At 70.2% G+C, this 113669-nt stretch carries 107 protein-coding genes and 1 pseudogene (1 of these 108 cut by a window edge); 46 read left to right on the forward strand and 62 right to left on the reverse strand.

Annotated features, from left to right (window positions below; genetic code table 11):
* Positions 1-201: 201 nt before the first annotated feature.
* Complete coding sequence (locus B378_RS0107260; RefSeq protein WP_017343148.1) at positions 202-615, reverse strand: DUF2249 domain-containing protein; 414 nt, start codon at positions 613-615, stop codon at positions 202-204.
* Between B378_RS0107260 and B378_RS0107265 the strand changes: the two genes are divergently transcribed.
* Complete coding sequence (locus B378_RS0107265; RefSeq protein WP_026046213.1) at positions 614-1354, forward strand: helix-turn-helix domain-containing protein; 741 nt, start codon at positions 614-616, stop codon at positions 1352-1354. The genes B378_RS0107260 and B378_RS0107265 overlap by 2 nt on opposite strands.
* 53 nt (positions 1355-1407) lie before the next feature.
* On the opposite strand, the gene B378_RS0107270 is transcribed toward B378_RS0107265, so the two are convergent.
* From B378_RS0107270 to B378_RS0107280, 3 genes are all read right to left on the reverse strand, one after another.
* A complete protein-coding gene (locus B378_RS0107270; protein ID WP_017343150.1) occupies positions 1408-2112 on the reverse strand; it encodes an alpha/beta hydrolase in 705 nt (234 codons plus the stop codon).
* Positions 2109-3089, reverse strand: a complete 981-nt coding sequence (locus B378_RS0107275) for a VOC family protein (RefSeq protein WP_017343151.1) — start codon at positions 3087-3089, stop codon at positions 2109-2111. Before B378_RS0107275 ends, B378_RS0107270 begins: the two co-directional genes overlap by 4 nt.
* A gap of 88 nt (positions 3090-3177) precedes the next feature.
* A complete protein-coding gene (locus B378_RS0107280; protein WP_017343152.1) occupies positions 3178-3543 on the reverse strand; it encodes a hypothetical protein in 366 nt (121 codons plus the stop codon).
* A 124-nt stretch (positions 3544-3667) separates the two neighbouring features.
* On the opposite strand from B378_RS0107280, the gene B378_RS0107285 reads away from it, so the two are divergent.
* Both B378_RS0107285 and menD read left to right on the forward strand, forming a co-directional pair.
* Entirely contained in the window at positions 3668-4060 is a 393-nt protein-coding gene (locus B378_RS0107285; RefSeq protein WP_017343153.1) for a DUF5830 family protein, read from the forward strand.
* Positions 4061-4139: 79 nt separating this feature from the next.
* Entirely contained in the window at positions 4140-6041 is a 1902-nt protein-coding gene (gene menD / locus B378_RS0107290) for a 2-succinyl-5-enolpyruvyl-6-hydroxy-3-cyclohexene-1-carboxylic-acid synthase (protein ID WP_017343154.1), read from the forward strand.
* A 4-nt stretch (positions 6042-6045) separates the two neighbouring features.
* Here the strand turns inward: menD and B378_RS0107295 are convergent, their stop codons facing one another.
* Together B378_RS0107295 and B378_RS0107300 are read right to left on the reverse strand one after the other, a co-directional pair.
* On the reverse strand, positions 6046-6495 hold the full coding sequence (locus B378_RS0107295) for a hypothetical protein (RefSeq protein ID WP_017343155.1): 450 nt from the start codon (positions 6493-6495) through the stop codon (positions 6046-6048).
* A 71-nt stretch (positions 6496-6566) separates the two neighbouring features.
* The gene (locus B378_RS0107300) at positions 6567-6932 is read right to left on the reverse strand and encodes a BsuPI-related putative proteinase inhibitor (RefSeq protein WP_017343156.1); all 366 of its coding nucleotides are present in this window, start codon (positions 6930-6932) and stop codon (positions 6567-6569) included.
* Positions 6933-7049: 117 nt separating this feature from the next.
* Between B378_RS0107300 and B378_RS0107305 the strand changes: the two genes are divergently transcribed.
* Together B378_RS0107305 and B378_RS0107310 are read left to right on the forward strand one after the other, a co-directional pair.
* Positions 7050-7877 carry a DUF2797 domain-containing protein gene (locus B378_RS0107305; RefSeq protein ID WP_017343157.1) on the forward strand — a complete coding sequence of 276 codons (828 nt, stop codon included), beginning with the start codon at positions 7050-7052 and terminating at the stop codon, positions 7875-7877.
* Positions 7874-8533, forward strand: a complete 660-nt coding sequence (locus tag B378_RS0107310) for a trimeric intracellular cation channel family protein (protein ID WP_017343158.1) — start codon at positions 7874-7876, stop codon at positions 8531-8533. The genes B378_RS0107305 and B378_RS0107310 overlap by 4 nt, the downstream gene beginning before the upstream one ends.
* Positions 8534-8580: 47 nt before the next feature.
* Here B378_RS0107310 and B378_RS0107315 read toward each other — a convergent pair whose 3' ends face one another.
* From B378_RS0107315 to B378_RS0107330, 4 genes are all read right to left on the reverse strand, one after another.
* Complete coding sequence (locus tag B378_RS0107315; protein WP_017343159.1) at positions 8581-9627, reverse strand: ABC transporter permease; 1047 nt, start codon at positions 9625-9627, stop codon at positions 8581-8583.
* Positions 9620-11728 carry a hypothetical protein gene (locus B378_RS0107320; protein ID WP_017343160.1) on the reverse strand — a complete coding sequence of 703 codons (2109 nt, stop codon included), beginning with the start codon at positions 11726-11728 and terminating at the stop codon, positions 9620-9622. Before B378_RS0107320 ends, B378_RS0107315 begins: the two co-directional genes overlap by 8 nt.
* On the reverse strand, positions 11725-12762 hold the full coding sequence (locus B378_RS0107325) for an ABC transporter ATP-binding protein (protein WP_017343161.1): 1038 nt from the start codon (positions 12760-12762) through the stop codon (positions 11725-11727). Before B378_RS0107325 ends, B378_RS0107320 begins: the two co-directional genes overlap by 4 nt.
* Positions 12763-12872: 110 nt before the next feature.
* Entirely contained in the window at positions 12873-13388 is a 516-nt protein-coding gene (locus B378_RS0107330; protein WP_017343162.1) for a CNNM domain-containing protein, read from the reverse strand.
* A gap of 510 nt (positions 13389-13898) precedes the next feature.
* On the opposite strand from B378_RS0107330, the gene B378_RS0107340 reads away from it, so the two are divergent.
* Positions 13899-14345, forward strand: coding sequence for an SRPBCC family protein (locus B378_RS0107340; protein WP_017343164.1), 447 nt, complete (start codon positions 13899-13901; stop codon positions 14343-14345).
* A 37-nt stretch (positions 14346-14382) separates the two neighbouring features.
* On the opposite strand, the gene B378_RS0107345 is transcribed toward B378_RS0107340, so the two are convergent.
* Both B378_RS0107345 and B378_RS0107350 read right to left on the reverse strand, forming a co-directional pair.
* A complete protein-coding gene (locus B378_RS0107345; protein WP_017343165.1) occupies positions 14383-14865 on the reverse strand; it encodes a VOC family protein in 483 nt (160 codons plus the stop codon).
* Between the two features lie 120 nt (positions 14866-14985).
* The gene (locus B378_RS0107350) at positions 14986-15435 is read right to left on the reverse strand and encodes a DoxX family protein (protein ID WP_017343166.1); all 450 of its coding nucleotides are present in this window, start codon (positions 15433-15435) and stop codon (positions 14986-14988) included.
* Positions 15436-15504: 69 nt separating this feature from the next.
* Between B378_RS0107350 and B378_RS0107355 the strand changes: the two genes are divergently transcribed.
* Together B378_RS0107355 and B378_RS0107360 are read left to right on the forward strand one after the other, a co-directional pair.
* Positions 15505-15921, forward strand: coding sequence for a helix-turn-helix domain-containing protein (locus B378_RS0107355; protein WP_017343167.1), 417 nt, complete (start codon positions 15505-15507; stop codon positions 15919-15921).
* 532 nt (positions 15922-16453) lie between these two features.
* Complete coding sequence (locus tag B378_RS0107360; RefSeq protein WP_017343168.1) at positions 16454-16954, forward strand: hypothetical protein; 501 nt, start codon at positions 16454-16456, stop codon at positions 16952-16954.
* Between the two features lie 10 nt (positions 16955-16964).
* Here B378_RS0107360 and B378_RS0107365 read toward each other — a convergent pair whose 3' ends face one another.
* On the reverse strand, positions 16965-17243 hold the full coding sequence (locus B378_RS0107365) for an acylphosphatase (RefSeq protein ID WP_017343169.1): 279 nt from the start codon (positions 17241-17243) through the stop codon (positions 16965-16967).
* 115 nt (positions 17244-17358) lie between these two features.
* Here B378_RS0107365 and B378_RS0107370 point away from each other — a divergent pair, with 115 nt between their 5' ends.
* The 5 genes from B378_RS0107370 to B378_RS0107390 all read left to right on the forward strand — a co-directional run bounded on the left by B378_RS0107370 (position 17359) and on the right by B378_RS0107390 (position 24391).
* Positions 17359-18915 (forward strand): phosphomannomutase, encoded by a 1557-nt coding sequence (locus B378_RS0107370; protein ID WP_017343170.1) that lies wholly within the window; start codon positions 17359-17361, stop codon positions 18913-18915.
* 197 nt (positions 18916-19112) lie between these two features.
* Entirely contained in the window at positions 19113-20198 is a 1086-nt protein-coding gene (locus B378_RS0107375) for a BMP family protein (RefSeq protein ID WP_017343171.1), read from the forward strand.
* A gap of 173 nt (positions 20199-20371) precedes the next feature.
* The gene (locus B378_RS0107380; RefSeq protein ID WP_017343172.1) at positions 20372-22033 is read left to right on the forward strand and encodes an ABC transporter ATP-binding protein; all 1662 of its coding nucleotides are present in this window, start codon (positions 20372-20374) and stop codon (positions 22031-22033) included.
* A complete protein-coding gene (locus tag B378_RS0107385) occupies positions 22030-23352 on the forward strand; it encodes an ABC transporter permease (protein ID WP_017343173.1) in 1323 nt (440 codons plus the stop codon). Before B378_RS0107380 ends, B378_RS0107385 begins: the two co-directional genes overlap by 4 nt.
* Positions 23345-24391, forward strand: a complete 1047-nt coding sequence (locus B378_RS0107390; protein ID WP_017343174.1) for an ABC transporter permease — start codon at positions 23345-23347, stop codon at positions 24389-24391. Before B378_RS0107385 ends, B378_RS0107390 begins: the two co-directional genes overlap by 8 nt.
* 47 nt (positions 24392-24438) lie before the next feature.
* On the opposite strand, the gene fer is transcribed toward B378_RS0107390, so the two are convergent.
* On the reverse strand, positions 24439-25239 hold the full coding sequence (gene fer / locus B378_RS17450; RefSeq protein WP_017343175.1) for a ferredoxin Fer: 801 nt from the start codon (positions 25237-25239) through the stop codon (positions 24439-24441).
* 159 nt (positions 25240-25398) lie between these two features.
* On the opposite strand from fer, the gene B378_RS0107400 reads away from it, so the two are divergent.
* Together B378_RS0107400 and B378_RS0107405 are read left to right on the forward strand one after the other, a co-directional pair.
* On the forward strand, positions 25399-26769 hold the full coding sequence (locus B378_RS0107400; protein WP_017343176.1) for a geranylgeranyl reductase family protein: 1371 nt from the start codon (positions 25399-25401) through the stop codon (positions 26767-26769).
* A gap of 3 nt (positions 26770-26772) precedes the next feature.
* The gene (locus tag B378_RS0107405) at positions 26773-27225 is read left to right on the forward strand and encodes a Rieske 2Fe-2S domain-containing protein (RefSeq protein ID WP_017343177.1); all 453 of its coding nucleotides are present in this window, start codon (positions 26773-26775) and stop codon (positions 27223-27225) included.
* Between the two features lie 566 nt (positions 27226-27791).
* On the opposite strand, the gene B378_RS0107410 is transcribed toward B378_RS0107405, so the two are convergent.
* Positions 27792-29072: an amidohydrolase gene (locus B378_RS0107410; RefSeq protein ID WP_017343178.1), complete on the reverse strand. Its 1281-nt coding sequence runs from the start codon at positions 29070-29072 to the stop codon at positions 27792-27794.
* 86 nt (positions 29073-29158) lie between these two features.
* A complete protein-coding gene (locus tag B378_RS0107415) occupies positions 29159-29656 on the reverse strand; it encodes a hypothetical protein (protein ID WP_017343179.1) in 498 nt (165 codons plus the stop codon).
* 117 nt (positions 29657-29773) lie between these two features.
* Here B378_RS0107415 and arcS point away from each other — a divergent pair, with 117 nt between their 5' ends.
* Positions 29774-31576, forward strand: coding sequence for an archaeosine synthase subunit alpha (arcS, locus tag B378_RS0107420; protein ID WP_017343180.1), 1803 nt, complete (start codon positions 29774-29776; stop codon positions 31574-31576).
* A gap of 31 nt (positions 31577-31607) precedes the next feature.
* On the opposite strand, the gene B378_RS0107425 is transcribed toward arcS, so the two are convergent.
* Entirely contained in the window at positions 31608-33218 is a 1611-nt protein-coding gene (locus tag B378_RS0107425; RefSeq protein WP_017343181.1) for a SufS family cysteine desulfurase, read from the reverse strand.
* A gap of 40 nt (positions 33219-33258) precedes the next feature.
* Between B378_RS0107425 and B378_RS0107430 the strand changes: the two genes are divergently transcribed.
* On the forward strand, positions 33259-33900 hold the full coding sequence (locus tag B378_RS0107430; protein ID WP_026046214.1) for a type 1 glutamine amidotransferase: 642 nt from the start codon (positions 33259-33261) through the stop codon (positions 33898-33900).
* Between the two features lie 158 nt (positions 33901-34058).
* On the opposite strand, the gene B378_RS0107435 is transcribed toward B378_RS0107430, so the two are convergent.
* The 6 genes from B378_RS0107435 to B378_RS0107460 form a co-directional block, all read right to left on the reverse strand.
* Positions 34059-34484, reverse strand: coding sequence for a universal stress protein (locus B378_RS0107435; RefSeq protein WP_017343183.1), 426 nt, complete (start codon positions 34482-34484; stop codon positions 34059-34061).
* Between the two features lie 218 nt (positions 34485-34702).
* Positions 34703-34996 carry a hypothetical protein gene (locus B378_RS0107440; protein ID WP_017343184.1) on the reverse strand — a complete coding sequence of 98 codons (294 nt, stop codon included), beginning with the start codon at positions 34994-34996 and terminating at the stop codon, positions 34703-34705.
* A 186-nt stretch (positions 34997-35182) separates the two neighbouring features.
* The gene (locus B378_RS0107445) at positions 35183-36727 is read right to left on the reverse strand and encodes an MATE family efflux transporter (protein ID WP_017343185.1); all 1545 of its coding nucleotides are present in this window, start codon (positions 36725-36727) and stop codon (positions 35183-35185) included.
* Positions 36728-36829: 102 nt separating this feature from the next.
* Positions 36830-37270, reverse strand: a complete 441-nt coding sequence (locus B378_RS0107450; protein ID WP_017343186.1) for an EamA family transporter — start codon at positions 37268-37270, stop codon at positions 36830-36832.
* A gap of 30 nt (positions 37271-37300) precedes the next feature.
* On the reverse strand, positions 37301-39091 hold the full coding sequence (locus B378_RS0107455; RefSeq protein ID WP_017343187.1) for a histidine kinase N-terminal 7TM domain-containing protein: 1791 nt from the start codon (positions 39089-39091) through the stop codon (positions 37301-37303).
* Between the two features lie 96 nt (positions 39092-39187).
* Entirely contained in the window at positions 39188-40153 is a 966-nt protein-coding gene (locus B378_RS0107460) for a UbiA family prenyltransferase (RefSeq protein ID WP_017343188.1), read from the reverse strand.
* A gap of 201 nt (positions 40154-40354) precedes the next feature.
* Here B378_RS0107460 and B378_RS0107465 point away from each other — a divergent pair, with 201 nt between their 5' ends.
* Positions 40355-41122, forward strand: coding sequence for a VOC family protein (locus B378_RS0107465; RefSeq protein ID WP_017343189.1), 768 nt, complete (start codon positions 40355-40357; stop codon positions 41120-41122).
* Positions 41123-41184: 62 nt separating this feature from the next.
* Here the strand turns inward: B378_RS0107465 and B378_RS0107470 are convergent, their stop codons facing one another.
* The 9 genes from B378_RS0107470 to B378_RS0107510 all read right to left on the reverse strand — a co-directional run bounded on the left by B378_RS0107470 (position 41185) and on the right by B378_RS0107510 (position 48903).
* Positions 41185-43896, reverse strand: coding sequence for a PAS domain S-box protein (locus tag B378_RS0107470; protein WP_017343190.1), 2712 nt, complete (start codon positions 43894-43896; stop codon positions 41185-41187).
* 119 nt (positions 43897-44015) lie between these two features.
* On the reverse strand, positions 44016-44468 hold the full coding sequence (locus B378_RS0107475; protein WP_017343191.1) for a Zn-ribbon domain-containing OB-fold protein: 453 nt from the start codon (positions 44466-44468) through the stop codon (positions 44016-44018).
* Entirely contained in the window at positions 44465-45631 is a 1167-nt protein-coding gene (locus B378_RS0107480) for a thiolase domain-containing protein (protein WP_017343192.1), read from the reverse strand. The genes B378_RS0107475 and B378_RS0107480 overlap by 4 nt, the downstream gene beginning before the upstream one ends.
* Positions 45632-45746: 115 nt before the next feature.
* The gene (locus B378_RS0107485; RefSeq protein ID WP_017343193.1) at positions 45747-46499 is read right to left on the reverse strand and encodes a proteasome assembly chaperone family protein; all 753 of its coding nucleotides are present in this window, start codon (positions 46497-46499) and stop codon (positions 45747-45749) included.
* Positions 46500-46615: 116 nt separating this feature from the next.
* Positions 46616-46795 (reverse strand): RNA-protein complex protein Nop10, encoded by a 180-nt coding sequence (locus B378_RS0107490; protein WP_004595878.1) that lies wholly within the window; start codon positions 46793-46795, stop codon positions 46616-46618.
* A 31-nt stretch (positions 46796-46826) separates the two neighbouring features.
* Entirely contained in the window at positions 46827-47627 is an 801-nt protein-coding gene (locus tag B378_RS0107495) for a translation initiation factor IF-2 subunit alpha (RefSeq protein ID WP_017343194.1), read from the reverse strand.
* Between the two features lie 18 nt (positions 47628-47645).
* Positions 47646-47819: a 30S ribosomal protein S27e gene (locus tag B378_RS0107500; RefSeq protein ID WP_004595868.1), complete on the reverse strand. Its 174-nt coding sequence runs from the start codon at positions 47817-47819 to the stop codon at positions 47646-47648.
* 2 nt (positions 47820-47821) lie between these two features.
* A complete protein-coding gene (locus B378_RS0107505; RefSeq protein ID WP_004595867.1) occupies positions 47822-48103 on the reverse strand; it encodes a 50S ribosomal protein L44e in 282 nt (93 codons plus the stop codon).
* 95 nt (positions 48104-48198) lie between these two features.
* Positions 48199-48903 carry a cyclase family protein gene (locus tag B378_RS0107510; protein ID WP_017343196.1) on the reverse strand — a complete coding sequence of 235 codons (705 nt, stop codon included), beginning with the start codon at positions 48901-48903 and terminating at the stop codon, positions 48199-48201.
* Positions 48904-49037: 134 nt separating this feature from the next.
* Here B378_RS0107510 and B378_RS0107515 point away from each other — a divergent pair, with 134 nt between their 5' ends.
* Positions 49038-51185, forward strand: coding sequence for a S9 family peptidase (locus tag B378_RS0107515; protein WP_017343197.1), 2148 nt, complete (start codon positions 49038-49040; stop codon positions 51183-51185).
* Between the two features lie 30 nt (positions 51186-51215).
* On the opposite strand, the gene mce is transcribed toward B378_RS0107515, so the two are convergent.
* Complete coding sequence (gene mce, locus B378_RS0107520; RefSeq protein ID WP_017343198.1) at positions 51216-51602, reverse strand: methylmalonyl-CoA epimerase; 387 nt, start codon at positions 51600-51602, stop codon at positions 51216-51218.
* Between the two features lie 793 nt (positions 51603-52395).
* Here mce and B378_RS0107525 point away from each other — a divergent pair.
* Entirely contained in the window at positions 52396-53196 is an 801-nt protein-coding gene (locus tag B378_RS0107525; RefSeq protein WP_017343199.1) for a formate/nitrite transporter family protein, read from the forward strand.
* Positions 53197-53230: 34 nt separating this feature from the next.
* Here B378_RS0107525 and B378_RS0107530 read toward each other — a convergent pair whose 3' ends face one another.
* Positions 53231-54904: a methylmalonyl-CoA mutase gene (locus tag B378_RS0107530; protein ID WP_017343200.1), complete on the reverse strand. Its 1674-nt coding sequence runs from the start codon at positions 54902-54904 to the stop codon at positions 53231-53233.
* Positions 54905-55034: 130 nt separating this feature from the next.
* On the opposite strand from B378_RS0107530, the gene B378_RS0107535 reads away from it, so the two are divergent.
* A complete protein-coding gene (locus B378_RS0107535) occupies positions 55035-55700 on the forward strand; it encodes an O-methyltransferase (protein WP_017343201.1) in 666 nt (221 codons plus the stop codon).
* Between the two features lie 46 nt (positions 55701-55746).
* A complete protein-coding gene (locus tag B378_RS0107540; RefSeq protein WP_017343202.1) occupies positions 55747-58395 on the forward strand; it encodes a PAS domain S-box protein in 2649 nt (882 codons plus the stop codon).
* A gap of 59 nt (positions 58396-58454) precedes the next feature.
* On the opposite strand, the gene B378_RS0107545 is transcribed toward B378_RS0107540, so the two are convergent.
* Positions 58455-58853: an OsmC family protein gene (locus B378_RS0107545; RefSeq protein ID WP_017343203.1), complete on the reverse strand. Its 399-nt coding sequence runs from the start codon at positions 58851-58853 to the stop codon at positions 58455-58457.
* Positions 58854-59008: 155 nt separating this feature from the next.
* Positions 59009-59731, reverse strand: coding sequence for a metal-dependent hydrolase (locus B378_RS0107550; RefSeq protein WP_017343204.1), 723 nt, complete (start codon positions 59729-59731; stop codon positions 59009-59011).
* Between the two features lie 105 nt (positions 59732-59836).
* Here B378_RS0107550 and B378_RS0107555 point away from each other — a divergent pair, with 105 nt between their 5' ends.
* The 6 genes from B378_RS0107555 (at position 59837) to B378_RS0107580 (ending at position 66011) form a co-directional block, all read left to right on the forward strand.
* A complete protein-coding gene (locus B378_RS0107555) occupies positions 59837-61060 on the forward strand; it encodes a zinc ribbon domain-containing protein (protein ID WP_017343205.1) in 1224 nt (407 codons plus the stop codon).
* 77 nt (positions 61061-61137) lie between these two features.
* The gene (locus tag B378_RS0107560; RefSeq protein WP_017343206.1) at positions 61138-61881 is read left to right on the forward strand and encodes a fumarylacetoacetate hydrolase family protein; all 744 of its coding nucleotides are present in this window, start codon (positions 61138-61140) and stop codon (positions 61879-61881) included.
* A 253-nt stretch (positions 61882-62134) separates the two neighbouring features.
* Positions 62135-63661: a GTPase gene (locus B378_RS0107565; protein WP_017343207.1), complete on the forward strand. Its 1527-nt coding sequence runs from the start codon at positions 62135-62137 to the stop codon at positions 63659-63661.
* A gap of 75 nt (positions 63662-63736) precedes the next feature.
* Positions 63737-64831 carry a histidinol-phosphate transaminase gene (gene hisC, locus B378_RS0107570; protein ID WP_017343208.1) on the forward strand — a complete coding sequence of 365 codons (1095 nt, stop codon included), beginning with the start codon at positions 63737-63739 and terminating at the stop codon, positions 64829-64831.
* Positions 64828-65382 carry an adenylate kinase family protein gene (locus tag B378_RS0107575; protein ID WP_017343209.1) on the forward strand — a complete coding sequence of 185 codons (555 nt, stop codon included), beginning with the start codon at positions 64828-64830 and terminating at the stop codon, positions 65380-65382. The genes hisC and B378_RS0107575 overlap by 4 nt, the downstream gene beginning before the upstream one ends.
* A gap of 26 nt (positions 65383-65408) precedes the next feature.
* Positions 65409-66011: a CDP-alcohol phosphatidyltransferase family protein gene (locus B378_RS0107580; protein WP_017343210.1), complete on the forward strand. Its 603-nt coding sequence runs from the start codon at positions 65409-65411 to the stop codon at positions 66009-66011.
* A 67-nt stretch (positions 66012-66078) separates the two neighbouring features.
* On the opposite strand, the gene B378_RS15835 is transcribed toward B378_RS0107580, so the two are convergent.
* Both B378_RS15835 and B378_RS0107590 read right to left on the reverse strand, forming a co-directional pair.
* Positions 66079-66672, reverse strand: coding sequence for a hypothetical protein (locus B378_RS15835; RefSeq protein ID WP_017343211.1), 594 nt, complete (start codon positions 66670-66672; stop codon positions 66079-66081).
* Between the two features lie 72 nt (positions 66673-66744).
* Positions 66745-67131 (reverse strand): hypothetical protein, encoded by a 387-nt coding sequence (locus B378_RS0107590; protein WP_017343212.1) that lies wholly within the window; start codon positions 67129-67131, stop codon positions 66745-66747.
* Between the two features lie 71 nt (positions 67132-67202).
* On the opposite strand from B378_RS0107590, the gene B378_RS0107595 reads away from it, so the two are divergent.
* Positions 67203-67439 (forward strand): hypothetical protein, encoded by a 237-nt coding sequence (locus tag B378_RS0107595; RefSeq protein WP_004595847.1) that lies wholly within the window; start codon positions 67203-67205, stop codon positions 67437-67439.
* A 39-nt stretch (positions 67440-67478) separates the two neighbouring features.
* On the opposite strand, the gene B378_RS0107600 is transcribed toward B378_RS0107595, so the two are convergent.
* On the reverse strand, positions 67479-68663 hold the full coding sequence (locus tag B378_RS0107600) for an MFS transporter (RefSeq protein WP_017343213.1): 1185 nt from the start codon (positions 68661-68663) through the stop codon (positions 67479-67481).
* 84 nt (positions 68664-68747) lie between these two features.
* On the reverse strand, positions 68748-69923 hold the full coding sequence (locus tag B378_RS0107605; RefSeq protein ID WP_017343214.1) for a Xaa-Pro peptidase family protein: 1176 nt from the start codon (positions 69921-69923) through the stop codon (positions 68748-68750).
* Between the two features lie 113 nt (positions 69924-70036).
* Here B378_RS0107605 and B378_RS0107610 point away from each other — a divergent pair, with 113 nt between their 5' ends.
* The 4 genes from B378_RS0107610 to B378_RS0107625 all read left to right on the forward strand — a co-directional run bounded on the left by B378_RS0107610 (position 70037) and on the right by B378_RS0107625 (position 74947).
* Positions 70037-70693 (forward strand): hypothetical protein, encoded by a 657-nt coding sequence (locus tag B378_RS0107610; RefSeq protein ID WP_017343215.1) that lies wholly within the window; start codon positions 70037-70039, stop codon positions 70691-70693.
* Between the two features lie 270 nt (positions 70694-70963).
* Positions 70964-71941: a transcription initiation factor IIB family protein gene (locus tag B378_RS0107615; RefSeq protein ID WP_017343216.1), complete on the forward strand. Its 978-nt coding sequence runs from the start codon at positions 70964-70966 to the stop codon at positions 71939-71941.
* A 187-nt stretch (positions 71942-72128) separates the two neighbouring features.
* Positions 72129-72602, forward strand: coding sequence for an NUDIX hydrolase (locus B378_RS0107620; RefSeq protein ID WP_017343217.1), 474 nt, complete (start codon positions 72129-72131; stop codon positions 72600-72602).
* Positions 72603-72682: 80 nt separating this feature from the next.
* Positions 72683-74947 carry a hypothetical protein gene (locus tag B378_RS0107625; RefSeq protein WP_017343218.1) on the forward strand — a complete coding sequence of 755 codons (2265 nt, stop codon included), beginning with the start codon at positions 72683-72685 and terminating at the stop codon, positions 74945-74947.
* Positions 74948-75029: 82 nt separating this feature from the next.
* Here B378_RS0107625 and B378_RS0107630 read toward each other — a convergent pair whose 3' ends face one another.
* The gene (locus B378_RS0107630; protein WP_004595838.1) at positions 75030-75335 is read right to left on the reverse strand and encodes a hypothetical protein; all 306 of its coding nucleotides are present in this window, start codon (positions 75333-75335) and stop codon (positions 75030-75032) included.
* A gap of 295 nt (positions 75336-75630) precedes the next feature.
* On the opposite strand from B378_RS0107630, the gene B378_RS0107635 reads away from it, so the two are divergent.
* Together B378_RS0107635 and B378_RS0107640 are read left to right on the forward strand one after the other, a co-directional pair.
* Positions 75631-76986, forward strand: a complete 1356-nt coding sequence (locus tag B378_RS0107635) for an adenylosuccinate synthase (RefSeq protein WP_017343219.1) — start codon at positions 75631-75633, stop codon at positions 76984-76986.
* A gap of 85 nt (positions 76987-77071) precedes the next feature.
* Positions 77072-77887, forward strand: a complete 816-nt coding sequence (locus B378_RS0107640; protein WP_017343220.1) for a hypothetical protein — start codon at positions 77072-77074, stop codon at positions 77885-77887.
* Positions 77888-77915: 28 nt separating this feature from the next.
* Here B378_RS0107640 and B378_RS0107645 read toward each other — a convergent pair whose 3' ends face one another.
* The gene (locus B378_RS0107645; protein ID WP_017343221.1) at positions 77916-78779 is read right to left on the reverse strand and encodes an aldo/keto reductase; all 864 of its coding nucleotides are present in this window, start codon (positions 78777-78779) and stop codon (positions 77916-77918) included.
* 144 nt (positions 78780-78923) lie between these two features.
* Between B378_RS0107645 and B378_RS0107650 the strand changes: the two genes are divergently transcribed.
* From B378_RS0107650 to B378_RS0107670, 5 genes are all read left to right on the forward strand, one after another.
* Entirely contained in the window at positions 78924-79412 is a 489-nt protein-coding gene (locus tag B378_RS0107650; RefSeq protein ID WP_004595834.1) for an Lrp/AsnC family transcriptional regulator, read from the forward strand.
* A complete protein-coding gene (locus B378_RS0107655; RefSeq protein WP_017343222.1) occupies positions 79409-80548 on the forward strand; it encodes a pyridoxal phosphate-dependent aminotransferase in 1140 nt (379 codons plus the stop codon). Before B378_RS0107650 ends, B378_RS0107655 begins: the two co-directional genes overlap by 4 nt.
* A gap of 19 nt (positions 80549-80567) precedes the next feature.
* A complete protein-coding gene (locus B378_RS0107660) occupies positions 80568-80915 on the forward strand; it encodes a hypothetical protein (RefSeq protein ID WP_017343223.1) in 348 nt (115 codons plus the stop codon).
* Between the two features lie 69 nt (positions 80916-80984).
* Positions 80985-82139 (forward strand): acyl-CoA dehydrogenase family protein, encoded by a 1155-nt coding sequence (locus B378_RS0107665; protein ID WP_017343224.1) that lies wholly within the window; start codon positions 80985-80987, stop codon positions 82137-82139.
* Between the two features lie 77 nt (positions 82140-82216).
* Positions 82217-82924, forward strand: a complete 708-nt coding sequence (locus tag B378_RS0107670; protein ID WP_017343225.1) for a sensor histidine kinase KdpD — start codon at positions 82217-82219, stop codon at positions 82922-82924.
* 659 nt (positions 82925-83583) lie between these two features.
* Here B378_RS0107670 and msrB read toward each other — a convergent pair.
* Positions 83584-83991: a peptide-methionine (R)-S-oxide reductase MsrB gene (msrB, locus tag B378_RS0107675; protein WP_004595829.1), complete on the reverse strand. Its 408-nt coding sequence runs from the start codon at positions 83989-83991 to the stop codon at positions 83584-83586.
* A gap of 77 nt (positions 83992-84068) precedes the next feature.
* Here msrB and B378_RS0107680 point away from each other — a divergent pair, with 77 nt between their 5' ends.
* A complete protein-coding gene (locus tag B378_RS0107680) occupies positions 84069-84305 on the forward strand; it encodes a CDGSH iron-sulfur domain-containing protein (protein ID WP_017343226.1) in 237 nt (78 codons plus the stop codon).
* Between the two features lie 18 nt (positions 84306-84323).
* Here the strand turns inward: B378_RS0107680 and B378_RS17060 are convergent, their stop codons facing one another.
* Together B378_RS17060 and B378_RS0107690 are read right to left on the reverse strand one after the other, a co-directional pair.
* Positions 84324-85409, reverse strand: a complete 1086-nt coding sequence (locus tag B378_RS17060; protein ID WP_017343227.1) for a DNA topoisomerase IV subunit A — start codon at positions 85407-85409, stop codon at positions 84324-84326.
* Positions 85410-87872: a DNA topoisomerase VI subunit B gene (locus B378_RS0107690; protein WP_017343228.1), complete on the reverse strand. Its 2463-nt coding sequence runs from the start codon at positions 87870-87872 to the stop codon at positions 85410-85412.
* A gap of 252 nt (positions 87873-88124) precedes the next feature.
* On the opposite strand from B378_RS0107690, the gene B378_RS0107695 reads away from it, so the two are divergent.
* Together B378_RS0107695 and B378_RS0107700 are read left to right on the forward strand one after the other, a co-directional pair.
* Positions 88125-89213, forward strand: a complete 1089-nt coding sequence (locus B378_RS0107695; RefSeq protein ID WP_017343229.1) for a hypothetical protein — start codon at positions 88125-88127, stop codon at positions 89211-89213.
* A 93-nt stretch (positions 89214-89306) separates the two neighbouring features.
* Positions 89307-90266, forward strand: coding sequence for an oxidoreductase (locus tag B378_RS0107700; protein WP_017343230.1), 960 nt, complete (start codon positions 89307-89309; stop codon positions 90264-90266).
* A 25-nt stretch (positions 90267-90291) separates the two neighbouring features.
* Here the strand turns inward: B378_RS0107700 and B378_RS0107705 are convergent, their stop codons facing one another.
* The 3 genes from B378_RS0107705 to B378_RS0107715 form a co-directional block, all read right to left on the reverse strand.
* Positions 90292-90831: a hypothetical protein gene (locus B378_RS0107705; protein ID WP_017343231.1), complete on the reverse strand. Its 540-nt coding sequence runs from the start codon at positions 90829-90831 to the stop codon at positions 90292-90294.
* A gap of 117 nt (positions 90832-90948) precedes the next feature.
* The gene (locus B378_RS0107710) at positions 90949-91143 is read right to left on the reverse strand and encodes a cold-shock protein (protein WP_004045866.1); all 195 of its coding nucleotides are present in this window, start codon (positions 91141-91143) and stop codon (positions 90949-90951) included.
* Between the two features lie 138 nt (positions 91144-91281).
* Positions 91282-92052 carry an MOSC domain-containing protein gene (locus B378_RS0107715; protein WP_044965535.1) on the reverse strand — a complete coding sequence of 257 codons (771 nt, stop codon included), beginning with the start codon at positions 92050-92052 and terminating at the stop codon, positions 91282-91284.
* A 233-nt stretch (positions 92053-92285) separates the two neighbouring features.
* On the opposite strand from B378_RS0107715, the gene B378_RS0107720 reads away from it, so the two are divergent.
* Positions 92286-94973, forward strand: coding sequence for an HAD-IC family P-type ATPase (locus tag B378_RS0107720; protein ID WP_017343233.1), 2688 nt, complete (start codon positions 92286-92288; stop codon positions 94971-94973).
* A gap of 70 nt (positions 94974-95043) precedes the next feature.
* A complete protein-coding gene (locus B378_RS0107725; protein WP_017343234.1) occupies positions 95044-95700 on the forward strand; it encodes an NAD(P)-dependent oxidoreductase in 657 nt (218 codons plus the stop codon).
* 33 nt (positions 95701-95733) lie between these two features.
* On the opposite strand, the gene B378_RS0107730 is transcribed toward B378_RS0107725, so the two are convergent.
* The 11 genes and pseudogenes from B378_RS0107730 to B378_RS0107780 form a co-directional block, all read right to left on the reverse strand.
* Entirely contained in the window at positions 95734-96009 is a 276-nt protein-coding gene (locus B378_RS0107730; RefSeq protein WP_017343235.1) for a hypothetical protein, read from the reverse strand.
* Between the two features lie 107 nt (positions 96010-96116).
* Positions 96117-96578: a universal stress protein gene (locus tag B378_RS0107735; RefSeq protein WP_017343236.1), complete on the reverse strand. Its 462-nt coding sequence runs from the start codon at positions 96576-96578 to the stop codon at positions 96117-96119.
* Positions 96578-98371: a VC_2705 family sodium/solute symporter gene (locus B378_RS0107740; protein WP_017343237.1), complete on the reverse strand. Its 1794-nt coding sequence runs from the start codon at positions 98369-98371 to the stop codon at positions 96578-96580. Before B378_RS0107740 ends, B378_RS0107735 begins: the two co-directional genes overlap by 1 nt.
* Positions 98368-98883, reverse strand: coding sequence for a DUF4212 domain-containing protein (locus B378_RS0107745; protein ID WP_017343238.1), 516 nt, complete (start codon positions 98881-98883; stop codon positions 98368-98370). The genes B378_RS0107740 and B378_RS0107745 overlap by 4 nt, the downstream gene beginning before the upstream one ends.
* Before the next feature lie 107 nt (positions 98884-98990).
* A complete protein-coding gene (gene acs / locus B378_RS0107750) occupies positions 98991-100985 on the reverse strand; it encodes an acetate--CoA ligase (RefSeq protein WP_017343239.1) in 1995 nt (664 codons plus the stop codon).
* Between the two features lie 154 nt (positions 100986-101139).
* On the reverse strand, positions 101140-102924 hold the full coding sequence (locus tag B378_RS0107755; RefSeq protein ID WP_017343240.1) for a bacterio-opsin activator domain-containing protein: 1785 nt from the start codon (positions 102922-102924) through the stop codon (positions 101140-101142).
* Between the two features lie 159 nt (positions 102925-103083).
* A pseudogene (locus B378_RS17470) lies at positions 103084-103316 on the reverse strand (DUF2061 domain-containing protein).
* Positions 103317-103383: 67 nt separating this feature from the next.
* A complete protein-coding gene (gene acs / locus B378_RS0107765) occupies positions 103384-105339 on the reverse strand; it encodes an acetate--CoA ligase (RefSeq protein ID WP_017343241.1) in 1956 nt (651 codons plus the stop codon).
* Positions 105340-105443: 104 nt separating this feature from the next.
* Positions 105444-106802, reverse strand: a complete 1359-nt coding sequence (gene hflX, locus B378_RS0107770; RefSeq protein ID WP_017343242.1) for a GTPase HflX — start codon at positions 106800-106802, stop codon at positions 105444-105446.
* A complete protein-coding gene (locus B378_RS0107775; RefSeq protein ID WP_017343243.1) occupies positions 106799-107155 on the reverse strand; it encodes a DUF2209 family protein in 357 nt (118 codons plus the stop codon). The genes hflX and B378_RS0107775 overlap by 4 nt, the downstream gene beginning before the upstream one ends.
* 168 nt (positions 107156-107323) lie before the next feature.
* Positions 107324-108370 (reverse strand): low specificity L-threonine aldolase, encoded by a 1047-nt coding sequence (locus tag B378_RS0107780; protein WP_017343244.1) that lies wholly within the window; start codon positions 108368-108370, stop codon positions 107324-107326.
* 146 nt (positions 108371-108516) lie between these two features.
* Here B378_RS0107780 and B378_RS0107785 point away from each other — a divergent pair, with 146 nt between their 5' ends.
* Complete coding sequence (locus B378_RS0107785; protein ID WP_017343245.1) at positions 108517-110043, forward strand: carboxypeptidase M32; 1527 nt, start codon at positions 108517-108519, stop codon at positions 110041-110043.
* A 91-nt stretch (positions 110044-110134) separates the two neighbouring features.
* Here the strand turns inward: B378_RS0107785 and B378_RS0107790 are convergent, their stop codons facing one another.
* The 3 genes from B378_RS0107790 to B378_RS0107800 all read right to left on the reverse strand — a co-directional run.
* Positions 110135-111238, reverse strand: coding sequence for a GAF domain-containing sensor histidine kinase (locus B378_RS0107790; protein WP_017343246.1), 1104 nt, complete (start codon positions 111236-111238; stop codon positions 110135-110137).
* A gap of 73 nt (positions 111239-111311) precedes the next feature.
* Positions 111312-111929: a hypothetical protein gene (locus B378_RS0107795; RefSeq protein WP_017343247.1), complete on the reverse strand. Its 618-nt coding sequence runs from the start codon at positions 111927-111929 to the stop codon at positions 111312-111314.
* A 750-nt stretch (positions 111930-112679) separates the two neighbouring features.
* Positions 112680-113669: the 3' portion of a 3-dehydroquinate synthase II gene (locus B378_RS0107800; protein WP_017343248.1), read on the reverse strand. It continues 183 nt past the right edge of the window; 990 of the gene's 1173 nt are visible here — the last part of the coding sequence; its start codon lies beyond the right edge, outside the window; it ends in the stop codon at positions 112680-112682.

Here is a 113669-nt window from a genome sequence, read left to right on the forward strand (position 1 = left end):
CTCACACCTCCCCAGCCTCGTCGCTGGCGGCGGTCGCCGCCAGCGACTCCCTCGCGCCGTCGGTTCGCGGCCCTCCGGGCCGCTCACCGGGGCGCGCCACCGCCTGACAGTTATAAGCTCTCGTCGCCGTCACTCGTAGTTATTTAAATAAAATATCGCGGCAGCCGATCTGAGATACCCACTCCCGAAATCGCTCGATCGTTAGGTCGCGGTCGCGTCGCCCTCGCTTGCCCGGTCACCCTCGCCGGCCCCCTCGCCCGAACTCGCCGTTTCGCCGTCCGCCGGCCAGATCGCCGTGACGACCGCGTCGGTCGCGTCGGTCTCGACTGCCGCGTACGCGAACCCGCGGTCCTCTAAGCGCGGGAAGAGGAACTTCGGGGTCCGGTCGTTGTACTGGACCAAGACGTCGCCGTCACCGAGGGTCTCGACGCGTTCGAGCGTCTCGCGCAGCGGCTTCGGCGGCCCGAGGGCCCGGACGTCGAGGGAGACTGTCTCCCCGTCGGTCGGCGCGTCCGTCCGCTCGGCCACCGCCCGTTCGACCGCCGCCTGATCGCCGGGTTCGGAGCTCATCTTCGACGATACGAAGCCGATCTCCGGGTCGTTTGTGACGAACATGTTCCGGCGGCCGCGGAGCCGAAGCTACTTCCACCGTGACGCCGAATTCACGGGTATGGCACAGGCACGCCTCCGCGTGACGATTCCGGACGGCCCGTGGGTCGGCGACGTCTCGCGAGAACACCCGGACGCGCGGTTCCAGGTGTTGACCGCGACGCCCGAAGACGGCGCGGGGTTCGCGCTGGTTCGGGTCACCGCGGACGACACGGACCCGGTCCTCGACGCGATCGACGACCACGAGACGATCACCCACTCGTCGGTGATGGCCGAGGACGACGGAATGGTCACCGTTCAGGTCGAGGCACTCGTCCCGCTCCTCCAGACCGTCGCCCGCCGGGCGGGCGTCCCCATCGAGATGCCGGTCGAGATCCGCGACGGCGTCGCCCGCGTCGACGTGACCGGCGACCACGAGCGCGTCGCGAAGTTCGGTGACGCGCTCCGCGACGTGGGCGCGGAGTTCGAAGTCGAGTACGTCCAGCAGCGCGTGAACCCGGGCGGGTCGCTCACCGAGCGCCAGCGCGAGGTCCTCTTCGAGGCGGTCGACCGCGGCTACTACGACGTGCCCCGGGAGACCACGCTCACCGAGGTGGCCGAGCACGTCGGGATCGCGAAGTCGACCTGTAGCGAGGTGCTCCAGCGCGTCGAGCGCACCATCGTCCGGGAGTTCGTCGACGACCTCCCGCGCCGTCCGGTGGAGTTCGAATCGCCCGAAGACGACGGGATCGAGCGGATCCAGTAGCGGTCGGGCGGCGAACGTTCGAACCGTCGCCCCGCGCGACGGAACGCTCCTCTTTAGGGCCGACGGCGACGGACGAGCAGCGCGTCGACCCGCTCGCCGATCCGGTCCATCGTCGCGTCCGAGAGACCGTGTCCGTCGCCCGGGTCGATCCGGAGATCGACCGCGGCGCCGGCGCGCTCGAAGACGCGCGCGGTCTTCCGGACGCGCTCCGGGGGCATGTACAGGTCCTCCTCGCTGCTGTCGAGCGAAACCGGCGTCCCGGCGAGTGGCCCGTCCTCCTCAATCTCCACTCCCTCGACCGCTTCGACCTCAACTTCCGCGAGGTCCTCGCCCGGCAGCGCCGCCGAGACGACGAACGCACCGCCGAATCGGCCGGGTCGGCGTCGCAGGAACTCGGCGACGACCGCGCCGCCCTGCGAGACCCCGATGAGGACGACACGCCCGGGTGGGATCCCGGCGTCGCGCGCGACGTCGACCGCGCTGGCGACGCAGTCCACGGCGGAGGACAGCGCCGGCTCGTTCGCCGACAGCGGCGCCTCGTGCGGGGCCGGGAACCACGTCGACCGGACCGCGCCGGGCGCGAGGAGCGTCGCGCCCGACCGGTAGAACTCGTCGGCGAGGCGGACGAGCCCCTCCGCTGTCCCCCCGCGGCCGTGGACCAGCACGACCGCGACCTCGGCGGCCGCGACCGGGGCGCCTGCGGTGACGAGCGTCGCCTCCGCGTGCGGGCCGGAGACGCCGGATATCCGACGGCTCATCGAGGGCACTCCGGCTCCGACGCGGGACCGTCGAACGCGGGCAACTGCGACTCGATCAGCTCGCGATCGGCCTCGAACCGCGGCGGAAGGTAGAGGTCCGTCGCGTGCCCGGTCGACTCGGGGTCCGCGAGCCCCGGGCCCAGAGGCCCGTCGGGAGTCGGGGCCTCGGTCGCGAGTTCGACGAGGAGCCCGCCGGGGCCGCGGACGTACAGCGAGTGGAAGAAGTGCCGGTCCTTCACGCGCGAGACGTCGTACCCGCGCTCGCGGAACAGCGCGTGCCAGTCCAAGAGCGTCTCGCGGTCCGCGACGCGAACCGCGGCGTGGTGGAGGGTTCCCGGCCCCTCCCGGAGATACGCCGCGTCGCGGTCGAGCAGGTCGACGGCCGTCGCGCGGTCTCCGGGCGCGCGGTAGCGCACGCGGTCGCCCGACTCGGCCTCGTACTCGAAGCCGAGCGTCTCCAGCATGCTCGCGGTCCCGTACGGGTCCGCGGGGAGCGCGGTCACGCCGCGGAGCCCGCGGATCGCGCGTTCGGCGGGCACGGGACCGTCCGTCCACGGATCCGGATCGGCAGTCTCCGTCACGACCAGTTCGACCCGCGTCCCCGAGGGGTCCGCGAGCGTCAGCCCGCGGTCGCCGAAGCGCGCGTCCGGGTCGAGCGGCCCCGCCTCGACGCCCCGGTCCGCGAGCCGGTCGCGCCAGTAGCCGAGCGAGTTCGGCGGCACCGCGAAGGCGACGGCCTCGTAGCCGGGCTTCCCAGTCCGCCCGGGGTCGGCGTTCGGGTCGGGGAAGACGGTGAACACCGACCCCGGCGAGCCGGTCGCATCGCCGAAGTAGAGGTGGTACTGGAGGCGGTCCTCGTAGTTCACGGTCCGGCGGAGCAGGCGGAGCCCGAGCGCCCCGCCGTAGAAGTCGGCGTGGGCGCCCGCGTCGCCGACGATCCCCGTGACGTGGTGGAGCCCGGGGGTGTCAGAGAGCATGCGGGGAGGTGGGTGCCGCGCGGGAAAGTCGGTGTCGGTGGGGGCGATCGCCAGCGGCCCGCGTCGGCGGGACGGCGCGCTCCAGCCCTCAGGAGAGCCACAGCAGCCGCACGTTGCTCGCGGTGAGGTACGTCCCGGTCGCCGTGAGCAACACCGGCGGGAAGTAGTACAGCAGGCCGTCGCCCTCGCGCGCGCCCTCGACGCTGATCCAGAGCATGACGAGGTAGACGGCGATCTTCAGGGCGACGAGCCCGGAGAGCCCGAACGACTCCAGCGCGAACCGCACGACCGGGTTCGCTTCCTCGATCGTCGGGACGTACCGGAGGAAGGCGACCGTGGAGACGACGTCGCCGACGCCGTACGTCGCGGTCGCCGCGATCCACAGCCAGTAGAACTCGTTGGGGCGGCGGCGGTAGGCGGGGCGTCGACGGGACCGGTCGCGGGATCTGACCACGGTCCGGGGTGTCGGCCGGCCGACGTGAATCTGCCGGTCCGCGGAGCCGACGAAACCCGTATCGCTTCTGGAGGCCCCGCCGCCTTCCAGCCGACTTAAGAGGGATCGCACCGTCTCGCCGGGCGTGACAGAGCCGTCGACCCGCGAGGAGAAGCTGGAGCTCGGCGTCGAGCTGCTGGCGCACCTCGAACGCGAGGAGCTCGACCTCGCCGCCGCGGTCGACCGGATCGAGACGATCACGACGAGCCCGGCGCTCACCCGCGACATCCTCGACGCGGCCGAGAAGCGCGGGATCATCGACCGCGAGGGCGCCCGTTTGCGGGTCCGACGGAACGGGACCTACGTCGAGTACGACAGTCAGGTCGTCGCCCGCGAGGGCGACTTCGAATGCCGGCGGTGCGGCGCGTCGATCTCGACGGGCCATTTCATCCAGTTGGACGCGGGCGAACTCGGCCCGTTCGGCTCCTCGTGTATCCGGAAGGTGACCGGGCGAGAGTCGGAAGCGGAGTCGGAGTGACCCCGCTGTCGACCCCGCACGCACTCGCTGCTCGGTCGAACCCGCCGGAGTATTTACCTCGGCGCCCGAAGCGACGGTAATGACCGCGCCGAACCGGAACGTCCTGTGGGCGAACGCGCTCGTCGACGAGCTCGTCGCCGCGGGCGTCGACGCCGTCGTCGCCTCGCCGGGCAGCCGCTCGACGCCGCTGACTGTCGCCGCCGCGGGCCACGAGGAGCTCACCGTGTTCTCCCAGTTGGACGAGCGCTCCGCCGCGTACTTCGCGCTTGGCCGGGCCCGCAGGACCGGCCGCGTGACGCCGCTGATCTGCACCTCGGGCACCGCCGCCGCCAACTACCACCCCGCCGTGATGGAGGCGAGCGAGGCCCGCGTCCCGCTGCTCGCGCTCACGGCCGACCGGCCGCCCGAACTCCGTGACTCCGGCGCGAACCAGACCGCGGACCAAGAGAAGCTGTACGGCGACGCCGTGCGCTTTTATAAGGACCTCCCGGAGCCGGCCGCGAACGACCGGGCGCTCCGCTCGCTTCGCACCACCGTCGCCCGCGCCGTTGCGACCGCCGAGGGCGCCGATCAGGGGCCGGTCCACCTCAACGTCCCATTTAAAAAGCCGCTGGAGCCGACGCCGGTCCCGGGCGACGTGCCGGACGACCTCCCCGAGGCGGCAGAGCGTGGCCGCGACGGTCCCTACGTCGACGTGACGGCCGGCGCGCCCGAGCCGGGCGACGAGGAGCTGCGCGCGCTCGCGACCGAGCTGGGCGACGCGGACCGCGGGCTGATCGTCGCCGGCCCGGCCGACCCGCCGGGCATCGACCCCGAGTCGGTTACGGCGCTCGCGCACGCGACCGGGTTCCCGGTGCTGGCCGACCCGCTCTCCGGGCTCCGGTACGGCGGGCACACCCGCGTCGCACCCGTGATCGGGAACTACGACGCGTACCTCTCGGCCGACCTCGCGGGCGACGAGGGGGAATCCGGTGAAACCGACGGTTGGGCCGACCCGGACCTCGTCCTCCGGCTCGGCGCCTCGCCCACCTCGAAGCGCCTCCGGAAGTACCTCGCCGAGACCGGCGCCGACCAGTACCAGGTCGACCCCGCCGGGCGCTGGCGCGAGGCCGAGTTCGCCGCGACCGACCTCGTCGTCGCCGAGCCGAGCCGGCTCTGCGCTCGTCTCTCTCGGCTCGTCGGGGGCGGGAGCGGCGATCCGGACTGGCGCTCACAGTGGGAGGAGGCGGACCGCGTCGCCGAGGCGGTTCACGGCCGCGAGGTGGAGGAGCTGGACGAGGCGGTCGCTGCCGGCGAGTCGGACTCGCTCGGCTCCGGTTTCCACGAGGGCGACGCGCTTCGCGCGGTCGCGGACGCGCTCCCCGACCCGGCGACGCTGTTCGTCTCCAACTCGATGCCCGTCCGCGACCTCGACCGGTTCGTCGGGTCCACGACCGCGAACATCACCGCGCTCGGTAACCGCGGCGTCTCCGGGATCGACGGGGTCGTCTCCAGCGCGCTCGGCGCGGGCAGCGGGACGACCGACGACCTCACGCTCGTCGTCGGGGACATCGCGCTGTATCACGACTCGAACGGGCTGCTCGCGGTCGACCGCTGCGACGTCGACGTCACGGTGGTCGCGGTCAACAACGACGGCGGCGGCATCTTCCACAAGCTCCCGATCGAGTCGTTCGAGCCGCCGTTCACCGAGTCGTTCAAGACGCCGCACGGGATGGAGTTCGAACCGCTCGCCGAGCTCCACGGCCTCGAGTACGCGCGGATCGACGCACGCCCCGACGCGCTCGCCGACCGCGGCGAGAGCCCGGCCGAACGCGCGCAAGCGGTCGCGGACGACGTCGCCGCCGTCGTGTCTCGGGCCCACGAGGAGGCGGGATCGCACCTGATCGAGGTCGACACGGACGCCGAGGCCAGCCACCGCACGCGCGAGCGACTGGCGGCCGCGGTCGAGCGCGCGGTCCACGGCGACGCGGGAGACGTGTAGACGGTCAGGGCACGGTCGGGCTCGGCCCCTCGCCGCGACGCTCGCCGAGCGAGACCCCGGCGTACGCGACCACCGCGAACTGGATCCCGACGCCGAGGCTCGCGCCGAGCGCGAAGACGGCGGTGACGACGGGGCCGCGGTCCGGACTGAGGTACCAGAGGACGGCGGCCGAACCGAGCAGGAACGACCCGGTCGCGCTGGCGCCCGTCGCCAGCGCGGTCGACGTGGCGGAGACGTCGGAGTTCCCCATGCCGGCGAGGAGCGCGGCGCCGAACAGCAGGCCGTAGACCAGAATGAACGCCGTGAACTGGGCGCTTACGAGGTACGTCGAGAGCGTCTCGGCAGACGGGAGCGAGACGGAGGATTCGAGGAGGATCGGTGAGAGCCGTCTGATTCCGCTGACCGCGAGCGCGACGACCGCGGCGACGATCGGGGGGAGGGCTGCCGTGCGCATACCCGTCAGCCCGCGCGGGTATTACTTATAAATCTCGGTCGTGAGAGGTCGCTGGAAGGCCTAATTCCGACTCACTCCACGTCGACGACCGTCTCCGCGCGCACGTCGCGGTCCGTCGCCGTCGCCTCGCCCACTATTCTGTAGGTCCCCGCTGGCGGGTCCCGCCACGTCCCCTCGTAACCGACCGCCTCGCCCGGGCCGATCGTCTCGCTCCCGAGCGCCTGCGTGAACATCTGACTCGCGCCGTAACGCCAGACCGGATCGGCCCGGCCCTCGGCTGAGCCCTCTGCGTCCTCGTCCGCCGGGTACGCGGTGAACTCCGCGCGCTGGCCGGTCCGGAACTGGAGCGTCACCGGATCCGCGCCCGCGTTCTCGATCCGTAACGATAGCGCCACCCCGTCGTCCGTCGTCGCCGTCGCGAGCGCCGCGTCGAGCATGGTCGCGTCTGCGGTGCCCGCGGGGAAAACTCCTCGGCGGGCGCGCTCACCCCTCGGAAGGCAGCGAGAGAAACGGTCGACGACGCCTATAAGCCCCGCCTTCCCCTACATCGCGGCGTGCAGGTCGTCGGCTACGAGACGGACGTCGCGAGCGGCTCGCCGGACGCGGACGGCGACTCGGAACGGGATCCGATCCCCGAGGCGGACGGACCGATCGGGGGCGGGCTCTACGTCGCGAGCGGCGGGACCGTCGACTTCGTGGACGCGGGCCCGGGCACCGAGCTCGCCTTCGGTCTCGGCGAGCGACGCTGTGCGGGGACGGTCCACGAAGGCGATCATATCGCCTGCGACGCCGCGGACGCGCCGTACTGTGACGACCATTCGCACGTCTGGGTGTGCGCGCGGTGCACCGGGACGTGCCTGAAAGACGAGATGGACTGCCACGAGACGCACGCGATGTACCTCGCCGCGTTCGCGCCCGACGTGCTGAAAGTCGGCGTCACCAAGGAGTGGCGACTGGGTACTCGCCTCCGCGAGCAGGGCGCCGACCGCGCGGCCCATATCCGGACCTTCCCGAACGGGCGTATCGCCCGCGAGGTGGAGGCCGAGCTGGCGGCCGGCGACCACCTCGTCGACCGCGTCCGCGTTCCGACGAAGCTCGACGGGTTCGGGCGCGCGGTCGACGAGGCCGCGTGGGAGGCGCTGCTCGACCGGTTCGACCCGATCGAGCGGTACGAGTTCGACTACGGGCTCGACCTCGACGAGCGACCCGTCGCGGAGACGATGGCCGCGGGGACCGTCCGCGGCTGGAAGGGCCGAGTGATCGTTCTCGACCGCGGCGGCTCGACGTACGCCGTCGACGCGCGCGACCTCGTCGGCTACGAGCTGACCGACGCGGTGCCGGAGCGGGAGCTCCAGTCGAGCCTCGGGGCGTTCGGCGGATGACCGGGGGCGTCCTCTCGCTTTTGTTCGGCGACCCGTTCGCCGCGATGAACACGGTCGGGCTCGTCGCGTTCGCGCTCGTCGGCGCGAGCAAGGCGGTCCGCGAGGAGTTCGACCTCTTCGGCGTCGCTGTCGTCGGGCTGGCGATGGCGTTCGCCGGCGGCGTCACCCGCGACCTCCTCGTCGCGCGCGTCCCGCTCGCGCTGCGCTCGCCGGTCGAGATCATCTTGGGGCTCGTCGGCGTCGCCCTCGCGGTCGGGCTGAGCGCGTGGCTCGCCTCCCCCGACGAACACCCGGTGACCCTCGTCGCCGACGCCGTCGGCCTCGCCGCCTTCGCCACGACAGGCGCCATCGTCGCGACCGATGCGGGGGTGTCCGCGTTCGGCGTCGTCGCGGTCGCGACGATCAACGCCGTCGGCGGCGGCGCGCTCGCCGACATCCTCCTCGACCGCGCGCCGTTCATCCTCTTCGAGGACTTCTACGCGAGCTGCGCCGTGCTGGGCGGCGTCGCGTACTGGCTGGTCGGCGCGCTCGGCGGCCCCTCGGGGGTCGCGGCCGCGGCGTGTGCGGCGGTGACGGTCGGCCTCCGGCTCGTCGCCGTCGCTCGCGGCTGGGGCCTCCCGACCGCGAAGCGGTTCGGCGACGAGTTCGGTCGATAGGAGCGAGACGAGCCCTCGGCGACCCGACCGCCAGGCGCCCGACCCACTCAGCGACCGAACCCCTCGACCGCGACGACGCGCCGCACGCCGAGGTACGCGGCCGCGGCGATGCCGGCGTACGCGACCACGAGGACGCCGGTCGTCGCGTCCGCGCTGTCGATGGCGAGCCGCGCCACCGCGTTCGCGGGGCCGCCGGCCATCGCCGTCGCGCCGCCGAACAGCACGAGGACTGCCACCGAGTAGAGCAACTGCGCGGCCTGCCGGTCGGGCGCGACGGCCGCGATGCCGACCGCGACCGCGACGACGAGCGTCGTCAGCGCGGTCATCAGCGCCAGGATCGGGCCGACGTTCGCGACCGAGGTGCCGTTTGCCTCGAGGAGGAGCAGCCACAGCAGGGCCTGGCCCGGAGCGATCCCGATCGCCGCGGCGGCCTTCCCGTCGACGATCTCGGCGAGCGTGACGGGCGCGACCCGGAGCAGCTCCATGGTTCCTTGATCCAACTCCTCCGTGATCGAGTCGACGATCAGCGACCCCGAGATGAACACCGGGAGGAAGACGAGCAGGGGGATCAACACGGTGTACGTGAACGTGAAGTACGGGCTGGTGTCGCTCCGGTCGGGCAGCGGTAGCGGCGATTCCTCCAAGTACGAGGCGCGGGCGTCGCGCTCGTTCAGCTCGTAGGTCCGCAGCAGCTCGCGTAGCTGCACCACGATCACCGTCGTCTCCACGGTTGAGTCCGGGGCGGTGACGGCGGTCGACACCCGCCCGCTCTCCGTGCGGGTCGTGACCACCACCGCATCGGCCGCGTTCCGGTCGAAGGCGCTCCGCGCGGCGTCCGCGTCGTCGTACGGCGTGACCGAGGCGCCCGGGACCTCGCTCGCGGCGCGCTCTAAGTCGTCGACCGCGTCGCCCGCGGCCGCGACCTCGATCTCCGCGCCGTCGAGCGCGCCCGGGTCGTACATGGAGACGAGCCCGACGACGAGGAACGACGAGAAGGTCGCGATGAACAGCTGGATCCCGATCGCGAGCAGGATCGTCTTCTCCGCGCGCAGCCCGGCGAGCTCGCGCCCGGCGATCGTCAGGCGGCTATCCAAGGCTCACCACCCCGACGTTGTACGCGGCGTGGCCCAGCGTCGCCAGCGTAAGCGCCAGCGCGTAGGCGGTCCGGCCGCGCCGCGCCCCGAGGGCGGCGACGCTCGTCGCGGCGACGTGGAGGATGAGCGGGGCGAAGAACAGCGCCGCCAGGGCGAGCGGCGGCAGCCCGGAGAACCCGGACACGTCGGCGAAGGCGGCGCGCCCGAGGAAGAGCTCCGTGAGCCCCACCGCCTGAACGACCGCGGTCGCCTTCTCCGCGAGGAAGAACCCGGTCCCGGAGGCGAGACCGACCGCGAGGGCGACCCGATCGGTCCGCTCGAAGACGCCGCGCTCGAAGCCGGCGTAGAGGCCGATACTTTTGGCGACCTCTTCGATGAACGCGATGGTCACGAGCAGCACCGGGATCGACACGGTGACCGGCAGCGCGAACAGCACCGCGACGGCAAGCAGTTCCGCGACGAACACGAAGGGGATCGTACAGGCGGTGAGGAAGGCGACCGAGCCGAGCGCGCGGAGTCGGTCGCGGTCGAGGAGCCCGCCGCCGACCGCCCCGCCGACCGGGACAGCGGAGAGCCGCACCGCGAGCGCGTCGAGGAACTTCCGCGTCACGGGCTTCTGCGAGAACATGTCCTCCTCGCGGTAGACGCCGAGGCCAAGGCCGAACAGCAGCGCGGCGCCGACCGCCATCGGCGTGGTCGAGAAGAGGACCTCGCCGGCCGAGACGGCCTCGCCCTGGAGGTCGAAGACGACGAGCGTCAGCGGCGAGACGAGCGCGACGGGCGTCACGTTCGTGAAGATGGCCGGCACGAACGCGTAGGTGGTCAGCAGGACGCTCACGCCGACCGTCACGAAGGTGAGCTCCTTGAACGAGCGCGCGAACATCGCGCCGACGAAGGTGGCCCCGAGGAACGTCGCCGCGACCGGCGCCACCGCGACCACCGAGAGCGCCCCACCGCCGACGAGGAGCGCGATGAGGCTCGTGACGACCGCGGCGGCCGCCGCGTACGGGAGCGTCTTGCCGGCGACGATCTCCGCCGGCGACAGCGGCGTGACGAGCAGCGGCTCCCCGCGTCGGTTCGTCCGCTCGTCGAGGATCGAGGAGCCGTACGCCTGGATGAGGAAGTTCATCGGCACGAGGAAGGCGAACGCCAACAGCAGCGATGTGAACGGGAACGGCGGCGTGATCGACCCGGGCGAGCCGACGGTGTTCGCGCCGAAGGCCGCGCCACCGATGGACGGCACCGCGAAGCCGCCGTCGTCCGACTCCGCGCCGTCATCGGTAGTGTCGGGGGCGTCCGTCGCGCTTCCGTCGCCGTCGCCGTCGGTCTCGTCGGACCCGCCGCTCGTCCTCTCGTCTCCGGACGGGCCATCGGCGTCGGCATCCCCATTGGAGTCGGGCGCGGAGGACTCAGTAGATCCGGTATCGTCCGCGTCGGTACCGCTGCCATCTCCGTCGGAGTCGGTCGCGTCGCTCCCGCCGTCGCTCCCTCCGCCCGAACCGCTCGTCGAGCCGCCGTCGTTCCCGCCGAGCGTGGCGCCGTCATCGACGCCGGACGTTCGGCCGACGTACCGGAGCGAAACGACGACCGGAAAGGCGGCAGTCTGATTCGGCTCGGCGCGCATCAGCCGCTCGTTGTGCGACGCGACGGCCTCGCGGACCGACGCGGCCGCCGCCTCGCCCTTCCGCGTGTCGCTCGCGCGGACGACGACCTCCTCGACGTCGGCGGCGTCGATCACTCCGTCGTCGCCGGAGCCGGGTTCCACCACGGTCACCACGACCGCATCGGCGGGGTCACCGAGCGACGCCGACCCGGCCGGGACCGGGCGCAGCGACGGCGCGTCCTCGATCGCGTCCGCGTACGGCGACTCGGCGTCGACGCCGACCCGGTACACGTCTTGGTCGACGTCGAGGCCGGCGACGCCCGTCGCCACGCCGACGCCGACGACGCCGCCGGCGACGAGGAGGAGGGCGACGCCCGCCGCGAGCGTGCGGCGGTCGACACCCCCGGACGCGCGGGCGGTTTCCCACCTGGCGACCCGGAGGACGCGGCGGACGCCGACCGCGAGCCGTCGGCCGACGCGGCGGAACCTGTCGATCACTCGGTCGCCTCCGTGGTCGCCGCCTCCGTCGTTTCGGTTTCCGGTTCGTCGCCGTCGGCCTCGCCGTCGCCATCGCCGTCGGCGTCGCTCGCAGCTTCGGTTCCGTCACCGCCGAGGTCGCCGGTGTACCGCCCGGGCATCGGCCGGCCGACGATGTCGAGGAACACGTCTTCGAGGCTCGGCTCGCGGCTCCGGATGTCGACGACCTCGCCGCCGGCGTCGCCGACGGCCTCCCGGACCGCGGCGACCGCGTCCATGCTCGGGACCGCCGTCCGGAAGCGGTCGCCGACCTCCTCGGTCGTCGCGTCGAGGTCCGCGAGCGCCGGCGTCGCGGTCGGCTCGACGTCCGTGAACACGCGGTAGGTCGTCTCGCCGTGTCGCTCGCGGATCCCGTCGACGCTCCCGCGGGCGACGATCCGCCCCTCGTTCATCACCACGACGCGGTCGCAGACGGACTCGACGTGGTAGAGGTTGTGCGCGGAGAAGACGACCGTCTTCCCGGTCTCGCGGAGCTCGCGGGTGAACGCCAGCACTGAGTTCGTCGTCACGGGGTCGAGCCCGGAGGCGGGCTCGTCGTACACCAGCACGTCCGGGTCGTTGACGAGCGAGCGCGCGATGGCGACCTTCCGTTTCATCCCCTTCGAGACGTCGCCGAGGCGGCGCTCGCGGTGGTCCAGTTCCAGGCGGTCGAGCGCGGCCTCGATCCGCTCGTCGGCGACCTCCCGGGGCACGTCGTAGAGGTCGGCGAAGAAGCGGAGGTACGACAGCGCGGTCATCTCCTCGTACAACGGCGACTCCTCCGGCAGGAACCCGAGGTGGCGCCGCATTTCGGGGTCCGAGGCGTCGAACCCGGCGACGGTCACCTCGCCCTCGGTCGGCTCGACGAGGCCGGCGAGTATCTTGAGCGTCGTCGTTTTCCCGGCCCCGTTCGGGCCGACGATCCCGAACACCTCGCCCTCGTCGACGGCGAAGTCGCTGTCGACCACGGCCGCGAAGTCGCCGTAGGTCTTCCGTAGCCCCGAGGCCTCGATCATGCGCTCGGGTCCGCCGGCGGCCGGGTTAAATCCACGCACGTGGTTATCGGCCGCGAGAACGCGGGCGGACGCCGCCCTCGGTCCGGGCGGCGAGAGGGGGCTCGTCCGCGTTAGTCCGTGTACGGCTTCTCGATGCTCGCGTCGCCGCTGATGTACGCGTTCATCCGGCGGGTAATCCCGTCGAACAGCGTGATGAGCGGCGAGAGGACGCGCTCGACGAGCCGGACCGGCGACGCGACCCGCAGCGACCACGTCTCGGCGTTTCCGAGCCCGAACGCCTTGGGGACGATCTCGCCGAACACGAGGACGAGGAAGCTCGTACACAGCGTCGTCACGACGATCGCCGGGCCGGGGGGGAGGTAGCTAGCGACTAGGACGGTCACGATGCTCGAGATGGCGATGTTGACGACGTTGTTCCCGACGAGCAGCGTCACGAGGAGCCGGTGGGGGTCGTCGTGGAGCTCCTTCAGCACGTCTCCCCGCGGGTCGTCAGTGCCGGCCTGCTGCTCGAACCACTCGCTCGGCAGCGAGAAGATGGCAGTCTCCGAGCTCGAGAAGAACGCACTGAGCGCCAAAAGCGCGGTTACCGCCCCGATCCCCGCCACGGCGAGTGTGACTCCGACCATACGTCGTATTTAAAAACGACCCCAAAGAGGGTGTCGGCCGGACGCCAGCAACAAGCGGGGAGGCGTACCACTCCCGGTCCGAGACGCGCTGCGGTGTTGGTCCGAGACGCGCTGCGGTGTCGGACGGCGGCTTCGCCGGGACGCAGAAATCGCAGAAATCGGAACGCCGTACTACTCTTCTTCTTCCTCTTCCTCGACCGGTCCTCGGCCTCGTTCCCAGACGGCGTCGGCCGAGGTGTCGTTCGGTGCGGTGTGCGAAACGTCTTTCATGCTGTCGCGATCGCTTGCCATATTGACTCCGGATAGCTCGGACCCCCGTATTAACCCTTCGTGGAAAGAGATAATGAGTCCTGATACCATATAAGGTATTAATATCGGGCGGCACGGGGACGCTCCGATCAGTGGACGTATTGCGAATTGGTGGCTGTAGGCGGGACGGAAACCGGACAAACGTCCGGGTGCGAGCGGAGGACCGCAGCGATGAGGCGTGCGGCCGCCGGAGTAGTCCGCGTGTTCGGAACCCGCGACGCGACCGGAAACGTCGACCGCGACGGGCGGGCGTCGGTGGACCGAGAGGGCGCGACGCTCGCGGTCGGTCGCGATGTCGACGCGCCGCCGGAGCGGACAGCTAGGGCGCTCCGCGACACCCAGCGGTGGCCCGACTGGAGCCTGTCGGTCCGCGACGTTGAGAGCGCGGACCGGTACGTCGAGACCGGGACGACCGGGAGGGTCCGCGTCGCGGGCGCGTGGGTGCCCTTTCGGGTGACAGCGGCGACGCGGCTCCGGTGGGACTGGGAGGTCGCGCGGGTCCCAGCGACAGGGCACCGCGTCGACCGGTACGCGGGAGAGCCGGACCGGTGTCGAGCGGTGATCGAGGTCCCGCTTATCGCGCCCCCGTACGTCCCGGTCTGCCGGCGCGCGCTCGACCGGTTCGCGGCGCTGGTTGAGGGGGAGTGACCCGGGAGGCGCTCGGGCGCTGAGGCGGTCGGGCGTCTCAGTTCTCGTAACCTTTCTCGAACGGGTCGATGACCTCGCTGCCGGGGTCGTCCTCGTCGCGGGTGAAGCCCGGCCCCTGCGTCGCCAGTTCGAAGACGAGCCCGTCGGGGTCGGTGAAGTAGATGCTCTTGAAGTAGGTTCTGTCCTTCACCTCGGAGACCTCGACGTCGTGGGATTCGAGGTGCGCCTGCCACTCCTTCAGGGTCGTCTCGTCTTCGACGCCGAACGCGAAGTGGTAGCTCGCGCCCGGGCCGGGCGTCCCCTGCGAGTCCGGGTACTCGAAGTAGGTGACGTTGGTCCCCGGCTTCCCTTCGGGCGTCGGCGAGAAGTAGTAGTGCGGCGTCCCCGGGTCGTCGTAGTTCTGGGTCCGCTTGACCGTGTGCCAGCCGAGGATGTCCTCGTAGAACGCGGTGGTCTCCTCGATGTCGGTACAGATGTTCGTGACGTGGTGGAGCCCGGTCGTCGGCGGCGCGTCGGTCATGATCTGTGTGAACGCTCGTCGGGGAGGTAGTTAGTCGTACGGGGGGCTCGACGCGGTCGTCAGGCGGTTGGAAAAGGGAGCGTCGCGTGCGCGTCGGTCGGGAAAGTTCGCGTATACGGCTCAGAACAGGCCAAGGCCGACCGCGTACGGCCACGCGCTGCCGCCGACGGCGAGGAACGCCAGCGCGGCGCCGGCACCGTAGACGTTCTTCAGGAAGCTCGTCATCTCGTTCTGCTTCTCCTCGGGGTCGTCCATCGACCAGAAGTCGTGCATCGTCACGGCGGAGGCGAGGAGGAAGAAGGCGAGCGCGCCGGCGGAGAGGACGGGGAACGCGCCCGCGGCGACGCCGAGGCCGCCGAGGACGAGGACGGCGCCGGAAGCGATCACCGAGAACTGCGGGGCCGGGAGACCCTTGAACTCGGCGTAGCCGGCCATCGTCTCGAGGTCCATGAAGTGGTTGAGCCCCATGAACGCGAGCGTCGCGCCGAACAGGATCCGGCCGAGCAGGAAGAGTTCGCCCGCGAGGGGGGTGTCGAACTGGAGCGGTAACGTCGCGAGTTCAGCTAACATCGTGTAACCTGCTATACGGACGTAACCTATTTATCGCTTCCCGGACAATACGGTTAGTAGGTAACACCGATGTCATCACAGGACCTTTCGGCGGCAGAGTCGGCGGAGACGGCGGATTCGGGCGCTGACGCGACGGCTGATTCGGGCGCTGACGCCGCGGCAGAGGCGACGACGCCCGAGACCCCCTGCCCCGTCATCGACTCCATCGAGCAGATCGGATCGCAGTGGCGGCTCGTCGTCCTCCACGAGCTGTTGAACGGCGAGGCGCGGTTCAACGAACTGAAGCGCGAGACGGACGCGAACGCTCGCACGCTCTCGCGCGTGCTCGACGACCTCCAAGAGACCGGGTTCGTCGACCGGCGGTTAGAGGAGGACTCGCCGGTGGCGACGTACTACAGTTTAACTGATAAAGGCGAGTCGCTCGCCCCCGTCTTCGAGGAGATCGACGACTGGGCCCACGAGTGGCTGGCCGAATGTGAGGCGTAGGATCTGGGAAACGCTTCTGTTGGCTATTTATAAATAAGACTGGACCCCGTGGCGGCCTATTTATATGCCGTCGCCGACAGATCGACCGCGAACGCCTCCAAAGCCCCAGCCGCTCGGCACTACGTCGTTCCTACCGCTGCGAACACTTCCAAAGCCCCAGCCGCTCGGCACTACGTCGTTCCTACCGCTGCGAACACTTCCAAAGCCCCAGCCGCGAGGACTCGGTGCGCTCGCTGCGCTCCTCGTCGCTCGTTTCACTCGCTCCTGCGGTGCTTACGTCGCGCGCCTTCGTCCTCGCGGCTGCCCCTTTGAGTCCCGCCCAGCACGGCATCCGCAGCCTCACGCCTCCCCAACCTCGTCGGCCGGCCTCCGCTTCGCTCCGGCCGGCCGACTCCCTCGCGCGGTGCCGCTCACGCCCGCCACTGGCGGCCGTTCGCGGGCACGCGCCACCGCACTGTTCATTTATAAACGAGCGCCGCGAAGGCGTACCGCCGCCGAAACGCACACCCTTCTCCGGCGCGTAGCGATCTGCGTGTACGCCGGACTGAAGAACACCCCCTGCTGTCTGTGCGGCCGCGAGGAGACGCACACGCGGATCGCCGTGCCGCCGCGGGCGCTCCGGCTCATGGAGAACGGCGGGCCGATCGCGTGGCGCGACGTGGTCGGCACGGTGACGCTCCGCTTCTGCGCTGACGACTGGGACCTCGTGAGCGATCTCGCGATCGAGATGGACACGCATCCACTCTCGCGGTGTAACGCCGCGCACGTCTCCTTGGACCTCCGCGAGGACCACGAGGCGCTGCTGTCCGCGACGAAGGCCGAGACGGACCAGACCGAGCTGGAGGGGCGGCTGGCTCGGGAGGCCGAGGCGACCCTCGACGCGGTCGACGACCCCTACACCGAGGAGCGCGACGTGGTGGAGGCGATCGTCGTGTTGCGCGCGTTAGAGGAGCTCGGGGTGCGGGACGGCCCCGGCCGCGGCGCCGAGGGCGCCGCCGGGGCCGGGGAGTCGGCGGCCGCGGACGACGACTGATCCGGCCGCGTCACCGCCTGATCTCGAACCCCTCGGCGCCCTCCGGCTCACCGTACTCGGCGTCGACGCTCTCGACTTCTGCGGCCTCGCTTCCCGTCTCGCACCACGCCACCATGTCGCGGACGTCCCCCTCGGGCCCCTCGAAGACGGCCTCGACCCGGCCGTCGTCGAGGTTCCGCACCCAGCCGTCGACGCCCGCCTCGCGGGCGGCGTCGCGGGTGCTCGCTCGGTAGAAGACGCCCTGAACGCGGCCCGAGACGAAGACGTGCGCGCGAACGCGGTCGGTCATCGGCCGACGTTGGGACCGCGGCCCGCTTAAACGACCCGACCGCGACCGACTTCAGTCGACCCGCCGCGCGCCCGCAACCGACGCCTACTAACTCCCGGGCGCCGAGGTGGGCGACATGGACCTGTTCGGAACCGCCGGGATCCGCGGCGGCGTCGAGGACCGCGTCACGCCGGCGCTCGCGCTCGCAGTCGGGCGGGCCGTGGGCGCCGAGATCCGAGAGCGAGCCGACGAGTCGCCGGCGGAGCCGACGCCGGGGTCGAGCCCGGAGTCGACCCCCGACCCCGAAGTCGTCCTCGCCCGCGACGGCCGGGTGACCGGCCCGGCGCTCGCCGCCGCGATGGAGGCGGGGCTGTCGGCGGGCGGCGTCGACGTCCGCCGCGCCGGTCGGCTTCCGACCCCGGCGCTCGCGCACGCCTCGCGGGGTCGATACGGCGTGATGCTCACGGCCTCGCACAACCCGCCGACCGACAACGGGATCAAACTGTTCCGCGACGGGGTCGAGTTCGACCGCGACGCGGAGCGTGCCGTGGATTCGCGGGTGGCCGACGAGGAGTCGGTCGCGCCGTGGGACGAGTGGACCGAGGCGGCGCGGATCGACCCGCTCGACGACTATCTCGCCGACGTGCGCGAGTACGCGTCGCGGTTCGGCGCGCCGCTCGACGGCCTCCGGATCGCGGTCGACTGCGGCAACGGGATGAGCGCGCCCGCGACGCCGACCGTCCTCCGCGAACTGGGCGCCGACGTGGTCACGCTCAACGGGAACGTCGACGGCCACTTCCCCGGCCGGGGGAGCAAGCCGACCCCCGAGACGCTCGCCGACCTGCGCGCGTTCGTCGCCGACGCGAACGAGGGGGTAGAGAACCCGGGTCGACCGGCGACCGGCGGAGGGGACGGCGCCGAAGGAGACGGCGAGACGGAGGGGTTCGCGTTCGGAATCGGCCACGACGGCGACGCCGACCGGATCGTGATCGTCGACGCGGACGGCGAGGTCGTCCACGAGGACACGGTCCTTGCGGTGCTCGCGGAGCGATACACCCGCGAGAGCGACGCCGCGGACCCCGTCGTGGTAACGACGCCGAACGCCTCCGGTCGGATCGACGAGCGCGTCCGGGCGGCCGGCGGGCGCGTCGAGCGCGTGCGGCTCGGCGCGCTCCACGAGGGGATCGCGGCGGTGCGGGAGGACGCTGCGGAGGCCGGCGCCCTCGGCGAGGCCGGTGTGGTCGGTGAGGCGGGTGCCGCCGGCGAGGTGGGCGACGACACCCGCGTCGTCTTCGCCGCCGAGCCGTGGAAGCACATCCACGTCGCCTTCGGCGGGTGGATCGACGGCGTGGCCTCCGCGGCGGTGATCGCGCGCCTCGTCGCCGACGAAGGGCTCGACGCGCTGCGGGCGCCGATCACGGAGCGACCCTACCGCAAGGTGAGCGTCTCCTGCCCCGACGACGCGAAAGAGACGGTAATGGACCGCTTGGAGACGGCGCTGCCGGACGCGTTCCCCGAGGCCGCGGTCGACACCGACCACGGCGTCCGGCTGGAGTTCGAGGACGCCTCGTGGACGCTCGTCCGGCCCTCCGGCACGGAGCCGTACGTCCGCGTGTACGCCGAGAGCGACGACGTCGACGCCCTCGTCGCCGAGGTCGAGGACGTCGTCGAGGACGCGGTCGCGGCGGCGTAGGCCGGGTGCGTTCGGTCGGCGCAGGCGTTCGGGAGTTTGGTCACGTTTACAATCGTGAGAAATCCGGATACGTGGATCGGAAGCCGGGGTCGAGCGGCGATTACCCCGTAATTCGGCCGGCTGTTTTCACGAACGTGTCACCTCGGTGCGGCGGGAACGACGAATTTATGCCGCGTTCCGACGGGGTTATGAGTGAGATGGCATCCGACTTCGATCGGCGGCGGTTCATCAAGGCGGCAAGCGCAGCGGGCCTCGTCGGCCTCGCCGGGTGTAGCGGCGGCCCGAGCGGCGACGGGGGAGACGGGGGCGACGGCGAGGTGCCGGCGCGGGTCGGTATCGTCTACTCCGACGGCGGCCTCGGCGACAACTCGTTCAACGACGCGGCCCAGCAGGGCATCTTCCAGGCCGAAGAGGAGTTCGGCATCGCCTACGACGAGTCGGAGCCGGACGGCGCCGGCGAGTTCGAGCAGTTCCAGCAGCAGTACGCCGGGTCGACGGACCCCGCGTACGACTTGGTCGCCACCATCGGGTTCAATCAGGGCGACGCGCTGAGCCAGACCGCGCCCGACTACCCCGACCAGGACTTCATGATCGTCGACACCGTCGTCGACGAGCCGAACGTCGCGAGCTACCTCTTCCGCGAGCACGAGGGTTCGTTCCTGATGGGCGTCCTCGCCGCGCGGCTGACCCAGATCGACTTCTCCGCGGGCGAGGGGGCCACCGACACCGACTCGACGGAGGTCGGATTCGTCGGCGGCGTCGACAGCCCGGTGATCCGCCGGTTCCAGGCCGGCTTCGAGGCCGGCGTAGAACACGTCTCCGAGGACGTCAGCGTCACGTCGAGCTACGTCGGCAGCTACGCCGACCCGACGGGCGGGCAGGAGGCGGCGCTGTCGATGTACCAGGGCGGCGCCGACATCATCTACCACGCCTCGGGCGCGACGGGCGTCGGCGTGTTCCAGGCCGCACAGGAGGAGGGCCGGTTCGCCTTCGGCGTCGACCAGGACCAGTCGGTCTCCAACGAGTCGTTCGCCGACGTCATCCTGGCGTCGATGGTGAAACGCGTCGACACCGCGGTGTACGAGTCGATCTCGAACGTCATCGACGACGCCCACCAGGGCGGCTCGACGACGGCGCTCGGGCTCGAATCCAACGGCGTCGAGTGCGTCTACGGCGACCAGATCGGCGGCGAGGTCCCGGACGATATCACGACGGCCGTGGCGGACGCGCGCGACGAGATCATCGCCGGGAACATCGAGGTCCCGGAGACGACGAGCAACTGAGGCAAGACGGCTACGAGGCCCGGACACGCGCTCCGAACCCGACGCCTGCCGGGCGCTCCGGGCCGACCCCGAAAACGCGGCCTTTCTGCGGCTCCGGTCGGCCGATAGACAGTACCGCGTGTAGCGCCTCGGAATCCGCGCGTTTTTAGGCTCCGACGCGGAGTTACGGGTGAATGAACCCGGCGGTCCACTTGGACGGCATCACGAAGCGATTCCCCGGGGTCGTCGCGAACGACGACGTTGATCTCGCGGTCGAGCGCGGGAGCGTCCACGCCCTGCTCGGCGAGAACGGGGCCGGCAAGACCACGTTGATGAACGTGCTGTACGGCCTCTACCAGCCGACCGAGGGGACCGTCCGCCTCGACGGCGAGCCGCAGTCGTTCGACTCGCCGCGGGACGCGATCGACGCCGGCGTCGGCATGATCCACCAGCACTTCATGCTGGTCGACCCGATGACGGTGTGGGAGAACGTCGTCTTAGGCAACGAGCCGAAGACTTGGGGCGGACTGCGCGTCGACAGGGAGGCGGCCCGCGAGGCCGTCGTCGAACTGAGCGAGCGCTACGGGTTCGACGTGGACCCGGACGCGACCATCGCCGACATCTCCGTCGGCGAACAGCAGCGCGTCGAGATCCTGAAGGCGCTGTACCGCGGCGCCGACGTGCTCATCATGGACGAGCCGACCGCGGTGTTGACGCCGCAGGAGGTCGACGAGCTGTACGGCGTCTTCGACGAGCTCACCGAGCAGGGGAAGACGATCATCTTCATCTCGCACAAGCTCGGCGAGGCGCTGTCGGCGGCCGACGACATCACCGTCCTCCGCGACGGGGTCAACGTCGGTACCGTCGCCGCGGCCGACGTGACGCGCGAGGAGCTCGCGGAGATGATGGTCGGCCGAGAGGTGCTGATGGAGCCCGCGACGTCGCCGCAGGAGGCGGGCGACCACGTGCTGGAGGTGACGGACCTCAACGTCGAGGACGACCGGGGCGTCGAGGCGGTCTCGGACCTCTCCTTCGAGCTCCGGGGCGGCGAGATTTTGGGGGTCGCGGGCGTCGACGGCAACGGCCAGTCGCAGCTCGTCGAGGCGATTACGGGCCTTCGCAAGGCCGCGTCCGGCGACGTCCGCTACCGGGGCGAGTCGATGGTCGGGAAGACGCGCCGCGACCGGATCGACCGCGGGATGGCGTTCATCCCCGAGGACCGACAGGAGCGCGGCCTCGTGATGTCGTACGACCTCGTCGAGAACGGAATCCTCGGGAGCCAACACGACCCGCCGTTCGCGAACGGCGGCCGGCTCGACTGGCCCGCCGCCCGCGACCACGCCGAGTCGGTCATCGAGCAGTACGACGTTCGCCCACCGGACGCCGAGGCGGAGGCCGAGTCGCTGTCGGGCGGCAACCAGCAGAAGTTCATCGTCGGCCGCGAGTTCGAGCGCGACCCGGAGCTGGTCGTCGCCACCCACCCGACCCGCGGCGTCGACATCGGGTCGACGGAGTTCCTCCACGACCGGCTGCTCGAACTGCGCGCCGAGGGGAAGGCGATCCTCCTCGTCTCCTCGAAGCTCGACGAGGTACAGGGACTCTCCGACCGACTCGCGGTGATGCACGAGGGCGAGTTCACCGGGATCGTCGACCCCGCGACCGTGACCGAAGAGGAGATCGGGCTGCTGATGGCCGGCGAGTCGCTCGACGACGACTCCGTCGAGGGGGCCGCGATCCACGATGCCGCGGGCGATGGGACGGACGACACGTCGCGCGACGGGAGCAACGGCGCGGACGACGCGTCGGGTAACGGGATCGACGGAGCGACCGGCGGCGACGAGGGGGTGGACGCGTGAGCGACTCGGACCCCGACGCGGACGGGGATCCCTCCGTCTTCGCCCGCGTGGTCGCGCCGTTCGTCGACCGGAGCGTCGCGGAGCGGCTCGTCATCAGCGTCGCCGCCATCTTCCTCTCGATACTCGTCGGCTTCGCGCTCGTGCTCGTCTCCGGCCGGATAGCCGAGTGTTCGACCGCGGCCTGGACGATGCCGATCACCGGGCTGGGGTTCTGTTATAATCCGTTCGAGGTGTACGTGGTGCTGTTCAACGGCGCGCTCGGCTACCCGTTCGCGGTCGGCGATCCCGGCCTGTTCAACCCGGGATGGACGCCGTTCAACCTCTCGTTCGGCCTGACGCTCTCGGAGACGACGCTTTTGATCTTCACCGGGCTCTCCGTCGCCGTCGCCTTCCGCGCCGGCCTGTTCAACATCGGGACGCAGGGGCAGCTCGTCGTCGGCGCACTTTCGACCGCGCTCACGGTCCTGGCGCTCGCGCCGCTCCTCCCGGCCGGCCCCGTCGCCGGCCTCGTGCTGATCGTCGTCGGGACCGCGGCCGGCGCCGTCGGCGGCGGCGTCTGGGGCGCGATACCCGGCGCCCTCAAGGCGTACGCCGACGCCAACGAGGTGATCACGACGATCATGCTCAACTTCGTCGCCGCGAACGTCGCGTACGTGCTCGTGTTGGAGGTGTTCCGCGCCGAGGGCTCCTCCGTGGTCGCCACCCGGTACGTCCCGGAGTACGCGCAGTTCCCGTCGGTGCTGTTCCCGCCGTCGACCGACTTCACGCTGATCGCGCTGCTCGTCGGGGTCGCCTTCATCGGCGCGCTCTACTACTTCGTCGAGCACACCTCGCTCGGGTACGACCTCAGGACGAGCGGCGTCCAGGCCGCCGCGGCCGAGTACGGCGGCGTGAACGCGAAGCTCACCACAGTGCGGGCGATGACGCTCTCCGGCGCGCTCGGCGGCGTCGGCGGCTCGGTGTGGGTGCTGATGTCCGAGGGCCGGTGGATGGCCTCAGTCCCGGACCTCGGCTTCGACGGGATCACCGTCTCGATACTCGCCGGGAACAACCCGCTCGGCGTGCTGCCGGCGGCGTTCCTCTTCGGGATCCTGAAGGGCGGCGCCTTGGAGATCGGGTTCCGAACCGACGTTCCCACGGAGCTCGTCGCCGTGCTGCGCGGACTCATAATCCTGTTCGTGGCGATGCCGGAGTTCTTCCGGATGATCGGGCGGTACGCGGGTGTCGGCGGCGCGGGCGGTGCGAGCGACGCGGGCGGCTCGGGGTCGGCGGACCCCGACGAGTCCGCCGGCGGCGACGGGGGTGAGGCCGATGCGTAACCCCCTCTCGCCGGCCGCGCTCCTCGAGGACGCGAGCGAGTCGAGCTACGTGCGTTCGCTGGTCGTCGGCACCGTCGGCGTGCTCGCGGTCCTCGGCGTGCTTGGGCTCGCGTTCCCCGCCTCGGTCGCGGGCGACCTCGCCGGCATCGTCTTCTCGACCAGCACGGCGAAGTCGACGGCGCGGCTCGCGGCGCCCATCGTGCTCGCCGGCCTCGGCGGCATCTTCGCGGAGAAGTCGGGCGTCATCAACATCGGGCTGGAGGGACTGTTGATCATCTCGGCGTTCGTGTCGGTGTACGCCGCGTCGGTCGTGGGCGTCGGCAACGCCGTCCTCGGCGTCCCGGCGCTCGGGATCGCGTTCCTCGCCGGGATCGCGGCGTCGACGTTCCTGGCGGCGGTGTTCGCGGTCGTCTGTATCGAGTTCAAGGCCGACCAGATCATCGCCGGACTGGCCGTCTGGCTCATCGCCCTCGGGCTCGCGCCGTTCATGTCGACCGTGTTCTTCGGCGGCGTCAACACGCCGAACCTCGGCGTGAGCGTCGGGTGGAAGTACTCCGCGACCATGGTGGTCCTCGCGACCCTCGGCTCGTGGTGGCTGCTGAACCGGACCGCGTTCGGCAAACACCTCCGGGCGGCCGGCGAGAACCCGAAGGCGCTCGACACCGTCGGCGTCTCCGTCTCGAAGGTGCGCTACGCCGGCGTCCTGCTCTCGGGCGTCCTCTCCGGCGTCGGCGGCTCGGCGCTGGCGCTGTCGATCGGCCAGTTCGTCGGCTCCGGCGAGACGATGGTCCAGGGGAAGGGGTTCATCGCCATCGTGGCGTACCTGTTCGGCAACTACAACCCGCTCGGGACGCTCGGCGCGGGCGTGCTGTTCGCCGGCCTCGACGCGATGCAGATCCGGCTCCAGCAGCTCGGCTACGCGGTCCCCGACACGCTGGTCCAGACCATCCCGTACGTCGTCGTGATCGTCGTCCTCGCCTTAGTCGGCCGGACGCAGATCCCCGAGGCCGCGGGCGAGCACTACGAGACCGAGGAGTGAGCCCGGCGAGGGCCACCGCCGCCCGCGCCGCCCGCACCGCCTCGCGGTCAGTCCGACGCGCCGGCCTCGTCGGCCGGCGACGGCAGCCGCAGGTCGGCGAAGTCGTCGGCGTCGCCGACACCGGTGACAATCTCGACCTCGTCGGTTATCGGGACGCCGACGCAGGAGAGCCGGGCGTTCGCCTCGCGGATCTGCTCGTCGGAGAGGATCGACTGCCCGGGCATCGCCACGTCGCCCTCGACGACGACGACCGCGCAGTTCGAGCAGGCGCCGCCGCGGCAGGCGTACGGCCACGAGCGACCGCCGCGCTCCGCGGCTTCGAGGATCGACTCGCCGGGCTCGACGAGGAAGCGCCCGTACTCCGGGAGGTCGAGGTCGGCGTCGGCCGCCTTCTCGAAGAGGTCCTCGTCGTCGATCGACCAGCCCCGCTCGGCGATGACGCTCCGGTCGAGGTGGTAGACGGTCGACGGCGAACCGGTGCGGACCGGTTCGACGGATCCCTCCGCGTATCGCCGGACCACGTCGGCGGCCTCGGAGACCGGCTCGTCGGCGAGGTCGTCGAACCAGTCGCGCACCGTCGTCGGCGCGAGGTTCGACTCGTCGGCGACCGCCTCGATGTCGACTCCTTCGAACCGGGCGACGGTCGAGACGAATCCGGGCGAGTCGAGCGCCGCGATCGTCTCCTCGACCCACTCCTCGGAGCGGTCGTACCACGAGGCGAGCTCTCCGGTCCCGATGCCACGGTCGTACGCGACGGCGACCATCAGCGCCGCGGTCGCCTCGGACGAGCGGACCTCCGGGAGCCACGCCCGGAGGCGGTCCGCGTCGATCTGATCGAGTTGCCCCATGTCCGATGCGTTCGCCGCCGGCCCGTTAAACGGTGAGCCTGAACAGTTAGGCACCGAACACCGACCGGCCGCGCAGCCGGTCGTCGACGGAATCCGTCCCCGCGCGTCCGACCGAAACGGGAGCAAAGAGTTTTGCCGGGCGCACGACACGGTCCGGTAATGGATATCGACGAGTACGACGTCGTCGTGGCGGGCGCCGGCACCGCCGGCTGCTACGCCGCCGCGACGATCGCGAACGAGGGGCTCGACGTCGTCATCGTCGAGCGGAAGGACGCTGAGGAGGCCGGCCACATCGCCTGCGGCGACGCTCTGAAGGGGGCCGACGCCTTCCCCGAGGCGATCCCCAAAGACCGGCTGGAGCCGGCGTTCACGAACACCGGCGTCGACCACGGCCGCTTCGAGATCCCGCAGGAGGACACGGTCTTGGAGATCCCCGTGCCCGGCGAGCTCGCCGTCATCGACCGCTGGGAGTACGGCCGTCAGATTATCGCCGGCGCCGAGGACGCTGGCGTCGACTTCCACTACGACACCGTCATCAACGACGTGTTACAGGACGAGACCGGCCGCGTCACGGGGCTCCACGCGGTGCGGAAGGGCGAGCCGCGGACGTACGCGGCGGACGTCGTGATCGACGGCGCCGGGTCGCTCTCGCTGCTCCAGGACAAGGCCGACTTCGAGGGGACCACCTTCGACACGAACGTCCGGTACTCGCAGTTCTGCTCGGCGTACCGCGAGATCGTCGACGTGCCGGAGCCGGTCGAGTGGGACGACGCCCTCGTGTTCAAGGCGACCGACCGCGCGGCGGGGTACCTCTGGTACTTCCCGCGGACGGCGACGGAGATCAATGCCGGGCTCGGCTTCCAGATGACCGAGGAGCCGATGCAGCTCGTCGAGTCGCTGAAGCAGGACCTCCGGGACCGCCCCGAGTTCGAGGGCGCGGAGGTGCGCGACAAGCTCGGCGCCGCGCTGCCGACGCGCCGCCCGTACGACTCCGCGGTCGCGCCGGGATACATGGCGGTCGGCGACGCCGCCGGCCACGTGAACCCGACCACCGGCGGCGGCATCGCCGGCGCGGCGTACGCGGGCAAGTACGCCGGCGAGCAGGCGGTGAAGGCGATCTCCGACGGCGACGTCAGCGAGGAGAACCTCTGGCGGTACAACGCCCGCGTGATGGACCACTTCGGCGGGCGCTACGCCGGCCTCGACGTGTACAACGTCCTCTCGACCGCGGTCGACGTCGACGACCTGATGGGCCTGCTGGCGTCGCTGCCGGGCGAGAAGCTCGCGGAGGCGCTGTACGAGGGGTCGACCTCGATGTCATTCGGGCTGAAGCTGAAGGCCGCGGTCAAGTCGTTCGGCTACTGGGGGACGATCCGGAACTTCTACCAGACGAAGTCGCTGGCGGACGAGCTGATCGGCCACTACGACGAGTACCCGACGAGCCCCGCCGCGATGGCGAACTGGACCCGCGAGCGCGACGACATCATGGACCGCGTGTACGAGACGACCGGCGCCGACGCGAAGTACTGAGGCGTGAGCGGGTACCGACTGACGGCCGTCGAGACGGTGCGCGAGGAGGGGTCGTGGGCGTTCACGGCCCGCGAGGGCGACGAAGACCGTGAGGTGTTCCTCGTGCCGTGCGCCGACGAGCCGGATGGGGGTGCGGGGACCGGCGAGGACCAGCCGGTCCGCGCGTGGATCAACCGGTGTACCCACGAGGACCAGCGCCTCCACCGCGAGGGTGTGGGCGCCGTGACGCGCGGCGGCTCCGTCGTCTGCCCGAAGCACGGCTCGGCGTTCGATACGTGCGAGGGCTCCTGTGACAACGGCGAGGCCGCGGGCACGACGCTCCGCTCGATCGACGTCGAGGTGCGCGACGGCGCGGTGTTTCTGATCGATGACGACCTCACGTACCTCTACGAGGGGCTCCCGGACGACGACGGCGACGACCAGGGGCCGGCTTCGAGTTCGCACCTGACGTTCTGAGCTGCGAGGGTCCGAGAGGCGGACTCGTGGTCGGCTTTTTTTTAAATAGGCGACTGTGGGGGTGACGTTCATCAAAGCCCCAGCCGCTCGGCTGTACGGTTTTACTTATAAATAGCCGACCGACACTGCCAAAGTCTCAACCGCTCGGCTGTACGCGGCCGTTTATAAATGACCGATCGACACCGACACCACCGAAGCCCCAGTCGCTCGGCCGTACGCTTTTGTTTATAAGCCGTTGATCGACACCGACACCACCGAAGCCCCAGCCGCGAGGCGGGCGCACGCTCGCTGCGCTCCTCACTCGGTCGCTACCGCTCCCTCGTTGCGGTGCTTGCGTCGCCTGCGCCCGCCTCGCGGCTGCCCCTTCGAGTCCCGCCCCACTCCACACCGCACCTCACACCTCCCCAGCCTCATCAGTCGCCCGTCGCTTCGCTCCGGGCGACTGACTCCCTCGCGCGGGCTCCTCGCGGCCGCCGGTGGCGGCCGCTCGCAGGCACGCGCCACCGCAGTCATTTATAAACCCTGTCGCAGCCGGTTTTAATATTGGTTAGAAAAGGCGCAGATCCCTACGGCCGCGTCTCGGCGACGCGCCGGATCGCGCCGGCGATCACGTCGATGCCGATCGCGATGTCGTCCTCCACAACGTCGAAGTTGGTCGTGTGGTGACCGCCGGGGTGGTCGGTGCCGACGCCGAGGTAGCAGGCGAGCCCGCCCTGCTCTTGGACGTAGTTCATCAGGTAGGTGGCGTCCTCGGAGCCGCCGAGCTCGTCGCTGTCGACGATGTTCGTGACGCCCGCCACGTCGCTCGCGGACTCACCGACGAGTTCGGCGAGCGCGTCGTCACTCGTCGCGCTGGGCGCCTCCCCGAGCGTCGACACGTCGACCTCGCAGTCGTGCATCTCCGCTGCGGAGTCGAGGACCCGGTCGGCGCGGTCGGACATGTACTCGGCGAGCTCGGTCGTCTGCCCGCGCACCTCGCCCTCGATGTACGACTCCTCGGGGATGATGTTCGTCGCGGTGCCGCCACCGACGAGCCCGGCGTTCACCCGCGTGGGGCCGTCGGCGTGTCTCGGGATCGCGTAGAGGTTCTGGATCGCGGCTGCCATCGCCTGGACCGTGTTCCGGCCCTGCTCGGGGCGCGCGCCGGCGTGCGCGGGCTCGCCGGAGAACTCCGCGAGGAAGTGCCGCACCGCGAGGAACCCCTCGATGCCGCAGACGACCTCGCCGGAGGGGTGGTCGAGGCCGACGTGGACCGCGTAGAGGTAGTCGACGTCGTCGAGGTGGCCCGACTCGGCCATCGGCTTGCCGCCGACGATCTGCTCTTCGCCCGGCTGGAAGAACACCTTCAGCGTCCCGGAGAAGTCGGAGTCGAGGACGGCGTCGAGCGCGCCGAGCCCCATCGTCGCGTGGGCGTCGTGGCCGCAGGCGTGCATGAACCCCTCGTGTTCGGAGCGGAACCCCTCCCCGACCGGGACGTGGTCGCCGGACTCCGACTCCGTGATCGGGAGGCCGTCGATGTCGACGCGCAGGCCGACCACGGGGCCGTCGCCGCGCTCGACGACCGCGACGCAGCCGGTGTAGCCGCCCGAGAGCTGGTCGAGAATTTCGAGGTCGGCGCCCGCCTCGCGGGCCTGCGCTTCCCACTCCGCCAACTCCTCGTCGTCGGGGACGTTCAGGCGCTCGTCGGTCGCCAGCGCGTCGGGCCCGAGGTGAAGCGCCGTCAGGTCCCGCTCGCGTAGCTCCTCGACGATGCGGGCGGTGGTGTAGAACTCGCGCCACGCGGGCTCCGGGTGGCGGTGGAGGTCGCGGCGGAACGCGCGGTACTCGTCGCTTTCGAGAGCGCTCATACCCGTGGGTGGCTCGGCGACAGCTTAAACGATCGCCTCGCGGAGAGCGACGCGAACCGGTCCGAGACCGGCCGCCCGCGCTCGCCTCACTCCTCTGCCGGCCCCATCCGCTCCGAGTAGTCCCACGCGTGGAGCCGCTCGGGCTCGATCCGGATCTCCACCTCGTCGCGTTCGGGCCGCAGGAGCCGGTCCGCGGTCGCGTTGTCGGTCCCGCCGAGGTACTTGGTCAGGAGCGACCGGAGGAGGCGCTTGTCGTCGTCCGGGCGGACCGTCGCGCGGCCACGGCCGCGGACCCCCTTGTACGGCGGGTCGTTCGTCGACACGTCGAAGGAGACCTCGTCGTCGTGTTCGACGAACTCGACGAGGTCCGCGCTCGCGCTCGTCGCGCAGCGGATCGCGCCGACGGAGTCGCCGGAACCGGTTTCGGCGTCGGGCCCGGTCCCCGCGTCCGGGTCCCACGCGAACCACAGCGAGACGATCCACGGGCGGTCGCTCGGCGTGCGGCAGCCGAGGCGGACCGGGACGCACGCGTCGGCGAGGAACTCGTCGACGCGGTCGCGGTCCCACGGGCCGGTCGGGTCCATGCCGATCCATCGGCCGCGTCCCGCCTAACAGTTGCGCCGAGGCGCGTCTCCCGTCTCCCGGTCCGCGGCGCGTCCGCGGAACACAAGAGAATTGACCGTCCCCGCGCGAGTGGTGGTATGACCGACTACTTCGAGGTCCACGAGCGCGACGGCGCCGCCCGCCTCGGGGCGGTCCGCCTCGCCGACCCCGTGACGACGCCGGCGCTCGCGGACCCGTTCCTCGACGACGCCGGGAGCCTCTGGGCCGGCCACCGCGAGGTGCCCAACGGCGACGAGAGCGCGCTGACGGTGCTCCCGCACCGGTCGTTCCCGGCCGGCACGCGCGACGAGGTGCGCGAGTCGTTCGCGGTCGAGCATCCGGACGCAGAGTTCCCCTCCGCGGCGGTCGTCGACAGCCGGAGCGCCCGCGACGTGGGCGCCGACGCGTACCTCCTCTCGGACGCGCAGGGGTTCGTCGGCCACGGCGAGGGGTTCCGGGACGCGATCGTTCGGGCGAAAGAGGCCCTGCCGCCGGACGCCGCGCTCGGTCTCTCCGGCGTCGCCACGCCGCGGAACGTCGCCCTCCTCGCGTACGCCGGCGTCGACCTCGTCGACGAGACGCTCGCGCGGACGAAGGGGACACAGGGGATGTACCTCACCGCCGACGCGGAACACTTCCTCGAGGACCTCGACGAGCTCCCCTGCGCCTGTCCGGCCTGCGCGAAGCCCCGGAGCGAGTTCACGCGCGCCGACTGCGCCGACCACAACGTGAACGCGCTGCGCGCCGAACTCCGCCGCGTGCGCGAGCGCATTCGGTCGGGTCGCCTGCGTGATTATATCGAGGGACAGGCGCGCCACGAGGGGTGGCTCACGGCCGCGTTCCGCGAGTTCGACGATCAGTGGGGGTACCTCGAACAGCGGACGCCCCTGATGCGCGACGCCGAGGTGACGGCGGCGAGCGCCGAGACGCTCGACCGCGTCGAGATCCGGCGGTTCGCCGACCGCGTGACGAGCCGGTACCGGAACCGGTTCACCGACCAGCCGCTCGTCCTCGTCCCCTGTTCGGCCACCAAGCCGTACAGCGACTCCCAGAGCCACCGCCAGTTCCACGACGCGATCCAGTGGCGCGGCCACACTGTCTCGATGACCTCGCCGATCGGCGTGGTGCCCCAGGAGCTGGAGACGACCTACCCCGCGCAACACTACGACTCGGTCGTCACCGGCGACTGGAGCGAGGACGAAATCTCGTTCGTCGCCGAGGTCCTCCGGCGGTACCTCGACCGTAACGACTACTCGCGCGTGATCGCGCACGTCCCCGAGGACGGCTACCGCGAGATCTGTGAGCGCGTCGAGGCCGACCCCGCCGTCGACGTCGAGTTCGAATACACCTGCGTCAACCACCCCACGACCGACGAGTCGCTCGGGGAACTGAACGCGACGCTTCAGGGTGAGCCCGCCTACAGCAAGCGTGAGCGCGAGCACAACACGGTCCGCGCGATCGCCGACTACCTCCTCGGTGACGGCGCGGGCGACGACCTGTTCGGCGGGCCGGGCGAGGCCGACGTTCGCACCACCGGGCGCTACCCCAAGCTCCAGGTGTGGGCCGACGACCCCGACGCGGGCCGCGAGGGCGAACCAGGAGAGCAGTTAGCGACGATGGTTCCCCAGTACGGCACCCTATCCTTCACCCTCGCCGGCGCGCGCCGCTGGGTCGAGAGCGACGCGCCGACGAAGCGGGTCGAGATCGACGCGTTCGTCCCGCACGGCTCGGTGCTGGCGCCCGGCGTCGTCGACGCCGCCGACGAGATTCGGGTGGGCGACGAGGTCGTGGTCGAGGGGCCGAAGGCGTTCGCGGTCGGCCGCGCCGCGATGTCCGGCCCGGAGATGGCGGAGTCGACGCGGGGGGTCGCGGTCGAGGTGCGGCACGCCGACGAGAAGTGACCGAGCCGCGAAAGACGATGCGGTAGCGGTCCTACGCGCTGTTTTTCTGGACGTACTCCCGGGCCGCCTCTCGGATGACGTCCTCCGGGCCTTCGACGCACTCGCGTCGGAGGTCGGGGTACTGCCCGTCGAGCTCGCGGGCGACGTACCCGTCGAGGTCGGCGACCGCCTCGACCGACATGCCTTCGAGATGCTCTGAAAGGAGGCTGGCGACGGCGCGGCTGACCGCACAGCTCCGGCTCTCGAAGGCGATCTCCTCGATGCGGCCGTCGGCGATCGCGACGTGGAACTCGCCGTCGTCGCCGCAGGTCGTCTCCTCGGATGACTTCACGAACGTCGGATCGGTGAGGGCACCCGGGTTACGGGGGTGGTGGTAGTGCTCGCTGACGAGATCGTGGTAGCGGTCGGAGGCGAGGTACGCGTCCAGATCGTCGCGCGCGGAGTCGACGACGTCGAGGAGGCGGTCGACGTCCGCGCGGGTGTTGTAGACGTAAAAGGACGCCCGCGCGGAGCCGGGGATGTCGAGCCGATCGTGGAGCGGCTGCGTACAGTGGTCGCCGGCCCGGATGGCGATGCCTCGATCGTTGAGGAGGCTGGAGAGGTCGTGGCCGTGGACGCCCTCGACGTTGAACGAGACGAGGCCGGTGCGCTCCTCGCCGACGCCGGGGCCGTACGTCCGGACGAAATCCCGGTCGGCGAGTTCTCGGAGGAGGTACTGCGCGAGCTCGTTCTCGTGGTCGCGGACGGCGTCCATTCCTAGTTCCTCGAGATAGTCGACGGCCGCGCCGAGCGCGATGCCCTCCGCGATCGGCGGCGTGCCGGCCTCGAACTTCCAGGGCAGTTCGTTCCACGTCGAATCGGTGAGCGTGACGTTCCGGATCATCTCTCCGCCGAACAGGAACGGGTCGAGCTCCGCTAAGATCTCCCGTTTCCCGTACAGCCCCCCGATCCCGGTGGGTCCGGCGAGCTTGTGGCCGCTGAACGCGAAGAAGTCCGCGTCAATTTCCCCCACGTCGACGGGCCGCGTCGGGGCGGACTGGGCGCCGTCGACGACCGCGTACGCATCGTGGTCGTGCGCGAGTGTCGCGAGCTCGGCGACGGGGTTGACCGTCCCGAGCACGTTCGAGACGTGGGGCGCAGCGACGACCGCGGTGTCGTCGGTGACGAGGTCGCGGGCGGCGTCCATGTCGAGGTGGCCGTCGGCCGTGACGGGGATGTGGCGGACGGTCGCGCCCGTGAGCTTGGCGATCTGCTGCCAGGTGACCAGCGTGGCGTGGTGGTCCATCTCCGTCGCGACGATCTCGTCGCCCTCGCCGAGGTTCCGGGAGAGGCCGTACGCGACGAGGTTGATGCTCTCGGTGGTGTTCTTGGTGAAGACGACCTCCTCGCGGCCGTCCGCGCCGAGGAAGTCGGCGACGCGGTCGTGTGCCTCCTCGTAGGCGAGCGAGGCCTCGTGGCTGAGCTCGTGGATCCCCCGGTGAACGTTCGCGTTGTACCCCGCGTAGAACTCCTCGAAGACGTCGTACACTTGGCGGGGCGTGTGCGTGGTCGCGGCGTTGTCGAGGTAGGTGAGCGGGTGCCCGTTCACGCGTCGGTCGAGCACGGGGAAGTCCGAACGTACCGCTTCGGCATCGAAACTCATGTACCTGCCAAGAGTTCAGTTCATCTTAAATAACTCCCAGATGATATTGGTACTTGATAACGCGGTCGACGGCGGCTACATGGCCGACGAGATCGTCCACTTCCTCCCCGACGCCCGCGCGTACCGCTACCCGCACGAGGACGGCGACCCGAGCCTCGACGACGTGGACGGCGTCGTCATCGGCGGCAGCGAGGTCGGCGTGTACGACGAGCCCGACCAGCCGTGGATCGCGGCCCAGAAGCGGTTCGCGCGTCGGCTCGTCGCGGAGGGCGTCCCGACGCTCGGCATCTGTTTCGGCCATCAGATTCTGAACGCCGCCCTCGGCGGCGAGGTCGTAGACAGCGGGACGTCCCGCCTCCAGCTTCGCGACGCCGAACTCGACGCCGACGAGCCGCTGTTCGACGGCGTCGAACCGAGCGTGCCCGTCCTTCACTCCGACGTCGTGACGGAGCTCGGCGACGGGATGGAGGTCATCGGGCGGGCGGACTACTACGAGTACTTCGCGACTCGACACCGCGACCGGCCGGTCTGGTCGGTCCAGTACCACCCCGAATTCACTCCTCGGATCGCGGACGAGTACGACGACTGGGAGGCGGCCGACGACGCCTTCGAGGACTCCACCGCCACCCGAACGCTCGCCAACTTCGCGGACCTCGTCGAGTCGTCCGCGAACGAATCGTAGCGGTTTCGGGCTCGGGCCGGGCAGGCGTCGAGACGCCGAATGCGGCGTGTTACCTGTCGTCTGACCGCGGTCCGAGACGGCGGCAGGCGGTCACCGCGGCAGTGGAGCTCTCCCTCACCCCGCCCGACTGTTCGAGGTGCCTGTGCGCCGGTCGCGTGTCACGCGCGCCGGTCCGGGAAGACCATCACCGGAACGTCCGCCTCTCGGATGAGGCGGCCGCCGGGGTCACCGGTGATCGTCCGTTTCCAGCTGTCGATGTCTCTGGGAGTGAAGGCGACGAGCGTCGCCTCGGTCATGCCGACCGCGTCGATGAGACCCGCCGCGACCTCCTGCGCCTCGAGCGTCAGCCACTCGAACTCGAGGTCGTCTCGGTAGAGGATGTCGAAAAAAGTATCATAGGTCGCTCCCGCGAACTCGTCTCGACCCGTCTTGATCGTCGTCTCGCCGCTCTCGCCCCGCGTCACGTGCGTCACGATGAGCGTCGTGCCCGGGTCGAGATGCGGTCGAACCGCCCGAGCCGTGGCCTCGGCGTCGTCGGGGCCCGCGATCGGTATCAGGATCCGCTCGAATAGCTCGTCGTTCACGAGCGTACCCTCTCAGAGACCGACCAAAAGCGTGCGGGGCGTTCTCGGTTGCCGACCACGCGGTCCGAAAGCCGGCGCCTAGCGCCGTCGAACGCTCCGCGGAGCGGCCCGCCCCGGCTTCCGTCCTCGCACGCGGGATGGCGCCGAATCGGGACCGGCGATGGCCGACTCGGAGCCGCGCGTCGGGCGCTTCCCCGCGGCCCTCCCATCCGAATCGGTCACTCGTCGCCTTCGGTCCCCGCCGCGTCGGCGATCTCGGAGAGGTCGGCCTCCAACTCGTCCGCGTCCTGAAGCAGCAGGCCCGTGCCGCCCGCCGCGATCATGCCCACGCCGATCGCGCGCAGCTGCCGGATGTACGCCGGGGTCGCCTCGAGCTCGTCGGCGTTATCGAAGTTCTTCCCGATCATCTTCTTGGTGAGGCGAACGCTCGCCCGTGGGAACAGCGCCGTCACGACGCCCTGTAACAGTACCAGTGCCGACCCGAACAACCGCGCTTTCTCGCAGTTCATCATACCGAATTATCAGTGTCGCTGCCGCATAACTATTGTGCCTACCATCCAATACTGATCCCGCAGCGAGCGCCGATTGGACTTTTCCAGATTCTTACTTTTCGAGTAGTGTGTAGTATATAAAATACTATTTCGCTCACACGGCGCCCGCACGTGACTCGAGGAGCGGCGATCGGCTCGCCGGCCGCCTCAGTCGTCCGCGGTCGCCTCGGGGCGGTACGCCTCGCTGATCTTCTTCCACTTGCCCGAGCGGAACCGCAGGTAGTTGATCGCGGCGGGGATCGTCGTCTCGGCCATGAACGCCAGGTACAAGCCCCACAGGCCGATCGCGGGCAGCGCGACCTCCGGGATCGTGACCCCGACGAGAGGGAGGTCGATCGCCGGCGTCGAGCTGTGTGCGCCGACGTACGCGAGGGGTATCGACACGCAGAACATGCCGAGGAACTGGCTCGCGAAGGGGATCTTCGTATCGCCAGCGGCGTCGAGCGGACCGGCCGCGCCGCCGGAGACCCCTTGGAATATCACGGCCGCGCAGGCCGCGTACACGAGGTCGACGGCGATCGGGATCTCGGGGCTCGTGGGCGACTGGGCGAACAGCGAGACGATGTCGGTCGCGAAGGTCGCGATCAGCACCGCGGAGACGGCGTACGTCGCCACCGAGAAGCGGATGATGTCACGGGCGTACGCCTCGGCCTCGTCGGGACGCTCGACGCCGAGCTCCTGCCCGACGAGGCTGGAGGAGGCGAGGCCGAATCCCCAGCCGGGCGTGTTCATGATCCCCCAGATGCGGCGGGCGATGACGAACGCGGCGACGGTGTTCTCGCCGAACACGTCGAGGATGGCGAGCATGGGGAACTCGGCGGCCGTCCACACGAGGTTGCGCGCGCCGACCGGCACGCCGATCTCGACGAGGTCGCGGAGCATACCGGGGTTGAGATACGAGCCGGCCGGGTCGATTTCGACCGGGAACTCCCCGACCAGCGGGGCGCTCCCGCGGACGAGGCCGACGGTGAACCCTGCGACCGCGAGGACGTTCGAGAGGACGGTGCCGACCGCGGCGCCCTCGACGCCCCAGCCGAAGCCGAAGATGAACAGCGCGCTGAGGACGATGTTCGCGAGCGCGCCGCCTGCCCGCACCTGCATCGCGGTGTAGGCGTCGTCGCAGCCCACCAGCACGCGGCTGCCGACGAGGTTGAGCGCGGCGAACGGGACGCCGAGGCCGACCACGCGGAGGTAGTCGGCGCCGTAGGCGATCGCCGCCTCGTTGCTGCTTAGGACGTCGATGAACGCCGGCGCGTACAGCCAGAACGCGCCGCTGACGGGGACGCTGATCGCGATCACGAGGAGCACGCTCGACCGGACGGCGTCGCCGAGCTCGACAAACGCCTCGGCGCTGTACCGCTGGGAGACGAGGGCGATGGTGCCGCCGGCGACGCCGCCGCCGAGCGCGAACGCGAGCCCCCAGTACGGCCCCGCGAAGCCGACCCCGGCGACAGCGCTGGTACCGACCGCGACGCCGACCATCGCGACGTCGACCGCGTTCTTCGACATCCGGGCGATCCCGGTCACGATCCGCGGCCACGCGAGGTCGGTGGTCCGGACCACGCGGTGGCGGTCGATCAGCCCGACCCTCGCGAGGGCGAAGCCGATGTAGAGGATTAGCAGGCGGAACGGGTTCGGGAGGTCGGCGACGTATGAGATCAGCGTGCGCAGGGAGCTCGGGAGGCGAGACACGGCGGGTGCGCTCCTTTCCCGCTGGCGGCTAAAGGGGTTTCGTCACGCGGCAGACGGTTCCGGATCGGCGGGGTTTGGCGGCCTCGGATCGACCTCCTCCGGTCAGGCGCCGGAGACGAGGTAGACGGCCGCGGCGGCGAAGACGATCCCGAGCCCCTTCCGAGCCGTGAACGACTCGCCGAGGAACAGGAAGCCGATCACCGCCGAGAAGACGAGGAACATCGCGAAGATGGGCGTCACGACGCTCACCGGGCCGAGAGAGAGCGACCGGTAGAGGGCGAGGATGCCGATCCCGAGGAACACGCCCGCCGCGAGCACGTGCGCCAGCTTCGGCGACGCGAGGTGTGTCGTAAAGCCCTGCCCGGTGTAGGCGATCACGCCGACCGCCATGGCGACGAGCAGCGTGTTCGAGACGACGACGGCGACGTCGCTCGGGATCGCGTTCGGACCGGTCGTGGCGACGCGCATCAGCGGGGAGACGAGCGCGTACGCGCCCATCGCGAGCAGCGCGTACGGGAGATAGGTCGTGGCCGTGGCGTCCATACGTCGGGGTCGCCGCCCGGCGTCAAGTGCCTATCGACCCGCGTTCGGCGGCGGCCCCAGCGAGGCCGACTCGCCGGTTGTCGCCGAGTCGTCGAGGGGCGGATCCGGGGGCTCCCCGTCCGAGTCGGCGCCCGGCGTCTCCGAGCGGTCGACCGGGACGCAGACCGTCACTATCGTCCCGCTCGGCTCGCGCTCGTCGAACGAGATCCGTCCGCCGAGGTGGTCGACGCCCCACTTGACGATCCACAGGCCGATCCCGCTGCCGTGTCGCAGCGGCGTCTCCGTGCCGCGGTCCAACACGTCGTACTCGGCGGGGTCGATCCCGGGCCCGTCGTCCGCGACGGTGACCTCGACCCAGCCGTCCGCGACCGCGGCGTCGATCCGCATCCACGGCGCGTCCGCGTCGTTGTGTCTGACCGCGTTCGTACAGAGGTTCCCCAAGACGACCTCCAACACGACCGGAACCGGGACCGGCGCCACCTGCCCGACCTCGATCCGCGCGTCGGGGGCGACGGCTCTCGCCTCCGCGACGGCCTCGTCGACGGCGTCCGTGAGCGGCGCCGTCTCGGACTCCTCCGTCGGGTCGAACAGCTCGCCGGCGGTCCGGGTGCGCTCGCTGAGTTCGAGCATCCGCCCGGCGCTCTCCTCGATGATCGAAAGGGCGCGCTCGTCGGTCGGGTCCGAGCGGAGCTGTTCGGCGTACCCCTGGATGAGGTTGGTCTCCGTCCGAACGTCGTGACGGAACACGCGGTTCAAGACGTTGAGCCGCTGCTGTTGGCCGAGGTACGCCCCGACGTCGTGGAAGGTGATCACCCGGGCCGTGGTGCGGTCGTGGTCGTCGACGACGTCCCGAACCGTCGCCTCGTACGGCCGTTGGCCGTCGCGGCCGACGATCGGTATCGGCCGCGGTTTGTCGGCGTCGGTGCCGTCGAGCTCGCGGATCGCGTCGTACTTCGGCACGACGGTCGCCGCGGGCTCGCCGATCGCGTCGCGTCGGTCGATCCCGAACGTCTCGGCCGCGCACTCGTTCAGGTCGACGAGGAGGCCCTCCGTGCCGACGACGAAGACGGGGTCGTGAAGCTGCTCAAAGACGAGCTGCCGGGCGCGGCGGCGGGGGGCCGGCGCGAGCGTCAGCAGGCGGAACCGCGAGAGCGCGAGCAGGTACGCCACGCCGGAGACCGCGAACGCCAGCGGGGTGGGGTCGAGCCCGGGGATCGGCACCGCGCCGGAGAGGTGCGCGAGGTTCCCGGCCCACGGCGCAGCGGTCCCGACGAGCAGCGCCGCGCTCTGTCCCCGGAACGGGCGGGCGTCGTCGCGGATCAGCTGGATCAGCGGAACCGATCCGACCGCGCCGAGGAGGTAGGTGTATCCCGCGATGACGTAGTACAGCGGGCCGGGGACGACGTCGAGGAACGTCCCGACGGCTGTCTCGCGCACGACCCGGTCGACCGCGAGGAGGTCGCCCGGGTCGCCGGCGGCGGCGACCGCGACGGTGGCGACCGGAATGACCGACACGAGCGCCACGGAGAAGGGCGTCACGTAGCGGTCGTAGCCGGTGTACGCCAGCGCGAAGAAGAGCCAGCCGACCGGGATCGCGACGACGCCGACCCACTGGACGTCGTACCAGAGCGCCTTCGCCGGCAGCGTCGTCGCCTCCAGCTCGAAGACGAGGAACGTCGCCCACCACACCTGTCCGGTGAGCAGCACCGCGAGCCACGTCGCGCCCGGCTCCGGCCGCTCCCGCCACGCGAGGATCGCCGCCGCCAACCCGACCGTGACCGCGACGAGGAGGGCGACGGAGAGGGGACTCAGCGCGGCCATACCGTTTTTTACGCACATTGGATTTATAACTCATCGGGTCGAGTTGTCTTATCGAAAAAACCGGCCGTTGGGGCCCTCGGACCCGCGGACGCGACCTCACCAGCCGATCGCGAGGAGGACGGCGCCGGCGACGAGGTAGCTACAGTCGGGCGCGACCCCGAGCGCCGCGCCGCCGAGCCGGTCGGCCAGCGCGGTGACGGTCACCGAAACGGCGAGGCCGACGCCGAGCGCGGCGAGGGCGGGGGTCGACGCGGCGCCGGTCGCGGCGGTGGCCGCCAGCAGTCCGGCGGCGACGGCGTCGACGGCCAGCAGGGCCCGCCGCGTTCCGCTGACTCCGTAGACGACGGGGAGCGTCGCCACGCCCCGCGCGGCGTCGGCCGCGACGTCCCTGACGTTCGGGACCTCGACGTCGACGAACGAGCGGGCGAAGACGTAGGCGAAAAGCAGGGCGACCGCGGGCGCTCCGGCCGAGTCCACGGGAACGCCGGCGAACGCGAGCGGCGCGGCGACGACGGCGACCGCCCAAGCGAGCGCGACGGCCGCGGAGTTGAGGAGGAACACGTCCTTCAGGCGCGGCACGGAGGCCCCGCCGAGCGGCGCGACGAAGGCTCCCGCGGCCGGGAGCCAGTCGGTGGCGTAGCCGATCCACACCGCGCCCGGGACGAGGACGAGCGCGAGCGCCGCGGGACCGGCGCCGACCGCGAGCGCGACGGCTAAGCCGTAGCTCACCGCGGCGACGACCATCAGCTGATCCCCGTAGCGGAGCGCGATCCGCGCCCGCAACGGGGTCGAGTCGGCGTCGCCCTCGGCGTCGGCGACGTGGTCCGCGGTGTACACCGCGAACGCCACTAACCCCACCGCGACCGGCGCGGTCGAGAGCGGCACGCCGAGCGCGGCCGTCACGACCGCCACCTCGACGGCCGCGACGAGCGCCGTGAACGGCGCGCCGGCCGCGAACGCGGCGATCTGCCGGAGCGTCCCCGAGTCGGGAGGTGTTGCGTGCGAGCGATACTGCGCTGTCGTGCCGTCCGGCGCGGACGGCTTCGTCGGTTCGTTTGCCATTTGGAACGTCCGCCGCCGGAAGACGGCGAACGTCCGGAATGGGGCGTCGAGTGGTATCTATCCACTCCGTGCGGCGTTAATAAAACACGGATTTTGGCGGTATCAGTTCGCCCGGTCCGCAGTGCCGGACGGGTTCGGGCCTCGGGCAGGACGGGTTCGGGCTTCAGTACGCTTTTGACCCGAGCGGCCATTCGCTGGCGTATGGACGGAACCTTCGACCACGTGATGATCCGCGTCGAGGACTTGGAGGAGAGCCTCGACTGGTACCAGACCCACCTGAACTACGAGGAGAAGGGCCGCTGGGAGGCGGACACGTTCACCAACGTCTTCCTCGGGCCCGAGGACGTCCACGAGGACGGCGCCCTGCTGGAGCTCACGTACAACCACGACGACCGCACCTACGACCTCGGCGACGCCTGGGGCCACATCGCGGTCCGCGTCCCGGAGGACGCGCTCCAGGAGTCGTACGACCAGCTGATGGCGGAGGGCGTCGAGGACTACCGCGACCCCGAGTCCTGTGGGAACCGCTACGCGTTCGTGAAGGACCCGGACGGCCACGAGATCGAGATCGTCAAGCGCGACCACGGCGCGAAGTGGAGCATCGACCACACGATGATCCGCGTCGAGGACGCCGACGAGGCGCTCGGCTACTGGACCCGCAAGTTCGAGTACACCGAGGTTCCCGGCCGCTGGGAGGCGGACTCCTTCTCGAACTACTTCGTGGCGCCCGAGGACGCCCCGGAGGAGGCGATGAAGATCGAGCTCACCTACAACTACGACGGCCGCGAGTACACGATGGGCGACGGCTGGGGGCACGTCGCGGTGCGCGTCGACGACCTTGACGACGCCTGGGACGACCTCATGACCCGCGAGGCGCCCGACTACCGCGACCCCGAATCGTGCGACCACAACTACGCGTTCACGAAGGACCAAGACGGCCACGAGGTCGAGCTGGTCACGCGGGACTGACGAGGCCACGCGAAAAGCCGACCGTTCGAACCCGCTTTTTCTCCGGTCGCGTCTCGACCCGGTTACTCCGCGGACTTGACCCCGGTGACCTCGAACCGCGCCCCGCCCGCTTCGCTCTCGACCGCGCGCACCGACCACCCGTGCGCGTCGGCCACCTGCTCGACGATCCGTAACCCGAACCCGGTCCCCGACTGCGAGGTCGAGTGGCCGGCGTCGAACACCTCTTCGCGCCGGTCGGGGTCGATCCCCGGCCCGTCGTCGGCCACGTAGAAGCCGTCCGGCAGCGTTCCGACGGTGACTGTCACGTCCTCGCCGCCGTGTTCGATCGCATTTCGGATCAGGTTCTCCAACAGCTGTCTGAGCCGCCCCTCGTCCGCGAGGATACTCCCCTCGGCCTCGCTACGCAGCGTCGCGTCTCGCGTGTCGACGGTCCGCCAGCAGGATCCGACGACCCGTCTCAGATCGACCGGCTCGGCGTCGGTCACGGGGTCGTCCTCGCGGGCGAGCGTGAGCAGGTCGTCGATCAGGGCGGTCATCCGGTCGTGCGCGCGCTCGACCGCCGCCAGGTGGTCGCTGTCGCACTCATCGCGGGCCAGTTCGGTCCGGCCGCGAGCGACCTCTAACGGGTTCCGGAGGTCGTGTGACACCACGCCGGCGAACTCCTCGAGCCGGTCGTTCTGCCGCTCTAACTCTGCGGTCCGCTCGGCGAGCCGTCGGGTGCGCGCCTCGGCTTGGAACGCCGTCTCGGCCGCGGTCGCGAGGATGCCGGCGAGGTACTCGTCGACGCCGTCGAACACCCCCGGCTCCGTCTCGCCGACCGCGATCGTCCCGTACTCGCCGATCGGGACGATAAGCAGGCTTCGGAGCGCCGTGTCGGCGTCGAGCGCGTCCGTTGTCCGGATGTCGTCGTACATCCGCTGCTCGCCCTCCTCGAAGACCGCCCAGTTGAGGCTCCCGCCGTCGGGCGTGAACGTCTCGCGCTCCGGGAGCAGCTCCGCGGCCTCCGGCGAGACCGCCGCCGGCACCAGTCCCCCGGCCGCCTCGTCGTGGACCCGGACGGTGACGATCGAGAAGCCCAGCACGTCGGTGGCCGCCTCGACCGCCCGCTCGGCGATCTCCTCCCGAGACTCCGCCCCCACGAGCGTTCGAGTGGCGCCGTGGAGCCGCTCGACGCGGCTCTCCCGCTCGATGCGGTCGAGCGCCGCCTCCAGGTGGCCGGTGAGGATCTCGGCCACGAGGACGTCGGTGTCGCTGAAGTTGTGCGCCTCCGGGGACGAGACGATGAAGAGCCCGTGGTCGCCGATCGGGCGCAACACGAGGCTCTCGGCGGGGGAATCCTCGTCGAGCTCCTCGTACGTCGACAGATCGTCGATGACGACCGACCCGTCGCCGCGGAAGGCGTCCCACGCCAGCGCCGACCGCGTCCCCGGCGGGGCGTCGCGGTCGTACCCCGGCTGCTCGTCGAACATATCCGGCACCGACTGGCCGAGCGCCGCGGGTGCGAGGTGGTCGCCGGCCTCGTTGAGCAGGTGGATCCCGCTCAGCCCGGCGTCGACCAGGTCGTCGACCGCCGTCACGGCCAGTTCGGCGGTCTCCTCTGCGGTCCGGGAGTAGTTGAGCTCTCGCGTCCACTCCCGGAGCCGGGCGAGGGTCCGCTCGCGCTCCTTTCGCTCGGAAACGTCGCGCGTGGTGACGACGTACCCCTCGACGTCGTCGGTATCGAGCCGTTCGCTCCCGACAGATTCGAGCCAGCGGAACTCGCCGTCGGCCGTCTCGAACCGGTACTCGGCGGTCGGGGGGCTCTCGCCGGCGGTGGGTTCTTCGAACGCCGTCCTGACCGCGTCGCGGTCCTCGGGGTGAATGTAGTCCAGCGACCGCTCACCGAGCAGGTCCGACGGCGCGTGGCCGGTCACGCGCTCACAGGAGGGACTCAGGTACCGGAACCGCCAGTCGCTCGACAGCACCGCGACCACGTCGCTGGCGTGTTCGATGAACGCCCGGTGGCGCTCCCGCTCGCCGTCGTCGCGGATCACGCCCACGAACCGCCGCTCCCCGTCGACCTCGTACTCGCCGTATGACAGGGAGACGGGGACCTCTCTCCCGCCGCGGTGGAGCGCGTTGAACCGAACGTCCGACCAGTCGACGCCGCGCTCGCCGGTGGCGAGGTACCGGTCGACCGCCTCGCGGTGGGCCTCGCGGTGTCGCTCGGGCATCAGCGTCGTCAGCGGTTCCCCCTCTAACTCCGACGGTTCGTACCCCAACACGGGCTCGACGGCCGGGTTCGCGAACCGGATCACGCCCTCTGTGTCGATCGTTACGATCGCGTCGGACGCGCCCTCCGCGACCGCGCGGAACTGCTCGACCGCCTGCTCCGCGTCCCGCTCGGCCCGCCGCTTCTCGACGGCCTCGACGATCCGGTTCGCCAGCCGCTCGTACCGCTCCGTGCCGCCGCGCTTCTGGAGGTAGTCGGTGACGCCGGCGGAGATCGCCTCGCTCGCGACCTCCTCGCTCCCCCGTCCGGTGAAGAGGATGAAGGGGAGGTCCGGGTGGCGCTCTCGAACGTCGGCGAGGAACGCGAGCCCGTCCTTCCCGGGCATCTCGTAGTCGGAGACGATACACTCGACGTCGCGCTCCGCTAAGGCGTCGAGGCCTTCGGCCGCGCCGGGCGCCGTCTCGACCGCGATCCGGTCCGCCTCGCGCTCCAGAAACGAGGCGGTGACCTCGCGCAGGTCCGGGTCGTCGTCGACGAGGAGGACCGGAATGCGGTCGGGCATGTGTCCCGACTACCGACGACCCGGATATAACGGTTTTGGCGCTGACACGCTCGTCACGGAAACGCCCCCGGGGACCGGGGTCCGTTTCGGCTCACCGGCGCCGTCGGCGGCCGCCGCGCTCAGCGCTCGCCCGCCGGCCGAAAGACAACGAGGCGCTCGCCGTCGGTGGCCCGGTCGCCCACGTCGACCGCGACCACGTCGCCGATTTCGACCGCGGGCGCTTCGCCGTCCGCGCCGCCGTCGCGGACGACCCCCGTTAGCCGCGTGGGACCGAAGTCCGCCACCGCGGTCGCGTACGGCGCGTCGTCCGCGAAGCGCGGCGACGGGACGTGGACGACGCTGTACGTCTCGACGGTCCCCGTCTCGTCGAGGGGGTCCCGCGAGAGGTCGGGGGAACCGCACTCGGGACACACCTGCCGCGGGGGGAGGGAGCCGTGCCCCTCCGGACAGACCAAGGCGAACCCGTCCCCGTCGGCGAGCGCGTCGAGCCACTCGGCGTAGTGGCGGTCCGTCGGCGGCGCCGCGTCCGTCTCGTCCGTCTCGTCCGCCGCGTCCGCGCCGTCGTCGCTCATCCGGCCACCTCCAGCACGTGGACGACCGCGCTGGCGACCGTGCCGCCCGCGTTGTGCGCGACGCCGACCTCCGCCTCCGGGACGTGCTCGCTGTTGGGATGGTCGCCCCGGAGCAGGCGGGTCAGCTCGGCGATCTGCGAGCCGCCGGTGGCGCCGACCGGGTGGCCCTTCGCCTTCAGCCCGCCGGAGAGGTTCACCGGGAGGTCGCCGTCGGCGGTCGTGAGCCCCTCGCGGGCCGCCGAGATCCCCTCACCCGGTTCGAACAGCCCGAGCGACTCCAGCGCCAGCACCTCCGCGATGGTGAAGCAGTCGTGGACCTCGGCGACGTCGACGTCGGCCGCCTCGACGCCCGCGTCCGCGTAGGCCGCGTCGGCCGCGTCGTCGGCGGCGGGCGTCCGCGCGAGGTGCTCGCGGTCCCCGAGCGCCATCCGGTCGGTCCCCTGCCCGGTCCCCGTCACCGCGACCGAGGCGTCGAGGTCGTGCTCGGCGGCGTACTCCTCGGAGACGAGGACGAGCGCGCTCGCGCCGTCGGTGATCGGACAGGCGTCGTAGAGGTGGAGCGGCTCCGCGACCGGCGGGGCGTCCATCGCCTCCGCGACGGACACCTCCCTGCGGTACTGGGCGTACTCGTTCGGGAGGGCGTTCTCGTGGTTCTTCGACGCGATATGGGCGAGGTCCTCGCGGCTCCCCCCGTACGCGTCGAAGTAGGCGTTGGCCATGAGCGCGTACGCGCCCGGGAAGGTCACCCCGGCCCGCACCTCGTAGAGGTCGTCGGCCGCGATGGCGAGCCCCTCGGTCACTTCGTCGGTCGGGAGGTTCGTCATTCGCTCCATCCCGCCCGCGAGGACAACGTCGGCGTCGCCCGCGGCCACCGTCCGGACCGCCTCGCGGACCGCGACGCCGGCCGACGCGCACGCCGACTCGTAGCGCGTCGCCGGGCAGCGGACCCCCGCGGCCTCGGCCATCAGCGGCGCCTGGTGGCCCTGGTGTTCGGCGAGCGCCCCCATGAAGTTCCCGTAGTTCAGCTCCTCGACGTCGGCCCTGTCGACCGCCGCGTCCTCGAACGCCCGCAGCGCGGCCTCGCCGAACAGGTCGCGACCGGTGCGCTCCGGGTGCCGGCCGAAGGGAGTGAGCCCGACTCCGGCGACGCGTACCTCTGTCATACACGGACGATGATTGGGGATGCGGTTTAGCTCTGCCGGAAGCGGGGGTCCCGGTCGCCGGACCGAAGCGAACTGCCGCGGAGAGTACGAGGCGAGTCCGGCGAATGCGCCCGATTCAACCGATGTAGCGCAGGTCGTCGTCCGGGACGGCGGGGCCCTCCTGCATCTCTTGGATCTTGCCGACGACCTCCTCCATCTCCTCGGCGCGGTCCTCCAGGCTCTCGTAGTCGAGGGTGAACTCGAGGACGGCCTCCAGCGTCTCCAGCACCGCCCGCGCGCTCTTCGGGTCGACGAGGTAGCCGCTCGTCTCGCCCATCAGGCAGGCGGCCTCGAAGCCGCGCCGACCGCCGAGGCCGAGCACGAGTCCGGAGACGCCGACGATGCCGCCGGCCGGCTCGTCCGCGCGGAACTCCACGCCGGCGTCTTCGAGGTCGTCGACGAGGGACGCGTCGGAGACCGCGCCGAGGACGGTGTACTCCTCGACGAGCTCGCCGGTCGGGACGCCCCCGAGCGCGAACGCGCGCTCGGCGCCGAACTCCTCGGCCACGTCGAGGAACGTCGAGGTGAGCTTGTAGTGGCCCGCGTTCGACCCGGCCTGGTGGTCGCCGGTCAGCACGAGCAGGTCAGCGCCGTCGGTCTCGACGGCGTGGAACTCGGCGCAGGTCAGCTCCGCGACCCCCTCGTCGTCGACGCTCACCTGCGGCGGGAACTCCGTGGCGTACACCCGACGGACTAATTCCCCGTCGAACTCTTCCAAGAGGTGTTCGGCCGCCAGTTTCCCCACGTGGCCGACGCCCGGCAGCCCCTCGATCAACACCGGGTTCTCTAACTCCGGCGTCGCGACCTCGTCGATCTCGATGTCCTCCATACCCCGTCCGTCCGGGCGGCGGTCACAAGAGCGTGGCTATTCCGGTGGCTTGCGTTCCACCGGCTCGCGATCGGTCGCAGCCGACGGACCTCCGCCGCGTCCCGGTCGGGGCGGGGCTACTCCGACCGCCGCCGCGCCCGCCGGCGGTACTCGCCGTAGGGGTCCTCCGGGCCGAACGGGGCCGGCGCGCTGTTCTCGGTGGGGCCGTCGCACGCCGGACAGCGGTCGCCGAGCGCGTACACCGGTCGGTCGTGAGCGGTCTCCCAGTTCGCGCAGACGCGGATATCTGATTTCACGGTAAAAGGTTGCGGGTCGAACGGGCCGCGGTTACTCGTCGTCTTCGCGTCGCTCGCGGTGGAACTCGCCGGCGCCGCCGGCGGCCTCGATCGACTCGCGGGCGCGCTCGGCGGCGGTCTCGAGCTGCGACTCCGCCGTCTTGTAGTCCGGCGCGCGGACCTTGATCCGGTACTCGGGCGAGCCCACGTAGCCGACGTCGAGCTCGACGCCGTCCGGGATCTCGCCGTTCCCCTCGGCGGCCGCGAGCGCGTCGCGCACGTCGTCGACGCCGTCGGGGGCCGCAGACTCGAGGTCGACGTACCCCGTCACGTCGACGTACGGGACGGAGACGTTGTCGCGGGCGGCCGTGACGATCGCGTCGGCGGTGTCGCCGTCGACGTCGACGTCGTCGAGCGCCTCGTCGCCGCTGATCGCGGCCGACTCGAAGGCGTCGTAGAGGCTCTCGTACTCTGCGAGGAGGGCGTTGGCGACCGACGTGTAGCGGTCGTCGTCGACGTCCTCGCCGAGCGCGATGAGCATCCAGTTGTCGGCCTTCTGGGCGTTCTTCCAGTCTTGGATCGTCTCCTTGCGCTGGTGTTCGTTGACGTCTTTGATCGAGAGGTCGATCTGGTTCGACGACTCGTCGACCTCCAACACCTTCGCGACGACCGTCTGTCCCTCGCGGACGTGGTCGCGGACGTTCTTGATCCAGCCGGAGGCGACCTCGCTGATGTGACAGAGGCCGCGCTTCTCCTCGTACTCGTCGAGGTCGACGAACACGCCGAAGTCGGCGATCTCGTCGACGTCGCCGACCACCAACTCGCCGGGTTCGGGCCAGCCGCTGTACTTCATACGGGGTGGGTGAGGCGGTTACCGCGCCTCAACGGTTTCGACGATTTCGCCGTGAAGCTCCGCCTCTCCGCCGGTTGGGGTCGCGAGGGTCGTGCCGCAGACCGCGCACGACACCGTGGAGGAGGCCTTGCCGAAGACGACCTGTTCGTTCTCGCAGTCGCCGCAGGCGACGCGGTGGAAGTCTCCCGCCATGCTTACTCCTGGAACGTGAGACGGCCGGCGCGCCATCCCTCGCGCATGTGGGCTTTCCCGCAGTCGCCGCAGCGGTACTTCAGGTGGGTCTTCTTCGTCGGCTTGTCGCCACCGGGCACCTTCGAGTACCCGCCGGCGTTGCCGATCGTCGCGAGTGCGCGGCGTCGCTGCCGCGCGTCGCGCTTCATTCCGGTCGCGCGACCCGATCGGACCTTCTCCACCTCGTGCTCGTGGTGGGAGTCACAGTGTGGGCAGTACGTGTTGAAGCGGCGTGGCATTTCCATGGATATCGACCTTATGGCGCGGTTCGTCGCCGACGCTTAAAACGGGTTTGGTCTGGGGCGCCCGCGATCCGGCGCGCGCGGCGGTCCGCGGCCGGCTAATTCTCCCACTCCGCGACCGCGCGCACCGGCGACCCGTCGGCGCCGCGAAGCCGGAGCGGGAAGGCGTAGATCCGGAACCGGTGCGGGAGGCCGTCGAGGCCGCGGAGGTTCTCGACGATCGGGAGCGAGTCGCCCAAGAGGACGTCGTGGGAGGGAGTCCCGCCGGGTTCGTCGTCCGTCGTTGCGGCCGAGTCGGCGTCGCATGCGGTCGCGGACGATCCGGCGGCGCCTCCCGCGGTCGGGGTCAGATCGGGCCCGAACGTATCGAGACCGACGCCGACCCCCGCCGCGCGACAGCGCTCGGCGGCCGCCGCGGTCAGATACGGGTGGTCGCGGTACCGCTCGGTCCCCCAGTGCGATTCCCACCCGGTCCGGAGGACGAGGAGATCGACGTTCGGGTCGAGGTCGCTCGGCTCGGGCAGCGCGTCGGGCGCGATCGCTTCCCGCGGTTCGAGCGGGCGGGGGTCGACGAGCCGCGCGTCGAACGCGAACCGCCCGACTGCCCGCTCGTCTATCGCCTCGCCGTCGGGGACGGTGTGCGTCGGCGCGTCGACGTGCGTTCCCGCATGCGTCCCGGTCCGGAGCTCGCTCGTCGCGTAGCCGTCGGCCTCGTGGGTCGCGTCGGACGCCAGCGTCACCTCGGGATCGCCGGGGTAGGTCGGCATCCCCGTCTCGATCGGCTGCGAGAGATCGCGGAACACGGGCTGCGGTGCGGGCGCGGCGCGGTTAAGTCGGTCGCCGTCCACCGCTCCGCGTCGCGGGCGACCGCGTTGCTCCCGCCCGGCGAGGTTCCGCGGCCCGAACGTATTTCCTGCGCCCGCCGCTGGATGGGTTCATGTCGGAACTGCCGCTGGACGCCTACTACGACCTGACGCAGGTCGGCGAGGTCGCCGTCTCCCCGACCGGCGACCGCGTCGCCTTCACCGCGACCGAGTACGACCAGGCCGCCGACGAGGCGGTCTCCTCGCTGTTCGTCGCTCCCACCGACGGCTCCCGCGAGCCGCACCGGCTGACGAGCGACTCGGGCGCCTCCGCACCGACGTGGGGGCCCGACGGCGACCGCCTCGCGTTCGTGGCCGCCCGCGACCGCGACGCCGAGCGGCGGGTCGGCTGGCGCGACCGAGACGAGGAGGACGACGAGGAAGCGGAGACCGAAGACGACGAGGGAGGAGACGAGGCCGAGGAAGACGAGGACGAACCCCTCGGAAACGGCGACGAGGAGCCCAAGCCGCAGGTGTGGATCTTTGACCTCGCGCTGGGCGGCGACGCCCGTCAGGTTACCGAACGCGACGAGGGCGTCGCCGGCTTCGACTGGTCGCCCGACGGGGACCGCCTCGTGATCGAGTCGCGCGACCCGACCGACGAGGAGTCGGAGTACCTCGACCAGGTCCGCGAGGAGGGCGGCCCCATCGAGACGACTCGCCTCCAGCACAAGGTGAACGGCGCGGGGTGGACCGACGAGGTGACGCGGTACCTCTTCGTCGTCGACCTCGACGATCCCGAGAGCGACCCCCGACGCCTCGACGACGCGTACGGCGGCGGCGCCTTCGAGGACCTCGCCGGGATGGACCCGACGTGGGGCCCGGAGGACCGGATCGCGTTCACCTCCTGTCGGCTCGACCGCCCGGACGACACCTCCGTCCGCGACCTCTACGCCGTCTCGCCCGACGGCGGCGACGCCGAGCGGCTCACGGGCGGCGACCTCACCCACGGCGCGCCGGCATGGCGCCCCGACGGCGACGGGATCGCGACGGTCGGCAGCGACCCCGACGACCCGCCCGCCCCGGCGGAGGTGTACCTCGTCGACGCCGAGGCGGACGCGGACGCCCGCGACGACCCCGTCTCGCTCACCGCCGACCTTGACCGGACGGTCGCCCGGGGCGGCGAGCCGGTGTGGATCGACGGCGCGATCTACACTCGGATCGCCGACGAGAGCCGCACGCGGCTGGTCCGCGTCGAGACGGACGGGACCGTCGAGCGCCTCTTCGAGGCGCAGGGCCGCGACCGCGCCATGGCCGGGTTCGACGTCGCCGACGACGGGTCGACGGCGGTGACGGTCCTCTCGGACCCGGAAGACGGATCCGACCTGTACGCGGTCGACGTCGACGATCTCGACAAGGAGTCTGAGCCCGACTCCTTCCGGCGCCTCACCCGCGTCAACGAGTCGCTCGTCGACGAGTTCGCGATGCCGGAGGCCCGCCGGGTCGAGTGGGAGTCCGACGGTTGGACGCTCGACGGCGTCCTCTACCACGACCCCGACGTCGACCCCGAGGACGGCGACCACCCGCTGGTGGTGGCGATCCACGGCGGCCCGATGTCGTACGACGAGCCCGTGTTCAGCTTCGGGCACGCCGCGTTGACGAGCCGGGGCTACCTCGTCTTCCGCCCGAACTACCGCGGCGGCACCTCCCGCGGCCGGGAGTTCACCGCGGAGCTGACCGGGAAGTGGGGGACCGCCGAAGTCGACGACATCGCGGCCGGCGTCGAGGCGCTCGCGGACCGCGGCTGGGTCGACCCCGACCGCGTGTTCGGCCACGGCTTCTCGTACGGCGGCATCGCGCAGGGGTTCCTCGTCACGCAGGAGCCCGACCTGTTCACCGCCGCGGCCCCGGAACACGGGATCTACGACATCCGTTCCGCGTTCGGTACGGACGACACGCACATCTGGATGGAGGCGGAGTTCGGGCTCCCGTGGGAGAACCCGGAGGCGTTCGACGCGTCGACGGCGATCCTCGACGCCGGGAACATTGAGACGCCGCTGCTCGTGATGGCCGGCGGCGAGGACTGGCGGTGTCCCCCGTCGCAGTCGGAGCAGCTGTACGTCGCGGCGCGCAAGCAGGGGATCGACGCGGAGCTGGTCGTCTACCCCGACGAACACCACAACATCGGCGACCCGGACCGCGCGATCCACCGGTTGGAGAAGATCCTCGACTGGTACGAGACGCACGACCCGGCGGTCGAGGCCGAGTCCGACGAGGAGTGAGCCGGTAGGAGCGAGAGGGGCCGCCGCCTCTCAGTGTTCGACGAACTCCACGAGCACGCCGCCCGTCGATCCCGGGTGACAGAACGCCACTTCGTGGCCCCACGCGCCGGGACGGGGCTCTTCGTCGACGAGGTCGATGTCGAGGTCGCGCGCGTCGTCGAGCGCGGTCGGGAGGTCGTCGACCGCGAGCGCGACGTGGTGGACGCCGGGCCCCTCGCGGTCGAGATAGTCCGCGATCGTCCCGCCCGCGTCCGGTTCGAGCAGCTCGAAGTAGCCGCCGCCGTCGAGTTCGAGGAAGACGACGCGCATCCCGTCGAACGCTTCCTCGTGGGCGACCGGTGCGTCGAGCAGACCGCCGAACAGGTCGGCGAGGGCGGTGGCGTCGCGTGTCGCGACGCCGACGTGGTCGAAGCGCATACGGGCCGGAATGGGCGCCGACGACTTATAAGGACCGAGCGGGCCGGGGTCAGAGCGCCGGGGCGAAGAGCCCCGTTGAAACACTACTATTCAGCTCCGCTCTCGTCTGAAACAGCCAGTTGCTGAAGAGTGCTTCTTGATCGAGTGCGGGAGTGAGTATCGCAGATCGGTAGCAGCGATTCAGTATTTAAATTGCCGTGAGCCACTGCGACGAGCGCTTATAAAAGGAGTGCGGTGGCGCGTGCCGACGAGCGCCCGGAGGGCGCGAGTCGCACGCGCGAGGGACGCCGCGAACGCCCGCAGGGCGTGAGCGGCGAGGTTGGGGAGGCGTGAGGTGCGGTCGCTGTGTGGGGCGGGACTCAAAGGGGCAGCCGTGAGGGCGTCGTAGGCGACGTAAGCACCGCAGGGAGCGAACGGAGTGAGCGACCGAGGAGCGTGGTTCGAGAGAGCAAAGCTCTCTCGTCATCACGAAAGGCGCTTCGCGCCTTTCGAACGACAGCGAGCGTACGACGCCCTCCCGGCTGGGGCTTTGGAGACACTCGCCGCGGTGGCGTCAGTCACTTATAAATAGCCGACAGCAACACCGCACTCTGGTTTATAAATGACCTCACTCACGACGTACTACACGTACTCCCGAAATCGCTCGTCGTTACGTCTGTATTGACCACAACCGGAGCAGAATATGTCTCCTGGTGAGGGTTTCAACCGAGTCGGACGAAGTGCCTTCCCGTCGCTCCCCGCCGGGATCCAAAGGTTTGGGTGCGGTCCGGTCGAAGCGGGGACGATCCACCCCGTGAGCGACTCAGAGACCGACTCGACGGAGCAGATGACGTCGCGGAACATCCTCGGCTCGCTGCTGGAGAGCGGGCTCCACGAGATGAACCGGGAGCGCTCCGGGCTGCTCCTCTCCGGGCTGTCGGCGGGGCTCGACATCGGGTTCGGCCCGCTGATGATGGCCGTCGTGTTGACCCTCTCGCCCGGCGGTTTCGGCGACCTCCCGACCGAGCTGCTGTTAGCGAGCGTCTACTCCATCGGGTTCATGTTCGTCATCCTCGGCCGCTCCGAGCTGTTCACCGAACACACGACGCTGGCAGTGATCCCCGTCCTCGACCGCCAGGCGTCGGTCCGCCAGCTCGGCCGGCTCTGGGGGCTGGTGTACGTCGGGAACATCGTCGGCGGGCTGCTGTTCACGTTGCTCGTGACGCTCCTGATGCCGGAGCTCGGGGTCGTTGACCCGGCGGCGTTCGAGACCATCGCCCTGAAGCTCGTCGACCACGACCTCACGTGGCTGTTCGTCGGCGGCGTCTTCGCCGGCTGGCTGATGGGGCTGCTGGCGTGGCTCATCACGGCGGCGCAGGACACGACCGCGCGGATCCTGCTCGTGTTGATCGTCACCGGCACCATCGGCCTGCTCCACCTCCCGCACTCGATCGCGGGCAACGTCGAGGTGCTGTTCGGGCTGATCGTGTCGTCCGCGATCACCCCGGCGGACTACGTCGGATTCCTCGTGCTGGCGACGCTCGGCAACGCCTTCGGCGGCGCGGTGTTCGTCGCGCTCCTGAAGTACGGGCACGTCGTCCGCGGCGCGAACTGAGCCGTCCGCGAACGGGAGCGCGTCGCGACCCGACCTACCGTCCCGGCTTGTACTCCCCGAACTCGTCGCGGAGCACGTCCGATATCTCTTGGACCGTCGCGTACGCCTTTACCGCGTCGATGATGTGCGGCATCACGTTGTCGGACCCCTGTGCGGCCTCGCGAAGGCCGGCGAGCGCGTCGTCGACCGCGCCGTCGTCGCGCTCGGCCTTCACCCCGTTCAGCCGGTCTCGCTGATTCTGCTCTTGGTCCGGGTCGACCTCTTCGAGGTCCATCTCCGGCTCTTCGTCCACCTCGAACTCGTTGACGCCGACGATGATCCGCTCGCCCGCCTCGATCTCCTGTTGTCGCTCGAAGGCGACGTCCTGGATCTGCCGCTGGACCCACCCGCTCTCGACGGCCTCCAGCATCCCGCCGCGGCGGTCCACCTCCTCGAGGATCTCGAACGCCTCCTCCTCGATCCCGTCGGTGAGGTCCTCGACGTAGTACGACCCCGCGAGCGGGTCGATCGTGTCGGCCGCGCCGGACTCGTGGGCGAGGATCTGCTGGGTGCGGAGCGCGGTCCGGACCGACTTCTCGGTCGGGAGCGCGAGCGCCTCGTCCTTCCCGTTCGTGTGGAGGCTCTGGGTACCGCCGAGCACCGCCGCGAGCGCCTGATAGGAGACGCGGACGACGTTGTTCTCGATCTGCTGGGCCGTGAGCGTCGAGCCGCCGGTCTGCGTGTGGAACTTCAGCTGCTTCGACTTCGGGTTCTCCGCGCCGAACCGCTCCTCCATGATCTGCGCCCACATCCGGCGGGCGGCGCGGAACTTCGCGGCCTCCTCGAAGATGTTGTTGTGGGCGTTGAAGAAGAAGGAGAGCTGCGGGGCGAACTCGTCGACGTCGAGCCCGGCGTCGAGGGCGGCCTCGACGTACTCGATGCCGTCGCCGAGGGTGAAGGCGATCTCCTGGGCCGCGGTCGAGCCGGCCTCCCGGATGTGGTAGCCGGAGATGGAGATCGTGTTGAACTTCGGCGTCTCGGCCGCGCAGAACTCGAAGATGTCCGTGATGAGCCGCATCGACTCCTTCGGCGGATAGATGTAGAGGTTCCGCGCGATGTACTCCTTCATGATGTCGTTCTGGATCGTCCCGCGGAGCTGGTCGCGCGGGACGCCCTGCTCGTCGCCCATCGCGACGTACATCGCGAGGAGGACCGCGGCGGGGGCGTTGATCGTCATCGACGTGGACACCTCGTCGAGCGGGATGCCGTCGAAGACGGTCTCGAAGTCGTCGAGCGTGTCGATGGCGACGCCCGAGCGCCCGACCTCTCCCTCGGCCATCGCGGCGTCGGAGTCGTACCCCATCTGCGTCGGGAGGTCGAACGCCATCGACAGCCCGGACGACCCCTCGTCGATGAGGTACTGGAAGCGTTCGTTCGTCTCCGCGGCGGTGCCCATCCCGGCGTACTGGCGCATCGTCCACAGCCGCCCGCGGTGCATCGTCGAGTAGACGCCGCGGGTGTACGGCTCCTCGCCGGGGTAACCGAGGTCCTCGCGGTAGTCCGTCTCGACGTCGGCCGGGGTGTAGAGGGGGTCGACCTCCTGGCCGCCGGTGTCGGTGGTGAACGTCTCCTCGCGCTCGCCGAACCGGTCGACCGTCTCGCCGTAGGTACCGTCCTCCCACGACTCCTTGGCCGCCCGGATCTCGGCGAGTTCCTCGGGATCGTACATTATCGAATCGGTCGACCGACCGCGACTTAACAGTTTTCAGGGGCCGGCCGGGTGCCAGTCCGGCGGCCCTCGCCCGTCGGGAGTCGCGCCCGCCGGTCCGATTTAAGTGACACGCGTCCGATGCGCTCGCATGGACGTGCTCACGGACCCAGCGCGCCGGTTCCTGGCCGCGACGGCGCCGGAACACACGCCGGTCCAGGCGGAGATGGCCGACCTCGCCGACGAGTGGGGGTTCCCGATCATCGGCCCCGAGGCGGGGGCGGTCCTCCGACTGCTCGCGCGGCTGACGGACGCCGACCGCGTCTTCGAGTTCGGCTCCGGGTTCGGCTACTCCGCCACGTGGTTCCTCCGCGGCGGCGCCGGGAGCGTGGTCTGCACCGAGTTCGACGCCGACGAGGCCGAACGGGGCGTCGCGTTCGCCGACGAGGGGGGCTACGCCGACCGCGTCACCTTCGAGGTCGGCGACGCGATGGAGACGATAGACCGCTACGACGGCCCCTTCGACGTGGTCCTGATCGACCACCAGAAGGGGCGGTACGCCGACGCCTACCGGACGGTGCTCCCGAAGGTCAGGACCGGCGGCGTGATCGTCGCCGACAACGTCACCCGCGGCCCGATCGACTTCGAGGCCCTCGTCGCGCACTTCGAGGCGGGCGAACCGCTCCCGGACGACGCGGTCGACGGGGAGACGCGCGGCATCGGCGAGTACGTGGGAACGGTCCGCTCGGACGACGCCGTGGAGACCGCGGTCCTCCCCGTCGGTTCCGGCATCGCCGTTTCGACGGTCGTCCGGTGAAACCGAACGAAACGGTTATCATGTCGAATAGAAAACACCAATTCAGATGAGGGAAGCGGAGGGTGCCGACGACGGCGACGGGTCGACGGGCGGGCGAGAGCGCTCGCTCGTCAGCGTGCTCGTCGTCGACGACGAGCCGGGGTTCGCGGACGTGGCCGCCTCGCTGTTGGAGTCGCGCGACGACCGGATCGAGGCGACGCCGGTCGAGAGCCCGTCGGCGGCGCTCGACGCGCTCTCGGCGTCGTCGTACGACTGCGTCGTCTCGGACTACGAGATGCCGGAGACCGACGGGATCGAACTGCTCGAAGCCGTCCGCGATCGACACGGCGACGTCCCGTTCGTGCTGTTCACCGGCGAGGGGTCAGAGGCGGTCGCCAGCGAGGCGGTCTCCGCGGGCGTCGACGAGTACCTCCGCAAGGGAGAGGCGTCCGATCAGTACTCTCGGCTCGCGGGCGCCGTCGAGGGCCTCGTCTCGCGGACCCGGGGCGAGCGCCGGGTCGCCGAGCACTTGGAGCGCGTCTCCGACGCGTTCTGCGAGGTCGACGACGAGTGGCGGATCACGTACCTCAACGACCGCGCGGTCCGGATGATCGACCTCGACGCCGACGAACTGCTCGGGGAGCGGATCTGGGACCTGTTCCCGGAGACCACGGACACCGACGGCGAGGAAGCCCTCCGCGAGGCCGCCGAGACCGGCGAGCCGGTGCGGTTCGAGGCGCACGTCGACCGGCTCGGCGCCGACCTCGTCGTGAACGCCTACCCGACGCCCGACGGGCTCGCGCTGTACTTCCGGGACGTGACGGAGAAGCGGGAACGGGAGCGGGAGCTCCGCGAGCTCTCCGAGCGCCTCCAGCTGGCCGTCGAGGGCGCCGACGTCGGCGTCTGGGACTGGAACGTCCGGACGGACGAGGTCCGGTTCGACGAGCGGTGGGCGGCGATGCTCGGCCACGAGGCCGACGAGATCGACTTCGACCTGTCGGCGTGGGAGGACCGCGTCCACCCGGACGACGTCGACGACGCCTGGGACGCCATCGAGGCGCACTTCGCGGGGGAGACCGACCTCTATCAGGCCGACTTCCGGATGCGGACGAAGTCCGGCGACTGGAAGTGGATCCGCGACCGCGGCCGGGTCGTCGAGCGGACGGACGACGGCGAGCCGCTCCGGGCCGTCGGCATCCACATCGACGTCACCGAGGAGAAGGAGCGAGAGCGCGAGCTGGAGCGGTACCGCCGCATCGTCGACGAGCTGCCGGAGTCGGTGTGTATCTACGACGCCGACGGCCGCATCGCGCTCGCGAACGACCACACCGCCGACGTGTTAGCGGCCGATCCCGAGGCGCTCGTCGGCCGGGAGAGCCGCCTCGTCGACCGCATTCGGGCGGCGGGCGACGGCGACCGGTACGACGCCCTCGTCGACGGCGAACGCGGCTCGCTGGCCGGGACGGTCGAGGTCGACCTGCCCGGGAAGTCCGAGGCGATCGTCGACTACGGCCTGACCCGCCTCGTCATCGACGGGGAGTTCGACGGGATTCTCGGCATCTCCCGCGACGTGACCGACGAGCGGCGGCGACAGCAGCGGCTCGAACGCACCACGGCGCGGTTGGAGGCGCTGTTCGAGCGCTCGCCGGACATGATCGACATCCACGACGAGGCGGGCGAGATCGTCGACGCGAACCGGGCGATGACCGATGCGCTCGGCTACGACGACGGGGAGATGGTCGGCATGGACGTCTGGGAAGTGGACACCGAGCTCGATCCGGAGGAGGGTGTTCGGCTCTGGAACGGGCTGGAGATGGACGAGACGGTCCGGCTGGAGACGACCTTCGCCCGCGCGGACGGCTCGACGTTCCCGGTCGAGGTCCACGTGCGGCGCATCGACGTCCAGGGCGAGGACCGGTTCCTGGCGAGCAGCCGCGACATCTCGGAGCGCAAGGCGTACGAGCGCCGCATCGAGCGGGAGAACGAGCGGCTCGACGAGTTCGCGAGCATCGTCTCGCACGATCTCCGGAACCCGCTCAACGTCCTCTCGGGGTACCTCCGGCTCGCGCGCGAGACGGGGAACGACTCCTACTTCGACCGCTGCGAGCGCGCGCTCGACGAGATGGAGCGGCTCATCGAGGACGTGCTCGCGCTCGCGAAGCAGGGCGAGGCGGTCGGGTCGTTCGAGCGCGTCCACCTCGGCGAGCTGGCCGCCGGATACAGCGACGACGCGTTCGGATCGGCGAACGGGGAGGACCCGTTCGGCGGCGACGCCGGCGACCCCGGCGACGCCGCTGACGGCGAGGCGGAGGCCGCTCCGATCGAGGTCGACGTCGGCGCTGACGGCGAGATCTGCGCCGACCCGGGTCGGGTCCGGCAGCTCCTCGGGAACCTGTTCCGCAACGCCGCCGAACACGGCGGCGAGCGCGTCGTCGTCGGCGACCTCCCGGACGGCTTCTACGTCGAGGACGACGGGCCCGGGATCGGCCCGGACGAGCGCGAGAAGGTGTTCGAGAGCGGTTACACCACCTCCGAGACGGGGACCGGCTTCGGGCTCTCGATCGTCCAGCGCATCGCCGAGGCGCACGGCTGGGACGTCGTGGTCACGGAGGGAGAGCGCGGCGGCGCTCGGTTCGAGTTCACCGGCGTCGACCGCCCGGACCCGTCGCCGCAGGCGTCGGAGTCGCCCGGCGAGGCGGTCGAGCCCCGGGACTGAGCGCGGGTCGCGCGTCCGAACCGACTGCGAAAAGGAACGGTCGGTGCGGCGGTCCGGCCTTAGAACGCGCCGGGGTAGACGCTGACGTCGGCGTGGAGCCCCTCGCGGAGCGCGCTGTGGACGTGACAGATGCCCTCGGCGCGCTCGGCGATGTCGGCGGCGGTCTCGTCGTCGAGGTCGGCCTCGACGTGGACATCGAAGGCGATCGATTCGAGGTCGTCGTCGTCGTCGAGTTCGGCGCTCGCGTCGATCTGGATCGTGCCGAGGTCCTCCTCGCCGCGCTGGCTCCCGCCGACGCGGAGCGCCGGAAGATAACAGGAGGCGTACGTCGCGACGAGCGTCGCGTTCGGGTTCGGGCCCGTCTCGTCGGTCGCGTCGATCTGGAGGTCGAACTCGCCGACCTGACTGGTGCTCGCGTACCCTTCCTCGGAAACCGTGGACGTCTCGATGTCTGCCATAGTCGAGTGTGGCTTCGGCCTCCCACCGCTAAAGGCTGCCGACACGGGACGTCGCTGCCGGGGCGAGGGTCGCGTTCACCGAACGACGGTCGCGTCGCTACGCGGTCGGCTCGGAAAAAAGGTGGAATCACCGATGGGGCCGCCCTCTCTGAGAGTCAGTCCAGCGTGTACGTCTCGTCGCCCTCGAGGACGACCGGCTCGGCGGCGGCGCCCGCGGCCTTCACCTCGTTGACGAACTCGCGGGTCTCGATCTCGATCGGGCCGAACGAGTCGTAGTGCATCGGGAAGACGACGTCGGCGCCCACCCAGTCGGCGGCGATGCCAGCGCCCGCGGGGCCCATCGTGAAGTGGTCGCCGGCGGGCAGAGCGGCGGCGTCCGGTTCGAGGTACGGGGCGATCACGTCGACCATCTCGGACATCAGGCCCGTGTCGCCGGCGTGGTAGAACGTGGTACAGTCTGCGTCGGACTCCTGAGTCGGCTTCTTGTCGCCGATGACGAACCCGGTCGGCATGCCGCCGGAGGTGCCGTACCCGTTGTCGATGCCGTTCGAGTGGTCCGCGCGGACCATCGTCACCCACGCGTCGCCGCACTCGACGGTGCCGCCGATGTTCATCCCGCCCGCCGGGAGTGTGTGCTCGTGGCCGAAGTTCTCTTGTACGTAGTTGGTCAGTTCCGGCGTCGCGACCACGGTGGCCCCCTCGAACCGGTCCGCGTCGGCGATGTGGTCGGAGTGGCCGTGGGTCAGGAGGAGGTAGTCGGGGTCGAGTTCCTCGGGGTCGACGTCGGTCTTCGGGTTGTCGAAGAACGGGTCGATGAGCAGCTCCGTGTCCTCGACCACGACGTGCCACGTGGAGTGGCCGTGCCAGGTGAGTTCCATGGTACGTCCGATACATCTCGGCGGGCCGTAATAAAACTCGACGCCGCGGATCGCGTCGTCCGCCGGCGAAAGCAATTAACAGGCACGAACGCGAACGCAGAGTAGATGCCCTCCGAGACCAGCGACCCCGGCGGCCCGCCGGCCGCCTGCCCCGCCTGCGGCGAGGCGGTGCCGGCGGGGGCGAGCTTCTGCCCCGACTGCGGCGCCGACCTCGGCAACCCCGCCGACCCCGCGTACTGCTCCGCGTGCGGCGAGGCGTTTGACGACGACGACCGGTTCTGTTCGAACTGCGGCGCGTCGCGGTCGGGCGGCGGGCCCGACGCGTCCGAGCCGGCGGGCCGCGCGACCGAGGAGTCGGCGGACCCCGACTCGTCCCCGTCGCGCTCGGCGTCGACCCCGCGAGAGAGTTCCCGCGCCTTCCGCCGCCGCGTCCAGGACCACCTCGACGCCGGGTGGAACGTCGAGCGGGACGACGGGGACCGCGTCGTCCTCGTCGACCGCGGTATCGGATCCGTCGGCGTCCACATCCTGCTTTTCATCTTCACCAGCGGGATCGGAAACCTGCTGTACGGCTGGTGGCACTACTCCAAGCTGGCGGAGCGACGGCGGCTCGTCCGCGGCGACGAGACGGCGGCGCGCGCGCCGTCGAGCGCCGCGGGCGAGAGTCTGACGGAGACCGCTGCCGGGTACATCCTCATCGCGCTACTGCTGGCGATCGGCGGCCTGATCGCCTACTTCGCGGCGACGAGCGGTTCCCCGCCTGCCGCCCTGATCGGCCTCGCGTTCATCGGGCTCGGCCTCGGCGTGGCCCCGCCGGTCCGCCGGCGCCTCGACCGCCGCCACGGGGTCACGGCGTTCGGCCGGAAGAAGACGGTCGACCACCGGATCGTCCGCCCGCCCGAGTCCGTCGAGGAGCCCTGCGTCGTCTGCGGCGAGGCGTTCGAGCGCGGCCTCGTCAGGCGGCGCCGCGACGAGACGGTCGTCGCCGGCGTCCCGGTCCGGACCCACTCGATGCGGCACAACCACTACTGCGCCGACTGCGCCCGGTCGGAGCTGTTCGGTGACCGCGTCGGCTCGCCGTCGCTCGACGACATGGCGGACGACGCGGGCCCGGTCGACGACGTGGACGCGGTCGACGACGCGGACGCGGCCGACGACGCGGACGGCGATGACGCCGGGCACGACGACGAGGGCTTCGCAGACGCGGACGCCGACGGTGGGGACGCCGCGGACGATGCCGACGGCGGGGACGCCGCGGACGAGGCCGACGGCGGGGACACCGCGGACGACGCCTTCAGCGACGAGCGGGCCACGGAAGCGACCGAGTGAGTCGGCGGCCCCGACACCCGCGGCCGTCGCTTGCCTCTCCGGGAACGCTTTTCGGGCGGCCGCCCGTTCGCTCGCGTATGTACCGCGCACGGTTCCGCAACCCGGCCGGATCGATCCGCGAGGGCGAGTACGACCCAGCGACTGACACCGTCGCCTTCGGCGGCGACGAGTACGCGCTCTCGGACCCCGCGATCGACGTGCTGGCGCCGACGGACCCCTCGAAGATCGTCTGTATCGGACGCAACTACGCCGACCACGCCGAGGAGCTCGGCAACGACGTACCGGACCGCCCTCTCCTCTTCCTCAAGCCGCCGAACGCGGTGGCGAGCCACGGCGACACCGTGACCGTCCCCGCCGGCAAGGACCGGATCGACTGGGAGGCGGAGTTCGCGGTCGTGATCGGCGAGCAGTGCAAGGCGGTCGACGCCGCGGACGCGATGGATGTCGTCGCGGGCTTCACCTGTATGAACGACGTGTCGAACCGCGACGACCAGAACCGCGAGCAGAACTGGGTGCGCGGGAAGGCGTTCGACGGCGCCGCGCCGCTCGGCCCGGTCCTCGCGACGCCCGACGAGGTGCCGGACGACGCGAGCGTCGAGCTCCGCGTTAACGGCGAGACGAAGCAGTCGAGCGACCGCGAACACATGATCTTCGACGTGCCGACGCTGATCGAGGAGATCACGACGTACCTCACGCTCGAACCCGGCGACGTCATCGCGACCGGCACCCCCGAGGGGGTCGGGGCGCTCTCCGACGGCGACACCGTCGAGGTGGAGGTCGAGGGCGTCGGGACGCTGGAACACGACGTTCGGATCCCCTGAGCGGCGCGCCGTTCGGGCGCCGCCCCGTTTTTGCGGTTCGGTACTACACCTCGTTTCCGGTGAACGCTTATATGCGAGCCCACAGAGTCGGAGGTATGGAGACCAGTTCGTTCGTCGCCGGCCGCTGACGGTACCGCCGCGGCGCGACGCGACCGCCCCGCTCCGCACGAGACGGGCCGGTCGCACGCGCCCCAGAGCCGCGACCGGAGCGCGAGACGCTCCCCTCTCCGGGCCGACGCGAGCGCCCGACCGAATGTCACGAGACGACGCCACGACGAACGAGACGACCGAACCGAGCGAAACCGCAGAACCGAGCGAAACCGCCGAAACGAGTAAAAGCGACTCTCAGGGCGCCGATCCCGACCGAACGTCCGTCGAGACCGACCTCACGGCCGCCGACGCGACCCCCGCCGTCGTCGCGGCCCGGTCCGACGGCGAGCAGCCGGACACGACCGAGATCCGCGAGCTGGCCGCCGCGGCCGGCTACGCGGTGGTCGGCGAGGTTACCCAGCGGCGCCGCGAGGACCCGACCTACGACCTCGGTCGCGGGAAGGCCGAGGAGCTGATGCGGCTCGCGGCCGACGCGGGCGCCGAGGCGGTGATCTACGACGGGGGACTGTCGCCGGGACAGACGTTCTCGCTGGGCGACCTGCTGCCGCCCGGGACCGCGGTGATCGACCGCCCGCGCCTCGTGTTAGAGCTGTTCGCCGACGCCGCCGACTCGCGCGCGGCCGACCGCCAGCTCGAGCTGGCGCGGTTACGGTACGAACTCCCCCGGCTCCGGGAGGCGGTCGCCCGCGACGCGAGCGAGGACGTGCGCCTCCAGCCGGAGGGCGACAGCCGCGTGCTCGACGTCGAGAAGCGGATCGAATCCGCCGAGCGCGCGCTCGGCGAGATCGCCGACGACCGCGCGGCCCGACGGGCGGAGCGCCGCGACGCCGGGTTCGACCTCGTCGCGCTCGCGGGGTACACCAACGCCGGGAAGTCGACGCTGGCTCGCTGGCTCGCCGACGAGGTCGACAACCCCGATTTCGGGGACGAGGCCGGGGCTCGCGATGTCGGTCGCACCGACGCCGGCCGCGCCGACGCCGACGAGGGTGAGGGCGACCCGGCCGAGGGCGACGGGCCGCTCGCGGTCGCGGACCGGCCGTTCGAGACGCTCTCGACGACGACGCGCCGGGCGACGGTCGGCGGGCGGCGAGCCCTCGTCACCGACACCGTCGGCTTCCTCGACGGGCTCCCCCACGAGGCGGTGCGCTCGTTCCGGACGACCATCGACGCGGTCCGGGCGGCCGACTGCGCGCTGCTCGTCGTCGACGCGAGCGACGAGCCGGCCGACCTCCGACGGAAGCTCCGCGCGTCGCTGACGGCGATCGAGGCGACAGAGGGCCCGGTGATACCGGTGCTGTCGAAGGCGGACGAGGTCGGGGCGGACGGGCTCGCGGCCGCCGTCGAGGCGTACGAGGACGCCGTCGCCGACCTCGACCCGCGCGACACGCCCGTCGTCGACGCCCTCCGGTCGCCGATTCCGATCAGCGTCCGCGAGGGGACCGGGCTCGCCGACCTCGCAGACGCGGTGGCGGACTCGTTGCCGACGGCGACCGCGACCGTCGAGGCGCCCAACGGCGGCGACGCGCAGGCCGCGCTCTCGTGGGCGTACGACCGCGGCGTCGTCGCGGACGTCGACTACTGCGGCGAGACCGTCGCCGTCGAGCTCGCGGGGCGGCCGGACGTGGTCGCCGAGGCCGAGCGGCGGTTCGCGGACGCCCCGTCGTCGTGAGCCGCGGGGCGGTGCCGTCGCGAGCCCTCGACCGCCAAGACCACGCTTAAGCCCGCCGGTCTCCGACTTCCGGGCATGCAACCACGCGATCTCTCGGACCACTCCGAGTACGTCCCGGGTCGGGGCGTCGAGGAGGTCGCCCGCGAGCGCGGGCTCGACCCCGACGACCTCATCAAGCTCTCCTCGAACGAGAACCCGCACGGCCCGAGCCCGGCGGCCGTCGAGGCGATCCGCGAGCACGCCGACCGCGTGAACCAGTACCCGAAGTCATCGCACACGGACCTCACCGCGGAGATCGCCGCGAAGTGGGGGGTCGACGACGAGCAGGTGTGGGTGTCGCCGGGCGCCGACGGCTCGATCGACTACCTCTCGCGGGCCGCGTTAGAGCCCGGCGACGAGGTGCTGGTGCCGAGCCCCGGCTTCGCCTACTACGCGATGTCCTCGCGGTACCACCACGGCGAGGTGACGGAGTACGAGCTCACCCCCGACGACGGCTTCGCGCAGGACGCGGAGACCGTCCTGCGCGCCTACGGCGGCGAGCGGATCGTCTACGTCACCTCGCCGCACAACCCCTCCGGGTCGACGATGCCACTCGACGAGATAGAGGCGATCGCGGACGCGACCGCCGAGGAGACGCTCCTCGTCGTCGACGAGGCGTACGGCGAGTTCGCCGAGGTCGACAGCGCGATCCCCCTCGTCGACGAGCGCGACGACGTGGCGGTCCTCCGCACCTTCTCGAAGGCGTACGGGCTCGCGGGGCTCCGGATCGGGTACAGCGTCGTCCCGGAGGCGTGGGGTGAGGCGTACGCCCGCGTCAACACCCCGTTCGCGGCGAACGAACTCGCCTGCCGCGCCGCGCTCGCCGCGCTCGACGACGACGAGCACGTCGAACGGTCGGTCGAGTCCGCCCGCTGGGCCCGCGAGTACATCGCGAGCGAGCTCGACGCGCCCACCATCGACTCCGCGGGGAACTTCGTCCTCGCCGCGGTCGGCGACGGCGAGCGCGTGGCCGAGGCGGCCCAGGAGCGCGGGGTGATAATCCGCGACTGTACCTCGTTCGGCCTCCCGGAGCACGTCCGGATCTCGACGGGCACCCGCGAGGAGACCCGCGAGGCGGTCGAACTGCTCAACGAGACGCTCGCGGACCTGGAACTCGAGGCTCGCGCGTGACCGACGGCACCGAGACCTCGGCCGACTCCGACCGCGGCCGCGCCGACCGCGTCGCCGTCACGGGGACCCCCGGAACGGGCAAGACGACCGCGACGGCGCTGCTCGAAGACGCCTACGACGTGATCCACCTCAACAACCGGATCAAGTCCGACGACGACCTCTGGACCGAGCGCGACGCCGACCGCGACACGCTGGTCGCCGATCTCGACGCGGTCCGCGAGGATCTCGGCGACTGGAGCGGCGTCCTCGACTCCCACCTCGCGCACCGGTTCGACGTCGACCGCGTGGTCGTGTTGCGGTGTCACCCCGAGACGATCGAGTCGCGGCTCCGTGAGCGCGGCGAGTCGCCCGAGACGGCCGCCGAGAATGCCGAGAGCGAGGCGCTCGACGTGATCCTCTCGGAGGCGGTCGCCGAACACGGCGCCGAGAACGTCTACGAGGTCGACGCGACCGACCGCGACCCCGAGGCGGTCGCCGACGCGGTCCGCGCCGCGATCGAGGGCGAGCGGGAGCCGAGCGCCGGCACCGTGGACTTCATCGATTATATATGAGCCGACCGCGAGCGTCGAGACGGTAGATGACCCTCGACCAGTACCGGTCCGTGGCGGACCGCCTCCTCGGCCCGTGGGTGTCGGCGGCCGACAGGCTGGGCCTCTCGCCCGATCAGGTGAGCGTAATCGCCTTCCTCGTCGCCGTCGCGGCCGCGGGGGCCTTCGCCGCCGGGTCGTCTCCCCTCTACGCGGCCGGCGCGCTGCTCGTCCTCCTCAACGGCTGGCTCGACGTGGTCGACGGGGCGCTCGCGCGCCATCAGGAGGTCGCCTCCGACGGCGGCGACTTCCTCGACCACGTCCTCGACCGCTACGCCGACGTGGCGATCATCGCGGGGTTCACGGCCGGCGTCGAGGCGTACGCGCTCGGCTTCGCCGCGGTCACCGGGGTCCTCCTCACCTCCTACCTCGGCACGCAGATCCAGGCGGTCGGGATCGGCCGCGAGTACGGCGGCCTGCTCGGCCGGGCCGACCGGCTTGCGCTCGCCGGGATCGTCGGCGTCGCCGCCGCGGTCTACTCTGCGCCGGTCGTCGCCGGGCTGAACGTCGTCGGCCTCCTGCTCGCGCTGTTCGCCGTCGTCGGCCACCTGACGGCGGTCCAGCGGTTCCTCGGCGCCTGGCGCGACCTGTGACTCCCCGCGCGGTCACTATTTAAATGGTGTGTCGGTCGAGCCGCTCGGCGCGCTCGCTCCGCCCCTTTTACACCGGGTTCGCCCCGATTCCCACGTCCTCGTCGACCGCCGTCTCCGCGTCGCCCATCCCCAAGTACGCCTCCTCCAGCTCCGCCAGCCGGTCGTTCACCGCCTCGCTCTGGTTGTGCGTCGGGGCCGCGCGAACCCGGACGAGGTCGTACTCGTGTCGGTCGGCGAGCCCGTTCCACGCCCGGAACGCGCCGACGGTCAGGGTGTGCGTCTGCGGGCAGAACGCCGTCGTCGGCGTGAACTCCGCGCGGAGGACGCGGTCGATTCCGTCGGCCGCGTCGCCGTCGACTTCGCTCCCGTCGACCGCGTCAGCGGCGTCGCCGCGCTCGACGGCGTAGCGGAACCCGGCGTCCCCGTGGCGCGTGTCGAGGTTCAGCCGCGCGAGGTTGTAGTCGAACGTCATGTCGTACACCCCCCGCTCCTCGAAGCAGTCGCGGGTGAGGCGGTGGAACGCGAGGTGGTCCGCCCCCGTGAGGACGTCGTGGCCGTCGAGGAACGCTCCCGGGCGCGGGAGGTCGTCCGCGACGAACTCGTCGTAGCCGTCGAACAGGTCGTCGCCGTCGGATCCGAATGGAGACGGGAAACCGGGCATGTGCGTACGGTGACCGCCCGCCGGGGTACTCCTGACCCCGCAGATGTTCGGGCCGTCGCCGGCGTGCGGTCCTCAGCCGTTCTCGCCGTCCCGCGAGCGCAGCTCCGTCGCCCGCGCGTGGACGCTGTCGACGGCGTCGCGAGCGGCCGACTCATCGATTCCGAACGCGTGCGCGGCGTACGTCACCGAGAACCGGACCGCGAGGTAGGTGATCCGGACCTCCTCGTCGGCGCGAGCGATCGTCGGCGGGACGCCCCGCCTGCCGGTTTCTTTCTCGTCGAAGCCGCCGGTGATCGCGTACAGGTCGGCGTACAGCCTCGCCGCCGCCGGAATCTCGAACGACGCGATCCGTCCGTCGGGGCCCTCGAAGTGGTACGCGTCGGGGCGGTTCCGCGCCTCGCGGACGATCCGACGGCCGCCGTCGTACGTCTCGATCACCGTTTCGTTCTCGTCGGTCACTGGTACCAGCCGCTCCGGACACGTCCCCCATCGAGGAAACAATTTAAAAGCGTTCGGCCGGAACGGAGGGTATGCCCACTTTCGAGCTGAACCTCTCGGACGACGTGTACGCGGAGTTTCAGCAGCTGGCAGACGAGGAGTTCGTCTCCGAGGAGCAGGCCGCGGAGGACCTCATCGCGTCCGGAATCGAGGCGTACAACGTGAGCGTCGTCGACGACGAGCCCCGCGACGAGATGCTCGACGGCGCGGAGAACAACATGTTCGACACCGCGGAGGACCCGGGCAGCATCGAAGACGACCGGCTCTGAGCCGCCGCGCGCTCCGCTCATTCTCGAGTCAACCTCGGCTCAGTACCCCAGCCCCAGCAGCCGGTTCGCCGACAGCGTCGCCAGCCCGAGCGCCATCACGCAGGCGAGCAGCCCGAACGCGACGGGCCACCCCGCGGCGTCGGAGACGGCGCCGACGACGACGCTGCCGGAGGCGCCCGTCACCATGTACGCGGTCCGAACGAGCCCGAAGCCGGCGCCGCGCTCGGCGTCGGACAGCAGGTCCATGAACCGCGACTGGACCGGCGCGCCCCACGACATCGCGAGGCCGACGAGGCCGACGCCCGGTATCACGGCGGGGAGGCCCAAGTCGAGGGCCGCGGCCGCGACGAGAGTCCCGTAGCCGACGACGCCGGCGCCCATCGTCACCATCGCGGTGGCGTCGCGGCCGATCCGGTCGGACACCGACCCGGTCACCGGCTGCGTGCCGCCGTGGACGAGGAAGTACACCGAGAACAGCAGCGCGGAGAGCGCGCTCGACAGGCCGGTCCCGACCTCTAAGAACGTCGGGAGAAAGGAGGCGGTCGCCTGCCACGTGAACGCGCCCATCGTCGCCAGCGCGGTCGTGTAGAGGATTTCCCGCCGCGAGAGCAGTTCGGCGAGCGGTCCGAGCGCGAACCGCTCGCCCATCGGCTGGTCGGGACGGAGGGGATCGGTCGGCCGGACCCGCCACGCGAACAGGACGAAGACGGGGACCGCGACGGCGGCGCCGAGGAGGACGCCGGCGCGCCAGCCGTACCGCGACCCGACGAGCGCGGCGGCGGGCGGCGCGGCGAGCCCCGCGAGCGGGCCGCCGGCGACGTGAACGCCGATTGCGCGGCCGGTGTCGTCGAACTGCCGCGTGAGGAACGTCGTCGCGACCGAGTAGTGGAGGCCGGCACCAACGCCGAGCGCGGCCGCGAACAGCCCGAACGCGAGCATCGACGGCGACGCGGCGAGCAGCACCGACGCGACGGCGGTCGCGCCGACCGCGGCGAGGATGACGCGGCGCTCGCCGTACCGGTCGCCGAGGATCCCGGAGGGGAACTGCGTCAGCGCGTAGGTGAGCCACATTCCGCTGAGCGCGAGCCCGACGGTGCCATTGGTCACGTCGAACCGCGTCGTGATCTCCGGGACGAGCGGGCTGACGACGAGCCGCGCCACCATCGTGCCGGTGAACGCGAGCGTACAGAGCGCGAGCGCCGTGTGTTCGTACCGCCAGTTCACGGTCGCCGTTCCCGGTACGGGTCAAAGCGGCTTCCGATCGCGGTCAGACAGGCCGGGGGTTGCCCGGTCAGATCCAATAGGGACTCACTCCGCCGCGAACCGGATCGGGTAGTCGGTGAGGTTCTCGTAGCCGTCCTCGGTGACGACGACGAGGTCCTCGATGCGGACGCCGCCGATATCCGGGTCGTAGAGCCCGGGCTCGACCGTGATCACGTGTCCGGGCTCTAACTCTTCGCCCCCGCTCGCGAGCCGCGGCGACTCGTGGACGTCGAGGCCGATCCCGTGACCGGTCGAGTGGATGAACCCGGTCTCGGTGTCGGGGTCGGTCCGGAAGGTTGGCTCGCCCGCCTCCTCGTACACCTCGCAGGCGGCGGCGTGGACCTCCTCGCCGGTCGCGCCCGGCTCGACGGCGTCGAGCGCGGCGTTCAGCGCGCGCTCGGTGAGGTCGTACCACTCGCGAAGCGTCTTGCTCGGCTCGCCGACGCAGAACGTCCGCGTCATGTCGGCGTTGTACTTCGTCGCCTTCGAGCGCGGGAAGATGTCGACGATGATCGCCTCGTTCGCGCGGAGCGGGCCCGAGCCGCGGTCGTGGGGGTCCGCGGCCTGCGCGCCGCCGGCGACGATCGTCTCGTCGAGCGCGCAGCCGTGACGCAGCAGCGTCACCTCGATCTCCTCGGTCACGCGCTCGCTGGTGAGCGGCTCGCCGTCACGGAGCAAGACTCCCGTCTCCGCCTCGTCGCTCTCTCCCGCCACGTCGGCGCCGGCGATCAGCTCCTCGGCGGCCCGCATCGCGGCCTCGTTGGCCTCTTGCGCCTCGCGGATCGCGTCGATCTCCTCGTCGGTCTTCACCGCGCGGACCGCTTGGAGCCGGTCGTCGGCGTCGACGGCGACATCGATCCCCCGCTCGCGGAGGGCGTCGGCGGTGCCGACCGGGCCGCGCGGCGGCATCGAGACGGAGTCGACGCCCTTGTCGCGGAGGAACGCGGCGTACATGTCGTTGCGCTCCTCGCGGCCGCCGTACTCGTAGTCGTAGTCGGCGTGGCGCTCCACCGTGTCGGCCGCGGCCTCGCTCGTCGCGCGGCCGTACTCTAACCCGCTGACGAGGAGGTGGACCTCGCCGTCGGCGTACAGCGTGAGGAACGGGTCGGGCCCGGTGAACCCGGAGAGGTACAGCTGGTTTGCGTCCTCCTGCGAGGCGTCGAGCAGGTAGCCGTCCGTATCGAGGTCGACGAGGCGGTCGTCGAGCCGCGTTCGGTTCATACCTCACCCTGCTCGGGCGACGGTCAAAGCGGTTGTCCTCGCGGAACCGGTCTGAGACCTCCGTCGATCCGTGAGAAAGCATATGCCGCTCGCTCGGGAACGGCCGGTCCGAGATGTCGACGGGAGAGCGAACCACGCTGGGCTCGCTCGTGTCGCTCCCGCCCGGGTGGCTCCGCGTCGCCGTCGCCTGCGGGAGCGGTGCGGCCCTCGCCGGGCTGGCGACGACGTGGATCGGGCTCGCGGTCGCCGGCGTGTCGCCGGGAGACTCGGAGATCGCCCGGTGGATGGTCGGCGGACCGATCCTCGGGGTCGAGGGAGCGATCTGGTTCCTCTTCGACGCGCACTGGATCCGGATACGGACGGGTCCGGGGCTGTCGAACCTCGTAATCTTCGGGCATCCGCTGATACAGTCGGACGCCGCGCTGTGGCCGCTCCGTCTAGTGCCTCTTACCTTCGGTCTCGGCGTCGCGACCGCCGTCCGGTACCTCGGTATCGACGACCTGCTCGCCGGCGCCGCGACCGGGGTGGGCGCGACGCTGGGGTACCTCCCGGCGATGCTCGCGCTGTGGTGGGTCTCCCGGGTGCCGCTCACGCGCCACGCGGCCGATGGGAGGGTGCCGATCTCCGACGCGGACGGGATCCCGACATCGGAGGCGGCCGGCGTCACGGCCGGTCCCGACCTCGCCGCGGCCCTCGCGCTGGTGACCGGACTGGGCGTGATCGGCGGCTACCTCGCGGGCGCGGTCGCGGCCGCCGCGACCGGGAACTGACCGACGGGCTGGTCGCCCTGAGCGCCGTCCGCCGCTCGCGAAACGCCTATATACCATATCCCGCCGGGCGGCCGTCAGTTTCGCTCTCGCTTCGGTCCCGATCACCGCGTCTCAAATACCGAATTGTACAGGGTTGTACACGGTGTTTTCGGCCGTGTCTCTCGGGCGCCAACCACGCAAACATTTAAGTATTTGGCTCACTTACCCGAAGGTGAGGAAAACACCGAGATCCGTCTCTCGGTTCCGCTGTTCCCTCCACGCACAACACCAATGAGCGAGAACCTTCGAACGTACACGACAGAGACCGTCGACGACGAGAACGAGAGCGAGTCGGAGACCGAAGACGAGGAGCTGCGGTGCCCCGAGTGCGGCGGCCAGCTCGCGACGGACACGGAGCACGGCGAGACCGTCTGCGTCGACTGCGGGCTCGTCGTCGAGGAGGACGAGATCGACCGCGGGCCGGAGTGGCGCGCGTTCGACTCCAAGGAGAAGGACAACAAGTCCCGGGTCGGGGCCCCGACGACGAACATGATGCACGACAAGGGGCTCTCGACGAACATCGGCTGGCAGGACAAAGACGCCTACGGCAAGTCGCTGTCCAGCCGCCAGCGGGAGAAGATGCAGCGGCTGCGGACGTGGAACGAGCGGTTCCGCACCCGCGACTCCAAGGAGCGCAACCTCAAGCAGGCGCTCGGCGAGATCGACCGGATGGCCTCCGCGCTCGGCCTCCCGGACAACGTCCGCGAGACGGCCTCGGTCATCTACCGCCGCGCACTCGACGAGGACCTCCTCCCCGGCCGCTCCATCGAGGGCGTCTCCACGGCCTCGCTGTACGCCGCCGCGCGGCAGGCGGGCACGCCGCGCAGCCTCGACGAGATCGCGGGCGTCTCCCGGGTCGAGAAGGACGAGATCGCGAGGACGTACCGCTACGTCGTCCGCGAGCTCAAGCTGGAGATCCAGCCCGCCGACCCCGAGAGCTACGTGCCCCGGTTCGCCTCCGACCTCGGCCTCTCCGACGAGGCCGAGCGCCGCGCCCGCAGCCTGCTCGACACGGCGAAAGAGCAGGGGATCCACTCCGGCAAGTCGCCGGTCGGGCTCGCCGCCGCCGCCGTCTACGCCGCCTCGCTGCTCGTCAACGAGAAGGTGACCCAGAGCGAGGTCAGCGAGGTCGCGAACATCAGCGAGGTCACCATCCGGAACCGGTACCACGAACTCCTCGAGGCCGAGGACTCGGTCGCGCTGAACTGACGGGTCGCTCCGCGCCCGGTCGTCGTACCGTTCGAGTTCCCTCCGTTTTCAGTCGCCGCATTCGCCCGCGCAGTAGTCGACGTCGTCGCCGATACGGTAGTACCCTGACAGCGACCGCTCCGCGTCACCGCGTCGCGGCGTCCGCCCGAGCCGAAACCGCGAAGGCGGCGCGTCGCCACCCGGAGGTATGGAGACGACTCGCCACTTCACGGCGACGACGTACATCGTCAACGACGGGGCGACCGCGCTTCACGACCACGAGCGCCTCGGAATCAAGCTCCCCCCAGGCGGCCACGTCGACCGCGACGAGCTCCCGCACGAGGCCGCGCGCCGCGAGGTTCGCGAGGAGACGGGGTTGACCCCGGATCTCGTCGCGACGGAGTCACAGATCACGGGCCCGAACACCCGCGGGCTCCCGGAGCCGGCGCACCTCATGCTCCACGACATCAACGTCCACGAGGACGGGTCAGTGGGCCACCAGCACGTCGACCACCTCTACTACGCCCGCGTCGACTCCCGGGAGATCGCCCCGAACGGCGACGACGAGGTCGACCCGGCGCGCTGGCGCTGGTACACCTCGGAGGAACTGGCGGCGAGCGACCTCCCGGAGGATGTCGTCGACCTCGGTCGAGAGGCGATCGACGCCGTCGGAGGGGGCTGAACGAGGGGCGTCGCGGCGTCAGACGGCCGTCTCACGCTCCGGAAGGTATTTGGGTCGGTGTTGGCGACGTAAACGCAAGGATGGACGCACAGCGACGGGAAGCGATCACCGAGTGGGACGACCGCTCGTTCTCCGACGGGTTCGCGGGGCTCCGCCGGATCGTCGACGACGGGTTCTCCGGCGCGGCGACCGACGGGACCGGGTGGATCTTCCTCGTCGACGGGCGCGTTATCGGCGTCGTCGACGCGACGCTCGACGCCTTCGCCGACGCCGCCGGGACCGTCTACCGGGCCCCGGACGAGGCGCTCCCCGTGCTCTTCGCGATGCAGGAGCTGGGCGGCGAGCCGCGGGCGAAGTACTACACCAAGGACACGCCCCTGCGAGAGGCGGACCAGAAGCTCTCACAGGGGGGGTTCACCGGCTACATCGAGCTGTCGGAGAACGTCCTCTCCGGCGACTACTACGTCGCCTACACGGGCGGCGAGTCGATGGCGGCCGCGTACGTCGGCAATGCGAGGCGGCTAGAAACGGGCGACGACGCGTTCGACCTCGCCGCCGACGAGGTCGGCATCTACACGGTGTACGAGGTCGACCTCGACGTCCGCCCGCTCCCGGACGGCGACGACGCGAAAGATGCGGACGACGCGAGCGCCGCGACCGACCCGACCGAGACCGCCGGTTCCGACGGCGCGAGCGACGCGGACGAAGAGCCGACCGACGAGCCGTCGGACACCGAGAGCGACGCCGAGCCGGAGACGGCAGGAGACGACGGCCCCGCGAGCGCGGTCGGTCCCGCCGCGAGCGCCGCCCGAGACGGCGACTCGACCGCCGCGAGCCGAAGCGACGAGTCGGCGGGCGTCGACGCGGAGGCGGCCGCGGACGACCGCGACAAGGCTGTTTCGAGCGGCGAGGCCGGCGGGTCCGGCGGGTCGGCGCCCGACGAGGTCCGGATCGGCGACGCCGAGACGGCCGAGCGAGACGCAGACGGCTCGCCCGGTGCCGACCGCGCGCGCCGATCACCGTCAGATCCCGAGGGAGCGACCGCTTCGGAATCCGACGCCAGGGACTCGCCCGACCCGGACGCCGCCGACGCGCCGGACTCCGAGAACGTCTTCTCGGAGGAGGCCGAGTGGCGGGAACAGAAGTCGATCCCGGCGCTCGACCCCTCCGAGGCGGGCGGGGAACCGCAGCGTCCCGACGAGCGCCGCGCAGCCGCTTCGCAGCGCTCCCGCTCGGGCGAGGACCGCGGCCGCGCGGAGCGAAGTGGGTCGAACGCGAACGGCGGGTCGCCGTCGCCGCGCTCCACCGAGACGGCGTCGGGGCCGTCGGCGGTGTCGAAACGCGAGGGGCGCGACGGGCGCGGCGGGCAGGGCGACGCCGACCCCGAACGGCTGCGGAAGCTCGAGGCGGCCTTGGAGGAGACGGAGACCGAGCGGCAGTCGCTCGCGGACGAACGCGACCGCCTGGCGGCCGAACGCGAGGAGGTCGAGTCGGAGCGCGACGAGCTGGCCGACGAGGTCGACCGGCTCGAGTCCGAGGTCGACGAGCTCAAAGAGGAGCGCGACCGGCTCCGCAGCGAGCTCTCGAACGCCAAGGAGCGGCTTCCGGACGCGGAGCGGACGCTCACGCCCGCGGAGGCACGCAACGGGACGAACCTGTTCATCAGGTACGACTCGAAGGAGGGCGCGACGCTGGCGGACGCCCACGAGGGGAGCGTCGACCGCGAGGCGCTCCGCGAGAACCTCCGGGTCGAACACCACACGAGCTTCGAGACGGAGGGCCTCGCGGTGGACGGCCGGCCGTTCGCGGAGTTCTTAGAGGACACCATCGAGTACGGCTTCACCCGCTGGCTCGTCGAGGATCTCCCGTTCGAGGTCCGCGGCACCGGCAACGAGGGGACGCTGCGTGACCTCTACGACGCGCTCCCGGAGATCGATCGCGCCGAGATCGGCGGGACGGTGTCGATCGAGCTCCGCGAGGGCGGCGAGGAGGTCCGCGAGCAGCGGTCGTTCGACCTCGTGTTGCGCGACCGGATGGGCCACCCGCTGTTCGTCGCCGACCTGAACGACAGCAGGGACCCGACGCCGGAGGGGACCTTGGAGTCGCTCGTCGAGAACGGGCGCGACATCGCCGGATCGAACGAGACGTTCGCCGGGGCGTTCGCGGTGACGGAGAGCTTCTTCGAGCCGGGCGCCTTAGAGACCGCGAGCGACGCGGTCGGCGGCGGCCTGTTCAGCCGATCGAAGCGGGCGAGCTTCGTGAAGCTCTCGCGCAAGCAGGGGTACCACCTGTGCCTCGTCGAGGCCAGAGACGGCGGGTTCCACATGACGGTCCCCGACCTGTAGCCGTCACGGGACCCTATCGGAGGCGGCTACCGGGAGAGCAGAAACGCGGCAGATGCGTCGGCGGGCGAAATCGAAAGCGCGGTCAGTTCTCGAGCTCCGCGGCGTCGTCGATCCGCATGGAGCCGAGCTTCTCGACGGTCTCGTCGAGCTTCTCGTCGAGTTCGTCGACGAACTCGTGGGTGCGCTCGGTGGTGATCGCGCCCTGGCTGGACGGCTCGATGAGGTTCTCCTCTTCGAGGACGCGAAGCGAGTAGCGGACCTTATGGTGCGGGTAGCCCGTCTCGTTCGACATCTTCACGATGCCGATCGGCTCGTTCTCGATGACCATCCGCAGGACTTGGAGGTGACGTTCCAGCATGTCTACCTCCTTCTCTAATCGATCTATCATGGCACATGTTAACTCGTCATGCCCCCGTTTAAAAGTTGCTGTCGGCGGCCGGGGAGGCCTCGTCAGATCGCAGGCTTTGACGTGGGAGTAGTTAACGTGTTCGATCGCGGCACGGCAGACGGTGAGCGTACGCACGGAAGAGCGCGCGACGGTACGGCCTCCCGGAGAGACGCCGAGAGAATACACGAACGAGCGTATTCACTGTGCCCGGCGTATTTTTTGATCCACATCTGTGCCTGTCTCGCGGTCGCAGACCGTAATCGGTTTTACCCCCCGACGGGAATCGGCAGGTCGTATGACACTCACCATCGTCGGCTCCCAGCTCGGCGACGAGGGCAAGGGCGCCCTCGTCGACCGGTGGGGAGGGGACGCGGACGTCGTAGTCCGTTATCAGGGCGGCGACAACGCCGGCCACACCGTCGTCGAAGGCGGCGCGGAGTACAAGCTCTCCTTGGTTCCCAGCGGCGCGGTCCGGGGGACCGTCGGGATCTTGGGCAACGGCTGCGTCGTCAACCCGCGCACGCTGTTCACCGAGATAGACGACCTGCGCGAGCGCGGGCTCGACCCCGACGTGCGCGTCGCCCGCCGGGCGCACGTCATCATGCCGTACCACCGCGTGCTCGACGGGATCGAAGAGGAAGTCAAGGCCGACGACGACGCCGGCGACGAGGTCGGCACCACGGGGCGCGGGATCGGCCCGACCTACGAGGACAAGGCCGGCCGCCGCGGGATCCGGGTCGCGGACCTGCTCGACCCCGACGCGCTCCGCGAGAAGCTCGAATACGCGGTCCCGCAGAAGCGCGCGCTCGTCGAGGACGTGTACGGGCTCGACATCGACGATGTCGACGACCGCGCCGAGGCGTTCGATGTCGACGCGCTTCACGAGGAGTTCGCCGCGATCGGCGAGCGCCTCGCCGACGAGGGGATGACCGTCAACTGCTCCGACTACCTCCACCGCCGCCACGAGGCCGGCGACGCGATCGTCTTCGAGGGCGCGCAGGGGACCCACATCGACGTCGACCACGGGAACTACCCGTTCGTCACCTCGTCGAATCCGACCGCCGGCGGCGCGGCCGTCGGATCGGGGCTCGGCGTCACGAAGGTCGGCGACGGCGAGGTCGTCGGCATCGTGAAGGCGTACCTCTCGCGCGTCGGCGAGGGGCCGCTCCCGACCGAACTCGACGGCGACGCCGACGAGGAGGCGCTCGCCGACGAGATCCGCGAGAAGGGCGGTGAGTTCGGGACCGTCACCGGTCGCCCGCGCCGGATCGGCTGGCTCGACCTCCCGATGCTCCGGCACTCGGCGCGCGTCTCCGGCTTCACCGGCGTCGCGGTCAACCACGTCGACGTGCTCGCCGGGCTCGACGAGCTGAAGGTGTGTACGGCCTACGAGCTCGATGGAGAGACGCTCGACACCGTCCCCACCACCACCGACCGGTGGGAGCGCTGTGAGCCGATCTACGAGACGCTCGACACGTGGGAAGCGTTCGATTCCGCGGCGGTCGCCGAGGCCGGCTACGACGCGCTCCCGGAGGCGGCCCGCGAGTACCTGGAGTTCGTCGCCGACGAGATCGACACCCCGGTGTACGCCGTCGGCGTCGGTCCTGACCGCGAGGAGACGGTCGAGCTGACGAATCCGTTCGACGAGTAACGTCGCCGCCGCGGGGCAAATCCGGCACAGCGTGCGGGTATCGCGGACGGCCGACGCTTTTGAGGGTCGAGCGCGAACCGCCGACATGGCCCGGCCCTCCAACGGTCCCTCAGACGGCACGCAGTCCGCTCCGGAACCGATCGTCGTACGCACGTTCGCACACCTCTCGCGGCTGCTCCCGCTCGCGCTCGTGCCGCTCGTCACGACGCTTTTGAACGCGAGCGACCTGCTGGCGGCGTCGCGGACGGATGGGATCTCGGTCCGGGCGTCGTTCCCGGTCTACCGGTACGACCTCTGGAGCTTCGTGGAGTCGCCGACCGGGGACGGGCTCTCGGTCGCCCTCCCGTTCGGCACCGTGGAGTCGGTCGTGCTCTTCGTCCCGCTGCTCGGCGCCTACGTCGTCGTCTCGGGCGCGCTGAGTGCGGGCTACTTCGGCGCAATCGCCGAGGGGATCACGACCGGACAGTTTGACTTCGTCGCGGGCGTCCGGCGATTCGGCGTCCGGATGATACTCCTCGAGGCGATCGTCGTGGTCGCGGTGGCCGCCCTCTTCCTGCCGCTGCTCGTCGTTCCGCCGCTGTTCGTCGCCGCGATCCTCGCGGCGCTCGTGCTCGCTTACCTGTACTTCCCGACGGTGTACGTCCTCGCCTTGGAGGACCGCGGGATCGAGTCGGCGGTTCGTCGGGCCCGCGAGCTCACCGCTCGCCACCGGCCGCTCGGGTTCTTCCTATTCGTCGCCGTCGTCACGGCGGTCTGTTCCGTCCCGCTGGGCCTCCTGACACATGCGGGGCCTGCCGGCGCCCTGCTCGCGGCGGTCGTCGCCGCGCCGCTGGGGCTCGCGTTCAACGTCGCGACCGCGCTGAAGGTCGCCGAGATGGCCGACGTGGAGACGGTCGAGTGAGCGCTCGACGGGGTGAGCCGCTCGACGCTTACTGCGGGTCGACGGCGTTCAGCGCGGCGCGGTCCTCGTCGGTGAGCGACAGGTCCGCGGCCGCGAGGTTGGATTCGAGGTGGTCGACGCTCGACGTGCCCGGGATCGGGAGCGTCACGTCGGAGTGGTCGAGCAGCCACGCGAGCGAGACCTGCTGGGGCGTCGCGTCTCGTCGCTCGGCGACCTCGTCGAGCACCTCGCCGGCGTCCTCGTCGTCGACCGCGTACATCGGACCCCACGGGATGAACCCCACACCTTTCTCCTCGCAGGCGGCCAGCACGTCCTCGTCGTCGCGGTGGCCGACGTTGTAGCGGTTCTGGACCGTCGCGATGTCGACGATGTCGGTCGCCGTCTCCAGCTGCTCAACGGTGACGTTCGAGAGGCCGACGTGGGCGACCTGCCCGGCGTCTTTCATCTCCGCGAACGCGTGGACGGAGTCCTCGAAGTCGGTGTCCGGGTCTGGGCGGTGGTACTGGTAGAGGTCGATCGTGTCGGTCCCGAGTCGGTCGAGGCTACACAGCACCTGATTCTTCAGGAAGTCGGGGTCGCCGTGGGGGAGCCAGTCGCCCTCGCGGTTGCGGAGCAGCCCCGCCTTCGAGGCGACGACCACGTCGTCGGGGTCGCCGAGCGCCTCGCCGATCAGCCGCTCCGAAACGCCCGGCCCGTAGGAGTCCGCGGTGTCGACGAAGTCGACGCCGAGGTCGACGGCGCGCCGGAGCACGTCCTCCGCGTCCGCCTCGTCCTCGGGGCGACCGATGATCTCCTCGCCGGTGATCCGCATCGCGCCGAAGCCGAGGCGGTTGACGGTCAGGTCGCCGCCGATGTCGAACGTCTCGCTCCCGCTGGTGGTGTTCGAAGCCATGGGAGACTGATCTCGCGCCACGCGGAAAGCCGTGGGGATGCCGGAAGAGCGGCGTGGGCTCCGGGCGGTCCCCTCGCGGTCGACCCGGCTCGCCCGTGTTGCGTCCGTCGCTACTCATAAACCGCCCCCGCGTGATTTAGGGGCATGGACGCCGAGCGCGAGGTACTCGACGTGTTGGCGCGGAACGCCCGCGAGGACATCGATGACATCGCGGCCCAGACGGGCCTCGACGCGGCGGCGGTAGCGGACGCGATCGACGCGCTGGAGGCGAAAAGCGTGGTTCACGGCTACCAGGCCGTCGTCGACTGGGACCGCGTCGACGAGGGGAAGATCCGCGCGGTCGTCGAGATCAACGTCGAGCTCGACCGCGAGACCGGCTACGAGCAGGTCGCGGACCGGATCGCGAAGTTCCCCGCGGTCGACGCCTTACACCTCGTCTCCGGCGACTACGACTTCGCCGTCGAGGTGCTCGGCGAGAACATGCAGGACGTCTCCGAGTTCATCTCCGAGCAGGTCGCGCCCATGCCGGAGGTCACCCAGACGGTGACCCACTACATCATGGAGACGTACAAGGACGGCGGGATCCGGTTCGAGGACGGCGACGACGACGACCGCCTCTCCGTGTCGCCATGAGACTGTCGGACCGCGCGCGCACCCTCCCCGAGTCCGGGATCCGGAAGTTCTTCGAGCTCGCGGAGGCGCGCGACGACGTCATCTCGCTCGGGGTCGGTGAACCGGACTTCTCGGCGCCGTGGGCCGCGCGGACCGCCGCGATCGACTCGCTCGAACGCGGAAAGACTTCCTACACGTCGAACCGCGGGATGGCCGCGCTCCGCGAACGGATCGCCGACCACCACGAGCGCTACGACCAGTCGTACGACCCGGAGTCGGAGATACTGGTCACCACCGGCGCGAGCGAGGCGGTCGACCTCGCCTTCCGGGCCTTGGTCGACCCCGGCGACACCGTCGCGGTCCACGAGCCGACGTACATCTCCTACGGGCCGGGGATCGAGCTGGCGGGCGGCGAGCAGCTGACGGTCCCCACGCGCGCCGAGGACGACTTCGCGCTCACGCGGGAGTCGCTGGAGGCGGCCGGCGCCGCCGAGGCCGACCTCCTCGTGCTCTGTTACCCGAACAACCCGACAGGCGCGACGATGACCGACGAAGAGCTGGCCGAGGTCGCGGCGTTCTGCCGGGACGAGGACCTCCGGGTGGTCGCCGACGAGATCTACGCCGCGCTCACCTACGGCGCCGACCACGCCTCGATCGCGACGCAGCCGGGGATGCGCGAGCGCACCGTCGTCGTCAACGGCTTCTCGAAGGCGTACGCGATGACGGGGCTCCGGCTGGGCTACGCGCTGGGCCCGGCCGACGCCATCGACGCGATGAACCGGATCCACCAGTACACGATGCTGTCGGCGCCGACGACGCCGCAGTACGCCGCCATCGAGGCCTTAGACCGCTGCGACGACGAGGTGACGGAGATGGTCGACGAGTATAACCGCCGGCGGCGGTTGGTCGTCTCCCGGTTCAACGAGATGGGCCTCGACACGTTCGAGCCGGGCGGCGCGTTCTACGCGTTCCCGGAGTGCGGCGGCGACGACGAGGCGTTCGCCGAGGAGCTGCTGGAGGCGGAGGGGGTCGCAGTCGTCCCGGGGTCCGTCTTCGGCGAGGGCGGCGAGGGGCACCTCCGCGTCTCGTACGCGACCTCGATGCGCGAGCTGAAGGAGGCGACCGACCGGATCGCGTCGTTCGTCGAGGGTCGATGACCGAGTCCGTCGAAGACCGATGATCGACAGGATCTGGCACGGGTGGACGATGCCGGCAGACGCGGACGAGTACGAGCGACTCCTCCGCGAGGAGATCCTCCCCTCGTTCGCCAACGCGGACAACGAGGGGTATCGCGGCGCCCGACTGCTCCGCCGGGAGTCCGACGCCGACGGCGACGACGAGGAGGTCGAGTTCGTCACGATACTGCGGTTTGACTCGATCGAGTCGGTGAGGGAGTTCGCGGGCGAAGAGTACCGGGAGGCGCACGTCCCGGACGCCGCCCGCGAGGTCCTGAAGCGGTACGACGACCGCGCGCGCCACTACGAGGTGCGCGAGGAACGGGAGTACCCGGCAGACGACTCGTAAACGAACAACTCCTCGCGAATTGTCGAGCGTTCGCCAACGATTATCACGCTCGTTCCTGATCGTCCGCGTATGGAGTTCCAGCTAACGGACGAACAGAAGCAGCTGCGCGAGGAGGTCCGGAAGTTCGCGGACGAGGAGATCCGGCCGGTCGCGACGGAGTACGACGTCGACGAGGAGTACCCCCACGAGGTGATGGACAAGGCCGCCGACATGGGGCTGCTCGCGCCGCACGTCCCGGTCGAGTACGGGGGGATCGGCTACTCCTCGCTGGAGAACGCGATCCTCACCGAGGAGCTGTTCGCGGCCGACCCCGGGATCGGGCTCTGTATCTCCAGCGCCGGCTTCGGGGCGGAGGCGCTGATGGAGTTCGGCACCGAGGAACAGAAGGAGCGCGTCCTCCCCGAGGTGACCGCCGGCGACGCGGTGATGGGCTCGGCCATCTCGGAGCCGCAGGCGGGGTCGGACGTGACCTCGGTCGCGACGCGCGCCGAGAAGGACGGCGACGAGTGGGTGATCAACGGCTCGAAGATGTGGATCACGAACGGCACCGTCGCCGACTACTTCGTCGTCGTCTGCGAGACGGACCCGGAGATCGACGACCGCTACTCCGGCTACTCGCAGATCCTCGTCGAGGCCGACCGCGACGGGCTCACCCGCGACAAGATCACCGGGAAACTCGGCATCCGCGCGAGCGACACCGCCGAGCTACGCTTCGACGACGTGCGGGTGCCCGAGGAGAACCTCATCGGGCAGCGCGGGATGGGGTTCCTCCAGCTCATGCAGTTCTTCGACGAGACCCGCACCGCGGTCGCGGCGCAGGGCGTCGGCATCGCCCGCGGCGCCGCCGAGCGCGCGCTGGAGTACGCCGAGGAGCGCGAGCAGTTCGACCGCCCGATCAGCGACTTCCAGGCGATCAAACACAAGCTCGCGGAGATGCACACGAACACGGAGGCCGCCCGCTGGCTCACCTACCGCTCGGCGTGGGCGGTCGACAACGAGTCGGGCGACCTGACCGCGCTCGCGTCGATGGCCAAGGAGTTCGCCTCGCGGACCGCGGTCGAGGTCGCCGACGAGGCGGTTCAGGTCCACGGCGGCGCCGGCTTCGTCAACGACCACGACGTCGAGCGGCTCTACCGCGACGCGAAGATCACCCAGATCTACGAGGGGACCACGGAGATCCAGAAGAACATCGTGGCCCGCGAGCTGCTCGACGAGGGGATGTGAGGCGGCGCCCCGTGCGGTCGTGAATCCCCGGACTCGGAACCGGCACGTAAATGTCGCAGGCAGACGTTAGACGGGCCATGAGCGAGGCCGAGGTGGACCCGGAGGAGCGGCTCAAGCGCCAGCGCGACGACCTCCGGCTGTTGAACCAGGTGATGCGCCACGACATCCGCAACGACCTCCAGCTCGTCGGCGCGTACGCAGAGCTGCTCGACGACCACGTCGACGAGGAGGGGGAGAAGTACCTGGACGTGATCAAGCGCAACACCCAGAGCGCGGTGTCGCTCACCACGACGGTCCGAGACCTCGCGGAGGTGATGCTCCGGGAGGACGCCGAGCCGAGCCGCGTCTCGCTCGACAGGGTCCTCTCACAGCAGGTGGAGGAGGTCCGCTCCGGCTACTCGGAGGCGGTCTTCACCGTCGAGGGGTCGTACCCCGAGGCGGAGGTCGTCGGCGACGAGATGCTGAGCTCGGTGTTCCGGAACCTCCTGCGAAACGCGGTCCAGCACAACGACGAGACCCCGCCGACGGTGACGGTGTCGGCGACCGTCGAGGAGGCCGAGGGGGTCGCGGAGGTGCGGATCGCCGACAACGGCCCCGGGATACCGGAAGAGCAGCGGGACGATATATTCGGCAAGGGTGAGAAGGGCCTCGACAGCCCGGGCGCGGGGATCGGGCTTTACCTCGTCCGGTCGCTCGTCGAGATCTACGGCGGCGACGTGTGGGTCGAGGACAACGAGCCGAAGGGAGCCGTGTTCGTCGTCCAACTGCCGCTCTGTGAAGGGTGACACTCAGCAGACGCGACATCGATTACTTATAAAGAACCATGCGGTGGCGCGTGCCTGCGAGGCCGCCACGCGGCCGAGCAGCACGCGCGAGGGAGTCGGCCGGCCGGAGCGAAGCGAAGGCCGGCCGACGAGGCTGGGGAGGTGTGAGGTGCCGTGCGGGGTGGGACTCAAAGGGGCAGTCACGAGGCGGGCGCAGGCGACGTAAGCACCGCAACGAGGGAGCGAACGAAGTGAGTGACCGAGTGAGGAGCGCAGCGAGCGTGCGCCCGCCTCGCGACTGGGGCTTTGGAGATTTTCGACCCCGATCTGTGATTAGTCATTTATAGGCGAGCGGCAGGGGCTTTGGGAGTGGTCCAAGCGTAAGCATCGACGTATGGCCGAGCGACTGGGGCTTTGGCGGTACTCGCTACCGATCCGCTGTCAGCCATTTATTAGCGAGCGACTAGGACTTTGGCAGCGGTCACCGCCGATCGACTGACGGCTATTTATAAGCGAGCGGCTGGGTTCGTAGAAAGGTTCTCCGCGTCACCCTTCGATAATAAATAGTCGATAGTAGTAGTCGATTTTGCTTATAAATAGCCGACCATGAATCTACGCCAAAGTACCGTTTCAGGCGGTTGGACTATATAAACAGATCTCCAACGGAACCCCGAACTCCCTTATTCGTCGTACTCCATCGCGACCGAGTTGATACAGAAGCGCTTGCCCGTCGGCTCGGGGCCGTCGTCGAACACGTGGCCGAGGTGGGAGTCGCAGTTCGCACACCGGACCTCGGTGCGGCGCATCCCGTGGCTGGTGTCCACCGTCGTGGTCACGGACTCCTCCTCGGCGGCGTAGAAGGCGGGCCAGCCGCAGCCGGATTCGTACTTCGTCTCGGCCTCGAAGAGGACGGTGCCGCAGGCCCGACAGCGGTACTCGCCGTCATCGGGGTGGTGGTCGACGTACTCGCCCGAGAACTTCGCCTCCGTGCCGCTCTCGCGGAGCACGCGATACTCCTCCTCGGAGAGCCGCTCGCGCCACTCCTCGTCGGTCAGCTCGCTCGGGTCGCGCTCGTCGGTCTCGCTCATACCGTTGATACGTCCCCCACGGGCAAGGGGGTTGCGGCGGTCACAAACCGTATTCGGGTGGGGGTCGAACCGCGCCCATGACGCGCGAAGTCACGCACGAGGAGCGAGGCCCCGCTGTGCTCGACGACGACGACAAGGGCGACGACGGCCTCATCTACGTCTGTCAGTGCGGCCTGTCGGACACGAAGCCGCTCTGTGACGGGTCACACAACGCGACGACCGACGAGGAAGACGGCGTCGTTTATAAATACGCGAACGACGACGCCGACGGCGAGCGTCGCGAGGTCGACGAGATCGTCTACGCTGACAAGTAGCCGCGTCTCGCCCGCCCCTTAGAGCACGCCCATCTCGTTCAGCCGCTCGGGGAGGTAGGTGTCGGTGACGAAGTCGAGCCCGCGGCTCGCGAGCGACTGCTGCTCGGACTTCTTGCCGATGTCGAGCTGGAGCTCGATCTGCTCTTCCCAGTAGTCGGTCTGGAAGCGCGGGTCCTCTAACTCCGATTCCAGGGCGTTAACGTCCGAGTCCGAGAGCGGGTCGGAGGGAAGGTCGTACTCGACGATGTCCTCCGGCTGGATGCCGATGAACCGCGCCTCCGGCGTCGCGAGGTACTTTGAGAGGTGCGCGGACTTGATCGAGCCGTACGCCACGGAGCCGTAGATGCGGTAGGACCACGGGTCGCCGTCGGTGAACACCACCACGGGGAGGTCGAGCTCGTCGCGGAAGCGCTTCGTCAGCCGCCGCGTGGCGCGAGCGGGCTGGCCGCCGAGGTGGACGACGAGGGCGTCGTGCGCTTCGTCGAAGCCGTTCTCGACGAGCCGGTCGCGCATCCCGCCGGTCTCGACGCAGAGGACGAACTCGGCGTCGTTGTCGAGGAACTCGATCGTGTCCGGGTTGTTGGGGATCTGGTAGCCCCCCTGGCCGACGTCAAGCTGGCAGTGGATCTCACGGTCGCCGCGGTTGGTCTGCTCGCGGATCTCCAGCGGCCCCATCACCTTCGCGCCCGACTCCTCCGGGCGCATGTGGAAGTCCTCGCGGGTGACGCCCGTGACGATCTCGAGGTCCTCGACGAGGTCGTTCGACTCGTCTTGGCTCTTGAACTGCGCCTCGTCGTTGTCCCACGACTCCGAGAGGTAGTACAGCTCACGCAGCGTGGAGGAGCGGTCGTCGTCGAGCTGGTCTGCGAGGAACTCGATCGTGTAGGCGGCCTTCAGCAGCTTGCGCGCGCCCCGCACCGAGTTGGCGCTGCGCGTCGAGGTGCGGTCGCCGTAGGTCCACACCCCGCTCTCCTCGTCGTACTCGATGTTGCTCTTCGTCCGCGTCGGCAGCGTCATCTCCGGGATCTTCCCGGCCGCGAACTGGTCGTAGAAGTCCGCCGCTAAGTCTATCAGCTCGTCTCGTGCGTCGCTTTCGGTCGTCATTTAATCGTTCACCGTGAGTTTCTCGGTCTCCACGCCGCCGACGCTGACCTCGAACTCGGGGTCGCCGTCGACCGCGTACGTCAGTTCCCGCTCGTCGCCCGAGGGCACCTCGGGCTTCCACTGGACGAACCACTCGCCGTCCATGTCCACCACCGTCCCGTCGGAGAGGTCCGTCGGCTCCGTCGAGACGATGTCCGTGATGTCCAGCTCCTCGTTCACGTCCGAGTGGTTCTCGACGACGAGCGTCACGGAGCCGTCGCTCACCTCGCGCTCGACGCTGACGTTGTTCATGATCCGCGCCAAGGCGCCGTCGATGTCGGGCCGCGACCGGCCCGTGACCTCCGAGACCTTGTCCGCCATCTCGGGGAGGATGCGGCCGAGCACGTCCTGCTTCTCCCGGCGCTGCTGCATCGAGCGCCGCTTGTTGAGGAACGACTTCAGCTCGCGGGCGGCCTCCCGCACCGCGAGCTCGATCTCGTCTTCGATCTCGGGGACGTTCGCAAGCGCGTCCTTCGACTCGCTCGTGAACGGGACGTTAGTGGACGCGACGTGGATCGATATCACCGCCGGCCCGTTCGGCATCCCCGAGCCGCCGGGCTGGTCGAGCCCGTAGTTGCGCCAGCCGATCCCCTTGATCACGTCCGTCGTCGCGCAGGCGCCGCGCTGGTAGACGAGCGGGACGCGGTTCGCGAACCGCAGCAGCTCCACCGAGCCGTCCGCCGGAATCTCGCCGCCGTAGGCGATGCCGGCCTCGACGATGAACGGGTCGCCGCCGTGGACGTCGGCGTCGCGGGTCGCGGCCGCGTAGAAGTCGGCGTCGTACTCCTTCCGGAGCCCGGCCTCGACAAGCTCCGCCGTGATCGGCGCGAGGCAGTCGGTCGGCGGCGCGAGGATGTCCGTCGTCCGCATCGCGTCGAGCAGGTCGGCGGCGGCGTCGCGGCTCCCCGCGATCGCCTTCACCTTCGGCGGGTCGTCCGGCACCGTCACCGCCCGCGACCAGAACGCCTCGACGACGTTCTCGCGGGCGGTCTCGCCGAACGTCGCGTCGCGCTGCTCGGCGACGAACGAGGCCGCGTCCGCGACGAGCCGTTCGAGGTCGTCGCGCGTGATCCGGAACGCGTCGCCGTCGAGGTTCTCGAACCGCCGCGCGAGCGCCTCGGCCACCGCCTGAACCGCCTCGTCGTCCTTCCGCGTCGACGTCGCCTCGTCGACGAGGGCGTAGGCGTCGGGGACGAGCGGCGACTCTTCGGCGTCGTCGGCTCCCTCACCGCCTTCGCCAGAATCGGCGGCCTCGTCTTCCCCGCCGATCCCTGTGACCGCCCGCCACGCGGCGTCGACCGCGTTCTCGCGGACGGTGCCGCCGAACGTCTTCCCGGTGTCGCCCTCGACGGTCTCCGCGACGTTGTCGACGATCTCCGAGAGCTGGGACCGAGTGACTCGGTCGTGGTTCCCCACCGCCTCGGCGACGCCGTCCGCGAAGGTCGACGTCGCCTCAGCGCCCTTGTTCGCGACCGCGTCCGCGACCGCGCTCTCGACGTCCCGGTCGTCGTGGGCGCGCGGCGGCGACCACGCGAGCTCGCGGCCGTAGTACACGTCCCGGAAGTTGTCGATGACCGAGTCGGCGGTCTTCTTGCCGACCCGCGTGAACTCCTCCTGTAAGAAACCGGAGACGGAGTACGACTCCGTCGCCTCCAGCATCTTGATCAGCGCGCCGAGCTCGACGCCGTGCGGGTGCGGGCGGATCTCCTCCGTCTCCGCCGGCAGCTCGTCGGTCGCGCGCTCGAACTTCAGCGGCTCGTCGAGCCCCGGCTCGCGCAGCTCCAGCCGCGCGTGGGGGTTGACGACCGCGGTGTGTTTCACGTAGTCGTGGAGCTGCTGGCGGGCGCGCATGTTCGCCTCCATCTCCAGCTCGATCCGGGTGCCGTGGGGCCGGTCCCACGTCGTCTCCTCGTCGGCCTGGATCTCCGGCTCGTTCGTGTCCGTGTCGATGATCAGCTCGAAGTACTGCGCCCGCGACTGTCCCTTCGGGCGAGAGGTGATCTTCGCCGGCTGCCCGGAGGTCAGCTGGGAGTACAGTACAGCCGCTGAAATCCCGATCCCCTGCTGGCCGCGGGACTGCTCGCGGGCGTGGAAGCGGCTCCCGTACAGGAGCTTCCCGAACACCTTCGGAAGCTGTTCCTTCGTGATACCGGGCCCGTTGTCCTCGATGACGAGCCGGTAGTAGTCGCCCACCTCCTCGATCTCGATGTAGATGTCGGGGAGGTACCCGGCCTCCTCGGTCGCGTCGAGGGCGTTGTCGACCGCCTCCTTGACGGCGGTGACGAGCCCGCGGGCGCCCGAGTCGAACCCGAGCATGTGTTTGTTCTTCTCGAAGAACTCGGCGATGGAGATCTCGCGCTGGCCCTCGGCCAGCTCCTCCGCGATCCCCTCCTCGTCGCCGATCGTCGACTGGAAGGACGTCATTCGGTACCCGTTCCTACCTCCGAGGCACCTAAAAACGCACCGGCGGCGCGGTGAAAGTGGATCTCGGCGTCAGACGCCGTCTCGTCCGTGTGCGAGTCGCTCTCGCGGACGGGGTTCGGGCCGCGTGCGGACCGCTCGCGTCGGCCGAAGTCTCGCCGCTTCGCGCGTCGTTACATTGAAATAATTTAAATTTATTTGTGTGGCACGGTGACGTGTCACTTAGTGACGACCGTGCCGGGAGGGAGCACACAGATGACAGACGACGACGCGACGGGAGAGGCGAACCGAGCGCGAAGCACGACTCGACGGCGGGCGGCGAGCCGACGGTCGCTGCTCCGGGGCGCGGTCGCGACCGGCGCCGCCTTGGTCTGGGGGGCGGGGGCCGTCGCGGGCGAGCCGAGACGAGGGCGAGGAAACGGTCAGGGAGGGGCTCCCGGTGGCGGGTCTCCCGGTGGCGGGTTCCCGCCGAAGGGGATCACGACCTACGGACGGAGCGTCGACCTCGGGAACGGCTCGGTCAGGACGTTCACGACGGCGACGCCGTCGGGCGAGCCGAAGTACCACGGCGCGGAGTTCGAGCGGGCGGCGCTGGAGGGGTTACCGAGCGCCGACGCGCTCGCGGCGGCCGACAACCGGGCCGAGACGGACAAGTACCGCGTCGGCGGGCAGGCGACGGAGGTTCACTTCAAGCAGTCGCTCCAGTTCTTCGTCCCGTTCCCGGACGCGGCGGCGACCCCGTTCACGTTCCTGGGGCTCAACTGGAACCCCGGCGGCCACTTCGGCGGGGCGGGCGCGTGGCTGAAGCCGCACTTCGACGTCCACTTCCACATGCTCGACCCGGCGAGGGTCGATGCCGTCGAGGGACCGCGGCTCCCGCCGTACGACACCGGGAACGACGAGTACACGCCCGGCGGCCCGAGTCCGGACCCCGGCGGGAAGGTGACGGAGACGAACTTCGATTACGACCAGCTTCCCGAGGGGTACGCGCGCTCGCCCGAACCGGTCGCCGACCAGCGCTACATCACGGACATGGGCGAGCACACGGCCCCCGCGGACGCGCCGGAACTGCCCGACGCGCCGGGCGAGCCGGGGAATCCGGAGGCCTTCGACAACACCCTCATCCAGGGGTTCGTGGGCGACACCGACGGGTCGCGGCTGGCGTTCGTCGAGCCGATGCTCACGCGGGAGTTCCTCCGGGACGCCAACGGCACCGAGACGTACGAGGTCCCGCAGCCGCAGGCGTACCCGCACGACCGGCAGCACCCGACCGAGTACGGGGTCCGCGACGTTCCGCCGAAGGACGCGGTCACCGTGGTGCTCGGCGGGTTCGAGCAGGTCTGATCCGACGGCTTCGGCCTCGCTCCGAGACCGATTTTTCGGATCACCGGTTCGGCCGCCGACAGGTTTCTCCCCCTGACGCTCCTTCCGTACCTCATGGCAGACTGGACGACCGACGAGATGCCGCGATTGGACGGGAAGACGGTCGTCGTCACGGGCGCGAACAGCGGGCTCGGCTTCGAGGGGACCCGCGCGTTCGCGGCCCGGGGCGCGACCGTCGTGATGGCGTGTCGGAGCGTCGACCGCGCCGAGGACGCGGCCGACGAGATCCGGGCGGACGCGGGCGGCGAGGTCGACGGCGAGCTCGACGTCCGCGGGTGCGACCTCGCCTCGCTCGACTCGGTGGCGTCGTTCGCCGACGGCCTCGCCGCCGACTACGACGCGGTCGACGTCCTCTGTAACAACGCCGGGGTGATGGCGATCCCGCGGAGCGAGACCGAGGACGGCTTCGAGACGCAGTTCGGCGTCAACCACCTCGGCCACTTCGCGCTCACGGGCCGGCTGTTCGACCTCCTCGACGCGGCGGAGGGGATCGGCGGCGACGCGCGCGTCGTCACGCAGTCGTCGGGCGCCCACGAGCAGGGCGAGATGGACTTCTCCGACCTCAACTGGGAGCGGTCGTACGGCAAGTGGAAGGCGTACGGGCGCAGCAAGCTCGCGAACCTGCTGTTCGCCTACGAGCTTCAGCGGCGGCTCGACGCGGCGAGCGGCGAGACCGACGAGACCGGGATCCGCAGCGTCGCCTGTCACCCGGGCTACACCGACACGAACCTCCAGATGCGGACCGCGGCCGAGAGCGGCAACCCCCTCATGAAGGTCGCGATGAGGGCCGCGAACGCGGTACTTGGACAGGACCCCGAAATCGGCGTCGAGCCGATGCTGTTCGCGGCGACGACCGACGTCGACGGCGGCGCCTACGTCGAGCCCGGCGGCCTCATGAACATGCGCGGGCACCCGACCGTCGGCCGGTCGAACGACGCCTCATACGACCGCGGAGACGCTCGGAAGCTCTGGGAGTACTCGACCGAGGCGACCGGCGTCGAGTACCCGGTATAAGCTGTCTCCGTACGGGACCGCGGCGTCAGTGGAGCGTCCCCTCTCGGACGTGCGCGTCGTGCGCGAACAGCGCGTATCCCACGTCGACCGCGCGGGAGCCGGTCTCGTCGGCGATCTCGCGGATCGGTTCGATCATCGTTACGTAGTCCGCGGCGTCGAAACTCTCCTTGCGGCCGTCGAGGTAGCCGAGCCGCTCTAAGGACGCCCAGACGCGCGTGTCGACGACGGCATGGCGGTCGCCGTCGAGCGCGGCCAGCACGCACGACGCGGTCGGCGCCTTGAACCCCGAGAGCCCGCAAATCAGGTGGATCGCGGAGAAGTCGCCGTCGACGGCGCGGGCGTTGCGCGTCACCTCCCGACACCGGTCTTCGGGGTTCTTCTCGACGTGGTAGGCGCTCCGCGTGGACGACTCGTAGGCGATCTCGTACAACTGCTCCCGGGTCAGGTGCCCCTGCGACCGGTACGTCTCGCCGAACTCGTCGAGCCGCTCGGGGAGCACCCCCTGCGTCTCGGCGTAGCGGTCGAGGTTCTCGGCGACGAACGAATCTAGGTCGTCGGCGTTCATGTGGGCCCGTTACCGACTCGCCGACAAAACGGCGGCGCCGCCGCTCGCGGTGATAATATACGCGGAACGCGTTTCGAGAGCTGTCCGAGTTCGCCGGTAGCGGATGCCGCGACCGAGCTACAGCCGAGTGAGGTTCGTCGCGCGCGGACCCTTGTCCGCCTCCTCGATCTCGAACTCTACCTCCTGTCCCTCCTCGAGGTCCGGGCCGCCGACGTCTTCCATGTGGAAGAACACGTCCTCGTCAGCGTCGTCAGTCTCGATGAATCCGTAGCCGCCGGTGTCGTTGAAGAAGTCAACCTTGCCTGTCGCCATCGCATCCTAACTGTCTCCCGACGAGGTGATAAGTGTTGTGTGCCGCGCTGAATCGCCGCCGCCTGCGCTCTCTCGGGCGTATTCGGCGCTCAGACGGATTTTCTCGACGTGCGACAGCCCGCGACGCCGCTCCCTGCCTCACTCGCGGACCGTGACCTCGTCGCCGACGCGGAGCGTCTCGCCGCGGTCGCGCTCGGGTATCCGCGCGATGGTCATCACGGTGTAGTAGTGGTCGAACGCGTCCTCGTCGGCCCACTCGGGGAACGTCTCTTCCCGCCGCCGAACGAACCGCTCGCGGAACTCCGGCGTCGGCTCGCCGGTGTCGGGGTCGCGCTCGGGGACGACGCACCGACCGCAGGGCGTCACGCCCTCGATGCGGACGCCGCCCACCTCGAACGCCGGCGCCCCGTCGCCGACGAACCGGTCCTCCCAGAACGCCGGGACGCCAGACACCTCGACGTTCGCGCGGAGGCGGCGGCGCGCCCCCTCGACGGTCATCCCGTCGAACCACGAGGCGACCGCCTCCAACGTCGCCGTGCTGACGACGGAGGGGCCCATCTCCCGGCGGTCAACGAACCCGAGGGACTCGTCGCGCCGGAGCCGTAGGTCCGCGTCGAAGAAGTCGCCGAACCACTCGGCTGCGCGGGCGGGATCCTCGTCGAGGTCGAACCGCCGGACGCTCCCGTCGGGCGTCTCGACCCGGAGCGTGCCCGAATCGGCGTCGAAGCCGGTCGAGAGGTCGTGAACCCGGTCGGTCCGCTTCCCGTTGACGACGTCGCCGTCGGCGTCGAACAGCGCGAACTCGCGGTCGCGCTCCAGCGTCCCGCTGTCGAGGACCCGGGCGCCGTCGACGTCGACCCCGTCTAACCCCTTCACCGGATACACCCTGAGTCGCTCCAAACGGGCCATGTCGTGGGTACGAGGCGCCGCTTCCTATAGTCTTTCTTCGGCGCGTTCCGGTGAGTTGGGCCGAGGGTTGGACCGCGGACGGAGACGGGGCGGTCCGACCGATTTCGCGCCCGTCATTTTCTGCCGGAGGGCTCTGACCCGCGATCGCTTTTGATCCGAAGATACTGACGGCCGAGGGCTTTGGTTTCGAAGGGGAAAACGCACTAAGGGAGTATCCCGTAGTAACACCCAAGATGGACACCAGAACCACCCACCTCGACATCACGGGGATGAGCTGCGCCAACTGCTCGGCGAGTGTCGGCGACGCCGTAGAGTCGATAGACGGCGTCTCGCGGGCCGACGCGAACTACGCCACGGACGAGGCGACCGTCGAGTACGACCCGGAGGCGACCTCGCTCGCGGCGATCTACGACGCGATCGAGGACGCCGGCTACGGCGCGGTCTCGGAGACGGCGACCGTCGCGATCACCGACATGACGTGCGCGAACTGCGCGGACGCCAACCGCGACGCGTTAGCGTCCGTGCCCGGCGTCGTCGACGCCGACGTGAACTACGCGACCGACGAGGCGCAGGTGCGGTACAACCCCGCCGAGACCTCGCTGTCGGCGCTGTACGACGCCGTCGAGGACGCGGGCTACTCTCCCGTCCGAGAGGACGAGGGCGCGGACGGCGAGGGCGCCGACGGAGAGGGGGAGGGCTCCGGCGAGAGCGCGCGCGACGCGGCTCGGAACGCCGAGATACGAAAGCAGCGCCGGCTGACGCTGTTCGGCGCCGCGCTCTCGGCGCCGCTGCTCTTCTTCCTCGTCGACAACCTCCTCCTCGGGGGCGCGGTCGTGCCGGACCAGGTCTTCGGCGTCGGGATCCACTGGGTCGCGGCCGCGCTCGCGACGCCCGTCCAGGTCGTCCTCGGTCGGCCGTTCTACGTGAACTCCTACAAGGCGCTCGTCACGAACGGTCGCGCCAACATGGACGTGCTGATCGCGCTGGGGTCGACGACGGCGTACGTCTACTCCGTCGCCGTCCTCCTCAACCTGGTCGCCGGGGGCGTCTACTTCGACACGGCCGCGCTCATCCTCGTCTTCATCACGCTCGGTAACTACCTCGAGGCCCGCTCGAAGGGGCAGGCCGGGGAGGCGCTCCGGAAGCTGTTGGAGATGGAGGCCGACACCGCCACCCTCGTCGACGAGGACGGAACGGAGCGCGAGGTCCCGATCGACGAGGTCGAGGTCGGCGACCGGATGAAGGTCCGTCCCGGTGAACAGGTCCCGACCGACGGCGTCGTCGTCGAGGGGCAGTCCGCCGTGGACGAGTCGATGGTGACGGGCGAGTCTGTCCCGGTCGAGAAGGAGGAAGGCGACGAGGTCGTCGGGTCCACCATCAACGAGAACGGCCTGCTCGTCGTCGAGGCGACGAAGGTCGGCGCCGACACCGCGCTCCAGCAGATCGTCCAGACGGTGAAGGAGGCGCAGTCCCGCCAGCCCGACATCCAGAACCTCGCGGACCGCATCTCCGCGTACTTCGTGCCCGCGGTGATCGCGAACGCGCTGTTCTGGGGCGTCGTCTGGTTCGTCTTCCCCGAGACGCTCGCCGCGTTCGTCGACCGGCTCCCGCTGTGGGGCCAGGTCGCGGGCGGCCCCGCAGCGGTCGGCGGAACCGTCTCGGTGTTCGAGTTCGCGATCGTCGTCTTCGCCTCCTCGGTCCTGATCGCGTGTCCCTGTGCGCTCGGCCTCGCGACGCCGGCCGCGACGATGGTCGGGACCACCATCGGCGCGCAACACGGCGTCCTGTTCAAGGGCGGCGACGTGCTCGAACGCGCGAAGGACGTCGACACCGTGGTGTTCGACAAGACGGGAACGCTCACGGAAGGCGAGATGGAGCTCACGGACGTGGTCGCGGTTGGCAACGAGCGCGTCCCCGACGGCGGAGCGGTCGCCGAGGGCGAGGACGCGGCGGTGACCGGCGACGACGCCACGGCCGCCGGCGACGACGCCGCGACCGACGCGCGCGCCGACGAGGACGAGGTACTCCGGCTCGCCGCGAGCGCGGAGCGCGGCAGCGAACACCCGCTCGCTCAGGCGATCGTCGACGGCGCCGAGGCGCGCGGCCTCGACCTCGCCGACCCCGAATCGTTCGAGAACGTCCCCGGCCACGGGGTGAGAGCGACCGTGGGGGGCGACCGGGTACTGGTCGGGAACCGGAAGCTGCTGCGCGACAACGGGATCGACCCCTCGCCCGCCGCTGAGACGATGGAACGCCTCGAGAGCGAGGGGAAGACGGCGATGCTCGTCGCCCGGATTCGAGACGGCGCGGACGAGGGCGAGCTCATGGGCGTCGTCGCCGACGCCGACACGGTGAAACCGAGCGCGAAAGAGGCGGTGAGTCAGCTCCGGGACCGCGCTATCGACGTGATGATGATCACGGGGGACAACGAGCGCACGGCCCGCGCGGTCGCCGAGCGGGTCGGAATCGACCCCGACAACGTCCGCGCCGGCGTCCTCCCCGAGGACAAGTCCGACGCGGTCGAGGAGATCCAGGCCGACGGTCGCCGGGCGATGATGGTCGGCGACGGCGTCAACGACGCGCCGGCGCTTGCGGTCGCGTACGTCGGCACCGCCATCGGCTCCGGGACCGACGTGGCCATCGAGGCCGCCGACGTGACGCTGATGCGCGACGACCCGCTCGACGTCGTGAAGGCGATCCGCGTCTCCGACGCGACGCTCCAGAAGATCAAACAGAACCTCGTGTGGGCGCTCGGCTACAACACGGCGATGATCCCTCTGGCGTCGCTCGGGCTGCTTCAGCCCGTCCTCGCGGCCGGGGCGATGGCGTTCTCCTCGGTGTCGGTGCTGACGAACAGCCTCCTGTTCCGCCGGTACGACCCCGACGGCGACTACAGGCTCCTCGGGTTCCTGCGGCGCTGAGCGCGGCCCGGTTTTCTTTCTCCGCCAGCGGTCCCGAAGCCCCAAGACGACGCGGCGCGTACGGCGGCACATGTCGACCCTCCTCGTCGTCGGCGGCAGCGGCTTCATCGGACGCGACGTCTGCCGATTCGCGGTCCGCGACGGCCACGAGGTCCGCAGCGTCTCGCGGAGCGGCCGTCCCGACGTCGACGAGGCGTGGGCGGACGCCGTCTCGTGGACGAGCGCCGACCTCTTCCGTCCGAACGCGTGGCGCGACCGCCTCGACGGCGTCGACGCCGTGGTCCACTCGGTCGGGACGCTCACCGAGGCGCCGACGGACGGGGTCACCTTCGAGCGCGTCAACGGAGACGCCGCCCTCCTCACGGCGCTCGAGGCGGAACGCGCCGGCGTCGACGCGTTCGCCTTCCTCTCGGCGGCGGCGAAGCCGCCCGGTATCCGAAACGCCTACCTGACGGCCAAGCGCCGCGCCGAGGCGTCAATCGCCGACCTCGACCTCGACGTCGTTACCCTCCGTCCCGGTCCCGTCTACGGCGCGGGACAGCCGCACCTCCCCGGCGTCGTCGACCGCGTGCTCCGGTTCGTCGCGAGCGCGCCGCCGCTCGCGTCGCGGCTCGGCGAGGCGCGGCCGCTCTCCGTCGACACCGTCGCGCGGGCGACGTACCGCGCCGCGCTGGACCCGGACGACCGCCTGCTCGACGTCTCCGATATTCGCGACCTCGCCGGGTGAGCGGCGGGGCGATACCTGATTCGAAAACGCCCGTCAGCGCGCGCTGCGCTCTTTGGCCATCTCCAGCGAGATGAAGAAGCCGAAATACGCTGGGATCCCCGCAAGCATGAACATGTACAGCACCCACTGCGGGGCCGTCGAGAAGGCGACGTTGTATAGCGCCGACGCGAGCCCCACCCACACGAGCGCGAACAGCAGGTCCTGGAGCATCCCGGTGCCGTTCTCGCTGAGCACGTGCCGGGCGCGGTCGGCGACGCTCGGGTCGGTCGGCTGGTCGTCCGGCGTCTCCGGGGCGTCCGAGTCGGGCATGAACTGAGTGTGGAAGAGGGGGTACGTCGGTGTTGCGGAATCGCGCGGGGTCGACCGCGCGAGGAAACGGTTCGCGGACCGGGCGGTTCGCTCCCGGTGCGGCGACCTCAGTCCTCGTCGAGGTAGTCGACGACGAGGATGGGGACGTGCGTCGAGCGTAGGGTGCGCTCCGTGACGCTGCCCAGCAGCGCGCGGCGCACGCCGGCGCGGCCGTGACTTCCCATCACGATGAGGTCGATGTCGTGGTTCTCGGCGTAGTCGCCGATCACCTTGTGCGGTCGACCACCCGAGACGTGCTCGACGATATCGACGCCGCGTTCGGCTCCGCGGTCGGCGACCACGCCGGTCGCCTCGTCGGCCTGCTCTTTCAGCTCACCCATCTCGTCGAACCGGCCCTGCTTGAGCCGGTCGACCTGCTCGGTGCCGAGGCTGAAGTTCACGGAGTCGATGTCGACCACGTACAGCGCGTGGACCTCGGCGTCGTACTTCTCCGCGAGGTCGAGCGCGTGGTCGACGGCGGCCTCCGCGACGTCGCTTCCGTCCGTGGGAACGAGGATTCGGTCGTACATTATCGCTCCTCCTCCGTTGTCGCGTCGTCAGTGCGGTCGCCCTCGGCGGCCGCGTCGTCAACTGCGCGGCCGCCATCGGCGCCCGCGTCGTCCATTGCGCGGCCGCCATCGGTCGCCACGTCCTCGCCGCCGTCGGCGACGACGTCTTCGGCGGTCTCCTGTTGCCCCATCGGTTCGGGGCTGTGACACTGCCGAACGATCCGCTTCGTTTCGAGCGAGGGCTCGTCGGTGGCCATGGAGACGGCGATGGTGACGACGAACACGATCGGGAGCGTGATGAGCGCCGAGCCGATGGCGGGCATCCACGTCGCGAGCCCGGCCGACAGCGGCGCTTCGACGGAGCCGATGTACGTCGGGACGATCTGGTTGATCATCGGGATCGACCAGAGGGTGAGTCCGGTGGTCATGCCGGCGAGCGCACCCTGCCGGTTGGCGTTCTCCCACCACATGCCGAGGAAGAACATCGGGAACAGGACGGAGCCGGCGAGCGAGAACGCGTACCCCACGAGCGCCGCGATCGACGAGGCGGGATTGAGCGCCGCCAGCGTGGTCAGCGCGCCCAGCGCGACGATCGAGAGGCGGCCGACGAGGATCTGCTGGCGCTGCGTCGCGTCCTCGTTGATAATGTTCGTGTAGATGTCGTGGCTGATCGCCGAGGAGCCGGCGATGAACAGCCCGGCGACCGTCGCGATGGCCGCGGCGATACCGCCCGCCGCGACGATGCCGACGAACCACGACGGGAGCCCGGACAGCTGCGCCGCCAGCACGACGATGACCTCGCTGGCCGCGCCCGTCATGCCGGGGTCGCCGTACGTCGCGCCGACGTTCTGCGAGTAGAGGTCGGTCCCGAACGCCGCGAACGCCGGAGCGCTCCAGTAGAGGATACAGATGAAGAACAGCCCCCAGACCGTCGACCAGCGGGCCGTCCGCTCGCTCTCGACCGTGTAGAACCGGACCAGCACGTGCGGGAGCCCGCAGGTGCCGACGATGAGCGAGAACGTCGTCGCGACCCAGAGGTAGTAGCTCGACCCGGAGAACGGCTCGGAGAACTCGCTGCCGAGCTGGCTGATCAGCGCGCCGTACTCGAGCTGCGGCAGCACCGTGGAGTAACCGTTCGTGTAGCCGACGACGAACAGCCCCACGACGAACGCGAGGATGAGGATGACGTACTGAACCGCCTGGTTCTTCGTGGCGCCTAACATTCCGGACAGCGTCAGGTAGCCGACGGTGACGACCATCATGGCGACGACCATCACCTGGTACCCGTCGAGGCCGGGGATGAGCCCCCCGTAGTTACCGAAGATGTACAGGCCGACCAGAGCCATCCCCTTCGCCTGCCCGATGGCGTAGACGAAGCCGATGAGGAACGTCGTCACCGCCGCGATGGCGCGCGCGGTGTCGGAGTTGAATCGGTCGCCGACGAAGTCCGGCGCCGTGTACTTCCCGAACCGGCGCAGCTGCGCGGCGAGGAAGATGAGCAGGATGAAGTAGCCCGTCGTCCAGCCGACGACGAACACGAGCCCGTAGAACCCGGCTAGCGCGATGGATGCCGCCATCCCGAGATAGGACGCCGCGGACATCCAGTTGGCCCCGATCGCCATCCCGTTCTCGACGTTCCCGATGGAACGGCCCGCCACCCACATGTCGTCGGTGTCGGCCACGCGGAAGACGAAGCCGATCGTGAGGAACAGCCCCAACATCCCGATCACGAGGAGCGCCGGTCCCAGCTTGAACGAGATGTCGAGCGCCTCCGGAAGGAGGTCGCTCTGGAGGAGGATCGAACTCGCCGTCATTCGTCGGACCCTCCGTCGGTCGCGACGTCAGCGGTGCCGTGCTCGATACCGTACTTCTCGTCGAGCGCGTCCCGCTTCCGCGAGTACCAGAACGCTAAGATCAGCGCGCTGGTCGGCGCGCCGAACGCGACGAGGAAGTAGTGGAGCGGGAACTGTAAGATCGGCATCGTCTGCGTCATCACGCCCGGCGCGAAGTTCGTCAGGGTCACCGGCCCCCACACCGCGAGGACCCAGACGGCGAACCCCGACCAGACGATGCGCAGGTGATCGCGCATGTACGGCGTGCTCGGGTTCAGGATGTTCACCTCCGCTCCGAGGTAGTCAGTGTTGTTGTGCGTCTGTGCGGCTCCCGAGGACGCGACGCCGCCGTCGGTGGCCGCGTCGTTCGTTGCGCGGCCACCGTCGGTGACCGCGTCGTCGGTTGCGCGGCCACCGTCGGTGACCGCGTCGTCAGTTGCGCGTCCACCATCGGTGACCGCGTCGTCTCGTTCGCGTGAGGTATTATCTGTCATGTTTTGACGTGTGTTGTGATCTCGTTTGTGTGATTTTTTCGTGATGATTACCGTCGTGTGGTCCGGTGTGGTCGTGAGTGGAACAGTTGAAAACGGCTCGCCGAGCGCTACTCGGCGTCGGCCTTCTGTTGGATCTCCTCGACGATCTCGGGGTTCCGCAGCGTGCTCGTGTTCCCGAGCTCCTCGCCGTCGGCGATGTTCTCCAGCAGGCGGCGCATGATCTTCCCGGACCGGGTCTTCGGCAGGTCAGGCGTGAACACGACCTGCTCGGGCCGGGCGATCGGGCCGATGGCGTCCTCGACGGCCGCGACGATCGCCTCGCGGAGCTCCTCGTTGCCCTCGTAGCCGTCCTCGGTGGTGACGTAGGCGTACACCGCCTCGCCTTTGATGTCGTGGTTCCCGCCGACCACCGCGGCCTCGGCGACGCCCTCGACGCCGACGATCGCCGACTCGATCTCCATCGTCCCCAGCCGGTGGCCGGAGACGTTGAGCACGTCGTCGACGCGGCCGAGGACGGTGATGTAGCCGTCCTCGTCGATCTTCGCGCCGTCCTCCGGGAAGTACACCCAGTCGTCGGGGTCGTCGCTGTCGGTGTCGGAGTACTCCGCCCAGTACTCCTCGATGTAGCGCTCGTCGTTGTTGTACAGCGTCCGGAGCATGCCGGGCCACGGCTTCTGTACCGTGAGGTAGCCGGCCTTCCCGGGCTCTACCTCGTCGCCGAGCGTGTCGAGGATCTGGACGTCCAGCCCCGGCAGCGGCGGCCCCGCGGCGCCGGGCTTCATGTCCTTGACGCCGGGCAGCGTCGTCACCATCATCCCGCCGGTCTCGGTCTGCCACCACGTGTCGACGACGGGACACTCCTCGTCGCCGATGTGCTTGTAGTACCACTTCCACGCGCGCGGGTTGATCGGCTCGCCGACCGTGCCGAGCAGCCGCAGCGAGGAGAGGTCGTGGCGGTCCGGGAACTTCGACCCCCACTTCATGAACGCCCGGATCGCCGTCGGCGCGGTGTACAGCTGGGTCGCCTCGTGCTCCTCGACGATCTCCCAGAGTCGGTCGCGCTCCGGGTGATCCGGCGTCCCCTCGTACATCATCGTCGTCGTGCCGAGCGAGAGCGGCCCGTAGACGATGTACGAGTGCCCCGTGATCCAGCCGATGTCGGCCGAACAGAAGTAGGTGTCATCCGGCTTGATGTCGAGCACCGACTGCGAGGTCCACGACACCCACGAGAGGTAGCCGCCGGTCGTGTGTTTCACGCCCTTCGGCTCCCCCGTCGTCCCCGAGGTGTACATCAGGAACAGCATGTCCTCGGCGTCGCGCGTGACCGGCTCGACCTCGGCGCCCTCGTGTTCCGCCACGAGGTCGCCGTAGTCGATCTGGTCGTCGCCGAGATCGTGGCCGAAGTCGTCGCCGTTCGGCCCGAGCCGGTCGACAACGACCGTGGTCGTCTCGTGGTCGACGCCCGCGAGCCCCTCGTTCGCCTTGTCGAGGTGGTCGAGCGGGTCGCCGCGGCGGTAGTAGCCGTCGCAGGTGACGAGGTACTCGGAGTCCGCGGAGTTCATCCGCGTCGCGAGCGCGTCGGCCGAGAACCCGGCGAACACGACGCTGTGGGGCGCGCCGATGCGCGCGCAGGCCAGCATCGCGATCGGCAGCTCCGGGATCATCGGCATGTACATCGTGACGACGTCGTCTTCCTCGACCCCCTGCTCCCGGAGGGCGGCCGCGAACTCGTTCACCTCGCGGTGGAGCTCCTCGTACGTGTACGTGCGGTCGTCCTCATCGACCGGCTCGCCGACCCACTCGATGGCGGCCTCGTCGCCGCGCTCGTCGAGGTGTCGGTCGAGGCAGTTCGCCGACGCGTTCAGCTCGCCGCCCGTGAACCACTCGTAGAAGGGCGGGTTGCCGTCGTCGAGCACCTGGTCGTAGTCGGTTTCCCACTCCAGCAGGTCGGCGGCCGTCTCCCAGCACTCGGGCCAGTTCTCCTCGAACTCCTCGTATATCTCTGGGTCGGAGACGTTCGCCTGCTCGACGAACGACTCCGACGGCTCGAATACCTCCTGTTCCGCTAATCTCGCTTCCAGTTGGCCGTCTCCCTCTGTCATGGTACGGGCGTACCCAACCAATATCGCCATATAAACGCTGACGCTAAATACGAAAAATCGTGATAGATCCGCTCCGACCCGGCGCGGATGTCTCAGCGGGCGACGAGGGCCCCGTCGGAGCGACGACCCCGCCGTCGCCTCGCGATTCGGCCGGTCACCCGCCGGGCGGGGTCGCCCGCTCGTCGCCCTCCCGAATCGGACGGTCCGCGTTGTCCTCGAAGACGCCGTCGAGGAGGGCTCGCTGCGCCTTCCGGAGGTGGTTGTGGAACGTCGGCGACGAGACGTCCATCGCGTCGGCCACCTCCTCGGCCGTGCTCCCGCGCGGCCAGTCGAAGTAGCCGCCGTGGTACGCCGCCGACAGCGCGGCCCACTGGCGGTCGGTGAACCGGTCGGCGACCCCGTCACGCAGCGACGACTCCGTTCGCGGCGACCGTGCGACCGACTCCTTGCTCGCGAGCCTGACGTCCGCGAACCGGTCGCGGAGCCCGTCCGCGACGGGGCGGACGTTCGTCCCCTCGGGGAAGTCCGCGACGACGCGGACCCGGCCGTCGGCGGCCGACGCGTCGCGCACGGTCGCGCCGTGGTCGATGAGCGCCCTGACGAGCGACCCGTCCGCGAGGCGGACCGACGCCGAACAGCCGTCCTCGCCTGTCTCTATCACCCGGAAGTCGGAGACGCCCGGCGCCGACTCGACGACCGCCGCGACGTCCTGCGGGCGGGCCCCGTCGACGGAGAGGTACGCCCGGGAAACGTCGTCGTCGACGTCGACGGTCGACGCCAGTTCGATCCGGCAGCCCAGTCGCTCGCTCGCGCGGGCGAGAAACGCTCGTTCGTCGGTCGTGTGGAACTCAACCTCTGTGACCGCGTCGGAGTGGAGCAGCTCTCGCCACCGCTCAGCGGTGATCGCGCGGCCGAGACAGCCGCCGAGGGCGGTGAGCGCTCGGCGTTCGGGCTCGCCGACCGGATCGCCGTCGGCCGCGACGGCACAGAGCGCGCCGTGGACCACGCCCTCGGAGGCCACCGGCACCGCGACCGCAGGCCGGCCGTCCGTCTCCTGCCGGCCGTCGGTCGTCGCCGGTGCGCCGTCCGTTATCACGTCCAGCCACGGACCGCCGGCCGCGACGCCGCGGTCCGCGAGCGTCTCGCGGTCGACGCCGGCCGCGTCGGTCACGTCCGCCCGCCCGCCGCCGACCGCCCGACGAACGACCCACGCCTCGGCCCAGCGGTCGGCCTCGATCAGTCCGGCGGCGACGGCCGCTGCCGGGGCCGCGGACCCGGGCTCCGCGAGCGCCTCGAATCCCGGTAGGACGGTCCGCGTCACCCGTTCCGCTGACGGGTCAGCGGTCCCCTCGTCGCCGGCGATAGCGGCCGCAAGGGCCTCTCCGTCGAGCGGGTCGAGGTACGGGTCGAGCGTGCCGAGCGACTCCCAGCCGCCGGCGTCGCGGACCGCTCGCGGGTCGACGCCGCGGTCGACGAGCTGCCGCCGCGCGAACGTCTTCCGCAGGGAACTGGGGGTAACCCGCTCGTCGAGCGCGGCGTCGGTGAGGCCGGCCGCCCGCGCCGCGGTCTCGCTCACGATCATCTGGACGCGGCGGGGCGAGACGTCGACGTACGGGTCGTCCTCGTCGAGTCCCTCGCTCGTCGCGTACCGGTCGAGGTCGGCCGCCAGCGACGCCGGAACGACGGTCTCTCGGTCGACGGGTTCGTCGTCGGACGGTGGCGATTCACCCTCCGCGCTCCCGTCGTCGCCCGCGGGGACCGCGAGGAGGCGCGCGCCCGCAACCGACTCCGCTTCGCGTAGGTGTCGCGGCGCGACGCGGGTTATCTCCTCGGTGCGGAGCCCGGCCTCGCCCGCCAGCCTGACGACGAGCGCCGCGCGATACGTCTCCGCGGCGGTGACGAGCGCGTCGTATGTGTCCGCGTCGAGGCCGTCGACCATTCGTTTCGGAACTCAACAAGTAGCCGAAACAAAACTGTTCCGGAAAACGCCACCTCCGCGATGGAGCTTCCCGCTCTTTGGCGAAAGCACCCCTTACCGCGGTCACATCTCGACCGAGCGGTTTCGGTTCTGTTCGGCACTCCGAAACGACGGTCGCCGTCACCCGGACGCGCCGACGCCCCAGGAGACGTGGTCCCACAGGCGCTCGTAGCCGTATACGTGAGCGTCTTTAAGACGTTGGTCACGAGACCGATGCTCGCCGCCTGCCCGACGTCGCTGACGAGGAGAAACGCGACCGCGACCGTCACCATCAGCGCCCGGTAGCAGTTGGTCTTGACGACCGCCCGTCGACGGCCGTGTATCGCCTCCCGCGAGAAAACGACAGCTCCCACGCCGGTCGATTCGGTCGCCGCGAATACGTACGTTACCCGTGTCAGTATGCGTTTAAACAGCCCATATTCACCTACTCATTTCTCGCACGGTCGACTCGATCTCGCCCACCACCTCCGGGTTGCGGAGCGCGCTCACGTCGCCGAACTCCTCGCCGCGGGCGATGTCCTCCAGCAACCGCCGCATGATCTTCCCCGAGCGCGTCTTCGGGAGTTCGGGGGTGAACACGACGCGGTCGGGGCGGGCAACGTCGCCGACGGCGCTCGCCAGCCGGTCCGCGACGGCGTCGCGGAGGGCCTCGTCGGGCTCGACCCCACTCTTCGTCGTCACGTACGCCACGATGTGCCCGTCGCCGTCGCCGACGACCGCGGCCTCGGTCACGCCGTCGGCGTCGACGATGGCCGCCTCTAACTCGCCGGTGTTGAACCGCTGTGCGCGGACGTTGATCACGTCGTCGACGCGCCCGAGGATCGTGACGTAGCCGTCCTCGTCGACGGTTGCGCCGTCGCCGGTGCGGTAGCGCCAGCCGTCCTCGCCCTCCACCCAGTACTCCCGCAGGTAGCGCTCGTCGCCCTCGCGGAGCCCGCGCAGCATGCCGGGCCACGGGGAGGCGAGCGTGAGGTACCCCGACTCGCCCGGGTCGACCGGCTCGCCGTCCTCGTCGACGACGCGGGCGTCGATGCCCGGCAGCGGCGGGCCGACTTTCCCCGGCTTCATCGGTGTTATCCCCGGGAGGGTGGCGAGCGAGATAGCCCCCGTCTCCGTCTGCCACCACGTGTCGACGACGGGGACGTCGCCGCCGCCGACGTGCTCGCGGTACCAGCGCCACGCCTTCGGCGTGATCGACTCGCCGACGGTCCCCAGCAGGCGGATCGACGAGAGGTCGTGCGACTCGGGGTACTCCGCGCCCCACTTCATGAACGACCGGATCGCGGTCGGCGAGGTGTAGAAGACGCTCACCGCGTTGCGCTCGATCAGGTCCCAGACGCGGTCGCGGTCCGGATAGTCGGGCGACCCCTCGTACAGCACCGTCGTCGTCCCGGTCGCGAGCGGCCCGTACACGCCGTAGGAGTGGCCCGTGATCCAGCCGATGTCGGCCGCGCACCAGTAGGTGTCGTCGGGGCGCACGTCCAAGACCTTCCGCGTCGTCCATGCGACGTGCGCGAGGTAGCCGCCCGTCGCGTGCTCGACCCCCTTCGGCCGCCCGGTCGTCCCCGAGGTGTACATCACGAAGAGGAGGTCGGTCGCGTCGCGGGCGACCGGCTCGACCGTTTCGCCGTCGTGCGCGTCGACGAGCGCGTCGTACTCGTGCTCGTCGTCGCCCAGCGAGACGGCCAGCTCGTCGCCGAGGCGGTCGACGACGACCGCGGCCGACAGCTCTCCCTCGGCGCGTATCCGCGCGTTGTCCGCCTTCGACTTCTGGTTGAACGCGTCCTCGCGGCGGTAGTAGCCGTCGCAGGTGATCAGGTACTCGGAGTCGGCGGCGTCGATCCGCGTCGCGAGCGCCTCCGCCGACAGCCCCGCGAAGACGACGTTGTGCGGCGCGCCGATGCGCGCGCACGCCAGCATCGCGATCGGTAGCTCCGGGATCATCGGCAGGTACAGCGTCACCACGTCGTCCTCCTCGACGCCGAGGTCGCGGAGCCCGGCCGCGACCGCGTTCACCTCGCGGTGGAGGTCGAGGTAGGTGTACGACCGGCGCTCGCCGCGCTTCCCGAACCACCGGATCGCGAGCTGGTTCCGCCGCTCGTCGAGGTGGCGGTCGACGCAGTTCGCCGCGGCGTTGAGCCGCCCGTCCGGGAACCACTCGTAGAAGGGGGGGTCGGAGTCGTCGAGGACCGTCTCGTACTCGCGGTCCCACGTCAGGAGGTCGGCGGCCGCGCGCCACGCTTCCGGCCCCTCGCGGTCGAACCGCTCGTACACCGCGGGGTCGCTCGCGGCGGCTCGCGTCCGGAAGTCGGCCGGCGGCGGGACGGCGTCCTCGTCCCCGTCGACGAGCCGACCGTCGGTCCCGGGATCGTCCATGACACAGTATGGCCCGCGGAGGCCCGTATACTTTGTCCGGGTCTCCGCCGAGTGAGAGTCCCCACCGAATGCGGCGGTCGCGGCGGTCGCGGCGGTCCCCCCGCTCAGGCCGACTCCTCGGCGGGCGGCGCCGAGAGCTCGGCGGCCTTCGCCCGGGCGCGGGAAACGATGGAGGGCTTCGCCTCGAAGTCGACCGTCACCTGGTCGCCCGCGTACGTCTCCTCGGCGACGTGCCCGTGGTCGTGGACCCACGAGACGAGGCTCATCGCGTCGTCCGAGACCGGGAGGACGAGCCGCTCGCGCTCCCAGTCGGGGAGCTCGCCCTCGACGCGGTCGCGGAGCTCCGCGACGCCCGCGCCCGTCTTCGCCGAGACGGCGATCGGGTCGGGCGCGACGCCGGAGAGCGCGGCGCGCTTGTCCGCGAGCTCGCCGGGCTCCAGCCGGTCGATCTTGTTGAACACGGTGACGACGGGCGCCTCGTTGCGCTCGTAGAGCGTGTCGTGGCTCGTGACGAGCTTCTCGCGCATCTCCTCGACCGGCTCGCTGGCGTCGACGACGAGCAGCACGAGGTCGGCGCGGTAGACGGAGTCGAGCGTCGACTCGAACGACTCCACCAGCCAGTGGGGGAGGTCCGCGATGAACCCGACCGTGTCGGTGAGGAGGACGTCGCGCTTCTCCATCTCGGCCCGGCGCGTCGTGGTGCCGAGCGTCGTGAACAGCATGTCCTGCGACTCGGCGGTGGTGTCGAGGTCGCGGTGGCGCTCGTCGTTCTCGTCGACGGCCAGCTCGTCGGCGAGCTGGCGCATCAGCGTCGACTTCCCCGCGTTTGTGTAGCCCGCGAGCGCGACGAGGTCGAAGCCGGAGTCCCGGCGCTGCTCGCGGCGCGCCTCCTCCTTCTCGGCGATCGATTCGAGCTCGTCGCGGATCTCGGAGATCTGCCGCTTGATGTCGCGCTCGACGCTCTCGTCGTACTCGCCGAGCCCCATGAACCCGGGGCGCTCGTCGCGCTTCGCGAGGCTCGCCTTCGCTTCGGCGCGCGGCAGCTCGTAGCGCAGCTCCGCGAGGTCGACCTGGAGCTGCGCCTTCCGGGTGTCGGCGCGCTGTCCGAAGATCTCGAGGATGAGCGTGAACCGGTCGACGACCTCGACGCCCTCCGGGAGCTTCCCGCCGATGTTGAACGTCTGGTACGGGCCGACGTCGTTGTCGATGATCACCGCTTCGGCGTCCGTCCGGCGAACGAGGTCGCGCAGCTCAGCGACCTTCCCCTCGCCGAACATGAACGCGGCGTCCTCGGTGCGGGTCTGCGTGAGCTCGCCGGCCACGTCGTAGCCCGCGGCGGCCGCGAGCTGCCCGATCTCGGTGAGGTCGGCTTCTCCGGAGTCGACGCGCTTGGCGACGACTGCGCGGCGTCCCCCGGTCGGCGACTCGGCGTCGGCGTCCGCTTCCCCGGTGCCCCCGCTCATCGGAGGTGGTCCCGGGCGGCGTACGCGGCGTGGTGTGCTGCCTGCACTGTCTCGCGCTCGCCTATGCTCTCGACGTATTTAAAGTCGGGCTGAAAGCTGAGGCCGACGCGTTCCGCCGGCTCCTCGTAGAACTCGCCGCCCTCCGCGACGATCGGACCGTCTGGCGGCGTCGGGAGGTCGCCGACCGCCTCCGCAGCGAGCGCGACGGTCGCCTCCAGCGTCGGCCCCTCGCGCGCGGCAGCGAACCCCATCCCCTCCACCGACCGGATCCGCGCGGAGTCGATCCGCGCGTGGACCGCGGCCGCGACCATCAGGTACTCGCCGTCCTCCTCGTGGCGGCCGCTGATGTCCACGCCGACGACTTCAGGGGTGGGCGGCGTTCACCACAGTTCGACCGATCCGCGCGTCCACTCGGTTGTCTGTGCGTCCATGCGAGAACGTTGGTCACCCGGCGAATTGAACGTTTCCGTCGGGCGTGCGACAGCGGCGGCGCTTAGGCGGACGCACGCCAACGGCGTCGCTCAGTCCCGGAGGTCGTCGACGACGGCCGCGATCCGCTTGACCGCTTCGTCGACGTCGCTCTCGTCGACGTCGAGGTGAGTCGTGAACCGCGTCGTGTAGTCCGCGAACTCGACGCAGCCGACGCCGGCCTCCTTACACGCCGCGTAGAGCGACTCGGCCGGGACCCCGGCGTCCTCGGTGTGCGCCACGACGATGTTCGTGTCGGGCGCGGGCGCGTCGACGCCGTCGATGGCGTCCAGCCCGGCCGCGAGCCGCTCCGCGTTGGCGTGGTCCTCGGCGAGGCGGTCGACGTTCGCTAACGCGCGGATGCCGGGCGCAGCGATGATGCCGGCCTGCCGCATCCCGCCGCCGAACAGCTTGCGGACGCGGCGCGCGTCCTCGACGAAGTCCTCGTCGCCGGCGAGGATCGAGCCGACAGGCGCGCCGAGCCCCTTCGAGAGGCAGAAGGTGACGCTTTCGACGGGGGCGACGATCTCGCTCGCGTCGACGCCGAGCGCCACCGCGGCGTTGAAGACGCGCGCGCCGTCGAGGTGGACCGGCACGTCGGCGTCGCGGGCGGCCTCGGCGGCGGCCGCGATCCGGTCGACGGGGACCGCGACCCCGCCGCGGTAGTTGTGGGTGTTCTCCAGAGAGAGGAGCCCGGTCCCGGGGCGGTGGAGGTCCTCGTCGACGAGCCCCTCGCGGACCGCGTCGGGCGTCGGGACGCAGCGGTCGCCGGCGTCGATCGTCCGCGTCTGGACGCCGGAGAGCTTGGCCGCGCCCGCCAGCTCCCAGCGGTAGATGTGCGACTCGCGCTCCAAGAGGAGCTCCTGCCCCGGCTCCGTGTGCGCGTGGACCGCGATCTGGTTCGCCATCGTCCCGGAGGGGACGTACAGCGCGGCCTCGGTCCCCACGGCGTCGGCGGCGCGCCGCTCTAACTCGTTGACGGTCGGGTCGTCGCGGTACACGTCGTCGCCGACCTCGGCGGTCGCGGCCGCGTCGCGCATCTCGTCCGAGGGCGCCGTGACGGTGTCGGACCGCAGGTCGATGAAGTCGTCGTCGGACATCGGTTGTATGCCGTTCCGCGGCGGCGGGCATATATCCCGCGCTCGGCGAACGCCCTCGGAGACCGACCGTTTCCGACGGTCCCGAGGCCGATCCACCCGGTTCCGCGTTCGGTCCCTATTTAACGACAGCGGCCGATCCGTGGCGTATGGCAACGGAAGCCGCGCCAGACGACGCAGCCGACGCACCGGACGCCTACGACGCCCTCCTCGACCGCGTCCAGCGGTGGAACGCGGTCGGCAGCGCCTCCGGCGTCCTCGGCTGGGACCAGCAGGTGATGATGCCCGAGGGCGGTACCCCAGCTCGATCGAAGCAGCTCTCGGCGCTCTCCTCCGTCCACCACGACATGGTCACCGACGACGAGACCGGCGAGCTGCTCGACGAGCTCGACGACGCCGACCTCACCGACGAGCAGGCTGCGGTCGTCCGCGAGGTCCGCCGCGAGTACGAGCGCGCCGACGCCGTCCCCGTCGAGCTCGTCGAGGAGATCTCCGAGACCGGCTCCGAGGCGCTCCAGGCGTGGGAGGAGGCGAAGGCCGAGGACGACTTCGAGACGTTCGCCCCGTACCTGGAGAAGCACGTCGAGCTGAAGCGGGAGTACGCCGAGCACATCGACCCCGACCGCGACCCCTACGAGGTCCTCTTCGAGGAGTTCGAGCCGTGCCTCTCGATGGAGCGCGCCGAGTCGATCCTCACGGAGCTCCGCGAGGCGCTCGTCCCGATGATCGACGAGATCCGCGAGTCCGACGTCGACCTCGCGGTCGACACCTTCGAGGGGACCTTCCCCGAGGACGAGCAGGAGGCGCTCTCCCGAGACGCCTTGGAGCTCGTCGGCTACGACTTCGACCGCGGTCGGCTCGACGTCTCCTCGCACCCGTTCACCTCGGGCAACCAGTTCGACTGTCGCGTGACGACCCGGTTCGACGAGGAGGACCCGCTCGGCGCCGTCGGCTCGACGATCCACGAGTACGGCCACGCGCAGTACAACCTCGGGCTGCCGCAGGAGCAGTTCGGCACGCCGCTCGGCGAGTCCCGCGACCTCTCGGTCCACGAGTCGCAGTCGCGCCTCTGGGAGAACCACGTCGGGCGGAGCGAGGCGTTCTGGGAGCAGTTCCTCCCCGTCTTCCAGGAGCACTTCCCGCAGACCGAGGAGGCGACGGTTCAGGACGCCTACGAGGCGTTCAACCAGGTGTACGAGGATAACCTCATCCGCGTCGAGGCCGACGAGCTCACCTACCACCTCCACATCGTCATCCGGTTCGAGATCGAGCGCGACCTGATCCGCGGCGACCTCGACGTCGAGGACGTGCCGGAGGTCTGGAACGACAAGTACGAGGAGTACCTCGGCATCCGCCCCGACACCGACAGCGAGGGCTGCCTCCAGGACATCCACTGGAGCCACGGCAACTTCGGCTACTTCCCCACCTACTCGCTCGGCTCCGTGATGGCCGCCCAGCTGTTCGAGGCCGCGGAGGACGACATCGACGACCTCGACGGGAAAATCGCCGACGGCGAGTTCGGCGACCTCCAAGAGTGGCTCGGCGAGAACATCCACCGACACGGCTCCCGCTACGAGACGAACGAGCTCGTGAAGCGCGCGACCGGTGAGGACTTCTCGGCGGACGCGTTCCTCGACTACGTCGACGAGAAGTACGGCGAGCTGTACGGGATCTAACGGGACGCGAGCGAACGACCGCGCTTCGCGGATTCACGGCTCGACGAGGTTGGCTCGCCGCCTCACGGCTCGAAGACGTCGACTCGCCGTCTCACGATTCGACGATGTCGACACCCCGGATCTCGAACCGGGCTCCGCCGGACGCGCTCTCCGTTATCTCGACGTCCCACTCGTGGGCGTCGGCGATCTGCGAAACGATCGACAGGCCGAACCCGGTCCCGTCGGCGTCGGAGGTGTAGCCCGCGGCGAACACGTCCCCGCGGTCGTCGGGCGGGATGCCTGGGCCGTCGTCGGCCACGTAGAAGCCGTCGGCCAGCTCGCCTATCGTCACGGAGACGTCGTCGCCGCCGTGATCGAGCGCGTTTTTCAACAGGTTCTCGAGGAGCTGTCGGAGGCGGTCGGGGTCGGCGCGAACGTCGCGGTCGCACTCGACTGTGAGCGTGGCCGCCGACGTCGCCAGCGGGTCCCAGCAGTCGTCGGCGAGCCCTCCGAGATCGATCGTCGTGAGCGAGAGCGTCTCAGACCCCATCTTCGCGAACAGCAGCAGGTCGTCGATGAGTCGCTCCATCCGCCCGTGGGCGTCCGCGACCGCGTCGAGGTGCGGACTCGAACACTCCTCGGCAACGAGTTCCAGCCGGCCCGTGGCGACGTTGAGCGGGTTCTGAAGGTCGTGGCTCACCACGGACGCGAACTGGTCGAGCCGCTCGTTCTGCCGCTGAAGCTCCCGCTCACGGTCGAGCCGGTCCAGCGCGGTCGCGGTGTGACTGACGAGGAGCTCCGCCAGCTCGATGTCGTCGTCGTCGAAGTCCCCCGTCGTCGTCTCGACCGCCTGGAACACCCCGTGCTCGCCGATCGGCACGCTGATCCCGGACCGGTACGAGGCGTCGGCCGGCACCGTCTCGTCGTCCGGCGTGACCTCGGCGACGGTGTACGACTCCCCGGTCTGGTAGGTCTTGCCGGCCAGTCCCTCGTCGACGCGCATCCGTTGGCTGCCGTCCGACGGCGCGTCCGCGGAGGTCGCGTACGGGACGAGCCAGTCGTCCTCCCGAATCACGATGGTACACAGGTTGAAATCGAGGAGGTCGGCCGCCGCCGCGACGGTCCGTTCGCAGACGTCCGTGACCGTCTCTTCGGTCTGGATCGTGGTCGCGACGTCGTGGAGCGTCTCGATGACGGCGGCGCGGCGTCGTCCCATGGTGTCGTACTGGAAACGCGAGGTAATGAATGTCACAGGTTCCGGCGGTGCCTCCGGAGGACCACAGGGCCCGTCACACGCCCAGCCGGAACCCGGTCATCAGGACAATCAGCGCGAGCATCACCGCAGCCTCGAACAGCCCGACGACGAGGTTCTTCTTCTCGATCGATTCGAGCCGCGAGGCGTCCGGGTCCGGCGACAGCGTCTCGTAGTACGCGCTGAGCTGGAGCCGGTGCGGGACCGCTAACCCGAACGCGAACAGCCCCCAGCCGAGGCCGAGCGCGAGCCCCGACCACATCCCGCCGAAGCCGTAGCCGAGCCCGAGGTCGGGCGTGAGGAGGACGGTCCCGGAGAGCACCGTCGTCAGCGAGAAGCCGACGAGGAAGAAGACGGCCTTCGGAATCAGCGTCCTGTTCACCGCGGCCGACGCCTCCTCGTCGAGGCCGCCCAGCGTCGGCCCGATAATCGCGGGGAAGATCAGCGCGAAGCCGAACCACACCGCGCCGGCGGCGACGTGCGTGTAAAAGAGCAGCTCGGTGCTCGCGAGCGCGAGGCTCGCGGCGAGGAACGCCAGCGGCACGAGGAAGCTCCCGGCCGCGAACGCCGGGTTCGCGGCGTCCGCGAGGTGGCGAACTCGTTCGACGAATCCCGACTCAGCGACGTGACGGCTACCTTCGTCAGCGACAGCCATGGACGCCGGATCCCGAGTCTCCGTCAAATGCGTTCTGGTCGACACGATCGCAGCCGGTTCTCAGCGGTGACCACGTGCTCACCACCCCAGTACACTGTTGAGTACCCGTAGTTGGTAGTTGACCGCTCTCGATCGCTCAGTACAGAGGAAGAGATGAGCGATAGCGGGAGTAGGTGTAGTATGTCGTGAGTGAGGTCGTTTATAAACCAGAGTGCGGTGTTGCTGTCGGCTGTTTATAAGTGACTGACGCCACCGCGGCGAGTGTCTCCAAAGCCCCAGCCGTGAGGGCGTCGTACGCTCGCTGTCGTTCGAAAGGCGCGAAGCGCCTTTCGTGATGACGAGAGAGCTTTGCTCTCTCGAACCACGCTCCTCGGTCGCTCACTCCGTTCGCTCCCTGCGGTGCTTACGTCGCCTACGACGCCCTCACGGCTGCCCCTTTGAGTCCCGCCCCACACAGCGACCGCACCTCACGCCTCCCCAGCCTCGCCGCTCGCTCCGCTCGCGGCGTCCCTCGCGGGCTGGCTCGCGGCCTCCGCTTCGCTCCGGCCGCTCGCAGGCGCGCCACCGCATCCCTTTTATAACCCCTCGTCGCCGCCGCTCACCGTCATTTAAATACGACATCGCGGCCGGCGATCTGCGATACTCACTCCCGTAACCGATCGAGAAGCACGCTTCAGCTATCGGCTGTTTCAGGCATGTCGGTGTTTATAAAGAGAAGTTTAACAGCGCCCTCCGGTCGCGAGACCCCGATTACTTCTCGATGATGCTCTCCTCGACGGCCTCGCCGAAGTGGCGCGCGACGTCCTCGTAGTAGACGAGCGCCTCGTCGCCCGGCTCGACGTCGGTAACGGCCTTCCGACCCTCGCTCGTCGCGATCTTCACGGTCTCGGCGTTCTGGATGAGCGTCTCGATCCGGTCGGTCCCGTCCTCCGTCTCTATCTCCGCCTGGATCCGGAACATCGGGCGCTTCTCGATCTTCACCCGGCCCACGACCGCCTCGCGGGTGTGGCCGTCGGTGTCGACGACCTGGACCTCGTCGCCGCTCGACAGCTCCGCGAGGTAGTTGGTGCCGCCCTCGGCGTTGCGGACGTACGCGTGGACCGCGCCGGCGTTCACGCGGAACGGTCGCGAGGCGACGTACGGCGACTCCGCGGTCTCGGCGTGGACGAAGAAGAGCCCGCGCGACATCGAGCCGACGAGCATTCCCTCGCTGTCGTCCATCAGCGACCCGGTGTCGATACAGACGCGGTCGGCCATTCCGGTCTGTTCGACCTCGGTCACCTCGGCGTGCCGGAGGTCCAGCGTCTCGCGGTCGGCCGCGTCGCGGGCCTCGACGGCGCCGCGGATCTCGTCGGGCGAGTCCGTGTCGAGAAGGACGCCGTCGGCGCCGATCTCCAGCGTCTCGAACGCGGTTCGGGCCTCGGCGGCGGTCGTCGCGCCCGCAACGAGGTGCGTCTCCTCGCCGACCCGGGCGATGAGGTTCTCTAAGGGGATGATCGACCAGTCCTCGCCGATGACCACGGTGAAATCGGCCTCGTCGGCGGCTGCCTCAGCGAATTCCTCGTACTCGGTGCCGAGGACGCGGACGTACGCCCCCTGCGCGCGGTCGTCGCGGCGGCGCAGCGTGGTCAGGTCAGCCGACCCGGAGAAGTCGTCCGGCATCGAGACCGTCCCGTCCCCCTCGCCGCCCTTGCCGACGAAGTACGCGTCGGCCTCCACGTCGCTCTCGGCGTCGTCGAT

This window comes from Halorubrum sp. T3 (assembly GCF_000296615.1).
Lineage (GTDB): Archaea > Halobacteriota > Halobacteria > Halobacteriales > Haloferacaceae > Halorubrum > Halorubrum ruber.

Bases quoted from the DNA above. Each gene is read 5' to 3' on its own strand.
- hisC (WP_017343208.1), top strand. From the start codon at position 63,737: ATGCAACCACGCGATCTCTCGGACCACTCCGAGTACGTCCCGGGTCGG.
- B378_RS0107795 (WP_017343247.1), bottom strand. From the start codon at position 111,929: ATGGCTGTCGCTGACGAAGGTAGCCGTCACGTCGCTGAGTCGGGATTC.
- B378_RS0107485 (WP_017343193.1), bottom strand. From the start codon at position 46,499: ATGGAGGACATCGAGATCGACGAGGTCGCGACGCCGGAGTTAGAGAAC.
- B378_RS0107615 (WP_017343216.1), top strand. From the start codon at position 70,964: ATGAGCGAGAACCTTCGAACGTACACGACAGAGACCGTCGACGACGAG.
- B378_RS0107560 (WP_017343206.1), top strand. From the start codon at position 61,138: ATGTACCGCGCACGGTTCCGCAACCCGGCCGGATCGATCCGCGAGGGC.
- B378_RS0107720 (WP_017343233.1), top strand. From the start codon at position 92,286: ATGGACACCAGAACCACCCACCTCGACATCACGGGGATGAGCTGCGCC.
- B378_RS0107495 (WP_017343194.1), bottom strand. From the start codon at position 47,627: ATGAAGTACAGCGGCTGGCCCGAACCCGGCGAGTTGGTGGTCGGCGAC.
- B378_RS0107530 (WP_017343200.1), bottom strand. From the start codon at position 54,904: ATGTACGATCCCGAGGAACTCGCCGAGATCCGGGCGGCCAAGGAGTCG.
- B378_RS0107330 (WP_017343162.1), bottom strand. From the start codon at position 13,388: ATGGTCGGAGTCACACTCGCCGTGGCGGGGATCGGGGCGGTAACCGCG.
- msrB (WP_004595829.1), bottom strand. From the start codon at position 83,991: ATGAGCGAGACCGACGAGCGCGACCCGAGCGAGCTGACCGACGAGGAG.
- B378_RS0107715 (WP_044965535.1), bottom strand. From the start codon at position 92,052: ATGGCCCGTTTGGAGCGACTCAGGGTGTATCCGGTGAAGGGGTTAGAC.
- B378_RS0107390 (WP_017343174.1), top strand. From the start codon at position 23,345: ATGCGTAACCCCCTCTCGCCGGCCGCGCTCCTCGAGGACGCGAGCGAG.
- B378_RS0107400 (WP_017343176.1), top strand. From the start codon at position 25,399: ATGGATATCGACGAGTACGACGTCGTCGTGGCGGGCGCCGGCACCGCC.
- menD (WP_017343154.1), top strand. From the start codon at position 4,140: ATGACCGCGCCGAACCGGAACGTCCTGTGGGCGAACGCGCTCGTCGAC.
- B378_RS0107650 (WP_004595834.1), top strand. From the start codon at position 78,924: ATGGACGCCGAGCGCGAGGTACTCGACGTGTTGGCGCGGAACGCCCGC.
- B378_RS0107430 (WP_026046214.1), top strand. From the start codon at position 33,259: ATGATATTGGTACTTGATAACGCGGTCGACGGCGGCTACATGGCCGAC.
- B378_RS0107660 (WP_017343223.1), top strand. From the start codon at position 80,568: ATGATCGACAGGATCTGGCACGGGTGGACGATGCCGGCAGACGCGGAC.
- B378_RS0107605 (WP_017343214.1), bottom strand. From the start codon at position 69,923: ATGAACCGAACGCGGCTCGACGACCGCCTCGTCGACCTCGATACGGAC.
- hflX (WP_017343242.1), bottom strand. From the start codon at position 106,802: ATGAGCGGGGGCACCGGGGAAGCGGACGCCGACGCCGAGTCGCCGACC.
- B378_RS0107370 (WP_017343170.1), top strand. From the start codon at position 17,359: ATGGACCTGTTCGGAACCGCCGGGATCCGCGGCGGCGTCGAGGACCGC.
- B378_RS0107515 (WP_017343197.1), top strand. From the start codon at position 49,038: ATGTCGGAACTGCCGCTGGACGCCTACTACGACCTGACGCAGGTCGGC.
- B378_RS0107635 (WP_017343219.1), top strand. From the start codon at position 75,631: ATGACACTCACCATCGTCGGCTCCCAGCTCGGCGACGAGGGCAAGGGC.
- B378_RS0107500 (WP_004595868.1), bottom strand. From the start codon at position 47,819: ATGGCGGGAGACTTCCACCGCGTCGCCTGCGGCGACTGCGAGAACGAA.
- B378_RS0107295 (WP_017343155.1), bottom strand. From the start codon at position 6,495: ATGCGCACGGCAGCCCTCCCCCCGATCGTCGCCGCGGTCGTCGCGCTC.
- B378_RS0107460 (WP_017343188.1), bottom strand. From the start codon at position 40,153: ATGGCAAACGAACCGACGAAGCCGTCCGCGCCGGACGGCACGACAGCG.
- B378_RS0107745 (WP_017343238.1), bottom strand. From the start codon at position 98,883: ATGACAGATAATACCTCACGCGAACGAGACGACGCGGTCACCGATGGT.
- B378_RS0107260 (WP_017343148.1), bottom strand. From the start codon at position 615: ATGTTCGTCACAAACGACCCGGAGATCGGCTTCGTATCGTCGAAGATG.
- B378_RS0107620 (WP_017343217.1), top strand. From the start codon at position 72,129: ATGGAGACGACTCGCCACTTCACGGCGACGACGTACATCGTCAACGAC.
- mce (WP_017343198.1), bottom strand. From the start codon at position 51,602: ATGCGCTTCGACCACGTCGGCGTCGCGACACGCGACGCCACCGCCCTC.
- acs (WP_017343241.1), bottom strand. From the start codon at position 105,339: ATGGACGATCCCGGGACCGACGGTCGGCTCGTCGACGGGGACGAGGAC.
- B378_RS0107465 (WP_017343189.1), top strand. From the start codon at position 40,355: ATGGACGGAACCTTCGACCACGTGATGATCCGCGTCGAGGACTTGGAG.
- B378_RS0107535 (WP_017343201.1), top strand. From the start codon at position 55,035: ATGGACGTGCTCACGGACCCAGCGCGCCGGTTCCTGGCCGCGACGGCG.
- B378_RS0107755 (WP_017343240.1), bottom strand. From the start codon at position 102,924: ATGGTCGACGGCCTCGACGCGGACACATACGACGCGCTCGTCACCGCC.
- B378_RS0107665 (WP_017343224.1), top strand. From the start codon at position 80,985: ATGGAGTTCCAGCTAACGGACGAACAGAAGCAGCTGCGCGAGGAGGTC.
- acs (WP_017343239.1), bottom strand. From the start codon at position 100,985: ATGACAGAGGGAGACGGCCAACTGGAAGCGAGATTAGCGGAACAGGAG.
- B378_RS0107470 (WP_017343190.1), bottom strand. From the start codon at position 43,896: ATGCCCGACCGCATTCCGGTCCTCCTCGTCGACGACGACCCGGACCTG.
- B378_RS0107725 (WP_017343234.1), top strand. From the start codon at position 95,044: ATGTCGACCCTCCTCGTCGTCGGCGGCAGCGGCTTCATCGGACGCGAC.
- B378_RS0107565 (WP_017343207.1), top strand. From the start codon at position 62,135: ATGTCACGAGACGACGCCACGACGAACGAGACGACCGAACCGAGCGAA.
- B378_RS0107325 (WP_017343161.1), bottom strand. From the start codon at position 12,762: ATGATCGAGGCCTCGGGGCTACGGAAGACCTACGGCGACTTCGCGGCC.
- B378_RS0107730 (WP_017343235.1), bottom strand. From the start codon at position 96,009: ATGCCCGACTCGGACGCCCCGGAGACGCCGGACGACCAGCCGACCGAC.
- B378_RS0107680 (WP_017343226.1), top strand. From the start codon at position 84,069: ATGACGCGCGAAGTCACGCACGAGGAGCGAGGCCCCGCTGTGCTCGAC.
- B378_RS0107270 (WP_017343150.1), bottom strand. From the start codon at position 2,112: ATGAGCCGTCGGATATCCGGCGTCTCCGGCCCGCACGCGGAGGCGACG.
- B378_RS0107415 (WP_017343179.1), bottom strand. From the start codon at position 29,656: ATGGACCCGACCGGCCCGTGGGACCGCGACCGCGTCGACGAGTTCCTC.
- B378_RS0107780 (WP_017343244.1), bottom strand. From the start codon at position 108,370: ATGTCCGACGACGACTTCATCGACCTGCGGTCCGACACCGTCACGGCG.
- B378_RS0107670 (WP_017343225.1), top strand. From the start codon at position 82,217: ATGAGCGAGGCCGAGGTGGACCCGGAGGAGCGGCTCAAGCGCCAGCGC.
- B378_RS0107710 (WP_004045866.1), bottom strand. From the start codon at position 91,143: ATGGCGACAGGCAAGGTTGACTTCTTCAACGACACCGGCGGCTACGGA.
- B378_RS0107610 (WP_017343215.1), top strand. From the start codon at position 70,037: ATGTCGACGGGAGAGCGAACCACGCTGGGCTCGCTCGTGTCGCTCCCG.
- B378_RS0107735 (WP_017343236.1), bottom strand. From the start codon at position 96,578: ATGTACGACCGAATCCTCGTTCCCACGGACGGAAGCGACGTCGCGGAG.
- fer (WP_017343175.1), bottom strand. From the start codon at position 25,239: ATGGGGCAACTCGATCAGATCGACGCGGACCGCCTCCGGGCGTGGCTC.
- B378_RS0107545 (WP_017343203.1), bottom strand. From the start codon at position 58,853: ATGGCAGACATCGAGACGTCCACGGTTTCCGAGGAAGGGTACGCGAGC.
- B378_RS0107350 (WP_017343166.1), bottom strand. From the start codon at position 15,435: ATGTTAGCTGAACTCGCGACGTTACCGCTCCAGTTCGACACCCCCCTC.
- B378_RS0107440 (WP_017343184.1), bottom strand. From the start codon at position 34,996: ATGATGAACTGCGAGAAAGCGCGGTTGTTCGGGTCGGCACTGGTACTG.
- B378_RS0107555 (WP_017343205.1), top strand. From the start codon at position 59,837: ATGCCCTCCGAGACCAGCGACCCCGGCGGCCCGCCGGCCGCCTGCCCC.
- B378_RS0107740 (WP_017343237.1), bottom strand. From the start codon at position 98,371: ATGACGGCGAGTTCGATCCTCCTCCAGAGCGACCTCCTTCCGGAGGCG.
- B378_RS0107425 (WP_017343181.1), bottom strand. From the start codon at position 33,218: ATGAGTTTCGATGCCGAAGCGGTACGTTCGGACTTCCCCGTGCTCGAC.
- B378_RS0107700 (WP_017343230.1), top strand. From the start codon at position 89,307: ATGGCAGACTGGACGACCGACGAGATGCCGCGATTGGACGGGAAGACG.
- B378_RS0107695 (WP_017343229.1), top strand. From the start codon at position 88,125: ATGACAGACGACGACGCGACGGGAGAGGCGAACCGAGCGCGAAGCACG.
- B378_RS0107300 (WP_017343156.1), bottom strand. From the start codon at position 6,932: ATGCTCGACGCGGCGCTCGCGACGGCGACGACGGACGACGGGGTGGCG.
- arcS (WP_017343180.1), top strand. From the start codon at position 29,774: ATGACCGACTACTTCGAGGTCCACGAGCGCGACGGCGCCGCCCGCCTC.
- B378_RS0107645 (WP_017343221.1), bottom strand. From the start codon at position 78,779: ATGGCTTCGAACACCACCAGCGGGAGCGAGACGTTCGACATCGGCGGC.
- B378_RS0107595 (WP_004595847.1), top strand. From the start codon at position 67,203: ATGCCCACTTTCGAGCTGAACCTCTCGGACGACGTGTACGCGGAGTTT.
- B378_RS0107540 (WP_017343202.1), top strand. From the start codon at position 55,747: ATGAGGGAAGCGGAGGGTGCCGACGACGGCGACGGGTCGACGGGCGGG.
- B378_RS0107580 (WP_017343210.1), top strand. From the start codon at position 65,409: ATGACCCTCGACCAGTACCGGTCCGTGGCGGACCGCCTCCTCGGCCCG.
- B378_RS0107450 (WP_017343186.1), bottom strand. From the start codon at position 37,270: ATGGACGCCACGGCCACGACCTATCTCCCGTACGCGCTGCTCGCGATG.
- B378_RS0107705 (WP_017343231.1), bottom strand. From the start codon at position 90,831: ATGAACGCCGACGACCTAGATTCGTTCGTCGCCGAGAACCTCGACCGC.
- B378_RS0107410 (WP_017343178.1), bottom strand. From the start codon at position 29,072: ATGAGCGCTCTCGAAAGCGACGAGTACCGCGCGTTCCGCCGCGACCTC.
- B378_RS15835 (WP_017343211.1), bottom strand. From the start codon at position 66,672: ATGCCCGGTTTCCCGTCTCCATTCGGATCCGACGGCGACGACCTGTTC.
- B378_RS0107655 (WP_017343222.1), top strand. From the start codon at position 79,409: ATGAGACTGTCGGACCGCGCGCGCACCCTCCCCGAGTCCGGGATCCGG.
- B378_RS0107265 (WP_026046213.1), top strand. From the start codon at position 614: ATGTTCCGGCGGCCGCGGAGCCGAAGCTACTTCCACCGTGACGCCGAA.
- B378_RS0107505 (WP_004595867.1), bottom strand. From the start codon at position 48,103: ATGGAAATGCCACGCCGCTTCAACACGTACTGCCCACACTGTGACTCC.
- B378_RS0107630 (WP_004595838.1), bottom strand. From the start codon at position 75,335: ATGATAGATCGATTAGAGAAGGAGGTAGACATGCTGGAACGTCACCTC.
- B378_RS0107375 (WP_017343171.1), top strand. From the start codon at position 19,113: ATGGCATCCGACTTCGATCGGCGGCGGTTCATCAAGGCGGCAAGCGCA.
- B378_RS0107625 (WP_017343218.1), top strand. From the start codon at position 72,683: ATGGACGCACAGCGACGGGAAGCGATCACCGAGTGGGACGACCGCTCG.
- B378_RS0107275 (WP_017343151.1), bottom strand. From the start codon at position 3,089: ATGCTCTCTGACACCCCCGGGCTCCACCACGTCACGGGGATCGTCGGC.
- B378_RS0107380 (WP_017343172.1), top strand. From the start codon at position 20,372: ATGAACCCGGCGGTCCACTTGGACGGCATCACGAAGCGATTCCCCGGG.
- B378_RS0107310 (WP_017343158.1), top strand. From the start codon at position 7,874: ATGACCGGGGGCGTCCTCTCGCTTTTGTTCGGCGACCCGTTCGCCGCG.
- B378_RS0107475 (WP_017343191.1), bottom strand. From the start codon at position 44,468: ATGAGCGACGACGGCGCGGACGCGGCGGACGAGACGGACGAGACGGAC.
- B378_RS17060 (WP_017343227.1), bottom strand. From the start codon at position 85,409: ATGACGACCGAAAGCGACGCACGAGACGAGCTGATAGACTTAGCGGCG.
- B378_RS0107550 (WP_017343204.1), bottom strand. From the start codon at position 59,731: ATGGAACTCACCTGGCACGGCCACTCCACGTGGCACGTCGTGGTCGAG.
- B378_RS0107480 (WP_017343192.1), bottom strand. From the start codon at position 45,631: ATGACAGAGGTACGCGTCGCCGGAGTCGGGCTCACTCCCTTCGGCCGG.
- B378_RS0107355 (WP_017343167.1), top strand. From the start codon at position 15,505: ATGTCATCACAGGACCTTTCGGCGGCAGAGTCGGCGGAGACGGCGGAT.
- B378_RS0107345 (WP_017343165.1), bottom strand. From the start codon at position 14,865: ATGACCGACGCGCCGCCGACGACCGGGCTCCACCACGTCACGAACATC.
- B378_RS0107455 (WP_017343187.1), bottom strand. From the start codon at position 39,091: ATGGCCGCGCTGAGTCCCCTCTCCGTCGCCCTCCTCGTCGCGGTCACG.
- B378_RS0107365 (WP_017343169.1), bottom strand. From the start codon at position 17,243: ATGACCGACCGCGTTCGCGCGCACGTCTTCGTCTCGGGCCGCGTTCAG.
- B378_RS0107690 (WP_017343228.1), bottom strand. From the start codon at position 87,872: ATGACGTCCTTCCAGTCGACGATCGGCGACGAGGAGGGGATCGCGGAG.
- B378_RS0107640 (WP_017343220.1), top strand. From the start codon at position 77,072: ATGGCCCGGCCCTCCAACGGTCCCTCAGACGGCACGCAGTCCGCTCCG.
- B378_RS0107790 (WP_017343246.1), bottom strand. From the start codon at position 111,238: ATGGGACGACGCCGCGCCGCCGTCATCGAGACGCTCCACGACGTCGCG.
- B378_RS0107785 (WP_017343245.1), top strand. From the start codon at position 108,517: ATGGCAACGGAAGCCGCGCCAGACGACGCAGCCGACGCACCGGACGCC.